The sequence below is a fragment of the Intrasporangium calvum DSM 43043 genome (assembly GCF_000184685.1).
Taxonomy (GTDB): Bacteria; Actinomycetota; Actinomycetes; order Actinomycetales; family Dermatophilaceae; genus Intrasporangium; species Intrasporangium calvum.
The window spans coordinates 3,480,182-3,593,382 of the sequence record NC_014830.1; the positions used below are offsets into that span (position 1 = coordinate 3,480,182).

At 71.1% G+C, this 113,201-nt stretch carries 107 protein-coding genes (2 of these 107 running past the window's edge); 29 read left to right on the plus strand and 78 right to left on the minus strand.

From position 1 onward, the window contains the following. Positions 1-386, minus strand: the start of a protein-coding gene (locus INTCA_RS15895; protein ID WP_148236643.1) for an ABC transporter substrate-binding protein. 835 nt of this gene lie to the left of the window's left edge; 386 of the gene's 1,221 nt are visible here — the first part of the coding sequence; the start codon lies at positions 384-386; the stop codon falls past the left edge of the window. 137 nt (positions 387-523) lie between these two features. Here INTCA_RS15895 and INTCA_RS15900 point away from each other — a divergent pair, with 137 nt between their 5' ends. The 6 genes from INTCA_RS15900 to INTCA_RS15925 all read left to right on the plus strand — a co-directional run bounded on the left by INTCA_RS15900 (position 524) and on the right by INTCA_RS15925 (position 6,783). Continuing rightward, on the plus strand, positions 524-1,585 hold the full coding sequence (locus INTCA_RS15900) for an MBL fold metallo-hydrolase (protein ID WP_013493946.1): 1,062 nt from the start codon (positions 524-526) through the stop codon (positions 1,583-1,585). Positions 1,586-1,630: 45 nt separating this feature from the next. After that, positions 1,631-2,377, plus strand: coding sequence for an SDR family NAD(P)-dependent oxidoreductase (locus INTCA_RS15905; RefSeq protein WP_013493947.1), 747 nt, complete (start codon positions 1,631-1,633; stop codon positions 2,375-2,377). 924 nt (positions 2,378-3,301) lie between these two features. Continuing rightward, entirely contained in the window at positions 3,302-3,910 is a 609-nt protein-coding gene (locus INTCA_RS15910) for a hypothetical protein (RefSeq protein ID WP_148236645.1), read from the plus strand. 372 nt (positions 3,911-4,282) lie between these two features. Beyond that, positions 4,283-4,846: a Wadjet anti-phage system protein JetD domain-containing protein gene (locus INTCA_RS19905; protein WP_280513541.1), complete on the plus strand. Its 564-nt coding sequence runs from the start codon at positions 4,283-4,285 to the stop codon at positions 4,844-4,846. A 106-nt stretch (positions 4,847-4,952) separates the two neighbouring features. Next, complete coding sequence (locus INTCA_RS15920; protein WP_218916274.1) at positions 4,953-6,020, plus strand: transcriptional regulator; 1,068 nt, start codon at positions 4,953-4,955, stop codon at positions 6,018-6,020. Continuing rightward, complete coding sequence (locus INTCA_RS15925) at positions 6,010-6,783, plus strand: hypothetical protein (RefSeq protein ID WP_013493950.1); 774 nt, start codon at positions 6,010-6,012, stop codon at positions 6,781-6,783. Before INTCA_RS15920 ends, INTCA_RS15925 begins: the two co-directional genes overlap by 11 nt. A gap of 316 nt (positions 6,784-7,099) precedes the next feature. Here INTCA_RS15925 and INTCA_RS15930 read toward each other — a convergent pair whose 3' ends face one another. Together INTCA_RS15930 and INTCA_RS15935 are read right to left on the minus strand one after the other, a co-directional pair. Beyond that, entirely contained in the window at positions 7,100-7,657 is a 558-nt protein-coding gene (locus INTCA_RS15930) for a TetR/AcrR family transcriptional regulator (RefSeq protein ID WP_052338044.1), read from the minus strand. Positions 7,658-7,734: 77 nt separating this feature from the next. Beyond that, the gene (locus INTCA_RS15935) at positions 7,735-8,370 is read right to left on the minus strand and encodes a TetR/AcrR family transcriptional regulator (protein WP_013493952.1); all 636 of its coding nucleotides are present in this window, start codon (positions 8,368-8,370) and stop codon (positions 7,735-7,737) included. A 220-nt stretch (positions 8,371-8,590) separates the two neighbouring features. On the opposite strand from INTCA_RS15935, the gene INTCA_RS15940 reads away from it, so the two are divergent. After that, a complete protein-coding gene (locus INTCA_RS15940) occupies positions 8,591-9,841 on the plus strand; it encodes a flavin reductase (RefSeq protein WP_013493953.1) in 1,251 nt (416 codons plus the stop codon). Here INTCA_RS15940 and INTCA_RS20690 read toward each other — a convergent pair. From INTCA_RS20690 to INTCA_RS16010, 14 genes are all read right to left on the minus strand, one after another. Then, entirely contained in the window at positions 9,831-11,210 is a 1,380-nt protein-coding gene (locus INTCA_RS20690; RefSeq protein ID WP_013493954.1) for an FAD-binding protein, read from the minus strand. The genes INTCA_RS15940 and INTCA_RS20690 overlap by 11 nt on opposite strands. Positions 11,211-11,235: 25 nt before the next feature. After that, on the minus strand, positions 11,236-12,042 hold the full coding sequence (locus tag INTCA_RS15950) for an aspartate/glutamate racemase family protein (protein WP_013493955.1): 807 nt from the start codon (positions 12,040-12,042) through the stop codon (positions 11,236-11,238). Further along, entirely contained in the window at positions 12,039-13,544 is a 1,506-nt protein-coding gene (gene tcuA, locus INTCA_RS15955) for an FAD-dependent tricarballylate dehydrogenase TcuA (RefSeq protein ID WP_013493956.1), read from the minus strand. The genes INTCA_RS15950 and tcuA overlap by 4 nt, the downstream gene beginning before the upstream one ends. Further along, positions 13,541-14,134, minus strand: a complete 594-nt coding sequence (locus tag INTCA_RS15960) for a cysteine hydrolase family protein (protein WP_013493957.1) — start codon at positions 14,132-14,134, stop codon at positions 13,541-13,543. The genes tcuA and INTCA_RS15960 overlap by 4 nt, the downstream gene beginning before the upstream one ends. 43 nt (positions 14,135-14,177) lie before the next feature. Continuing rightward, the gene (locus INTCA_RS15965; protein WP_013493958.1) at positions 14,178-14,951 is read right to left on the minus strand and encodes an SDR family NAD(P)-dependent oxidoreductase; all 774 of its coding nucleotides are present in this window, start codon (positions 14,949-14,951) and stop codon (positions 14,178-14,180) included. Next, positions 14,945-16,375, minus strand: a complete 1,431-nt coding sequence (locus INTCA_RS15970) for an FAD-dependent oxidoreductase (RefSeq protein ID WP_013493959.1) — start codon at positions 16,373-16,375, stop codon at positions 14,945-14,947. Before INTCA_RS15970 ends, INTCA_RS15965 begins: the two co-directional genes overlap by 7 nt. Then, on the minus strand, positions 16,372-17,319 hold the full coding sequence (locus INTCA_RS15975) for an isocitrate lyase/PEP mutase family protein (protein ID WP_013493960.1): 948 nt from the start codon (positions 17,317-17,319) through the stop codon (positions 16,372-16,374). Before INTCA_RS15975 ends, INTCA_RS15970 begins: the two co-directional genes overlap by 4 nt. Before the next feature lie 7 nt (positions 17,320-17,326). Beyond that, on the minus strand, positions 17,327-18,259 hold the full coding sequence (locus INTCA_RS15980) for a VOC family protein (protein ID WP_013493961.1): 933 nt from the start codon (positions 18,257-18,259) through the stop codon (positions 17,327-17,329). Between the two features lie 33 nt (positions 18,260-18,292). Beyond that, entirely contained in the window at positions 18,293-19,465 is a 1,173-nt protein-coding gene (locus INTCA_RS15985) for an acyl-CoA dehydrogenase family protein (RefSeq protein ID WP_013493962.1), read from the minus strand. Positions 19,466-19,520: 55 nt separating this feature from the next. After that, positions 19,521-20,372, minus strand: coding sequence for an alpha/beta fold hydrolase (locus INTCA_RS15990; RefSeq protein ID WP_013493963.1), 852 nt, complete (start codon positions 20,370-20,372; stop codon positions 19,521-19,523). 224 nt (positions 20,373-20,596) lie between these two features. Next, entirely contained in the window at positions 20,597-21,769 is a 1,173-nt protein-coding gene (locus INTCA_RS15995) for an acyl-CoA dehydrogenase family protein (RefSeq protein WP_013493964.1), read from the minus strand. A gap of 68 nt (positions 21,770-21,837) precedes the next feature. Beyond that, positions 21,838-22,929: an ABC transporter permease gene (locus INTCA_RS16000; protein ID WP_013493965.1), complete on the minus strand. Its 1,092-nt coding sequence runs from the start codon at positions 22,927-22,929 to the stop codon at positions 21,838-21,840. Further along, positions 22,922-24,454 carry a sugar ABC transporter ATP-binding protein gene (locus INTCA_RS16005; RefSeq protein WP_218916275.1) on the minus strand — a complete coding sequence of 511 codons (1,533 nt, stop codon included), beginning with the start codon at positions 24,452-24,454 and terminating at the stop codon, positions 22,922-22,924. Before INTCA_RS16005 ends, INTCA_RS16000 begins: the two co-directional genes overlap by 8 nt. A 14-nt stretch (positions 24,455-24,468) precedes the next feature. Beyond that, positions 24,469-25,653 carry a sugar ABC transporter substrate-binding protein gene (locus INTCA_RS16010; protein ID WP_013493967.1) on the minus strand — a complete coding sequence of 395 codons (1,185 nt, stop codon included), beginning with the start codon at positions 25,651-25,653 and terminating at the stop codon, positions 24,469-24,471. Positions 25,654-26,128: 475 nt separating this feature from the next. On the opposite strand from INTCA_RS16010, the gene INTCA_RS16015 reads away from it, so the two are divergent. Further along, positions 26,129-26,974, plus strand: a complete 846-nt coding sequence (locus INTCA_RS16015) for an alpha/beta fold hydrolase (RefSeq protein ID WP_013493968.1) — start codon at positions 26,129-26,131, stop codon at positions 26,972-26,974. Positions 26,975-27,292: 318 nt separating this feature from the next. Here INTCA_RS16015 and INTCA_RS16020 read toward each other — a convergent pair whose 3' ends face one another. From INTCA_RS16020 to INTCA_RS16075, 12 genes are all read right to left on the minus strand, one after another. Next, positions 27,293-28,018 carry a GntR family transcriptional regulator gene (locus INTCA_RS16020; protein WP_013493969.1) on the minus strand — a complete coding sequence of 242 codons (726 nt, stop codon included), beginning with the start codon at positions 28,016-28,018 and terminating at the stop codon, positions 27,293-27,295. Between the two features lie 2 nt (positions 28,019-28,020). After that, positions 28,021-29,088: a proline racemase family protein gene (locus tag INTCA_RS16025; RefSeq protein ID WP_013493970.1), complete on the minus strand. Its 1,068-nt coding sequence runs from the start codon at positions 29,086-29,088 to the stop codon at positions 28,021-28,023. After that, the gene (locus INTCA_RS16030; RefSeq protein WP_013493971.1) at positions 29,078-29,791 is read right to left on the minus strand and encodes an ABC transporter ATP-binding protein; all 714 of its coding nucleotides are present in this window, start codon (positions 29,789-29,791) and stop codon (positions 29,078-29,080) included. Before INTCA_RS16030 ends, INTCA_RS16025 begins: the two co-directional genes overlap by 11 nt. Beyond that, positions 29,788-30,687, minus strand: coding sequence for an ABC transporter ATP-binding protein (locus INTCA_RS16035; RefSeq protein WP_013493972.1), 900 nt, complete (start codon positions 30,685-30,687; stop codon positions 29,788-29,790). The genes INTCA_RS16030 and INTCA_RS16035 overlap by 4 nt, the downstream gene beginning before the upstream one ends. After that, positions 30,684-31,796: a branched-chain amino acid ABC transporter permease gene (locus INTCA_RS16040; protein ID WP_013493973.1), complete on the minus strand. Its 1,113-nt coding sequence runs from the start codon at positions 31,794-31,796 to the stop codon at positions 30,684-30,686. Before INTCA_RS16040 ends, INTCA_RS16035 begins: the two co-directional genes overlap by 4 nt. Beyond that, positions 31,796-32,698 carry a branched-chain amino acid ABC transporter permease gene (locus INTCA_RS16045; RefSeq protein WP_013493974.1) on the minus strand — a complete coding sequence of 301 codons (903 nt, stop codon included), beginning with the start codon at positions 32,696-32,698 and terminating at the stop codon, positions 31,796-31,798. Before INTCA_RS16045 ends, INTCA_RS16040 begins: the two co-directional genes overlap by 1 nt. 88 nt (positions 32,699-32,786) lie before the next feature. Next, the gene (locus INTCA_RS16050) at positions 32,787-33,950 is read right to left on the minus strand and encodes a branched-chain amino acid ABC transporter substrate-binding protein (RefSeq protein WP_218916276.1); all 1,164 of its coding nucleotides are present in this window, start codon (positions 33,948-33,950) and stop codon (positions 32,787-32,789) included. 158 nt (positions 33,951-34,108) lie between these two features. After that, entirely contained in the window at positions 34,109-35,110 is a 1,002-nt protein-coding gene (locus tag INTCA_RS16055; RefSeq protein ID WP_013493976.1) for a proline racemase family protein, read from the minus strand. A gap of 3 nt (positions 35,111-35,113) precedes the next feature. Continuing rightward, positions 35,114-36,013: a dihydrodipicolinate synthase family protein gene (locus INTCA_RS16060; RefSeq protein WP_013493977.1), complete on the minus strand. Its 900-nt coding sequence runs from the start codon at positions 36,011-36,013 to the stop codon at positions 35,114-35,116. 58 nt (positions 36,014-36,071) lie between these two features. Next, on the minus strand, positions 36,072-37,547 hold the full coding sequence (locus INTCA_RS16065; RefSeq protein ID WP_013493978.1) for an FAD-dependent oxidoreductase: 1,476 nt from the start codon (positions 37,545-37,547) through the stop codon (positions 36,072-36,074). Further along, on the minus strand, positions 37,534-37,797 hold the full coding sequence (locus tag INTCA_RS16070) for a (2Fe-2S)-binding protein (protein ID WP_013493979.1): 264 nt from the start codon (positions 37,795-37,797) through the stop codon (positions 37,534-37,536). The genes INTCA_RS16065 and INTCA_RS16070 overlap by 14 nt, the downstream gene beginning before the upstream one ends. Next, entirely contained in the window at positions 37,797-38,948 is a 1,152-nt protein-coding gene (locus tag INTCA_RS16075; RefSeq protein ID WP_013493980.1) for an NAD(P)/FAD-dependent oxidoreductase, read from the minus strand. The genes INTCA_RS16070 and INTCA_RS16075 overlap by 1 nt, the downstream gene beginning before the upstream one ends. 68 nt (positions 38,949-39,016) lie before the next feature. Between INTCA_RS16075 and INTCA_RS16080 the strand changes: the two genes are divergently transcribed. From INTCA_RS16080 to INTCA_RS16090, 3 genes are read left to right on the plus strand one after another with little or no spacing between them, the layout of a single operon-like run. Next, positions 39,017-40,600: an aldehyde dehydrogenase (NADP(+)) gene (locus INTCA_RS16080; protein WP_013493981.1), complete on the plus strand. Its 1,584-nt coding sequence runs from the start codon at positions 39,017-39,019 to the stop codon at positions 40,598-40,600. Next, a complete protein-coding gene (locus INTCA_RS16085; RefSeq protein ID WP_013493982.1) occupies positions 40,597-41,910 on the plus strand; it encodes an aconitase X in 1,314 nt (437 codons plus the stop codon). The genes INTCA_RS16080 and INTCA_RS16085 overlap by 4 nt, the downstream gene beginning before the upstream one ends. After that, on the plus strand, positions 41,910-42,299 hold the full coding sequence (locus INTCA_RS16090; protein ID WP_013493983.1) for an aconitase X swivel domain-containing protein: 390 nt from the start codon (positions 41,910-41,912) through the stop codon (positions 42,297-42,299). The genes INTCA_RS16085 and INTCA_RS16090 overlap by 1 nt, the downstream gene beginning before the upstream one ends. 25 nt (positions 42,300-42,324) lie before the next feature. On the opposite strand, the gene INTCA_RS16095 is transcribed toward INTCA_RS16090, so the two are convergent. Beyond that, positions 42,325-42,828 (minus strand): GNAT family N-acetyltransferase, encoded by a 504-nt coding sequence (locus INTCA_RS16095; RefSeq protein WP_013493984.1) that lies wholly within the window; start codon positions 42,826-42,828, stop codon positions 42,325-42,327. A gap of 70 nt (positions 42,829-42,898) precedes the next feature. After that, the gene (locus tag INTCA_RS16100) at positions 42,899-43,294 is read right to left on the minus strand and encodes a hypothetical protein (RefSeq protein ID WP_013493985.1); all 396 of its coding nucleotides are present in this window, start codon (positions 43,292-43,294) and stop codon (positions 42,899-42,901) included. Between the two features lie 94 nt (positions 43,295-43,388). On the opposite strand from INTCA_RS16100, the gene INTCA_RS16105 reads away from it, so the two are divergent. From INTCA_RS16105 to INTCA_RS16120, 4 genes are all read left to right on the plus strand, one after another. Beyond that, positions 43,389-45,401, plus strand: coding sequence for a hypothetical protein (locus INTCA_RS16105; RefSeq protein ID WP_013493986.1), 2,013 nt, complete (start codon positions 43,389-43,391; stop codon positions 45,399-45,401). A gap of 88 nt (positions 45,402-45,489) precedes the next feature. Further along, positions 45,490-45,846: a VOC family protein gene (locus INTCA_RS16110; protein ID WP_013493987.1), complete on the plus strand. Its 357-nt coding sequence runs from the start codon at positions 45,490-45,492 to the stop codon at positions 45,844-45,846. 283 nt (positions 45,847-46,129) lie between these two features. Next, positions 46,130-47,044, plus strand: coding sequence for a 4Fe-4S binding protein (locus INTCA_RS16115; RefSeq protein WP_169312928.1), 915 nt, complete (start codon positions 46,130-46,132; stop codon positions 47,042-47,044). Further along, positions 47,041-47,727 carry a hypothetical protein gene (locus INTCA_RS16120; protein WP_013493989.1) on the plus strand — a complete coding sequence of 229 codons (687 nt, stop codon included), beginning with the start codon at positions 47,041-47,043 and terminating at the stop codon, positions 47,725-47,727. Before INTCA_RS16115 ends, INTCA_RS16120 begins: the two co-directional genes overlap by 4 nt. A gap of 69 nt (positions 47,728-47,796) precedes the next feature. On the opposite strand, the gene arfB is transcribed toward INTCA_RS16120, so the two are convergent. Then, positions 47,797-48,252 (minus strand): alternative ribosome rescue aminoacyl-tRNA hydrolase ArfB, encoded by a 456-nt coding sequence (arfB, locus tag INTCA_RS16125; RefSeq protein WP_013493990.1) that lies wholly within the window; start codon positions 48,250-48,252, stop codon positions 47,797-47,799. Between the two features lie 34 nt (positions 48,253-48,286). Here arfB and INTCA_RS16130 point away from each other — a divergent pair, with 34 nt between their 5' ends. After that, a complete protein-coding gene (locus INTCA_RS16130) occupies positions 48,287-49,150 on the plus strand; it encodes an oxygenase MpaB family protein (RefSeq protein ID WP_013493991.1) in 864 nt (287 codons plus the stop codon). 148 nt (positions 49,151-49,298) lie between these two features. Here INTCA_RS16130 and ilvA read toward each other — a convergent pair whose 3' ends face one another. The 10 genes from ilvA to INTCA_RS16180 all read right to left on the minus strand — a co-directional run bounded on the left by ilvA (position 49,299) and on the right by INTCA_RS16180 (position 60,085). After that, positions 49,299-50,531: a threonine ammonia-lyase gene (gene ilvA, locus INTCA_RS16135; protein ID WP_013493992.1), complete on the minus strand. Its 1,233-nt coding sequence runs from the start codon at positions 50,529-50,531 to the stop codon at positions 49,299-49,301. 101 nt (positions 50,532-50,632) lie between these two features. Next, a complete protein-coding gene (locus INTCA_RS16140; RefSeq protein ID WP_041308933.1) occupies positions 50,633-51,859 on the minus strand; it encodes a 4-alpha-glucanotransferase in 1,227 nt (408 codons plus the stop codon). Positions 51,860-51,952: 93 nt separating this feature from the next. Further along, on the minus strand, positions 51,953-53,155 hold the full coding sequence (gene lhgO, locus INTCA_RS16145) for an L-2-hydroxyglutarate oxidase (RefSeq protein WP_013493994.1): 1,203 nt from the start codon (positions 53,153-53,155) through the stop codon (positions 51,953-51,955). Positions 53,156-53,231: 76 nt separating this feature from the next. Next, a complete protein-coding gene (locus tag INTCA_RS16150) occupies positions 53,232-53,831 on the minus strand; it encodes a DUF305 domain-containing protein (protein WP_013493995.1) in 600 nt (199 codons plus the stop codon). A gap of 111 nt (positions 53,832-53,942) precedes the next feature. Further along, a complete protein-coding gene (locus INTCA_RS16155; RefSeq protein WP_013493996.1) occupies positions 53,943-55,112 on the minus strand; it encodes an acyl-CoA dehydrogenase family protein in 1,170 nt (389 codons plus the stop codon). Positions 55,113-55,145: 33 nt separating this feature from the next. Next, a complete protein-coding gene (locus INTCA_RS16160; RefSeq protein WP_013493997.1) occupies positions 55,146-56,492 on the minus strand; it encodes an ABC transporter substrate-binding protein in 1,347 nt (448 codons plus the stop codon). Between the two features lie 66 nt (positions 56,493-56,558). After that, entirely contained in the window at positions 56,559-57,626 is a 1,068-nt protein-coding gene (locus tag INTCA_RS16165) for a branched-chain amino acid ABC transporter permease (protein WP_013493998.1), read from the minus strand. A 1-nt stretch (position 57,627) separates the two neighbouring features. Further along, the gene (locus INTCA_RS16170; RefSeq protein WP_013493999.1) at positions 57,628-58,506 is read right to left on the minus strand and encodes a branched-chain amino acid ABC transporter permease; all 879 of its coding nucleotides are present in this window, start codon (positions 58,504-58,506) and stop codon (positions 57,628-57,630) included. Positions 58,507-58,520: 14 nt separating this feature from the next. Beyond that, complete coding sequence (locus tag INTCA_RS16175) at positions 58,521-59,231, minus strand: ABC transporter ATP-binding protein (protein WP_041307878.1); 711 nt, start codon at positions 59,229-59,231, stop codon at positions 58,521-58,523. Further along, on the minus strand, positions 59,228-60,085 hold the full coding sequence (locus tag INTCA_RS16180; RefSeq protein WP_013494001.1) for an ABC transporter ATP-binding protein: 858 nt from the start codon (positions 60,083-60,085) through the stop codon (positions 59,228-59,230). The genes INTCA_RS16175 and INTCA_RS16180 overlap by 4 nt, the downstream gene beginning before the upstream one ends. A gap of 150 nt (positions 60,086-60,235) precedes the next feature. Here INTCA_RS16180 and INTCA_RS16185 point away from each other — a divergent pair, with 150 nt between their 5' ends. Continuing rightward, complete coding sequence (locus tag INTCA_RS16185; RefSeq protein WP_013494002.1) at positions 60,236-61,513, plus strand: PucR family transcriptional regulator; 1,278 nt, start codon at positions 60,236-60,238, stop codon at positions 61,511-61,513. A gap of 101 nt (positions 61,514-61,614) precedes the next feature. Here INTCA_RS16185 and INTCA_RS16190 read toward each other — a convergent pair whose 3' ends face one another. From INTCA_RS16190 to INTCA_RS16220, 7 genes are read right to left on the minus strand one after another with little or no spacing between them, the layout of a single operon-like run. Beyond that, positions 61,615-62,058, minus strand: a complete 444-nt coding sequence (locus INTCA_RS16190) for a MaoC/PaaZ C-terminal domain-containing protein (RefSeq protein WP_013494003.1) — start codon at positions 62,056-62,058, stop codon at positions 61,615-61,617. A 3-nt stretch (positions 62,059-62,061) separates the two neighbouring features. Continuing rightward, entirely contained in the window at positions 62,062-63,009 is a 948-nt protein-coding gene (locus tag INTCA_RS16195; protein WP_013494004.1) for a DMT family transporter, read from the minus strand. Between the two features lie 43 nt (positions 63,010-63,052). Beyond that, a complete protein-coding gene (locus INTCA_RS16200) occupies positions 63,053-64,258 on the minus strand; it encodes an acyl-CoA dehydrogenase family protein (RefSeq protein WP_013494005.1) in 1,206 nt (401 codons plus the stop codon). After that, positions 64,258-65,364 (minus strand): phosphotransferase family protein, encoded by a 1,107-nt coding sequence (locus INTCA_RS16205; RefSeq protein ID WP_013494006.1) that lies wholly within the window; start codon positions 65,362-65,364, stop codon positions 64,258-64,260. Before INTCA_RS16205 ends, INTCA_RS16200 begins: the two co-directional genes overlap by 1 nt. Further along, entirely contained in the window at positions 65,361-65,813 is a 453-nt protein-coding gene (locus INTCA_RS16210) for a MaoC family dehydratase (protein WP_013494007.1), read from the minus strand. Before INTCA_RS16210 ends, INTCA_RS16205 begins: the two co-directional genes overlap by 4 nt. Before the next feature lies 1 nt (position 65,814). Next, positions 65,815-66,624 (minus strand): 3-oxoacyl-ACP reductase FabG, encoded by an 810-nt coding sequence (gene fabG, locus INTCA_RS16215; protein WP_013494008.1) that lies wholly within the window; start codon positions 66,622-66,624, stop codon positions 65,815-65,817. Then, positions 66,621-67,418 (minus strand): SDR family oxidoreductase, encoded by a 798-nt coding sequence (locus INTCA_RS16220; protein WP_013494009.1) that lies wholly within the window; start codon positions 67,416-67,418, stop codon positions 66,621-66,623. The genes fabG and INTCA_RS16220 overlap by 4 nt, the downstream gene beginning before the upstream one ends. A gap of 185 nt (positions 67,419-67,603) precedes the next feature. Here INTCA_RS16220 and INTCA_RS16225 point away from each other — a divergent pair, with 185 nt between their 5' ends. Then, positions 67,604-69,166: an ATP-dependent DNA ligase gene (locus INTCA_RS16225; protein ID WP_013494010.1), complete on the plus strand. Its 1,563-nt coding sequence runs from the start codon at positions 67,604-67,606 to the stop codon at positions 69,164-69,166. A gap of 69 nt (positions 69,167-69,235) precedes the next feature. On the opposite strand, the gene INTCA_RS16230 is transcribed toward INTCA_RS16225, so the two are convergent. Next, complete coding sequence (locus INTCA_RS16230) at positions 69,236-70,234, minus strand: ATP-grasp domain-containing protein (RefSeq protein WP_013494011.1); 999 nt, start codon at positions 70,232-70,234, stop codon at positions 69,236-69,238. Then, positions 70,231-71,412, minus strand: a complete 1,182-nt coding sequence (locus tag INTCA_RS16235; protein WP_041307880.1) for a peptidase MATCAP family protein — start codon at positions 71,410-71,412, stop codon at positions 70,231-70,233. The genes INTCA_RS16230 and INTCA_RS16235 overlap by 4 nt, the downstream gene beginning before the upstream one ends. A gap of 222 nt (positions 71,413-71,634) precedes the next feature. On the opposite strand from INTCA_RS16235, the gene INTCA_RS16240 reads away from it, so the two are divergent. Continuing rightward, positions 71,635-73,371, plus strand: a complete 1,737-nt coding sequence (locus tag INTCA_RS16240; protein ID WP_013494013.1) for an alpha-amylase family glycosyl hydrolase — start codon at positions 71,635-71,637, stop codon at positions 73,369-73,371. Position 73,372: 1 nt separating this feature from the next. On the opposite strand, the gene INTCA_RS16245 is transcribed toward INTCA_RS16240, so the two are convergent. Next, positions 73,373-74,641, minus strand: a complete 1,269-nt coding sequence (locus INTCA_RS16245) for an NAD(P)/FAD-dependent oxidoreductase (protein WP_041307882.1) — start codon at positions 74,639-74,641, stop codon at positions 73,373-73,375. Positions 74,642-74,733: 92 nt separating this feature from the next. On the opposite strand from INTCA_RS16245, the gene INTCA_RS16250 reads away from it, so the two are divergent. Further along, the gene (locus INTCA_RS16250) at positions 74,734-76,299 is read left to right on the plus strand and encodes a PucR family transcriptional regulator (protein WP_041307884.1); all 1,566 of its coding nucleotides are present in this window, start codon (positions 74,734-74,736) and stop codon (positions 76,297-76,299) included. 20 nt (positions 76,300-76,319) lie between these two features. Beyond that, on the plus strand, positions 76,320-76,808 hold the full coding sequence (locus INTCA_RS16255; protein ID WP_013494016.1) for a GNAT family N-acetyltransferase: 489 nt from the start codon (positions 76,320-76,322) through the stop codon (positions 76,806-76,808). A 32-nt stretch (positions 76,809-76,840) separates the two neighbouring features. Here the strand turns inward: INTCA_RS16255 and INTCA_RS16260 are convergent, their stop codons facing one another. Together INTCA_RS16260 and INTCA_RS16265 are read right to left on the minus strand one after the other, a co-directional pair. Beyond that, positions 76,841-77,281, minus strand: a complete 441-nt coding sequence (locus tag INTCA_RS16260) for a VOC family protein (protein ID WP_013494017.1) — start codon at positions 77,279-77,281, stop codon at positions 76,841-76,843. Between the two features lie 78 nt (positions 77,282-77,359). Further along, positions 77,360-77,548 (minus strand): BldC family transcriptional regulator, encoded by a 189-nt coding sequence (locus tag INTCA_RS16265; RefSeq protein ID WP_013494018.1) that lies wholly within the window; start codon positions 77,546-77,548, stop codon positions 77,360-77,362. A gap of 317 nt (positions 77,549-77,865) precedes the next feature. Here INTCA_RS16265 and INTCA_RS16270 point away from each other — a divergent pair, with 317 nt between their 5' ends. After that, the gene (locus tag INTCA_RS16270) at positions 77,866-78,060 is read left to right on the plus strand and encodes a DUF3073 domain-containing protein (protein ID WP_013494019.1); all 195 of its coding nucleotides are present in this window, start codon (positions 77,866-77,868) and stop codon (positions 78,058-78,060) included. Between the two features lie 75 nt (positions 78,061-78,135). Here the strand turns inward: INTCA_RS16270 and purM are convergent, their stop codons facing one another. Continuing rightward, on the minus strand, positions 78,136-79,263 hold the full coding sequence (gene purM / locus INTCA_RS16275) for a phosphoribosylformylglycinamidine cyclo-ligase (protein ID WP_013494020.1): 1,128 nt from the start codon (positions 79,261-79,263) through the stop codon (positions 78,136-78,138). Positions 79,264-79,504: 241 nt separating this feature from the next. Here purM and INTCA_RS16280 point away from each other — a divergent pair, with 241 nt between their 5' ends. Next, entirely contained in the window at positions 79,505-80,476 is a 972-nt protein-coding gene (locus INTCA_RS16280; RefSeq protein ID WP_013494021.1) for a hypothetical protein, read from the plus strand. Positions 80,477-80,559: 83 nt separating this feature from the next. Here the strand turns inward: INTCA_RS16280 and purF are convergent, their stop codons facing one another. From purF to INTCA_RS16320, 8 genes are all read right to left on the minus strand, one after another. Next, a complete protein-coding gene (gene purF / locus INTCA_RS16285; protein ID WP_013494022.1) occupies positions 80,560-82,128 on the minus strand; it encodes an amidophosphoribosyltransferase in 1,569 nt (522 codons plus the stop codon). A gap of 45 nt (positions 82,129-82,173) precedes the next feature. Beyond that, positions 82,174-82,749, minus strand: a complete 576-nt coding sequence (gene thpR / locus INTCA_RS16290) for an RNA 2',3'-cyclic phosphodiesterase (RefSeq protein WP_013494023.1) — start codon at positions 82,747-82,749, stop codon at positions 82,174-82,176. 14 nt (positions 82,750-82,763) lie between these two features. Further along, the gene (locus tag INTCA_RS16295; protein WP_013494024.1) at positions 82,764-83,006 is read right to left on the minus strand and encodes a hypothetical protein; all 243 of its coding nucleotides are present in this window, start codon (positions 83,004-83,006) and stop codon (positions 82,764-82,766) included. Positions 83,007-83,112: 106 nt separating this feature from the next. Then, positions 83,113-83,922, minus strand: a complete 810-nt coding sequence (locus tag INTCA_RS16300; RefSeq protein ID WP_013494025.1) for an ABC transporter permease — start codon at positions 83,920-83,922, stop codon at positions 83,113-83,115. Position 83,923: 1 nt separating this feature from the next. Beyond that, positions 83,924-84,787: an ABC transporter permease gene (locus INTCA_RS16305; RefSeq protein WP_013494026.1), complete on the minus strand. Its 864-nt coding sequence runs from the start codon at positions 84,785-84,787 to the stop codon at positions 83,924-83,926. Further along, positions 84,780-85,706: an ABC transporter ATP-binding protein gene (locus tag INTCA_RS16310; protein WP_013494027.1), complete on the minus strand. Its 927-nt coding sequence runs from the start codon at positions 85,704-85,706 to the stop codon at positions 84,780-84,782. The genes INTCA_RS16305 and INTCA_RS16310 overlap by 8 nt, the downstream gene beginning before the upstream one ends. Continuing rightward, positions 85,699-86,106 (minus strand): sterol carrier family protein, encoded by a 408-nt coding sequence (locus INTCA_RS16315; protein WP_013494028.1) that lies wholly within the window; start codon positions 86,104-86,106, stop codon positions 85,699-85,701. Before INTCA_RS16315 ends, INTCA_RS16310 begins: the two co-directional genes overlap by 8 nt. After that, the gene (locus INTCA_RS16320; protein WP_041307888.1) at positions 86,106-86,972 is read right to left on the minus strand and encodes an LLM class flavin-dependent oxidoreductase; all 867 of its coding nucleotides are present in this window, start codon (positions 86,970-86,972) and stop codon (positions 86,106-86,108) included. Before INTCA_RS16320 ends, INTCA_RS16315 begins: the two co-directional genes overlap by 1 nt. Positions 86,973-86,994: 22 nt before the next feature. Here INTCA_RS16320 and INTCA_RS16325 point away from each other — a divergent pair, with 22 nt between their 5' ends. Continuing rightward, positions 86,995-87,816, plus strand: coding sequence for a spermidine synthase (locus INTCA_RS16325; protein WP_013494030.1), 822 nt, complete (start codon positions 86,995-86,997; stop codon positions 87,814-87,816). Positions 87,817-87,930: 114 nt separating this feature from the next. Here INTCA_RS16325 and INTCA_RS16330 read toward each other — a convergent pair whose 3' ends face one another. The 3 genes from INTCA_RS16330 to INTCA_RS16340 form a co-directional block, all read right to left on the minus strand. Further along, complete coding sequence (locus tag INTCA_RS16330; RefSeq protein WP_013494031.1) at positions 87,931-89,988, minus strand: vWA domain-containing protein; 2,058 nt, start codon at positions 89,986-89,988, stop codon at positions 87,931-87,933. A gap of 19 nt (positions 89,989-90,007) precedes the next feature. Next, complete coding sequence (locus tag INTCA_RS16335; RefSeq protein ID WP_013494032.1) at positions 90,008-91,396, minus strand: magnesium chelatase ATPase subunit I; 1,389 nt, start codon at positions 91,394-91,396, stop codon at positions 90,008-90,010. 118 nt (positions 91,397-91,514) lie between these two features. After that, a complete protein-coding gene (locus INTCA_RS16340) occupies positions 91,515-92,123 on the minus strand; it encodes a carboxymuconolactone decarboxylase family protein (protein ID WP_013494033.1) in 609 nt (202 codons plus the stop codon). A gap of 122 nt (positions 92,124-92,245) precedes the next feature. Here INTCA_RS16340 and INTCA_RS16345 point away from each other — a divergent pair, with 122 nt between their 5' ends. Next, entirely contained in the window at positions 92,246-92,620 is a 375-nt protein-coding gene (locus INTCA_RS16345) for a hypothetical protein (RefSeq protein ID WP_148236649.1), read from the plus strand. 147 nt (positions 92,621-92,767) lie between these two features. Here INTCA_RS16345 and purL read toward each other — a convergent pair whose 3' ends face one another. From purL to INTCA_RS16375, 6 genes are all read right to left on the minus strand, one after another. Further along, positions 92,768-96,679 carry a phosphoribosylformylglycinamidine synthase gene (gene purL / locus INTCA_RS16350; protein WP_013494035.1) on the minus strand — a complete coding sequence of 1,304 codons (3,912 nt, stop codon included), beginning with the start codon at positions 96,677-96,679 and terminating at the stop codon, positions 92,768-92,770. A 219-nt stretch (positions 96,680-96,898) separates the two neighbouring features. Next, entirely contained in the window at positions 96,899-98,635 is a 1,737-nt protein-coding gene (locus INTCA_RS16355) for a bifunctional metallophosphatase/5'-nucleotidase (protein WP_013494036.1), read from the minus strand. Between the two features lie 123 nt (positions 98,636-98,758). Further along, the gene (locus INTCA_RS16360; protein ID WP_013494037.1) at positions 98,759-99,391 is read right to left on the minus strand and encodes an LURP-one-related family protein; all 633 of its coding nucleotides are present in this window, start codon (positions 99,389-99,391) and stop codon (positions 98,759-98,761) included. A gap of 183 nt (positions 99,392-99,574) precedes the next feature. Further along, complete coding sequence (locus INTCA_RS16365) at positions 99,575-100,471, minus strand: phosphoribosylaminoimidazolesuccinocarboxamide synthase (RefSeq protein ID WP_013494038.1); 897 nt, start codon at positions 100,469-100,471, stop codon at positions 99,575-99,577. A gap of 1 nt (position 100,472) precedes the next feature. Then, positions 100,473-101,753 (minus strand): phosphoribosylamine--glycine ligase, encoded by a 1,281-nt coding sequence (gene purD, locus INTCA_RS16370; RefSeq protein ID WP_013494039.1) that lies wholly within the window; start codon positions 101,751-101,753, stop codon positions 100,473-100,475. 18 nt (positions 101,754-101,771) lie between these two features. Further along, entirely contained in the window at positions 101,772-102,407 is a 636-nt protein-coding gene (locus INTCA_RS16375; protein ID WP_013494040.1) for a GNAT family N-acetyltransferase, read from the minus strand. Positions 102,408-102,467: 60 nt separating this feature from the next. Here INTCA_RS16375 and INTCA_RS16380 point away from each other — a divergent pair, with 60 nt between their 5' ends. Then, positions 102,468-104,786 (plus strand): HelD family protein, encoded by a 2,319-nt coding sequence (locus INTCA_RS16380; RefSeq protein WP_013494041.1) that lies wholly within the window; start codon positions 102,468-102,470, stop codon positions 104,784-104,786. Between the two features lie 504 nt (positions 104,787-105,290). Here the strand turns inward: INTCA_RS16380 and lysS are convergent. The 5 genes from lysS to INTCA_RS16410 form a co-directional block, all read right to left on the minus strand. Further along, the gene (lysS, locus tag INTCA_RS16390) at positions 105,291-107,126 is read right to left on the minus strand and encodes a lysine--tRNA ligase (RefSeq protein ID WP_425311127.1); all 1,836 of its coding nucleotides are present in this window, start codon (positions 107,124-107,126) and stop codon (positions 105,291-105,293) included. 2 nt (positions 107,127-107,128) lie between these two features. Then, positions 107,129-108,433, minus strand: a complete 1,305-nt coding sequence (locus INTCA_RS16395; RefSeq protein ID WP_013494043.1) for an adenylosuccinate synthase — start codon at positions 108,431-108,433, stop codon at positions 107,129-107,131. Between the two features lie 113 nt (positions 108,434-108,546). After that, positions 108,547-109,008: a hypothetical protein gene (locus INTCA_RS16400; RefSeq protein ID WP_013494044.1), complete on the minus strand. Its 462-nt coding sequence runs from the start codon at positions 109,006-109,008 to the stop codon at positions 108,547-108,549. Beyond that, positions 109,005-110,381: a hypothetical protein gene (locus INTCA_RS16405; protein ID WP_013494045.1), complete on the minus strand. Its 1,377-nt coding sequence runs from the start codon at positions 110,379-110,381 to the stop codon at positions 109,005-109,007. The genes INTCA_RS16400 and INTCA_RS16405 overlap by 4 nt, the downstream gene beginning before the upstream one ends. Beyond that, positions 110,378-110,752, minus strand: coding sequence for a hypothetical protein (locus INTCA_RS16410; protein ID WP_041307895.1), 375 nt, complete (start codon positions 110,750-110,752; stop codon positions 110,378-110,380). Before INTCA_RS16410 ends, INTCA_RS16405 begins: the two co-directional genes overlap by 4 nt. A 128-nt stretch (positions 110,753-110,880) precedes the next feature. Between INTCA_RS16410 and INTCA_RS16415 the strand changes: the two genes are divergently transcribed. From INTCA_RS16415 to INTCA_RS16425, 3 genes are all read left to right on the plus strand, one after another. Beyond that, positions 110,881-111,786 carry a diacylglycerol/lipid kinase family protein gene (locus INTCA_RS16415; protein WP_013494047.1) on the plus strand — a complete coding sequence of 302 codons (906 nt, stop codon included), beginning with the start codon at positions 110,881-110,883 and terminating at the stop codon, positions 111,784-111,786. 66 nt (positions 111,787-111,852) lie between these two features. Then, a complete protein-coding gene (locus INTCA_RS16420; RefSeq protein WP_013494048.1) occupies positions 111,853-112,272 on the plus strand; it encodes a helix-turn-helix transcriptional regulator in 420 nt (139 codons plus the stop codon). Between the two features lies 1 nt (position 112,273). After that, positions 112,274-112,693 carry a VOC family protein gene (locus INTCA_RS16425; RefSeq protein ID WP_013494049.1) on the plus strand — a complete coding sequence of 140 codons (420 nt, stop codon included), beginning with the start codon at positions 112,274-112,276 and terminating at the stop codon, positions 112,691-112,693. On the opposite strand, the gene INTCA_RS16430 is transcribed toward INTCA_RS16425, so the two are convergent. Then, positions 112,674-113,201, minus strand: the 3' end of a protein-coding gene (locus INTCA_RS16430; RefSeq protein ID WP_083807932.1) for a lysylphosphatidylglycerol synthase transmembrane domain-containing protein. It continues 585 nt past the right edge of the window; the window shows 528 of its 1,113 coding nt (coding positions 586-1,113); its start codon lies beyond the right edge, outside the window; its stop codon occupies positions 112,674-112,676. The two genes, INTCA_RS16425 and INTCA_RS16430, sit on opposite strands and share 20 nt — an antisense overlap.

The following is a 113,201-nucleotide window of genomic DNA, read 5'->3' on the forward strand; positions in this document are numbered from 1 at the left end:
ATAATCACCTTCGCCTTGTCCTGCGAGGCGAGCCGTCGGCCACAGGCAACGGCCTTGTCGGACTTGAACTCGTCGTCACAGGTAACGACCTCGAGCTTCCGCGCGGTGCCCCCGACATCGACGCCGCCACCGTCGTTGATCTCTTGAGCCGCGAGCTTGACGCCGTTGGCGAAGGCGATGCCGTAGTCCGCCGCCCCACCGCTGAGCGGGGTCACAAGTCCCAACTTGATGGGGCCTTCCTCACCGCCGCTCTCAGAATCCGAGGTGCCCGCCGGGGTGCCGCATGCGGCAGCGAGGGCGAGGGCGGTGATGGCTACGGCTCCGAACTTGAGCTGGCTCCTAGAACCCATGAGTCCCACTCCGATCTTGGTCTGCGGAAGAGTCACGGTGACCCAACCGACCCGTCGGTCGGGACTCTAGGGTAATCTGTGTCACACGCGCAAGAGATCTCCCAGATTCGATCGTGGCGATTGTCCTGGTCTGCCTGACGGGACCCCCGCCGCACCGAGGCAAAGGAACGCAGATGCCCGCACCCCTCGAGCAGGCCGACCCGCGCACCAATCGCACGACCCTCGATTGGACTGAGCCCGGCGCCTTCGAGGTGGCGGACGGTGTCTATCGCATTCCGCTTCCTCTGCCGCTGGACGGTCTGCATGCCGTCAACATCTACGTGATAGATACTGGTGAGGGTCTTCTCTCGATTGACGGCGGCTGGGCAGTGGCACCGGCGAGGGAGGCCCTGCGAGCGGCTCTCACCTCGGTGGGCTACGGCATTGGAGACATTCGCCAGTTCCTCGTAACTCACCTACACCGGGACCATTACACTCAAGCGGTCGCCCTGCGTCGCGAGTTCGGCGCGCGGGTCTCACTTGGGGTCCACGAGCAGGTTTCACTGGCCCTCGTCAGGACTCCGGCGGGGCGTTCGCACCAGACGCAGCTGGACCAACTTGTTGTTGCGGGCGCCGGTGCCGTGGCTGCTCGACTAGTTGCAGGTGGTTTCGCCGCGGGCGACGAGGACATCGAGAACTTGGAAGCCCCGGATGAATGGCTGTCACCGGAGCAGGCGATCCGGGTCTCGGAAACACGCTCACTGCATGCACGCCACACCCCCGGGCACACGCAGGGACACGTCGTCTTCGTCGACGAGAGTGAGGGCTTGCTCTTCGCGGGAGATCACGTGCTGCCCCACATCACACCATCAATCGGATTCGAACCGGCCCCTTCCCACCTCCCGTTACGGGACTATCTAGACTCCCTCCGGCGCGTGCGGGCCATGGCGGACTTGGTGCTCTTGCCGGCGCACGGTATGCCGGGGCCTAGCACGCATGCACGAATCGATCAACTGCTGCAGCACCATGAGGACAGACTCCAGGCATGCCTCGACAGCGTGGGGCCGGCGGGCACGACCGCCTTTGAGGTGGCCGCCAAACTTCCGTGGACCTCACGCATGCGGTCGTTGGACGACCTCGATCCGTTCAACCAGATGTTGGCGGTCTGCGAGACAGCTGCACACCTCGACCTACTCGCCGAGCGGGGCTCCGTGGTCGTCTCCGAACACCGGGGGCGTCGCGTATACCAGGCATGAGAACACTTCGACACTGTCAGACACGAAACGACGTGGGAGGTCTCTGTGACTGACCGGCTTGAGGGCAAGACCGCTCTTGTCACCGGCGGAGCTGGTGCGCTCGGGAGCGCCATAATCCGGGCGTTTCTCGCAGAGGGGGCTCGAGGAGTCATGGTAACCGACTTACGGAAAGAGTCGCTGAGTCAGTTCTCCCAGGTAGGACCATCGGCCGTCGACGTGGTGCAGCGGGCGCTCGACGTGACCGACGGTGACGCTTTCGAGACCCTCGCACGGGAGGCCCACGAGCGCTGGGATGGTCTCGACATCATCGTGAATAATGCCGGCGCGGTCCCTCCCAACGCTCGCATTCACAACATCGCCACGGAGGACTGGACAAGAACCTTGGAGGTCAACCTAACCGGCACGTTCCACGGGGTACGCGCGGCCACGCGCGTCATGCGAGCGCGCGGCGGCTCCGTGGTAAACGTAGCTTCGGTAAGTGCCCTCACCGCGTGGCCCTACGCAGCGCCGTACTGCGTTGCCAAGGCAGGCGTTGTTCATCTCACCCGCGTCGCGGCACTCGAGTACGCGAAAGAGCGGTTGCGGATCAACTGCGTGTGTCCGGGCGCCTTTCCGTCCGGTATCCACAGCGGTCTGCCCGATGGGGCCTTAGATGCCATCGAGTCGCGCCACCCCCTCGGTCTCGGAGAGCCTGAGGACGTCGTTGGCGCCATCGTCTACTTGGCCAGCGAGGAGTCGCGATGGACCACGGGGCACGCTCTCGTCGTCGACGGCGGATACTCACTGCCGTGACGCACGCCGAGCATTGGCAAGTGCGCGACCTGCGCCACCCCCGCATCGCCGTCGCCACCCGCGCGAGTCGGTCGACCTAAAGAAGCGACCCAGCCACTCTTCCGCCGTCGCCGGGGGTCGCGACTCCAAGATCGCAGCCACCCTGCAGAGGGCTGCCGAGGGTGGCGGGCCACCGACCTGCCCACGTCGTACTGACTCGAGATTGTTGCACGATCCGTTGCACGAACGGGTCCAAACCGTCGCTGACCAGCGGCGATGCGCGAGGCTGAAAATCGGAAGGTCGGCGGTTCGACCCCGCCCCTGGCCACCATATCTACTGCCCGGTAACGGGGTTTGACCTGCGGTTATGTCGATTTGGTTGCACGCCGAGCGAGTCTTCGAAGCGCGTCCGTGGCGTCTGCTCGGAAATCGGAGTGTTGCCCGGCTTGCGGCCGTCGTGGCATGGCCGTCCAGGCGGCTGACCAGGGCAAACGCCGCCGCGGCCGACTGCTGCTGTGCGGCCGTGGCGAGTGAGCACAGCCCCCTTCGCGGCAGTTCGTTGCACGACTCGTTGCACGACACTTCGATATCGAAGACCTTCCTCGTGGCCGGGCGGAAGGTCAGCGGCTACGCAGCCGGCAGTGTGAACGGCCGGCAGCGCAAAGTGAAGCCATTCGACCACCGTGACAGCATGTCGTCGTGACGAACAAGCGACACCGTGCCGTGCGACGCAACGCAACACGGAGACGACCAGTCCGTTCTCTGCGCCCTGACACTGCGTCGGAGCAGGGTCCGACGTCCGTCTCGGGCGTCCTCGCCCCAGACCTCGACGGGCTCGGCGACGCGGCTGCCGCGGTGACCGCCTCGTTGGCCTCGGAAATCGCCCGGGTCCGTACTCCCTTGGCGGCCGAGCTCGTGCTGTGCCAAGCGTTTCGAGTGATGGAGATGGGGGCGCCGAAGGACGCCGACGAGCAGGAGCGTCTCGAGGCACGCTCGGCCCTGCTTGGTCAGGTGATCGCTCACGCCGAGACCTTGTCAACCCCCGACGCGCTGGCCGTGCTCCGAGTCTGCGCGACCCTCGGGCCGGATGTTACGCGCCAAGCCGCCGGACAGGCTGCGGCCCGCGTCGCCGCCGCGGGAGTCGCAGACCGCCCGTGGGCCGAGTCGCTCGGGCGCCCCCACCTGTTGCGAGCATGGCACTACGGCGACGTCTTCGGCTCCCAAACCTCGGCCGGCGCGCTCTTTGACTACCGCGGCCGCGACCACCTCCTCATGGTCCTCATCGACCACGACCTCGGTGGTGGCGTCAAGGACTGCTGGGTCGCCGAGGGCCGCCGGGCACGCGAGATGCGCGACGCAATCGCCGCCAGAATGGCCAGCGACGACGCCGCCTTCTTCGAGGACATCGACGCAGCCGGCTTCGCCGAGCTCCTGGGGTCGGCGCTGGCCAAGCCACCGTGCCCCAGGCAGGTCGACCAGGTCGAGGACGTCGCGACCTACTTCTACCTGACTCGGTCCCGCGCCGATCACGTCGCTCGGCTCGCGGGAGCATAGCGAGGACCGGCTTCTGAGCTCTGGTTCTACATGCGGGCGAAGTACCAGACGCGGATGGGTCTCCAGGCTGGCTTCCATGCCCGCCCCGGTCGCCCTAGTGAGCTCAGCCTGAAGCCACCGCGGCTGTTTCTGACGGGTGGGATGGGACCAGGTCGACGTCGACCTGGTCGTCACAACCGCACAGTGGTTCGCGGCCCACCCAGTCCCGGATGACACGTGGACCCCCCGCCAAGTGCCGGTGCCGGGTTGCACGCGAAATGGCTCGACGCGACGAGCCGGCGTTCGCTGATCGAACAACTCGCGGCGATCCCAACGCTGCGGCTGCGTGAGCGGACGGCGCAGACCCGGATTACCTACCTCGACCCTGAGCATGTGGCCGGGCGCCGCCGGTGGGACATCGCGACGGCTGGGGGACAGCCTCTCGCTGTCGTACTCGCCCAGCGTCGTCCTCATCATCGAGAATCGGGACAGGGCGTTCTACTTCCCACCCCATATCCCCGGCGGCGTGGCGTCCTCGGCAATGGCGATGCCGTGGTCAACCTCATCGCCGGCGTCCAGCCGCTGGTCGGTGCGGCAGCGGTCATCTACTGGGGCGAGATGGACGCCGGCGGACTGCAGATCGTCTCGCGCCTGCGTGGACGCGGCCACCCCGTGGACACGATCTTGATGGAGCTGCACTCGTTCGTGGAGGACGCGGCATACTGCACCCGGTTCGACCAACACGGGAAGGTCATCCCGGCTGGCAACCCAGTCCCGCCCCCTCACCTCACCGACGACGAGGCCGCGTTGTACCGACACCTCACCAGCCACGGGCGGGACGGGCCCCGGCGAGTGGAGCAGGAGCGCATCCCTCTGACAGCGGCTGTCAACGCCGTCAGGCGTCATCTGGTCTGGCGGGGCTCCGCGTCGCCGAGCGCCGTGCTCTCGAGCGCATGAAGGCGGGCCTCCGTTGATCAGATGTTTTGAGTGGTCACCTTGCTGATCAACTTCGGGTGCTCGGGTCGCTCTCCATGCGGCCGCCCTACCAGTAAATGATGGTTCGGTGTTCGGTATTGACCGAACACCGAACGGCTGGGAGGATGAATGCATGGACACTGGGGCTCTCGCCGTGGATGCCTTCGCCCAGTTGAACATCACGGCCCGAACCGTGGGTGCTGGCCACGACGGGGGCGTCGACCTCGTCCTAGACCTGCACGGGGTTGAGACGCCAGTGCAGCTCAAGCGGCGGCCCTTGGTCACCGAGGACTCCGCGCGACGACTGTGCTCCCAGGTCCTGCCGACGCTGCCGGCGGATGTCGCCCTGATCGTGGTGTCTGATCGCGTCACCGCGGAAGCTGGACGAGTCCTTACGCGCAACCAAGCGGGCTATCTCGACCTGCGGGGCAGGCTGGTCCTCCACACGCCACATGTCGTCATCGATGCCCAAGTGGAGCCGGTAACGAAACGCCCAGAACGGTCAGACGCCCTCTCCGGGAAGGTGGGACTGGAGGTCGCAACCGCGCTGCTCATGGAGCCCAACCGACCAACGGCGGTACGCGCGCTGGCCCGGCAGCTGCAGCGGTCCCCGAGCACTGTCTCGGAGGTGCTCAAGGCCCTCAGGGTGCAACGCCTCATCGACGGGGACAACAGCGTCCTGGACACAGGCTTGTTCTGGGGGGTCGCGGACCGCTGGCCCACGGTCCGCGTACCGCTCGCGAGCCCACCTCGGCCCGGCGACGCCAGCAACACTGCGGCCCTGAAGCTCGGGCTCGAGGACCCGCACGCACCCGGCTGGGCCCTGACAGATTCGGCGGCCGCGGCCGCCTACGGGGCACCGATCGCCTTCCGCACCGGACAGGTTCTCGACTTCTTCGTCCCCGACCAGTCCATCGTTCGCCGAGCGACGACCCTGCTGGGCGGCGTCGAACACGGTCGCCAAGCGAGGGCGACCATCCGGGTGGCCCCAGTGCCGGCCGCCGTCACCGGACGAGTTGACCTTCCAGCCAATCCCTTGGAGTGGCCATTGACGCATCCGCTTTTCGTCGCACTCGACCTCGCCCAAGACACCGGGCGCGGACGCGAGATCCTCGCCGGCTGGACGCCTGAGGGAGGGTGGACGCGTGTCTGGTAGCCGAGTCACCTTCGTCGGTGACGCCATGGCAGCAGTCGTTGCGGGCGTCATCGAAGTCAGGTTGCACATCGGGCAGCCCCCAGTCATCGTCGGTGGGCTCGCCGTGCTGTCACGGCTGTCCATCCCGTACCGGGCGACCACCGACCTTGACGTGGTCGACCGAATGCGTTCCGGGCTGCGGCAGCTCGAACTTCTGCGAGCAGCCTCGGACGCCAAAGCGATCGAGCCCGCCGCCGTCGAACTGGTCACCCCGTACGGCCCCGTCAAGGTCGACGTCCTCGAGGTACGGCAGGTGGAGATCGACCACCCGAGCGATGACCCCGGTGACCGCCTGCACGCTTCAGCCCACGCTTGGGCCAACGACACCGCGACCGACCTCACCATGGAGGTGATCCTTCCGGGAGGCGAGAACATCGAGGTGACCACGCCCGTCGCCGAACCGGGACCACTGGTCGCCATGAAGCTTCAGGCCATCATGAACCGTTCGCTCGACAAGCAAGGAACCGACCTACTCGACATCATTAGGCTCACCCTCGACCCCGCCACCCGGCCCGTCGCGTTGGACCAGATCCGCGGTGTCGACGAACAGGTGCGCCGAGACATCGCCCAACACGTCGCCCTCTGGTTCGATCGCAAGCAGGACCAAGCCTTCACGTGGGTACAACGTGCCGGCGGCCACGACATCGTTCTCGACGACCTCAGCCTCGTGGGCGAACTGCTCACCGATGCGGCCAAGGGCCCTTCGGGCCGCCCACACGCTTGACGAAACCGTCTGCGCGACAACTCCCCGCGAGCCAGCACCTTGCACGACCCGTTGCACGAACCCCGCAAAACGCGTGCTGACCTGCCGCGATGTGCGCGGCTGAAAATCGGCAGGTCGGTGGCGGCGGCTGGGTTCGGACTGCCGAGGAATCTCTGCGCGGTCGCTTCCACCGAGGTCCGTGCGGGACTGACGGGCTCGTCGTCGCCGCCCGCGCAGACGGCACACGGGAGGGCGGGGCGCCGGCGCCACCGGCGCCACCGGCACCACCGGCACCACCGGCACTACCCTCGCCCGGCTCTCGACCTATGTCGAACGGTCAGGCGCCCGGCTCGACGATGGCGGCGATGGCACCGGCGAGGAGCTCGATGTACTCCTCGGGATCCCAGTCGGGATAGATCTGGGAACCCACGATCATGCCGTCGGAGAACGCGACGACCAGGCTCGCAAGGTCTTCTGAGGTGTCATCCCCAAGAGACTCGGGCAGGAGGGCAGACATCCAGGCAGAGATCATCTGATGCACCTGCTCGCGCACGGCGATGTAGGCCTCGCGGGTCTTGGCGTGGTCCTCGCCGGTGTCGAGGAGCACCTGCATGCCGATGCGCAGGAAGGATGGCATGTCGGCGAAGGTCCTCGACGACTGCCCCATGACTCGTCGCAGGCCGCCGGCGATCGTCGTCTCCGGAGTGACTTCCCAGCGAGGAACGGATACGAGCCACGTGGCAAAGCTGGTCCGGATCACCTCGGCGAAGAGGTGGTCCTTGTCCTCGAAGTGCCAGTAGACCGAGCTGACGGGCAGGCCGGAGCGTTGACAGACGCGGGCGATGGTGGCGCCGGCGACGCCACGCTCCTTGGCCAGCTCGGCGGCCGCCGCCATGATCCGGTCACGTGATCGGCCGGGCGCTGAGGCTCCGTTCCTGCTGCCCTCACTCGCTGGCTGGCTTGCACGGGGACTCACGAGGCGACCCCCAGAGCGGTGAGGTGGCGGCCGAGGCCTCGGGACGTGATGGAGACGAGCCGCTTGACGTCCTTGTTCTTGGACGAGCGGACCTGGAGGAACAGCCCGTCCATGAGCATCATGTGAAAGCGGGCGAGGCGGGTGGTGAGCTCGGGCTCGGCTCGGCAGGCGTCGGGCGACAGGACGGTGGCCCACCAGTCGCGAATGGCCGCCTCCGTGTCCGTGCGCACGTCGGCATAGAGGCGTCTGGCTGCGGGTTCCTTGACCCGCTGCTGGAGTGTCAGGAGCAGGCCGAGGGACCAGAACTGCGGTGACGTCGTCAGCGCCTGGGCCGCCCGCTGGAAGCGCCTCTCGACCCGGTCGGAGAGATCCTCCGGCTCGACCGACGCCACCCAGGTCGGGGCGGTGTCGCGCCAGGACCGGTAGGAGTGCTCCAGGGTGGCCGCGAGCAGGGCGTCCTTGCTCCCGAAGTGCCAGTAGATCGAGCTGGCCGGCAGCCCGGTTGCCTCCTGAACGAGGGCGACCGTGGTCCCGTCGTAGCCCCGCTCCGCGGCGATCGCCAAGGTCGCGTCGAGGATCGCCAGACGCGACTGGTCTCCCTGGCGGTGCCGGCGGTCCGTCTTGCGGCCCATGTACTCGCTCCTCTGCTGCGGTCACTCGTCGTGCACGCCGGGCACGTGCCCCTGACGCCTTCCCTGTACTGCAACGTAGTTGTCTGCGGACGCCACGCCGGGCCCCCGCCCGCAGAGGAATCTCAGAAACATCGCAGCGACCTTGCCGGACCCCTCGCCGGTGACATACCGTCACTGTAGTGAATGCTACAGAGTCGTAGCAGAAAGGTGAAGGTGCACGATGACTGAGGCCACGACGACTGGGCCCCGCCTCCTCGACCCTGCTCTCTACCGCGAGGTCATGGGCCATTATCCAACGGGCGTGACCGTGGTCACCGGGACCTCGCCGGAGGGCGAGCCGGTCGGGATGGTGGTCGGCACGTTCACCGCCGTGTCCCTCGACCCGCCGCTCGTCGCGTTCATGCCGACCACGACGTCAGGGACGTATGGGCTGATGAGGGACTCAGCGGCATACTGCATCAACGTCCTGGCCCACGACCAGCTCGACCTCTGTCGCCTGATGGCGGTTCCGCGACCTGGCAAGTTCGACGACGTCGAGTGGACCCGCTCGCCCCACGGCGCTCCCGCGCTCCATGATGCCGTCGCGCACATCCACTGCCGCCCCCACGACGTCATCACGGCCGGCGACCACTACATCGTGCTCTGCGAGGTCGAGGCGATGGAGGTGAACCGGCCGGTGACCCCCTTGCTCTTCTTCCAGGGCGGGTACGGCGGCTTCTCCTCCCGGGGCATGAGCGCGAAGGGCGACGCGGAGCTCATCGAGTCGGTCCGCCTCGCCGAGGTGGCCCGGCCCGCTGCCGAGCGCGTGGCGCGGGACCTGGGCTGCGAGGCGGCCGTTCTGGTCGCCGCCAACGACCATGAGCTCACGGCGGCGGCAACCGCCTACGGCGGCAACGTCGAGCCGCTGGAGCCGTTGGGGGTGCGCGTGCCGCTCATGCCGCCGCTCGGGGAGGCCTATGTGGCCTGGGCCGACGAGTCGGTGGTCGAGGCGTGGCTGGGTCGCGCCTCGAGCCAGGAGCCGGGAATCGTGGACAAGTACCGTCGCCGCCTCGACGCCGTCCGGTCGCGGGGCTTCGCCGTCTCCCGCCAGCGCGAGGAGGACCGCCCTCGGTACACCGACCTCAAGGACGCCATGCGCGAGTACGCCGCCGGCGCCCTGACCCCCGCCCGAGAGCGCGCGGTGAAGAGTGTCATCGCGGCGTCCTCGCCCTTCTTCGAGACGATCGACATCGAGGACGGCGAGACCTATGACCTGGGCGCCATCGTCGTGCCGGTACTCGGGCCGGACGACCGAGTTGCCCTGTGCCTGAGGGCGAGCCAACTCCCCTCCGGCGCCTCCGCCGCGACCGTCCGGGGCTGGGTCAGCACCCTGAGGACCGCGGCCGACGAGGTCTCCGCGCAGCTGCGCTCCTCCGGCCGCGACGACTACTCCGCCTACCTGCGGTCGATGCCCGGCGACTTCATGATGTGAGCACGGCGAAAGGGGCGGCGAGGAGCGCCGTCCCTCCGCTCGCGGTCAGTTCGCGCCGGCGATCTCGTTGCCGATGATCCAGCCCATGCCGAAGGCGGACAGCAGGCCGTTGCCGGAGCTGTAGCCGCTGGAGCTCTCCCCGGCGAGGCCGACGGCCACTCCCCCTGCGGCGCGCAGTCCCGGGACGGTGGTTCCGTCGACCCGCAGGACGCGCCCGCGGGTGTCGATGGCTGCCCCGCCCTGGGTGGTCAAGGACGCCGTGGGTGAGCCAGGCGTAGTGGTACGGCCCGACGAGGGCGCGTCGCCCGGGCAGGGGCCTGAGGGCGTGCGCGAGCTGTCGCGGGTCGAGCCGGAGCGAGTCGGCCAGCGTGGCGACGTCCGGAGCGGTCTGCAGGGCGCCGGCAACCGCGGATTCGCGCATCATCTCGGAGTGTTGGGCGGTCTCGTGCGCCTCGGCGTCCCAGATCATCACGGCGCGTTCGTCGGGCTGGGCCTGGATGACGCCGGCGAGGCCGGAGTAGCCGTGGGCCTGCTCGTCGACGAACCGCTCCCCGCGCCGGTTGACCAAGACGGCCCCGAGCCAGGGCAGCGCGGGATTGATGCGGGTTCCCCGCAGGGTGACCTGTCCGTGCCGGAGGCAGGCGCCCATGTTCCGGAACTCCGCCCCGAGCGGGCGGAGCCAGCCGATGGAGTCGCCGGTTGCCGTGCTGACGCCGCCGTGGAAGGGGTCGCCGAGCTCCGCGCAGAACTCCCGCATCCGGTCGCGGTTGCCGGCGAAGCCGTCCGTGGCCAGGACCGTGGTCGCCGCCGTGATCACGAGGTCGTTGCGGCCTTGTCTGCCGGTGACGCCCACGACCGTTCCGTCCTCGACGCGCAGCCCGGTGACAGGGGCCTCGTCGAGGACCGCGACGTTCGCCCGGTCGGCGAGCTCCTTGCGCAGGTGGGTGATGAGTGGACCCCCGCCTGCCCGAGCCGGGTCGGCGTGCAGCCGGGGCACGGACATGCCCTTGCGTGGCATGTCGGTCCCGACCTCCAAGGGGTAGCCGAGGTCGTCCGCGATCCAGTGGACGTAGCCGGCGGCGACGCCGCACAGGGCCGCGACCAGGTCGCGGTGCCGCTCGTCCCCGGAGTTGGCCAGGATGTCGTCCGTATGCCGCTGGGCTGAGTCCTCGATCCCGGCTGCCCTCTGGAAGCGGGTCCCTCCCGCCGCGAGACTGCCACTGGAGATGGCGGCGTTGCACCCCTCGGTGGTGCTCTTCTCGAGCACGGCGACGACCAGGTCGGGGTTCTGCGAGGCCCGCAGGGCTGTCATCAGGCCGGCGGCGCCCGCGCCCGCGACGACGAGGTCGACCTCGATGTCCTCTCGCACGGTGTGCCTCCTCAGGTGAGTCTGGTCAGGCGTCCAGGGCGGTCGCGATGCCGTAGAACGCGCGGGCCTGGTCGAGCAGCTCGCGGGGCGGCTGCTCATGGTCGAAGCCGCGGCGGGAGGGCAGGAGCCGGGTCGTGCGGTACTGCCGGGCCCGCAGCTCGGCGACCTGCAGGAGCGTGCCGAGCGAGTCGAGGACGGGCACGTCATCGACGCGGCTGACGCCGTGGTCGGCGAGGAAGACGTTGAGCGGCCCCTCACCGGGAACGATCACCGACGCGCCCGCAGCGATCGCCTCCCGGGCCGCGACGCGGAACGCGTCGAGCAGGCCTTCGGGCTGCGCATAGGCGGCCATGACGTCGGTGAACTCCGCCGCGACCTGGCGGATCGGCCCCACGATCTGGTCGAGGCCGTAGCTGCGCAGGTTGCGCCGCAGCTGCGGCTCGAGCGCACCGATGAAGTTGACGATGCCCACCGGTGACCCGAGCGTCGCCGCCATCAGGACGGAGGTGTGCCCGTAGGCCAGGACGGGGATGTCGACGACGCTGCGGCACTCCTCGTACGCGGTGTCGGGGATCGTCGCGATGAGGAACGCGTCGTAGCCCTCGTCCTGGGCGCGCAGCGCGGCGTGGACGAACTGCTCCTTGTGCAGGCCGGAGAGGTAGGCGTACCTGATGTGGGTGCCCGGGTAGTCGCTCGGATAGGTGCCCGGCTTCATCCCGTGCAGGTGGACCTCGGTGCCCGGCGCGGCCACCGTGCGCAGGTGCCGCTCCAGGGCATCCCGGTAGTGCGGCACGTCGTCGAGCACGGTGAAGCTCTGGTGCCAGATCTTCACGACCCCACCTCAGCCGGTGCGGTGGAGGCCGACCTCTCGGAGGCGGCCCGGGCGGCGGCGTCCGCCCCGGCGATCTTGCCGAAGGTCGCTCCGCGCAGGACCGAGGTCGAGCCGGTGTAGTTCGAGTAGTAGAGGCCGGTCATCTCCCCGGCGGCGTAGAGGCCGGCGATGATCCGCCCGTCCCGGTCGACGACCCGCGAGGTGGCGTCCACCTTGAGGCCGCCGAAGGTGAAGACGTTGGCGCACATGATCGGGTAGGCGATGAACGGCCCGGACTCGATCGGCTTGGCCCAGTTCGACTTCGGCGGGGTCACTCCCTGCGTCGCGAGACCGTCGGGCCGGGTCGGGTCCCACTCGCCGGGCGGGCACGCCGCGTTGTAGGCGGCGACGGTGGCCTCCAGGGTGGCCGGGTCGACCTCGATCTGGGTGGCGAGGTCGGCGATGGTGTCGGCGCGGACCGGCTTCTCCTCGGAACGGATCGCCGTCTTGAGGTTCGGGATGGCCTGTGCCCGTGCGTCGAGGATCATCCAGGCCATGCCGCGTGGCTGGGCGTGGATGTCCCGGGTCGTCCGCTCGTACCAGGCGTCGATCGGCCCGCGGGCCTCGTCGACGAACCGCTGCCCGTCGACGTTGACGAGGATGCCGTAGGTGAACGCCATGATCGCCGCCTCCGGGTCCGGCGAGCGGGGGTCGACCGGCTCGGCGTGGAACAGGGCGAAGTTGCCGGCGGTGGCCGCACCGATGGCCATCGCCATCTCGATGCCCTCGCCCTTGTTGTAGTTGCCGCCACGCGCGACCGGCCGGGCGAGCATCCCGAGCGGGCCGTGGTAGCGCGCCATCAGCTCGGCGTTGCCCTGGTAGCCGCCGCTGGCGAGCACGACGTTGCCTGCGAACACGCGGCGGGCGCCGCTGGCGTCGACGGCCTCGACACCGGTCACCCTGCCGGCGTCGTCGACCCGGAGCGAGCGCGCGGTCGTCTGGAAGTGGACGTCGACGCCGAGCGCCCGCGCCTTCGCACCGAGGGTCTCGACGAGGGCCAGGCCCCCGCCGACGGGGGCCATGCGCGTCGTCGAGACGGTCAGGAAGAGGGTGGGCAGCTGGCCGAAGCTGATCCCGTGGGACTCGAGCCAGCGCAGGGTCGGTCCGGCGTTGTCCTCGAACCTGGCCACGTAGTCGAGATCGATGACCTGGTGGGCGCGCAACAGGGGGTTGCGGCGCTCCCAGTCGAGGCCCGAGTCGGCCGTGATGCCCGGGTCCGGGTGCCCCATGAAGTCGTCGACGAGGGTGTCGGCCAAGCCGTCGGAGACCTCGTCGAGGGACTTCATCCGCAGGTAGGCCTCGGTGTAGCGGGTGTTGCCGCCCGTCTCTGCCTCGACTGAGCGCTCCAGGAGTGCGACCCGGGCGCCGTTCTCGGTCGCCGAGAGGGCCGCCGACAGCCCGGCGATGCCGCCCCCGACCACGATGACGTCGTAGGGGTGCTCGTGCTGCTCGTCGGTGCTCATGCCCAGCTCCCGATGACCTCGTCGGCGGTCGTGACGGTGCCGAACAGGGGCAGCGTCTTGGTCATGGCGAACTCGTGGACGGTCGGGTCCGGGGCGGCGCACATGTCCTCCACGATGCTCACCTGCAGGCCGCAGTCCGACGCGTGTCGTGCGGTGGACTCGACGACCAGGTGGGTGGCGATGCCGCCGAGGATCACGTGGGTGATGCCCTCCGCGGCCAGGACGTCGCGCAGCGGTGTGCCGATGAACGCATTGACGCAGCCCTTGTCCACAACGGGCTCACCGTCGACGGGGGCGAGGTCCGCGACGAACTCCGCTTCACCCGACCCTGCGAGCATCTTTCCGTTGTCGGGGTAGGCGTCGAAGCGCTTGAGCCGGTTCGTGCGCAGCCGGTAGGTCGGGTCGAAGGCCAGCCGGACGTGGAAGACCGGTACGTCGGACGCGCGCGCGGCCTCGAGGACCCGCTTGGCCGTGGTCAGAACATTTCGCTCTCGCACCTGAGCGGCAAGCGGCGGCGCCAGGCAGAGGTCGCCCTCCTGGGCGAGTGCGACCTGGTAGTCGAGCATGAGCAGGACGGTCGTGGGGGGCATGCGGTTCTTCTCCTTCAGGCGGGTGGGGGTGGGGGTGGCGGAATCACCAGGCGGACCAGCCACCGTCGACGTAGAGGACCTGACCGGTCATGTAGGACGAGGCCGGTGACGCGAGCAGGACGAGGGGGCCGGCGAGGTCGGTGTCCGGGTCGCCGAGCCGGCCGAGCATGGTTCGCTCGGCGAACCACGCCAGGCGCTCGGGGTCGTTGCCCAGGGGCGCCGTCATGGCCGTCGGGTAGAAGACGGCCGGGGCCAGGGCGTTGACCGTCACCCCGGTGCGCCCCAGCTCGCTGGCCAGCGACCGGGTGACGTTGACGACCGCGGCCTTCGACGCGTAGTAGGCGCTCTCCGGGACGGGCCCGACCCGTTCCGCGTAGACGGTGGTGATGTTGACGATGCGGCCCCAGCCGGATGTCGCGAGGCGCGGACCGAACTCGCGTCCGACGAGCCAGCACCCCGTCACGTTGACCCGCATGACGCGCTCGAAGTCCTCGAGCGAGGTGTCGGCGATCTCCCGCCTGAGCATCACCCCGGCCGCGTTGACCACGATGTCCACGCCACCGTGGCGAGCCGTGACCGAGTCGGCCAGGGCCCGCACCGAGTCCTCGCTCGTCACGTCGACGACGTGCGTCGAAGCGGAGTCGCCACAGCGCACGGCCGTCTCGGTCAGCCTGGCTGCCTGCGAGTCGAGGTCGGCGACGGCGACACTCGCGCCGTGGTCGGCGAGGGCGGTCGCGGCCCGTTCACCGAGGCCACCGGCGGCCGCACCGATGACGACGGCGACCCGGCCGGTGAGGTCGAACAGGGGGCTCACCATTCGAGGTCACTCTCCTCCGTGGCCGCGGCGCGCCCGGCGACGCGACCGAAGATGGCCGACTTGCCGATCGACGTGCCGGTCATGTACCCGGCGCCGTGGAAACCGCCGACCAGCTCGCCGGCTGCGTAGAGCCGTGGGATCGGGTCGCCGAAGACGTCGAGGACCCGCATCGACGTGTCCACGGTGACGCCGCAGTAGGTGGCCAGCACGACGGTGCCGGACAGCTGCGCGTAGAACGGTGGCGTGTCGATCGGGATCCGCTCACCGACCCCGCCGACCAGGTGGACGCGGCCCCACGGGTCGGGTTCTCCGCCCACGACCCGGGCGTTGTAGTCCGCCACCGTGTCCTCGAGGACACCGGGATCGGTGCCCAGCGTGGCGGCCAGCTCCTCGATCGTCTGCGCGACCTCGAGCATCCCGGCCCGCTGCCGGCCGGCGAAGTCATAGATCGGCACCTCGTCGTTGGAGGCCGCCATCACCGTGGCGTCGAAGACCTGCCACGTGCGCGCCGTCGGCTGGGCGAGGCTGGCATCGCCGAGCGCCTTGTACGGGATCGACTCGTCGACGAACCGGCGACCGGAGCGGTTGACCGCGATGGCGCCCTTGTAGACCGCGAGGATCCCGGTGCCGTCCTCCCCGTGGTGCGCCTCGTGGTAGATGCCGTAGGTGCCCTTGATGTGGGGCAGGTCGCGCAGGCCGGCGCCGAGCTTCATCGCCATCCGCAGCCCGTCACCGTGGTTGCCCTCACCACCGGCCAGCAACGCCTGCGCCATCTGCGGCGCGAACCGCTCCAGCATCTGCCGGTCCCGCGAGAAGCCTCCCGTGGCGAGCACCACGGCGTCGGCGAGCACCTCCCGTGACTCGCCGTCTCGCTCGACGAGCACGCCGATGACGCGGTTGCCGTCGGTGCGGATCCGCTTGACGTCGGCTCCCAGGACCAGACGGGCGCCGAGCCGACCCGCAGCCGTGAACAGCGCACGGAGCATGGCCGTCGTGTCGGTCGGGTGGGAGCGTGGCGCGGACTGACCGGACGCGGCGTGGATGTGGCCGTAGCGCACCCCGTGACCCTTGAGCCAGCGATACGTGTCCAGCTGCTCGTCGCAGTAGAGGTCGACGAGCGCCTCGTCGTTGACGTGGCCGCCGGTCTCGAGCAGGTCCTTGCGCAGCAGCTCCACCGAGTCGGCGATCCCCTGCTCCGCCTGCTCGTCCGTGCCGACGAACGCCGACAGCCCGGCCGAACGCACCGTGGAGCCGCCGAAGGACGCTGTCTTCTCGAGCAGCACCGCGTATCGGCCCGCCTCGGCGGCGGCCAGCAACGCCGCCGCCCCGGCGAGGCCACCGCCGAGCACGAGCACCCCCACCCGCTCCGGCAGCTCCTCGTCGACGGGCAGCCCCGTCGGCGGGATCCCGGGCTCCTCCCTCACGACGAGCCCCCGACGGCGTCGAAGTGCGCCTCGGCTGCCGAGAACTCCGGCAGGTGGAACAGTGTCTGACGCTCCTGCCACGTCGCGATTCGCCCTGCGTACGAGGCGGTCTCGCCGGCTTCGCGCAGGTGTGCGAGCGCCTCCGCTCCCGCCCGAATGGTCGCCCGCATGAGGAAGTTGGCGAAGAGCACCACCGCGAAGCCGAGGTCGCGGTACTCCGCGAGCGTGAGCTGCGGAGTCTTGCCGCCCTCGACGACGTTGACCACCAGCGGCACGCCGCGGAGCTCGCGGCCGACCCGCTCGAGCTCCTCGACGGTTCGGGGTGCTTCGACGAAGATCACGTCAGCGCCGGCCTCGACGTAGGCGTGGCCGCGACGGATCGCCTCGTCGATGTCGTGGACGCTGCGCGCGTCGGTGCGAGCGATGAGCACGGTCGCCGGGTCCTCGAGCGCCTGCCGCACTGCGACGAGCTTGGCCTGCATGTGCTGGGCCGGGATGAGGGCGTGGTGGTCGAAGTGTCCACACCGCTTGGGCATCTCCTGGTCCTCGAGCTGGAGCGCCGCGGCGCCGGCGCGTTCGAGCCGGCGCGCCGTACGCATCGCCATGACGGGCTGGCCGAAGCCCGTGTCGGCGTCGACGACGAGGGGCAGGCGGGTCGCGGAGGCCAGCCGGTCGACGTGGTCCGCGACCTCGCCGAGCGAGACGAGGCCGATGTCCGGGACGCCGTACTGGGCGTTGGCCAGGCCGGCTCCGGTGGCGTAGGCCGCGTCGAAGCCGGCACTCTCGATCAGCCGGACCCCGAGGGCGTCGGTCGCCCCGGGCAGGACGAGGGTGCCTGCGGCGAGCAGCGCTCGGAGTCGCTCCCGACGCTCCGTGGGGGTCGGCATCGGGCCGACCCCCACGAGCGTCTCGACCGCCGCGAAGGGCGTCGGGACAGCGGACACGATGGGCTCAGGCCTCCTCTGCCGGCGGCAGGTTCGGGTCGGCCAGGGGGTGCATGATGCCGGGCGGGCGGCCCTTCCCGTCGGGGTGCGGCTGGTGGCCCCAGACTGCAGTCCGGTCGTAGACGCGCGGGACCCACGTCTCCTCGTCGACCTCGAGCCCGCCGTAGCCGTACTCGACGTGGAAGGAGCTCGGCGTCGAGTGGTAGAAGCTGAACTGCTGGTCGTTGGAGTGACGCCCGATCGTGAGGGTGATCGGCACGCCCATCTCCTGGGCGATCTCGTAGCCGGTTCCCACGTCGTCGATCGAGCTCGTCTGGATCATCAGGTGGTTCAGTCCGGCCACCCCGGGTGGGCACTGCCCGAGCGCGAGGGTGTGGTGGCGCGCGTTGCAGTGGTAGAAGCGGGCGTTGAGCCGGCCGGGCACGATGATCTTGTCGGACAGGCGGAAGCCGAGCTTGGTGAAGAACTCGTGGCCCGCCTCGATGTCCGGCATGAGCAGCAACACGTGCCCGAGCCCCTGCTGGCCCGTGACGAACCCGGAGATCGCCCGTCCGGGGACGAACGAGGACCGCACGTGGCTCTGGCCCCAGGTGACCTCGTGGCGGAAGCCCCACGGGTCGGTGAAGACGAGGATCCGGTTCACGCCGCGGGCCTCGGCGAGCGCCTCGTCCCCGCGCTCACTGGTGACGCCGGAGTCGGCGAGGGCCTTCTCGACGCGGTCGAGGTCCTCCTCGTAGTCGACGCCCCAACCGATGTAGGCGGTCTCGTCCTGCTCGCCCGGGTGGATCTGCAGGCGCCACAGGGCGTCGTCGAACTTGAGGCGCACGGAGCCGTCCGGACCGGGGTCCGTGACCATGGCGCCCCAGAACCTGGTGGCCATCTCGGGCCACTCGTCCTTCTTGGGGGAGTTGATGCCCAGGTAGGCAAGTGAAGTGATCATCGTCGATCTCCTTGTCGCTGGCTTGGGGTGGGGTCAGGCGAAGACGGGCGGGACGGACGGCTCGCCGCCGAGGTCGTTGGTGGCCCACTCGACGGAGACGGCCTCCGAGACGTTGCAGATGTGGACCAGGCCGGACTGCATGTCGCGCCAGTAGCGCTCGTTGGGGTGGCGCTCGTGGATCCCCTGCGCGCCGCTCAGCTTGTAGAGCCGGTCGACGGCGTCGACGGCGCGGTGCACCGCGCGGACCCCGTTGCGGCGGATCGTGAGCCGCTGGGTCCAGGTGACGTCACCGCCGTTGTCCACGTGGTCGAACAGCTCCTTCATGTCGTTGAGCAGGACGACGCGGGACGCTGCCACGTCTGCCGCCGCCTCGGCGTAGACGTTGAGCTGGATGGGGTCGTTCTTCGCGACGCGGCCGTCCGCGGAGACGCGCCGCTCCATGTAGGAGCGGTAGGTGTCGAGGGCGCCCTGGGCGATCCCGAGCGTGCCGGAGTTGATCGCGGCCGAGAAGACGACCGGGAACTTCAGCTTGTAGAGCGTCTTGCCGGGCTGCCTGTCCTCGTAGCCGCCGTTGCTCATCCGCATCGCGTCGACGACCCGGTACTCCGGCACGAAGACGTCGGTCATGCGCACGTCCTTGGAACCGGTTCCCTTGAGGCCGAGGACGTTCCACGAGTCCTCGACGATCTCGTAGTCCTTGCGGGGGATCACGAAGTGCCGGATGTCCGGAGGCATCGTCGGCTGTCCGTCGTCGCCGACGACCATGCCGCCGAGGATGACCCAGTCCGAGTGGTCGGTGCCCGTGGAGTAGGGCCACTCGCCGGTGAAGAGGTAGCCACCGTCGACCCTCCTCGCCCGGCCGAAGGGCGCGTACGGGGATGCGGTCCACGTGTCCGGGTCCTCGCCCCAGATCTCCTCCTGGAGGCGTGGGTCCATCATGGCGATCTCCCAGGGGTGCACGCCGACGACGCCGGTGACCCACCCGGCCGACGGCGAGGCCGCAGCGACCGTCATCGCGGCCTCCATGAACTCGACCGGATGGGCCTCGAAGCCGCTCCATTCCGTGGGCTGGTAGAGCCGGACGACCCCGCTGTCCTTCAGGACCCGCGCGGTGGCGTCCGTCAGCTTGCCGAGGTCGTCGCTCGGCTTGGCCTCGGCCTTGAGGACGGAGGCGTTCTCCTTGATGATGCCGAGCACGTCGGTCATGGTTGGTCCTTTCCGCGGAACGCGTGGAGCGTCTGCTGGCGGCGGTGGGTTGCGATCAGTTGTTGGTGACGAAGTCGATGACGAGGCGGTTGAACTCGTCGGCGTGCTCGACCTGGGCCCAGTGGCCGCACCGGTTGAGCAGCACGGCGCGCGAGTTCGGGATGTGGGCCAGGAGCAGCAGGGTGTTCTCGTAGTGGACGACACGGTCGTCCCGGCCGTGGATGAGCAGCGCCGGGACCTCGACCCTGGTCAGGTCATCGAGCTGGAACCACTTCGCGATCGGGCCACCCTGGGCGAACGCCTCGAGGTAGTTCGCCAGGTGCGTCGGGTTGGCCTGGGCGTTCGCGGCGCGCTCGCCGGCCAGCTCCGGCGTGGCGAACCGCGCGCTGTCGTAGGTCATGACCTCGGTCAGGCGGGTCATCGACTCCACGGACGGGTCCCGGTAGGCCGCGACCAGCGTCTTCATCCCTTCGGACAGGCCGCCGGCTGCGGAGAACAGCTTCGGCTGCGGCCCGGACCCGGGCCCCATCGTGATGAGGTGGCTCACCCGCTCCGGGTACTCCGTGACCAGGCGCAGGCTGGTGATGCCGCCCATGGAGTTGCCGACGAAGGCAGCCTGGTCGATCCCCAGGGCATCGAGCAGCTCGATCGCCGCCTTCGCGTGGTCCATCTCGCTGCGGCCCACCGCGTCGGACCGGCCCCAGCCGGGCATGTCGGGCGCGATGACCCGGAAGTGGTCGGCCAGGACGCCGATGTTGCTCTTGAAGTTGCTCCATCCTGTCGCGCCAGGGCCCGAGCCATGGAGCAGGACGAGAGCCGGGGACGACGGATCGCCCGCCTCGTTGTAGTGGATGGTCCACGATGCCGTCCGCACCGTACGGCTCGTCTCCTCGAACGTCAGCTCCATTGCTGCCTCTCTAGCGGTGCACACCCTCCGACTCCGTCTCTGGAATCGCAGTTCCTGTAGTGATCGCTACACAGAATGTAAGGCGCCATGCGCAGTAGCACAAGGGGCCCGTCTCAGAATCTGTCCACGTCGTTCCACGGAGTCGTCAGATCGGGTGCAGTCCCCGCGCACCCGACCGCCGGGACGGCACGTGCCTGAGGAGGTGTGCCACGACCCCTGGTGTCTCAGTACTGTGCGCCGGGCGGGATCTCTCCACCGAAGGCGTCGAGGCCCCACGCCAGGTAGCAGGGCTCGCGGCTGTTGCAGACGTGGGTCGAGGCCACCTGGAGGTCACGCCAGTAGCGCTCGAGCGGTGAGCCCTTCTGGATCGCCGACGAGCCCATCAGCCGGTAGAGCTCGTTCACCGCCTCGATGGCCCGGTCCGTCGCCCTGACCTGGTCCACCCTGAACCGGAGCCGGTCCTTGACCGTGATGTCACCGCCCTGGGAGACGGTGTCGTAGAACCCAGCGATGATGGACTGGACGTGGGCGATGCTGGCCTCGACATCGGACTCCGCCCGGGCGAGGGCGGCCAGGACGAACGGATCGACCTTCGACGCGCTCCCCTGGGACGACACCCTGGTCTCGATGTGGGCCCAGGCTGCCTGCAGCGCCCCTCTGGCGATGCCGAAGGTGCCGGCGGAGATCGCGAAGGGGAACATCACCCCGAACCGCATGGCGTACAGCGCCTGGCGGGGTCGCCAGCGGTCGCTGTAGGTGTTGTCCCGCACGAGGACGCCGTCCAGGACGCGGTGGTCCGGGACGAACACCTTTGCCGTCCTGACGTCCTTGGAGCCGGTGCCGGCAAGTCCCATGACGTTCCAGCTGTCCTCGACGATCTCGTAGTCGGCTCTGGGCAGCACGAAGTGTCGCACGTCGGGTGGCCTGACCGGCTGTCCCTCGGAGTCGGTCACCATCCCGCCGAGGATGACCCACTCCGAGTGGTCCGTTCCGGTCGAGTAGGGCCACCGGCCGGTGAAGAGGAACCCCCCGTCCACCGGTTGGGCGCGCCCGAAGGGAGCGTACGGGGACGCGATCCACGTGTCGGCGCTCTCCCCGTAGACCTCCTTCTGCAGCCTCGGGTCCGCGATCGCCAGCTCCCAGGGGTGGATCCCGACGACCCCGGCGATCCAGCCGGCGGACGGGTGGTTCATGCCCACCGCCATGACCCAGTCCATGAAGTCGTTCGGGTGCGCCTCGTGGCCGCCGGAGTCCTTGGCCTGCAGCAGCTTCATGCCGCCGGAGGCCCGCAGGATCTCCACGGTGCGATCGGTGATCCGACCGAGCTCGTCGCTCGGGGCGGCCTCCGCCCGCAGCTCGTCGGCGTGGTCGTGGATGTAGCGGGTTGCCTCGTGCATGAACAGGCTCCCTCTCGTCAGTGATGTGGACGTGGTCGGGATCGGCACCGGTGGCGCGGGTGCTCGCTTCAGTCGGTCTTCGAGCGGTCCCGGACGACCTTGGCGAGGGTCACGGCGACGACGAGGCCGGCTCCGTAGAAGACGTTCTGGATCCACCCGGAGAAGCCGAGCAGCTGGAGCCCGAAGATCCCGGTGGTCAGGAAGTAGATGGCGATGATCGTGCCGATCGGGTTGAACATGCCCGGTTGGACGACGGCAGTGCCGAGGAAGACCGCGGCCAGCGCCGGCAGGAGGTAGGTCGCCGAGGTGGAGGAGTCGAAGCCGCCGACCGTCGCGACGAGGATGACGCCCGCCAGGCCGGCCAGGAGGGAGCCGGCGAGGTAGGCGCCGGCCCGGATCCGCTGCACGCGGATGCCGGCGAGGCGGGCGACCTCCGGGTTGGCTCCGACGAAGATCATGCTCCGACCCAGCGGGGTCCAGCCGAGGATGTAGGCGATCACGATCGCGAGCAGGATGCCGTAGTAGAAGGAGATCGGCATGCCGAGGACCTCGTGGATCGCGACCTTGCTCAGCGCCGGGCTGTTGACCGACACGATGTTGGACCCGGACACCATCTGTGCCAGGCCGATGAGCAGGGTGCCGGTGCCAAGGGTCACGACGAAGCTGGACACGTCCATGACGACGACGAAGAACGCGTTCACCGCGCCGGCGAGCAGGCAGACGCCGATGGCGACCACACACGCGAGCCAGACGTTCCAGCCGTGCACACCGGCCAGGACCGGGACGAGCGTGGCTGCGATGCCCATCACCGAGGCGATCGACAGGTCGAACTCGCCGACGACGAGAGTGATCATGGCGGACATCGCCAGGAAGACGAGGACCTGCTGGCTGCCGAAGATGGACGAGAAGGCGCCCCAGGAGCCGAACCGGGTCGGCATGAGGATGTAGTAGACGAGCGCCATGGCGCCCCACACGAGCACCAGCGCGTACTTGCTGGTGAGCGTGTGCAGCCACGCCGGTTCGAACTGGCTGCGCAGGGTCACCCGGCGTGGCCGCGTGGTCTGCTGCTCCGGCTGCCCGCTGTCGCTGATGATGCGCTCGGTCAGGCCGGTCTGTTCGCTCAGCCGCTCGGCCGAGCTTCTGGTCTGGCTGTCACTCATGGGTCTTCCCTCCCGCGTCCAGCGCGGACTCCGAGTAGATGGCGTGCAGGACGTCGTCCGGGTCCTCGGTGCGGATCTCCCGCAGCGCCCCGCCGTGCCCGTGGACGAGGATCCGGTCGCAGACCTCGGCGAGGTCTGCCGGCTCGATGCTGACGAGGAGCACCCCGACTCCCTGACCCGCCGTCTCGATGACGGAGCGCAGGATGTCGACCCGGGCTCCCACGTCGACCGCCTGGGTCGGCTCGTGCAGGACGAGGAGATCGGGCTGGACCGAGAGCCACTTGGCGAACAGGACCTTCTGCTGGTTGCCACCCGAGAGCTCCTTGACCAGCATGTGCGGGGACCGGGTCCGGATGCCCAGCCGCCGGATCGACGAACGGGCCTCCTCGTCCTGCCAGCGCCGGGCCACGTGCCACGGACGGCCGCGGCGCCGGATGCTCGGGATCGCGATGTTGTCCCGGATGCTCAGCTCGACGGCCAGCCCCTCGAGGATGCGCTTCTCGGGGACGAGGGCGACGCCCATGGCCATGCACCGGGCGACATCGGCCTTCGCGAGGTCGACCTCTCCGTGGGCCGTGAAGAGGCGGCCGGCTTGCGGCCGGCGTCCTCCGGTGATGAGCTGGGCAACGGCCTCGAAACCCGAGCCGGGCAGACCGGTCAGGCCGACGACCTCACCCTTGCCGACCTCGAAGGAGAGGCCTTCGAGCCCGTCGGCGCGCAGGTCCGCAACGCGGGCGGCCGGGCCGCTGCCCGGCACCCACCCGGCCGATCGACCAACGGCCTCGACGGTCTTGCCGAGCATGTGTCGAGCCAGGTCGTGCTCGGTGAGCCCTGCGGTGACCAGGCCGCCGGCCGCCACGGCACCGTCGCGCAGGACGGTGACCCGGTCGGCGAGCTGCAGGACCTCCTGCAGGTTGTGGCTGACCATGAGGATCGAGGTGCCACCGGCGACGACCTTGCGCAGCAGCTCGTGGAAGCGGTGCAGCTCCTCCCGAGGCAGCGAGCGCGTTGCCTCGTCGAGGATGACCAGACCCTCCCCCGGCCGCTGGTCCCGCAGGGCCCTGGCGATGGCGACCTCCGCACGACGCATCGCGTTGAGCGGGCCGACCGGCGCCTGCGGATCCACCGGGACGTCGAGCCGGTCGAGGACCCTCCGGGCCACGGCGTGCTGGGCCTGCCAGTCGATCTTGCGCGTGACCCGGTGGTACTCGAACCCGCCGATCCCGATGTTCTCGGAGACCGAGAGGTGGTCGAGCAGGCCGAGGTCCTGGTGCACGACGGAGACGCCGGCCTCGGCTGCCTCGCTCCAGCGGACGGGCAGGTCCAGGTCCTGCCCGTCCACGGAGATCGTCGCCCCGGCGTCGGGGATGTGGTAGCCGGTCAGGATCTTGACCAGCGTCGACTTGCCCGATCCGTTCTGGCCGATGAGGGCGTGGATCTCGCCCGGGGCGACCTCGAGGAAGGCGTCGCTCAGGACCGTGGTGGAACCGAACGTCTTGGAGACGTGACGGGCCTCCAGCCTCATCGTGGCGGACATCGTTACTTGAGGCCCCAGGCGGCGAGGAACTTCTGCTTGTAGGCGTCCCCGCCGAACCAGTCGTCGGTCAGGTACGTCTTGTCGTCGAGGGTGAGCGACCCGACGTTGTCCTTGGTGAAGGCCCGGGTGACCAGCTCCTCACCCTTCTCGACCTCCTGGCCCGCGAGGAGCTGGACCATGGCGTTGGCGAACTTCCAGCCCTCGAAGAGGACGGGGGTGCCGAGGTCGCTGGCCTGCTGGCCGTCCTTGATCCGCTGGAGACCAGCGAGGTCGGAGCTGGACGAGTGGATCTTGACCTTGCCCGCGAACTTCGCCGCCTGGATGCTCTGCAGGACCGGTGGCACGAAGCTGTCCACCGGCACGATGACGGCGTTGGTGTCGGGGTTGGACACCAGGGCGGCGCTGACCGACGTCGCGAGCTTGTCGAGGTTGGCCGTCGTGAAGTCAGCCGTGGCCAGACCACAGCTGGGGCAGGCTTCCTTGAACGCGGCGACGCCGTGGTCGCTCGCCGCGGTGGTGGTGCTCGAGTCGAGCAGCCGGACCCAGAGGACGTTCGTCTCCGGGCCACCCTCGGCGAGCGCGGCCTGCGACATCGCGTCGTAGAGGGCGATCACCCGCGGCGTGTTGTCGTAGAACGCGAGGTTCGCGTCGGCTTGGCGTCCGCCGGACGGCGCGACGCCACCGAGGAGGACCTTGACCCCCTTCGCCGCGAGGGCATCGAAGGCGGGGCCTGCCATCTGGTAGTCGATGAACGAGCTGATCACCCCGTCGACCTGCTCGTCACCGGCGGTCTTGAGGCAGTCGGCGACGGCAGTGGGGTTGAACTTGCCGTCGCAGATCTTGACCTCCGCGCCGGCTGCGCCCAGGGCCTCCTGGACGCCGACGCCGACGCCGTGGATCACGGGGATCTGGTCGCCGAGGGCGACGTAGGTGAACTTCTTGCCCGTCAGGTCGACCGGCTTCTCGATCTTCGTGGCGTCCGGCCATTCCGGCGCCTTGGCCCAGCCGGCCATCGCCTCCTTGGCCGCCTCGATGCCGGCTGCGCTGGCACCGGTGGCGGCGGGGTTGGCGGCGGGCTTGGCGGCGGTGTCGCGCTCTCCGGCGCCACAGGCGCTGATCAGGGAGATGGCGAGCGTGGTCGCCGCGAGCGCCCGTACTCGACGGGAAGGGGTGATGGAAAGAGACATGGGTGCGGCTCCTTTGCCGTGCTGTGTCCTGGCCACTCCGGTGGCGTCCGATGCGGTGGGTGCATTCTGGCCACTTGTGTAGTGATTGCTACAGGGAAGCAGATGAATGACTGGCATACAAGAGTTCTTGCGGGAATTTCGTGTAGTGGTCGTTCCGTCGTCAGCTCAGCCGGGCGCGCCGTCGCCCAGTTCCGCAGCTGACCCCGTCCTCGTACCGCAGTGCGGAACCACACCGAGGTGGGCGAGTCCTTGACCCTCGCCGATGCGTGCGCGTGCGAGAGCAGTCGTGCACCACATCGCTGTAGTGGTCGCCACAGAAGATTGATGGATCAGAGCGATTACGGCAAGCCCCTTCACAGGGCCGCCGACTCACCGTCCAAGGCGCGATCAGGCGCTTGCCGCCTCGCACGGCGGCTCTTACCGTGTAGTGATTACTTCAGAGTCAAAGAAGACTGCAGCAGAGAGGGAGGGCCTGATGGCCACCGTCCAGAGTTCCGACGTCGCACTCGATGACGTCACCTACCGCGTCCATGCCACCGGCGAGTCGAGCCCCACCGCCCTGCTGTTCCTGCACGGGTCAGGACCCGGCGCCACCGGAACGTCGAACTGGAAGGCCGTCATCGAGGAGCTCGGCGAGCGGTACTACTGCCTCGCCCCGGACATGATCGGTTTCGGCGACTCCGAGCACCCGGAGAACCCCCCGTCGGGGATGAAGGCCTTCAACCTGCTCCAGGCGGACACGCTGTGGCAGCTGCTCGACACGCTCGGGGTCGACCGGGTCCACCTCGTCGGCAACTCGATGGGTGGCATGATCTCGATCCGCATGGCCCTCTCCCAGCCCGAGCGCGTCGAGACGATGCTCCTGATGGGCTCAGGCGGCGCTCCCGACCTGCCCATCACCCCCGGGCTGCAGCACCTGCGGACGTTCTACGCCGACCCCACTCCCGAGTCGCTGCGCGCGCTGCTCGAGTCCTTCGTCCACGACATGGGCACCCTCACCGGTGTCGTCGACCGGGTCGTCGCCGAGCGCATGCCCTACGTCGAGCGGGCCGACGTCAAGCGCTCTCACGCCGCGATGTTCGACCCGAAGGCCGGCCCGCCGGCCTTCACCGACGAGGAGCTCACGTCGCTGCCCCACAGGACGCTGTGCGTCCACGGCCGCGACGACATCATCGTGCCGGTCGAGTCGAGCACCTACCTGGCCAGGACGATGCCGAACGCGACCCTGCACATCATCCCCAAGTGCGGGCACTGGACCCAGATCGAGGCGCACGACACGTTCGTCTTCCTCCTCGAGAGCCTCCTCGCCGGCAGGCTCTGAGGCTCCGAACCAGCACCAGAGCGATGCCGTATGCCGCTGGGCTCGGTCCTCGACGCCGCTGACGTCAGGTGGTGGGCGGGGTCCGTCGGTGGGGCGGGGCCGCGGGTGCGCACCCGCCGAGCCCAGCGGCATACGGCAGCGTCCTGTTCGTCGGGCCCGCCAGTGGGTGCCCCACGGACCGTGGACCGTGGATCGTCCGACCGGCCGCTCACGATGACGGTGCCCGTGCCGGGAACCTCGACGACGTCCTCAGGGGCTCGCTGCGCCGGACAACCAGCCCGGCAGAGTCGCGGGGTGCCGTGGGCTCCTTGAACGGGCTTACGCCTGCGGCCGTCCAGCCCAGGTGGAGCGGATGTGGCCGAGGTGCTGCGCCACCAGTCGGCGCATCCCTTCCTCATCGCGCCGGAGGGCCGCATCGACCATCTGCTCGTGCTCGAGGGACAGCTGAGCGAGCACACCCGCCTCGGCAAGCGCCTCCAGCCCGTAGAGCCGCGAGCGATGGCGCAGCTCTCGGACGACCTGGACGACGTGCTCGTTGCCGTGCAGCGCGAGGAAGCGTCCGTGGAACTCGATGTCGGCCTCCGCGTACGTGACGAGGTCGCGGGCCGCCGCGGCGTCGGTGATCCGCCGTGCCAGCGGACGCAGCCCCTCCACCTCCGTGGCGACGGAACCCTCGCACTTGGCGGCGACGAGTCCCATGACGGGCACCTCGATGAACGAGCGCAGCTCCGACATGGCATCGAGGTCACTGTCGCGCAGCTCGGTGACCCTGAAGCCCTTGTTGCGGACCACCTCGACGAGGCCTTCGCTGACGAGATCGAGCATCGCCTCACGGACGGGGGTCGCGGAGACCCCGAATTGCGCCGCGAGCTTCGGGGCGGAGTAGAGGTTCCCCGGGCGCATCTGTCCGGTGATCAGCAGGGCCCGGAGCGCATCACCGACCTGCTGGCGAAGGTTCGCCTGGTTGTCGAAGCTCGGCAGTGCGAGCGTGACCCTGTCCTCCGCCTCGTCCACCTTCTCGCCCTCATCCCTTGTCTCGACCATGCTCACCGCAGCGTGAAACCCGGCACGAGGTCGTCGCCCGGGTCGACGGTGAACGTGCTGGAGCCGATGCGGTGGGCGGTGCCGGTCACCTCAGGGACGACCGCTTCGTGCCCGTCGGCGAGGACCCGCGCGACGACCCGCGCGCGGAACCGGCTCCCCACGATGGAGTCGTGCACGAGGATGTCACCATCGCGGAGGACGCCCTCGTCGGCGAGCAGGGCGACGCGCGCTGCGGTGCCACTGCCGCAGGGTGAGCGGTCGACCTCCCCGTCGGCGAAGATCACGACGTTTCGCTGGTGCACCGCCCCGTCCGAGCCCAGGCCCTCAAAGGGACGCCTCGCCCGCTCGCCGTCCGACGAGACGTCGTCGACGAAGATCGTCCCGTAGACGCCGGAGAGCCGGGGGTCGGACGGGTGCTCGGCCGCCCCCGCGGCGTTGAGGGCGTTGCGGATCTCCCGCCCGGACCGGATGAGGTCGGGAAGGTCGTCGGCACGTACCCGCAGCCCGACCGCGGCCGCCGGCAGCACGGCATACATCGCGCCGCCGAAGGCGATGTCGCACGTCACGTCGCCCCGGGACGTTGCGACGACCACTCCGCGCCGGTGCACCCAGCTCGGGACGTTGACGAAGGAGACGCTGCTGACCCGGTGCTCAGTGAAGTTGACCCGCGCCGTGACGCGCCCGGACGGAACGTCGATGACGACGTCGCGTGAACCGCTCTGCTGGAGTGGGATCCGCCCACTCTCGACCGCCCAGACACCGAGCGCGATGGTGCCGTGCCCGCACGCGGTCGAGAACCCGTCCTTGTGCCAGAAGAGCACGCCCAGGTCCGCGCCTGAGTCGTCGGGGTCGGTGATGAAGCCGCCGTACATGTCCGCATGCCCTCGGGGCTCGGAACAGAGGAGCGACCGGATGAGCTGCACCTCGGGGTCCACGATCGCGTTGACGCGCTTCTCCGCGACCGTGTCGCCGGCGAGACCCACGACACCGGGACCGACGATGCGAAACGGCTCGCCGCCGGTGTGGTAGTCAACCGTGACGAACTCGCGACCGCCGAGATCACTTGCCAAGGTAGGCCTCCACCACTCGCGGGTCCTGGCTCAGCTCTTCCGCGCTGCCCTGGATGGACACGACACCCGAGTCGAGGACGTAGCCCCGCTTCGCGACCTTGAGGGCGGAGCGGGCGTTCTGCTCGATGAGCAGCACGGCCGTTCCGCGCGCGTTGATCGCGCGCACCACGTCCATGACCTGGGCGACCATGAGCGGGGCGAGGCCCATCGACGGCTCGTCGAGCATGAGGATCTTGGGGTCGGCGATCATGGCCCGCCCGATGGCGAGCATCTGTTGCTCGCCGCCCGACAGGGTCCCCCCCTGCTGGTTGCGCCGCTCGGCGAGCCGCGGCAGCAGCTCGTAGACCTCGGCGATCCGCCTGTCGATCGCCTTGGTGTCCCGGACGGTGTAGCCCCCGACCTGGAGGTTCTCGTGGACGGTGAGCCGGGAGAAGATCCGGCGGCCCTCGGGGACCTGGACGATCCCTCGTTCAACGAGGTCCCACGCCTTGGCGTGGGTGATGTCCTCGCCAAAGGCGCTGATCCGGCCGGACACCGCCCGGACGACACCGCTGATCGTCGAGACCGTGGTCGACTTGCCGGCCCCGTTGTTGCCCAGCAGTGAGACGGTCTCCGCCTCGCCCACGGTCAGGCTCAGGCCCTTGAGGGCCTCGACCTTGCCGTAGTTGACGTAGAGGTCCTCGACCTCGAGCACGTTGGTCACGACTGAGCCTCCCGCTCGCCAAAGATCTCCTCGTCGCTCATCTGCGCCACCTGCTCGGCCTCGGCCCGGGCCTCGGCGTCCTCAGATCCGAGGTACGCCTCGATGACGGCCGGGTTCGTGCGGATCTCGTGGGGAGTGCCGTCCGCGATCTCCTTGCCGTAGTTGAGCACGACGATGCGCTCGGACACCTCCATGACCAGGCCCATGTCATGCTCGATGAGGACGACCGCAGTGCCGAGCCGGCTGATCCGACGCAGGAGGTCGAGCAGCTGGTCCTTCTCCCCGTGGTTGAGGCCGGCCGCCGGCTCGTCGAGCAGGAGCATCTTCGGCTCCCGCGCGAGAGCCCGGGCGATCTCGACCCGGCGCTGCTCGCCGTAGGGCAGGTTGCGCACGGCCGAACCCCGATCGCCCGTCGACCCGACGAAGTCGAGCCAGCGGTGCGCCTCGTCCGTCGCCTCCTGCTCGCTGCGGTGATAGCGCGGGGTGTGCAGAATCGCGTCGAAGGCGTTCTGCCGCAGCCGGACGTGCATGCCCGCACGGACGTTGTCGAGCACGGTGAGCTCGCCGAAGAGGCGGAGGTTCTGGAACGTCCGGGCGACACCGCGCCCGGCGATGCGCGCCGGCCGTTGGCCGGTGATGTCCGCTCCGTCGAAGAGGACCCGTCCGGCCGAGGGCTTGTAGAACCCCGTGATGCAGTTGAACGCGCTCGTCTTGCCGGCGCCGTTCGGGCCGATGACCGAGAGGACCTCGCCCTGGTGGCCATCGAAGCTGAGGCCGTTGACGGCCGTGACGCCGCCGAAGGCGACCGTCATGTCCCGGACCTCGAGCAGGACGGCTCCCGCGGGCGCGGCGCCAGTCGTGGACGCCACCGCGCCGGAGGTCGGACCCGCGCTCATGCCGGCACCGCCTTCGCCTGCTCCTCGGCTCGTCGCTTCTCGATCTTCGACTGCTTCTCCGACACCCGGTGGGGCCAGATGCCCTGGGGGCGGAAGATCATGACGACGATGAGCAACACCCCGAAGACGAGGTAGCGCCAGTTCTCGGCTCCGCGAAGCAGCTCGGGGAGCAGCGCGATGACGAGGGCTCCGACGACGACTCCGGGCGTCGACCCCATGCCGCCGAGGACGACGGCCATGAGGATGAGGGCGGACCAGAGGAAGTTGAAGCTCATCGGCGAGATGGCGGTCTGGTGGGCGGCGAAGAGCACTCCCGCGAGGCCGCCGAAGATCGCGCCGGTGATGTAGGCCGCGAACTTGATCTTGTAGGTGTGGATGCCCATCGCCTCGGCCGCGTCCTCGTCCTCGCGCACGAACCGCCAGGCGCGGCCGAGTCGACCCCGGCCGATGCGGGCGGAGGCGAGCACGGCCAGCGAGACCACCGCAGCGGTGACCCAGTAGGTCGCGATGTCGGTGCGCAGCCCGAAGCTGCCGAAGTCCGGGATGCCGAAGATGCCGTTCGGGCCCCCCGTGAAGTCGAGGTTGTTGGCCGTGATCCGGATGATCTCCCCGAAGCCGAGCGTGACGATGGCGAGGTAGTCGCTGCGCAGCCGGAGCGTCGGCCCGCCGATGAGCAGCCCGCCGATCACGGCGGCCACGATGACGAACGGCAAGGTCAGCGCGATGTGCCAGTCGAACGCCGTGGCCAGGATGCCGGAGGTGTACGCCCCGATCGCAAAGAAGGCGGCATAGCCCAGGTCGAGCAGGCCGCAGTAGCCGACGACGACATTGAGCCCGACCGCGAGCATGACGAAGATCAGTGCGTCGGTGGAGATCCGGATCGCGTACGCCGACGAGTTGATGAACGGCATCGCCAGGGCCATCGCCACGACGGCCCAGGCGAACAGCGGGTGGCTGATGGCCCGGCTGACGGCGGTCGGTCCCGGCGAGCGTCGGGGCGTCAGGCCCTTGCCTGCCGCGGCGACGACGGAGGACCCGCGCTCCTCGACGGCGCGGACGAAGCCGGAGTCGCCCTGTTCGGGTGGGCTCTGGTGGGTGTCTTTGGACATCAGACGCGCTCCGTCACTCTCTCGCCCAGCAGGCCGGTCGGTCGCACGGTCAGGAAGAGGATGAGGAAGGCGAAGGCGAAGACGTCGCGCCACTGGGCTCCGAGGAAGGCGGTGCCGAAGGACTCGAGCAGTCCGAGAACGATGGCGCCGAGGACCGCCCCGCGCAGGTTGCCGATGCCGCCGATGACAGCCGCGGTGAAGGCCTTGAGGCCGATGATGAAGCCCATCAGGAAGTCGACCTTGCCGTAGTACGCGCCCGCCATGACGCCGGCGGCACCCGCGAGCGCCGAGCCGATGAAGAACGTGCGCGAGATGACGTTGTCGACGTTGATGCCCATGAGCAGGCAGGCCTTGGGATCCTGCGAGATCGCTCGCATGGCCCGACCTGTCCGGGTGCGGCGCACGAGCTGGTCGAGGGCGATCATGAGGCCGACCGCCACGGCCATCATGAGCAGCTGCGCGACGGTCAGGCGAGCACCGAGGATCGTCACCGAGGCGTTGCCGAAGCCGACGGGGTAGACCCGGGGGTTCGGGCCGTAGGCGACGGCGATGCCGTACTCGAGTGCGAAGCTGGCGCCGACCGCCGTGATGAGCACGGACAGTCGCGGGGCTCCCCGAAGGGGTCGGTAGGCGATCCGCTCGAGGACGAGGCCGAGCGTGCCCGTCATGACCATGGCCACGACGAGGATCACGACGAGGGCGACGAGCGATCCGCCGCCGAGAGCGCCCGCCCCGAAGGTGAGCAGCGTGTAGCCGCCGAAGGCGCCGACCATGTAGACGTCACCGTGGGCGAAGTTGAGCAGCTTGATGATCCCGTAGACCATCGAGTACCCGAGGGCGACGAGTCCGTAGAACGAGCCGACGAACAGGCCGTTCAGGACGAGCTGGAGGAAGTAGTCCATGGGACTCCTGGGAGCGGCGGCCGGAGTCTCGGCCTGACGGGCGGGGGGGCGGTCTCCGGGGCGCAGTCGCGCCCCGGAGACCGAGCTGTCACTTGTTCAGGACGAAGTCGCTGCCCTCGACGACGAGGATGTCGAAGCCGCCCTCGGTGAGGGTGTGCTCCTCGGTGAACTTGAGCTTGCCGCTGAAGATCTCGAACCCGTCGATGGCTTTGAGGGCCGTGATGATGTCCTCGCCCTTGGTCGAGTTGGCCTGCTTGAGTGCCTCGGCTGCGACGCGCACGGCATCGTAGGCCTGCGGGGAGTACGGGCCGGGGTCGGCGCCCGTCTTGTCCTTGAACGTCGCGACCCACTGATCGCCGCCCGGGATCGTCTGCGGCGTCTGTGTCATCGTGGCGAAGACGCCCTGCGCGTTGCTCTCACCGGCGATCGAGACGAGCTGCTTGTCGACCGAGCCGTCAGCGACCATGATCTTGCCGGTGTACCCGGCGCCACGCAGCTGCTTGATCAGCAGACCGCCCTCCTGGTAGTAGCCGGTCCAGTAGACGAAGTCGGGCTTCGCGCGGAGGATCGCCGTGACGGCGGCGGAGTAGTCGGACTCGCCCGCGGTCACCGACTGCTGGCTCGCGACCGCGACCGACCCGTCATCCTTGAGGTTCTGGGCGGTGCGGGTCGTGATGTCCTTCGAGTACGACGTGTTGTCGTCGACGAGCGCGACGGCCTTGGACCCCTCGGACTTCATGAACTCGACGGCGGCGGCGGCCTGCTGCGCGCCGGTGCCGTTGATGAGGAAGACGTTGGGCAGCTTGTCCTTGACGAGGTCGTTGGAGTTGGCCGCCGGGATGATCATCGGGATGTTGGCCTTGCCGAAGATCGTCAGGGTGGGCAGCGTCGCAGACGAGCAGTAGCCGCCGACCGAGACGATGGTGCCGGCGGTCACGAGCTTCGCGGCACCGGCCGCGGCCGTCTTGGGGTCACAGGCCTCGTCCTCGACGACGAGCTTGAGCTGGCGTCCCATGACGCCACCGGCCGCGTTGATCTCGTCGACCGCGAGCTGCCCGCCGTTCCTCATGTACGGACCGATCGCGGCGCTGCCGCCGCTGAGCGGGGTGAGCATGCCGAGGATGATGTCGCCCGACGTCGCCCCTTCCCCAGGGCCACCGTCGGTGATCCCGCCGCCACCGCAGGCCGCGAGGAGAAGGGCAAGGCCGGCGCCGGCAGCCACCGCTCCGATCCGTCGTGGGTTCCTCATCATGCGTCTCCGCTCTTGACGGCCACGTGCCGTCACGTTGGGTGAGCTGTCCACACAACTGCTGTGTGACATTGCACCAACTGTAGGGAGTGACCCCCGTGTTCACCAGAGCTTCGGGAGCCGTTGTCAAACCGTGATCGGGTCCCCCGCCGACCCACGCGTCAGAGCTCGAAACCGGTCGGGAACGGGTCGGTGGGGTCGAGCATGTACTGCGCCGTCCCCGTGATCCACGCCCGGCCGGTGAAGCTGGGCAGGATGCCCGGACGCCCGCCGACCGTCGTCTCGCCGAGGATCCGCGCCTGGAACTGACTACCGATGAACGACTCGTTGACGATCTCCTCACCCACACCCAGCAGCCCGCGCGCGTGCTGCTGGGCGAGGCGGGCGCTCGTGCCCGTGCCGCACGGCGACCGGTCGAACCACCCCGGGTGGATCGCCATCGCGTGCCGGGAGTGGCGGGGCGTCGAGCCCGGCGCCTCGAGGTAGACGTGGTGGCAGATGTCGATCTCCGGTGCCTCGGGGTGGACGACGGGGTTCTGCTCGTTGATCGCGCCCATGATGGCGAGCCCGGCGTCGAGCAGGCGCTGCTTCTCCGCGCGGTCGAAGGGCAGGCCGAGCTCCTCGAGCTTGACGAAGGCATAGAAGTTGCCGCCGTAGGCGATGTCGTAGCGAACCCGGCCGAGGCCCGGCACCTCGACGTCCTGGTCGAGGGCGTGGGAGTAGGCCGGGACGTTCTCGAGGGTGACGGCGACGGCCCGGCCGTCCCGGACCTCGGCCCGGGCGACGACGAGCCCGGCCGGAGTGTCGAGGCGCACGACGGTCTCCGGCTCGGTCACGGGCACCATGCCGGTCTCGATGAGGACGGTGACCGCGCCGATCGTGCCGTGCCCGCACATCGGCAGGCAGCCGGAGACCTCGATGTAGAGGACGCCCCAGTCCGCGTCGGGCCGGGTGGGCGGCTGGAGGATCGCCCCGGACATCGACGAGTGGCCGCGCGGCTCGAACATGAGCAGCTTGCGCAGGTCGTCCCGCTCGGCCATGAAGCGCAGGCGGCGTTCGGCCATGGTCGCCCCCGGCAGCACCCCGACGCCGCCGGTGATGACCCGGGTCGGCATCCCCTCCGTGTGGGAGTCCACCGCGTGGTAGACGACGGAGGTGCGCATGGCTCAGCTCACCCCGGCGTCGATCAGGGCCTGCGTGGCCTCGCGGACGACCTTCTCCTGCTCGGCAGTGAGCGGCTGGCGCGGCGGACGGCAGCCGCCGCCGTTGCGCCCGATCATGTCCTGCCCGAGCTTGATGGCCTGGATGAACTCGGTCTTCGAGTCCCACCGGAGGACGGGGTGCAGCTGCCGGTAGAGGGGCAGGGCGGCCTCGACGTCTCGGGCGACCGACAGTCGGAAGAGCTCCCGGCACGCCTGCGGGAAGACCTGCGGATAGCCGGCGACCCAGCCCACCGCACCGGCGATGCCGACCTCGAGAACGGTGTCGTCCGTGCCGATCATGAGGTCGAGGCCGGGCGCGAGCTCGGCGATCTCGTAGCAGCGCCGCACGTCGCCCGAGAACTCCTTGACGCCGACGATGAGGCCCTCGGCGTGGAGCTTGGCCAGGATGTCCGGGGTGAGGTCGACCTTGGTGTCGATGGGGTTGTTGTAGGCGGTGACCGGCAGCCCGACGCCGGCGATGAGCTCGTAGTGCTCGAGGATCGCGCGCTCGTCGGCGCGGTAGGCGTTCGGCGGAAGGGCCATCACGGCGTCGCAGCCGAGGTCCTTGGCGACCTGCGCGTGGCGCCGCGACTCGCGGCCGCTGTAGGCGCCGACGCCGGGCATGACCGTGAAACCCTCGGGCGCGGCCTCGCGCGCGGTCCGGACGACGGTGTCGCGCTCCTCCCAGGAGAGCGTCTGGTACTCACCGAGGGAGCCGTTGGGCGCCACCCCGTCCAGGCCCTGCGAGGCGAGCCACGCGACGTTCTCGCGGTAGGCCGCGAAGTCGGGCTCCCCGTCGGCGTCGAACTGGAGGCTCGTCGCGACGATGACGCCGTGCCACGGCTTGCGCTGGTTGTCGGACATGGTGCTCCTCGGGTCTCGGGACGCGAGGTCCGTGCCAGACCTCGCGGCGCGCACCAGACTAGGGCGCGGCAGCGTTCAGTGCAATATTACATTGCACTTTTGCTCGGGGGTGTGCCAGCACGCCGAGCGGTACCGGGGTCGAGACGAGCCGCTCGGTCGCGGCGCCGCCGCCGCCGGCGAGAAGCTCGACCGCATGGCCACAGACGCGTCCCTGGCACCAGCCCATCCCCGCGCGGGTGAGCTGCTTCACCTGACGGGCACCCGTCGCCCCGCGCTCCGAGATCGCTCGTTGCACCACGCCCGCCGAGACCTCCTCGCACCGGCACACGACGGTGCTCGGACGCAGGGTCTCGGCCCACCCGGCCGGGACGGGATGGGCACGCTGCATCGCGGACGCGAACCGGCGCAGCCGGGCGATCACCGCCCGCAGCCCAGCCACCTCCGCAGGCGGCCCGCTCCCGGCGTCGCCGGCGACGACCCCGTATGCCGCGAGGTGGCCCTCCGCGACCGCGAGCGCCGCTCCCCCGACGCCGCACGCCTCGCCGGCCGCGGACACCCCGGGTCGGCTCGTGCGCTGCCAGTCATCGACCTGCACGACCGCGGTGCCCGACGTGTCCGGGGCGAGAGCGCAGCCCAGGGTGACGGGGAGGTCGAGCTGCGGCGAGAACCCCCAGCCGACGCCGACGGCGTCCACCTCGAGCCTGCGCAGGCCGTGCCGTTGCGGCCGACCCGCGCCGTCCACCCTCGCCACCGTGACCGCCTCGACCCGGTCGACTCCGTGTGCCTCGACGATCATCGTGCGCACGTGGACGGGGACCCGGTGTCGCACCAGGGTGGCCGCATACCCGGCGCCCTCCGCGAGCTTTCCCCGGTTGGCGACGACGGGTCCGAGCTCGCGCAGCCACCGCACCGGCGAGTTCGCCTCGAAGACCCCGACGACGGACGCGCCGCGCGCTGCGAGTCCGGCCGCGACGGGGAGCAGGAAGGGTCCGGTGCCGCCGACCGCGACGCGCCGACCGGCCGCGACGTCACCGGCCTTGAGCAGGGCTTGGAGGCCACCGGCCGTCATGACGCCCGGCAGGTCCCAGCCGGGGAAGGGCAGCGCCCGGTCATGGGCCCCGGTGGCGATGACGAGGCGGTCCGCGCCGATCTCCACGGTGCGCTCGCGGCCCGGGCCCGCGCCGCGGTCGACCGCGTGGACCACGTAGCCACCGGCAGTCGGGACGACCGTCCACACGTGGTGCTCGGTGAGCAGGGTCGCCCGGCCGGCTGCGCGGCCTTCGTCCAGGCGGGCCCGGAGCGACTCGAACGTGCCGAGGTCGTGGTGGAGCCCACGAAGCGCCTCGGGGTTGACGCCCTGCGGGTCGTCGGTGGGCGGCGGCTGCCGCCAGTACTGCCCGCCGGGACCTGCGCCCGCGTCGACGAGGATGACGTGCATCTCGCTGACCTCGAGCAGCGTTGCGGCACAGGCGAGCCCGGCGGGGCCGGCCCCGACGATGACGACGCGCTCGGGCGCGAGCTCACTCGGCGGCATACCCTGTCCCCTCCTGTGTCGTGACCGCGCTGCTGTCGCGGGCCCGCACGAGGCAGGCGCGCTGGTTGGGCACACCGTCGACCGTGACGAGGCAGTCGAAGCAGATGCCGATGCCGCAGAAGAGACCCCGCGGTCGTCCCTCCAGGCGGGTGGTGCGCCACGAGACCGTCCCGTGGGCGACGAGGGCCGCCCCCACGGTCTGTCCGTCCCGGAAGGGGACCGGCGACCCGTCGAACGCGAAGCTCGGCATCACGCCTCCTGCTCGATGAAGCGGTCGGGCAGCAGCTCGGTGTAGCGGGCGACGTCGACGCCGTCCCCACCGAGGATGTGCTGCGTGATGAGCCGGGCCGTACCCGGCGCCAGGCCGATGCCGGCCCCCTCGTGTCCGCAGGCATGGAAGAGACCAGGGACCCTCGGGTCGGGGCCGATGACCGGAAGGTGGTCGGGGCAGTACGGGCGGAAGCCCCGGTAGACGCGCAGGAGGTTGACCCCTGCGAGGAAGGGGAAGAGCGCGGTTGCCTGTCGGGCCAGGATCGAGATGACGTTGACGTCCAGGGTGGTGTCGAACCCCACCCGCTCGCGGCTCGCCCCGATGAGGATGGTGCCGCCCCGCGTCCCCTCGACGACGCACGACGTCTCCAGCCCGGCGTCGGAGGAGGCGACGTTGGACACGTAGTCGGCGGAGTACACCTTGTGCCGGACCATCGGCGGGAGCGGCTCGGTCACGAGGATGAAGCCGCGTCGGGGCAGGACCGGCACGGCACCACCGAGCCGCTCGCCGACCTCGCCACCCCACGTGCCCGCCGCGTTGACGACAGCGTCCGCGCCGATGACCTCTCCCGTGCCGGTGCGGACCCCGGTGAGGCGCCCGGTCCGGTCCAGGACGGCGCCCCGCGCGTCGGCACCCGGCACGAACCGCGCGCCATGCCGTTGGGCCGCCTCCAGCATCGCTGCCGCCGCGAGGACGGGCTGGACCTGCATGTCCTCGGGATAGAGCACGCCGCCCGCGAGCCCCGGCGCGAGGTGCGGCTCGAGGCTGCGGAGGTCGTCGACATCCAGGGCCGTGGTCCCGGCAGCGCGCTGGGACCGGGCAAAGCCCTCCAGTGCGTCCAGGCCCTCGGGGGACGACGCCACGACGACGCCGCCCTTCTCCTCGAGCTCCATCGGGTCCCGCCCGAGCTCGTCCCCGAGCTCGAGCCAGGCGTCACGGCTCAGCCGCGCGAGGTCGAGCTCGGCACCCGGCCCCTTGTCGGAGACGAGGATGTTGCCCTCGCCCCGGCTCGTCGTGCCCGAGGCGACGGGACCGCGGTCGAGGACGACGACGTCCGCACCCCCACGGGCCAGGTCGTGGGCGCACGCCGCTCCGACGATGCCCGCGCCGATGACGACGACCGTACTCACCTGTGAATCCTCGGCACGTGTGTAATGTTACACAGCACAGTCCGGACCGTTGGCGCGAAAGGCCCCCCATGCTCCTGACAGGACAGTCCATCATCGCCGGCACTCCGACCGCGGGCTCGGGCGGCACGTTCACGGCCGTCGACCCGAGCACGGGCGCAGCCCTGGGCCCGGAGGTCTCCTGCCTCACCCCGGACGAGGTGGCGCTCGCCACCCGCGCCGCGGCCGAGTCCTGCACCGCCTACCGCTCCACGACGCCGACTGAGCGGGCGGCCTTCCTCGAGGCCATCGCCGAGGAGATCGAGGCCCTCGGCGACGAGCTGCTCGAGCGGGCCCATGCCGAGACGGCCCTGCCGCTCGCCCGCCTCCAGGGCGAACGCGCCCGCACGTGCGGCCAGCTGCGGATGTTCGCCGGCGTCGTCCGCCAGGGGGACCACCTCGGCGTGCGCATCGACTCGGCGCTGCCCGACCGCGCGCCCCTGCCCCGGCCCGACCTCAGGTTGCGCCAGATTGCCCTGGGGCCCGTCGCGGTCTTCGGCGCAAGCAACTTTCCGCTCGCCTTCTCCACAGCCGGCGGCGACACGGCCTCCGCGCTGGCCGCCGGCTGCCCCGTCGTCGTCAAGGCGCACAATGCCCACCCCGGCACCAGCGAGCTCGTGGGACAGGCCGTCGCCCGGGCCGCGGGCCGCACGCAGATGCCGGCCGGCGTCTTCTCCCTCGTCTTCGGCCTCGGCAACGAGGTCGGAATGGCGCTCGTCACCGACCCGCGGATCCACGCGGTCGGCTTCACCGGCTCCCGCGCGGGCGGGCTCGCCCTCGTCGCTGCGGCGGCAGGACGAGCCCAGCCGATCCCGGTCTACGCCGAGATGTCGTCGACCAACCCCGTGATCCTCCTCGAGGGCGCCCTCACCGGTGACCCGACACGCCTGGCCACCGCCTACCTCACCTCCCTGACGAGCGGGTCGGGCCAGTTCTGCACCAACCCCGGCCTGCTCTTCCTGCCCGATGGTGAGGCCGGCGACGCATTCCTCGCCGCCGTGGCCGAGCAGGCCGCGCAGGCCGCGGGACAGACCATGCTCACGCCGCAGATCCGCACGGCCTTCGGGGCGGGCATCGAGCGGCTCGGCGCCCACCCCTCCGTGCGGACCATCGCTCAGGGTGTGGCCGGCGCCGGCGACAACGCTCCCGCCCCCATGGTGTTCGCGACCGAGCTCACCGCGCTGGCCGAGGACCACGGCCTCACTGAGGAGGTCTTCGGAGCCGCGGGCCTCGTGGTCCGGTTCGGTGACGTCACTCGCCTCGCGGAGCACCTGGCCGACCTCGCTGGACAGCTCACCGCGACCATCCACGCCACCGACGCCGACCACGAGGCGGCGGCCGTCCTCGTGCCCGTCCTCGAGACGCGCGTCGGCCGAATCCTCTTCAACGGCTGGCCAACCGGAGTCGAGGTCACCCACGCGATGGTCCACGGCGGCCCCTTCCCCGCCACCTCCGACGCACGGTCCACCTCGGTCGGGTCACTCGCCATCGAGCGGTTCCAACGGCCGGTCTGCTACCAGGACGTCCCGGCGTCCCTGCTGCCCCAACCGGTCCGCGACGACAATCCCTGGCAGCTGAGTCGCCGCATCGACGGGACGGTCGAGCCGCCCCAGTGACCCGGATCCTCGCCGAGCCCGAGCCGTCCCGGCTCCGCCTCACCGTCGAGGAGGAGTCGATGCGCCGGGGCGACGAGGGTGCCGGTGTCGCGATGGCGATGCGGGTCGTCACGGGGCTCGCTGAGGTCCGGCGGGCTCCCCGTCTCGTCGGGGTCACCTCGGCGCACGTTGACGGGTGCCTCTACCACGGGCAGGTCGGACTCGACTTCGCCCGGCGCCTGCACGACCTGGGAGCCCGGGTGCGGATCCCGACGACCCTCAACGTCGGGTCCCTCGACCTCCTCCACCCCGACCTCGTCCGCGACGCCACGCCCGCGCAGCGCGAGGTCCGGAGCCAGGGGAAGGCCCTGATGGACGCCTACCTCGCGCTCGGTGCACGGCCCACCTGGACGTGCGCCCCGTACATCGTCGACTCCCGGCCCCGACTCGGCGAGCACGTCGCGTGGGCCGAGTCGAACGCGATCGCCTTCGCCAACTCGGTCCTCGGCGCCCGCACGGATCGCTACGGGGACTTCCTCGACATCTGCGCCGCGATCACCGGTCGCGCGCCGTATGCCGGCCTGCACACGGACGCTGCCCGCCGCGGCCAGGTGGTCGTCGACTGCACCGCGATTCCCGAGCGCGTCCTCGGCGGCGACCTCGCCGGGCCGCTGCTCGGCTACCTCGTCGGGAGCCGGGTGGGCAGTCGCGTGCCGGTGTTCGTCGGGCTGCCGTCCACGACGTCCGAGGACCAGCTCAAGGCACTCGGCGCGGCAGCCGCGTCGTCGGGCGGCGTGGCGATGTTCCACGTCGTCGGCGTCACCCCAGAGGCGCCGACCGTGGAGGCTGCCCTCGGTCCGGACCGCTCCGGAGACCCGGAGACCATCACGCTGACGACGACGGACCTGCGGGCCGCTCGGGACGAGCTCACGACCGACGGGGGTGAGCGGCTCGACGCGGTGAGCATCGGCACCCCGCACGCCTCGGTCGACGAGGTCGCCGCGCTCGCTGCGCATCTCGCGGACGGACCTGCGCTCGCTTCGGGCGTCCACGTCTACATCTCCATGGGGCGGTCCGTGCTTGCGGAGGCGGCGAGCCGAGGCCACATCGCCGCGCTCGAGGTAGCGGGCGTGCAGATCGTCGTCGACACGTGCACCTACGTCACGCCGATCCTCGGCGCCGACGTCCGCGTCGTCATGACCAACAGCGGCAAGTGGGCTCACTACGCGCCGGCCAACCTCGGCGTCGCCGTCGTCCTGGGCAGCCTGGCCGAGTGCGTCGCCTCGGCGCGTGCCGGTCGCGTCGTCCTCGACCCGGAGACCCTGCGCTGATGGCCTCCATGACCGGCCGAGCCCTGCGCCCCGGATCCGCCTCGGGCGCGCTGCTCGTCCTCGACGAGCCGCTCTCCTTCTGGGGCGGCAGCGACCTGGCCGGGACGATCATCGACACCCACCACCCGCAGCATGGCCAGTCGTTCGCGGGACGGGTCCTCGCGATGCGCAGCGGTCGCGGGTCGAGCTCCAGCTCCTACGTCCTCGCCGAGCAGCTGCGCCGCGGCACCGGACCGCTCGCCATCGTGCTGGCCGAGCCCGACGCCATCATCGTGCTGGGCGCCCTCGTGGCCCACGAGCTCTACGGGCACTCGGTGCCCGTCGTGCTCGTCCCGCCGGACGAGCTCGCGCGACTCCGGACCGGCGACGTCGTCGAGGTCTGCGCCTGAGCCCGCCCGGTCGCGGTGCGCGTCCCTACTCCACCGGATCCCGGAGCGGCAGGTACATCACGTGCAGGCCGACGAGCCCACGTTCCGCGTCGTCGAAGGCCTGCGGGACCGTGCCGATGATCCGGAATCCGAGCCGCTGCCACAGCCGGACAGCGCCCGCATTGGTCTCGACGACGGCGTTGTACTGCATCGCGTGGAAGCCGGACGAACGCGCCCACTCGACGACGTGGCGAGCGAGGGCGAGGCCGATGCCCTCGCCCTGGCGGTCCGGGTCGACCATGAAGGAGGCGGTCGCGACGTGGGAGCCGCGGCCGGGACGGTTCGGGCCCATCTTCGCCGAGCCGACGACGACTCCGTCGATCGTGGCGACGACGGTGCGCCAGGGCGCGGGCTCGAGCCAGTAGGCCTGCGCCTGCTCCGAGCTCTGGTCAGGCGGGAGGGCATAGGTGCGGCCCTCGTCGGAGATCCGGGAGTAGAACGGGTAGATGTGCGGCCAGTCGGCCTCGTTCGCCTCGCGGATCTCCAGCATGAGCCCAAGCGTAGGCGGGCCCGCGGCCCACGGGACCGGGCGGAGTCGTCGTGAGACCCCGACCGCCTGGTCAGTCGAGGAGCAGGGTGAGCCCGGCCCCGACGAGCCAGACGTCCTTGGCGAGGGCGGTGCCCGCCTGCGTCGGACGGATGCTGCCCTCCTGCCGCATCCCCGGAGTCTGCAGGTAGACGCTGAGCAGGCCGCCGCCGAAGGCGGTGAGGGCTGCGCCCGCCATGCGTGACGGCACGAACGGCGCCAGGAGGGCGATCCCGAGCGCCATCTCGGCGCGGGAGAGCAGCTGCGCGAACTCGGTCGCGTCCATCTCCTTGAGGGACCCGGGCAACGTCACCGACGCCATGCCGTGCAGCCCCTCGGCGGCTTCACCCTGAAGGCCGCGCTTGCCGAGACCGGAGTTGAGGATGAAGGCGCCCGTCGCCAGGCGCAGGGGCAGGTGACTCAGTTTCATATCTGCCTAGTTACCCGAGTCTCGGCCAGATACACCCCTGAGGCTCGCGGGCCGGTGCGGTACCTTCTGTTCGACTTCGTGACAAAGGATCCCAGTGCGCCTTGCTTCTCGCCTGCTCGCGGCCCTGCTCGTGATCGGTTCCCTCGTGGCAGGTCCCCTGGCCGCGGAGCCCGCCGGTGCAGGGGAGCCCACCGACCCCCTCGTCGTCGTCCTGCCACCTGAGTCCGTGGTGCCTGCGACTGCGACCCCGGTCGTGCACGGGCCCTTCGACATGGTGGTGGAGGTGAGCGGTGCCGGGTCCGAGGACGTGGTGCTGATACCGCAACTGCCTTCGTGGTGGATCAGCTCTCCCCAGGCAACGCCGAAGACGATCCCGGGCGGGTCTTGCCTGGTCACCTGCCGCGTCTCCTGGCGCATCGACCCCGCGGCACAGACAGCGCCGTGGTATGCAGGCGTCGCGGGTCTGGGCGTCATTGCCACCATGGGGGACCGCTCGATCCAGACCTACGGCGCCGCCGCGGACTACCGGCCCCTCGTTCAGCCGACCTGGGTGACGCAGCTCAGCGGCGACGCGACCGACAACACGGTGGCCAACTCGTCGGGCGTGTTCGACACCGGCGGCGAGGTCGGGTTCGCCGGCATCAGCGGCCGGGGCGGCGGCGAGCGGATCCAGGTGTCGGCCATCCCGTACGGCAGCGACCTGTCGGCCCCGCGACTCGCCCCGGTTGACGCCAGCTGGGGCCCCGATACCGATGAGTGGGGCTACTCCACCGGTCGAGCCCGGATCGACACGTCCGGGCTTCCGGAGGGGGTCTACCGCGTCGTCGCCCAGGCCCACGACGGGGCCGGTCACTGGAGCTTCGCCACACCCTCGGACCTGATCGTGGTCCACAGCCCCTTGGTCACGCTCGACATGAGCGGTCCGACGGTCGTGGCTACCGGCCGCGAGACGACGGCCACGGTGACGGTCCGGGGCCTCCGCTCGCCGCAGACCCGTCCCGGCACGGTTCGCCTCACGGTGGGCGGCGTCGAGCACGTCGTTCCAGCCGACACGTCCGACTGGTACGTCCCCGCCGGCCCGAACCAGCCCGCGAGCCGACCCCTGCCCGTGCCCACGAAGGGGCTGCCCGTGGGTCGGACCGTGGTTGACGTCGAGGTCCGCGACGTCAACGGCGCAGTCCTGGGGACCGCGTCGACGTCGTTCGAGATCGTCGACTTCAAGGAGACGGTCAGCATCCCCAGGTTCGTCGTCGGCACAAGCAGCTCCGTGCGCCTCCGCGCGACCGCGCCCACCGGGACGACCCTGCTCCAGTGCCACGTGCGGCTGTTGCCACCGCTCCTGTCCAGTCCGTTCTGGAACCTGTGCCCCGGACCGAACGCCACCAGTGTTGACGCCCTCCGGCTGATCGTTCCGTCCAACGCCGGGACCGGCCTGCTCGAACTCGACATCCTGGGCCACGACGGCGTCCTCGGCCCGCAGCGGAACTTCCCCGTCACGGTCTACGCGAAGCGAACGGCCTCCCTCGCCGCCCCGGGACGCGCCACCTGGGGCACGACGCAGACGGCCAAGGTGACCGTGCTCGACGAGAAGACGATCGGCGTGCGCAGTGCCGCCGGCTCAGGCCTCACCGTCACGCTGCAGCTGAAGAAGGCCGGCACCTCGACGTGGGCGACAATCGCCACCGGGACCACCGGCTCAGCCGGCACCGCGGCGATCCGCTACAGCCACAAGGCGACCGGTCGACTCCGCGCGCTGGTCAAGGGAGCCGTGCCCGGCACCACGGTGCGGACGCCAGAACGATCGACCACCTCGGTCGCCAGGGTCTCGTGGTCCTCTTTGCCGACGTCAGCCCGCGCCGGCTCCCTCGTCACGGCAGCCGTCTACGCACGGCCCTACGTGCAGGGCGCCGTCGTCCGGTTCCAGGCCCGCAAGGTCGGCACCTCGACCTGGAGGACGTATGCCACCGGCAACGTCGCCAGCACCAGTTACGCGAAGACCTCCGCGCGGCTCTGGTCGAAGGGCACCTGGGAGGTGCGCATCCAGCGCGTGGGAACCACCCTGCAGGCGACCGGCTACAGCGCCGTGCGCCGTATCTCCATCACCTGACGGGTCCACCGGGGATCGCTGCCCGGACGTGTCTGCGAGGCGGTCGGGGCGGCTCGATAGGCTTCCGAGGACGGAGAGGAGCGGCGCCATGGCCGACTACGACGTCCGCATGATCGTCCTTTCGACGGACGACCTGGACGACTCGATCGCGTTCTACCGCGACACCTTGGGGTTCGAGCTCAAGTTCCGCGACGGGACGCACTTCGCCGCACTCGACGGGGGGACCGTGACGCTCGCCCTGGCGACGGCGCTGGACCACCCGATCCCCGGCAAGGTCGCGGTCGGGATCAGGACCGACGACGTCGACGCAGCCGCGAAGGCGGTCGAGGACAACGGCGGCGCGATCCTTCGCGCGCCCTACGACGACGCCTACGAGCGCCGCGCCGTCGTCTACGACCACATGGGCAACGGCCTCGTCTTCTACAGTCCCCTGCCCAAGCCCTGACACCCAGCCACGGCAGGTCGCCGCGCCTCGCGCGCAAGTGAGCTGAGCGGCATACGGCCGGATGCCGCTGGGCTCGCTCCCGCTTGCGCCTTCCCTTCACATCACCTTCACGGACGCTTCACAGGCCGGGTCAACACTGGTGCCATCGGTCCGCCCGGGCGACGCCCACCAGCGGGTCGCACCGCGAAGCGAGGACGAGATGGCGACGAACCCGACTGCCGTGAAGGGCCCCACCGACACGAGCCCGCATCCCGTACGCAGGCCCACGGCATACCAGCGCCGGATGAGATCGATCACCGGGCTGCATCGGCGACGCCGCCTGGTCCAGCTGGCCGTCGTCGCCCTCATCACCGCGATGGCGGTCCGGCACCAGCTCGAGTCGGCGACCGACGCCCCTTCGGTCGACGCCCTGTGCCCGTTCGGCGCCCTCGAGACCATGTGGACGTGGGTGACGACCGGCGCCTTCATCTCCAAGATCCACCCCTCCAACCTCGTCATCGGAATCGGTCTCCTCGCCGCCGTCCTCGTCGCGGGCAGCGCCTTCTGCGGCTGGATCTGTCCGTTCGGCGCGATCCAGGACGCGCTGCACTGGGTCAAGCGCAGGCTGCGCATCCCCACGGTCACCGTCCCGCCCCGACTCGACCGGGTCCTGCGTCACGGCCGCTTCGTCGTCTTCGGCGTCGTCCTCGTCGCGAGCGCCACCACCCTGAAGCTGTGGTTCGCCGACTACGACCCCTACCTCACCCTGTTCGGCCTCTCGTGGGCCTTCGAGCCCGACCTCGCGGCGATGTGGCCAGCACTCGCGATCCTGCTCGGCGTTCTCGCCGTGTCGATGCTCGTCGAGCGCGCCTTCTGCCGCTATCTCTGCCCCTTGGGCGGCGCCCTCAGCATCCTCGGCCGCCTCAGCATCCTGCGCATCCACCGCAGCGCCTCCGCCTGCACCGACTGCGACCTCTGCACCAAGCCGTGCCCCGTCGGCATCGACGTGGCCAAGGCGGCTCCCGTCGTCAGCGCCGACTGCATCGGCTGCCTCGAGTGCGTCGCGACGTGCCCCAAGGCCGGCGCCCTCGAGGTGACCGCGGCGCCACCGTGGGCGCACCTGCGCAAGCGGCTCGACGCGACGGTCCCACCCGGGCCGCTGCCGGTGACCATCAACCGTCGGCGACCGGCGAGCCAACGGGCGGGGGCGAACCGATGAGGAGGACGAGCCGCTGGCTGCTGCCGGCCCTGTCGCTGATCCTGTTCTTCGGCGCCATCGGCGTCGCGCAGGCGGCCGGGTGGTGGGTGACGAGCGGGCGCGAGCCCATCGCCGCTGGTGCGATGACCGCCGACGACCTCAAGGGCTGGATGACCCTGCAGCAGGCAGCGGACGGCCTCGCCGTGCCGGTCGACGAGCTCGTCGTCCTCCTGGGGGCGCCGGCCGGAGCGGGGGTCGGACCCGGCACAGCGTTCAGCGAGGTCGAGGCGCTGGTGCCCGGCTTCGAGCTGACCACCTACCGCGAGACCGTCCGCGCGCACCTTGGCACCGGAGCCGCCGATGTCCCGGCGGTGGCCCAGCCGACGACCGCGGCAGGGGCGTCGACACCGCCGCCCAGTCCGTCGCCGATCTCCACGACCCACGTCCCGAGCAGCACGCCGACGGGAACGTCGACCGGCTCACCCACCGGGACGCCCGCCGGCACACCGACGGATGGGATCCGGGGCTCGATGACGATTCGCGAGGCGGCCGCGGCCACCGGTGTCGCCGTCGACCGGCTACTGGCCGAGGCCCGGCTGCCCGCCGACCTCGACCCGGACCTGCCCCTGCGCCAGATCCAGGACGTCGTCGAGGGTTTCGAGATCCAGACGCTACGTGACGCGGCCGCGTCGTTGACTCGGTGACGTTGACTCGGTGACGTTGGCTCGGTGACGTTGGCTCGGTGACGTTGACGACGTCCTACCCGGCGGCGGTCAGTCGGACGAGGGCGGCAGCCGACCCCGCGTCGACTTCAGGTCGCCCCGGCGCTTCTTCGCATCGAGCCGTCGGGACTGCGAGCCGCGGGTGGGCCGCGTCTTGCGCCGCGCCGGAGCCGGTGGGGCGAGCGCCTCGACGAGCAGGTCGCGCAGCCGCTCCCGGACGGCGGCGCGGTTCCGGTTCTGCGACCGGTACTCCGAGCCGACGAGCCGGATCCGGCCGGCGACGAGCCGGTCGGAGAGGCGCTCGAGCAGCCGCTCCCGCTGCGCCGCGGTGAAGGCGACGCTCGCGCCGGGGTCGAAGAGCAGCTCCACCCGGCTGTCCGTGGTGTTGACGCCCTGGCCTCCCGGCCCGCTGGACCGGCTGAACCGTTCGACGAGCTCCGCGGCCGGGATGACGACCTCGCCGAGGCCGGGCGCCCGGAGCACGAGGTCCTTGCCGGGTTCGGTCACCCGCTCATCCTCCTCCTCCACGTACGGTGGGCACGTGAACGCCGAAAGTGCCACCCGACTGGTGCAGCGCCGCCTCGGCCTCGCCCTGCGGGACCGCGTCGCCGGCGAGGACGCTCCCGAGCGCGCCCAGCGGATCTGGGGCAAGCCGGGCGAGCGGTGGTTCACCCCGGACGACCCGATCTGGCGCGTCCACGAGGACGCCTCCATGTTCGCCGGCGGCATCGCCTCCCTGCTCCTGCAGTCGCTCCATCCCCTGGCCATGGCCGGAGTGGCCGGGCACAGCGGCTACAAGAGCGACGCATGGGGCCGTCTGCAGCGGACCAGCCACTACATCGCGACGACGACCTACGGGACGATCGAGGACGCCGAGGCCGCGATCGCCCGGGTTCGCGAGATCCATGAGCGGGTCCGCGGTCGCGACGATCTCGGGCGGCCCTACCGCGCCAGCGACCCGCACCTGCTCCTCTGGGTCCACGTCGCCGAGATCCACTCCTTCCTGCGCGCGCACCAGACCTTCGGGGCCAGACCGCTGAGCCCGCGCGAGACCGACCGCTACGTCGAGCAGACCGGCGTGGCCGCCCGCCGGCTCGGCGTGACCCACCCGCCCACCGATGCCCTCGGCCTGCAGCGGGTGCTCGACTCCTACCGGCCGGAGCTCGAGGCGACCCCGGCGGCCCTCGAGGCGGCCCGGTTCCTCCTGCTGCATCCGCCCCTGCCCCTCCTCGCGCGGGCCGGCTACGGGACCCTCGCCTCCGGGGGCGTGTCCCTGCTGCCGGACTGGGCGCGGACCATGCTGCGGATCCCCGTGCCGGGTCCGGTCGCGCGCCATGTCGCGCACCCGCTGGGGCAGCTCGGCACGGCCGCGGTCCGCTGGGGCATGGCCGGTGTCACGGCGTAGCGGCCCGGTAAGGGGACGGTTGACGCACCTTCCCCGAGGCTGAGACTCGTCCCCAGCACGAAACCCTGACCGCCGCGCCCGGCAGCTGCGTCATCAGTCCCAGCCGAGCGGGCAGCAGCCCATCCAGCCGCCCCCGCCTCGCCGGTGCTCAATCCACGTTGAGGCGGTAGCCCTTCTCGCGGAGCGCCGCGGTCACCGCGTCCGCATGCTCCCGCCCCTTCGTCTCGAGCGTCACGCCGATCTCGACCTCCTGGACGGTGAGCGCCCGGACCGTCCGGGAGTGGGCGACGTCGACGACGTTGGCATCGAGCCGCGCGCAGTCGGCCAGCAGCGCGGCCAACGACCCCGGCCGGTCCGGCACCCGGAACTTCAGCTCGAGGTAGCGGCCGCCGGCGGCCATGCCGTGCCGGATGATCCGGAGCAGCAGGAGCGGGTCGATGTTGCCGCCGGAGAGCACCGCGACGACCGGCCCCTCCACCTCGCCCGCGGCCGAGCGGTCGAGCAACCAGGCAGCCGCGGCGGCCCCGGCCGGTTCGACGACGAGCTTGGCCCGCTCGAGCAGGAAGAGCAGCGCCCGGGCGAGCGAGTCCTCGGAGACGGTCTCGACGGAGTCGACGTACTGCTGGATCACCGCGAACGGCACGTCCCCGGGGCGACCGACGGCGATCCCGTCCGCCATCGTCACCATCGTCGACAACGCCACCGGGTGCCCGGCCGCCAAGGACGCCGGGTAGGCCGCCGCCCCCGCTGCCTGGACCCCGACGATCCGGACGTCCGGCCGGAGGGCCCGCACCACGGTGCTGATGCCGGCCAGCAGGCCCCCGCCGCCCACGCTGACCACGACGGTCTTCACATCAGGACACTGCTCGAGGATCTCGAGACCGCAGCTGCCCTGTCCCGCAACGATGTCCGGGTGGTCGAACGGGTGGATGAGCACCGCGCCGGTCTCGTCGGCGAACTCCTGGGCCGCGACGAGACACTCGTCGATCGTCGTCCCGAGCTGCTCGACGTCGGCGCCGTAGCCCTGCGTCGCGAGCAGCTTGGGCATCGCCGCCCCGAGCGGCATGTAGACCTTGGCGCGGATCCCCAGCATCGACGCCGCGAGCGCCACACCCTGGGCGTGGTTGCCGGCGGACGCGGCCACGACCCCGGCCCGCTTCTCCTCCTCGGACAGCCGCGCCATCCGCGTGTAGGCGCCCCGGATCTTGAACGAGCCGGCCCGCTGGAGGTTCTCGCACTTGAGCTGGACCGTGGCCCCGACCCGTTCGCTGAGCCCGCGGCTGTACTCGAGCGGGGTCGGCCGGACGATGCCGTCGAGGAGCGCCCGGGCGGCGCGCACGTCGTCGATCGTCACCGGGGGTAGCTGGTCCACGAACGCCACGCTACGCCTCGGGTGCCGTGGGCACCCGGCTCAGCTCAGCGGCATACGACATCTGCCGTATGCCGCTGGGCTCGCTCCCCGACGAAAGGCGGGGCCCGCTCCTACCGCGCTCGGCCGGCGGCGTCGGTCAGGGAGCGCAACCGCTCGGCGTGGGCGTCGGTGAGCGCGCCCGGCTCCATCCGCCAGCCCCAGCCGCCCTCGATCCCGGGGGTGTTCATCCGCGCCTCGGAGCCGAGACCCAGCACGTCCTGCGCCTGCATCATCGTCAGCTCACCGGGCATCGTGAGGGCGAGCTCGATGAAGGCCCAGGACGGCTCGTCGTCGACGTGGGCGCGAACTCCCCTGTCCCAGCAGGCGCCTCGAACCATGTCCCGCACCTCCTCGGGCTGCTGCGCCCACCAGCCGCGCACGGTGTCGTTGTCGTGGGTGCCGGTGTAGACGACCTGGTCGGGGCGAAGGCGGCTCGGGTGGTGGATGTTGTGCGGGTCCCACGGCGTGAAGCCGAACTGGAGGACCGCCATGCCCGGGAGCCCGAGCGCCTGGCGCAGCTCGACGACCGGCGCGTCGATGTCCCCGAGGTCCTCGGCGAGCATCGGCAGGTCGCCCAGCTCGGAGCGCGCGGCGTCGAAGAGCGCGCGTCCCGGGCCGGGCTCCCAGTGCCCGCTCATCGCCGTCTCGGCGTCGGCGGGGATGGCCCAGTAGCCGGCGAACCCGCGGAAGTGGTCGAGGCGCACGAAGTCGAACAGCTCGAAGGTGCGCCGCAGCCGCTCGACCCACCACCGGAACCCCTCGTCCGCCATGACGTCCCACCGGTAGAGCGGGTTGCCCCACAGCTGGCCCGTCGCGGCGTAGGCGTCCGGGGGGCAGCCGGCGACGGCGTCGCTGCGGAACAGGTGCGGCCACGCGCGGACGTCGGCGCCGTCCGGTGCGACGTAGATCGGCACGTCGCCCATCATCCGCACCCCGCGCTCGACCGCGTAGGCGCGCAGCGCGGCCCACTCGCGGGCGAACCGCACCTGGTCGGCCAGGTCGCCCCCGAACGCGGTCCACGAGCCGACCCAGTAGGACTCCCGGTCCGCGAAGTGCGCGAGCTCGTCCGCGCTGACGGGAGCGTCGGGATGCTCGAGGAGCGCCGGCGACACGGCGAAGGCGGACGGCGACTTGTACGGGGAACCGTGCACATCAGGAACGGAGACCGGCAGCACCTGCCACACCGACTGCCCGGCCGCCGCCAGCCAGTCGACGAAGGCGCGCGCGGATGCGCCCAGTCCTCCGTCCGGCAATGAGGTGATGTGCAGCTGGACGCCGCTGGCGCGCTCGGTGATCACGCGCACAGACTCTCACGCTGGCCGGTCCCCGCGCGTGCGCTGACCTGCCGTGCGTGTCCGCGTCGAGTGTGCAGTTCGTGCCGGGCCTCGGCGTCAGCGCAGCGGGCCCATCTCGCGCACCACGTGCTCCGCGATCGCCAGACTCGACGTCGCGGCCGGTGACGGTGCGTTGCGGATGCTCGTCACTCCCCCGGTGTGAGTGATCCGGAAGTCGTCGACGAGCGTCCCGTCACGTTCGACCGCCTGGGCTCGCACCCCCATGCCGTTGCGGACGACGTCGGCGGGCCCGATCTCCGGCACGTAGCGCGACGCCAGCCGCATGTACGCCCGCTTCGACAGCGACCCGACCACCTCCTTGACACCCGTGCGCCAGTGGGTCCCGGCCAGGTGCCAGAACCCGGGCCAGGTGACGATGTCGCGGACGTCGGCGAGGCTCACGTCCGATCGGCGATACCCCTCGCGCTTGAGGCTGAGGACGGCGTTCGGCCCGACGTCGAGCGCTCCGGTGACCCGCCGGGTGAAGTGCACGCCGAGGAACGGGTAGCGCGGGTCGGGCACGGGATAGACCATGCCCCGGACGAGGTCTCGCTTCGCCGCGGTCACGCTGAGGTACTCGCCGCGGAACGGGACGATGCGCGGGCCCCTCGATCCGTCGACGAGCCCGGCGAGACGGTCGGCATGCAGGCCTGCGCAGATGACGAGGCGGTCGACCCGCTGACGGTCCGACCCTGCGACGACGTCGATCCCGCCGGCCCTGCGCTCCACGCCGGTCACGGTGGTCGCGAGGCGGATCTCGCCGCCGCTGTCGCGGATCTCCCGAGCCATCGCCTCGGCGACGGCGACGAAGTCGGTGATGGCGGTCCGCGGCGAGTGCAGGGCCGCGAGACCGACCGCATGCGGCTCGATCTCGCGGATCGCCTCTGCCGAGACCCGCTCCAGCCCCGGCACCTGGTTGCGCCGGGCGGTCTGCTCGAGGGCGTCGAGCCGACCGAGCTCCGACGGGTCGACCGCGACGACGAGCTTGCCGCACTCGTCGTAGGCGATCCCCCGTTCGGTGCAGTAGTCGCGGAGCAGGTCGCGGCCGCGGGCGCACAGCTGCGCCTTGAGGCTGCCGGGCTGGTAGTAGATCCCGGCATGCACGACCCCGGAGTTGTGGCCCGTCTGGTGGCTCGCGAGACGGGCCTCCTTCTCGAACACCACGACCCGGGCTCCGGGTCGTTCCCGCGCCAGCTCGCGGCCGATGGCCAGCCCGACGATGCCGCCACCGACGATCCCGATCGTGTGCTCGCGCGTCATGGACCGATCTTGGCCCTCATGAGGGGGAGACGACGACACCCGGGCGCCGCGCCCCGCGGCCGACGCCGCGTGGGCGTTACGACAGCAGGCCCTTCATCGTCGTGATCTCGGCCTCCTGCCCGCTGATGATCGCTTCGGCGAGTGCTTTCACCTGGGCGTCGCTCGTCGTGGCCAGCACGTTGTCGGCCATCTCGATGGCACCCTCGTGGTGCTCGATCATCATCGTCAGCCACTGACGGTCGAACTCCGCACCCTCAGCCGCGCTCAGCGAGCCCATGTCCTGCTCGCTCATCATGCCGGTGCCGTGGCCGCCGCCGTGGTCCGTGTTGCCGGAGGCGAGCGGAGAAGCGTTCCACTGCTTCAGCCAGGCGGTCATGGTCTGGATCTCCGGGCCCTGCGCACCCTTGATGTTCGTCGCGAGCGCTTTGACCTGCTCGGAGACCCCATCCTTGGCGAGGGCGACCTCGGCCATCTCGACGGCCTGCTCGTGGTGCGGGATCATCATCTGCGCGAACATGATGTCGCCCGAGCGCGCGGCCGAGACACTCGAGCTCGAGGAGGACGAGTCGCCTTGGTGCGTCCCGGCCCCGGAGCCGTCGGACGACCCGCACGCGGCGAGGACGAGGGCGAGGCTGAGAGCAGCAACGGGACGGGCTGCACGACGCAGGGGGGACATGGGGCTCCTCGGACGCAGACGGACGGAAGGACCAGCCTCCCTTACCCACCCCGCAAAGAGATCAGCATTCGATGAAGATCTGCTGAAGTCCGCCCAGAGCCCAGACCTCGCTCAGCCCAGGTGTCCCCTCACCGAGGCGTGCCCGCGGAGCAGGTTGCGGGCGATGGTCCGCCGCTGGATCTCGTCGGTGCCCTCGTAGATGCGCAGCAGGCGGAGCTCGCGGTACCACCGCTCGATCGGGAGCTCCCGGGTGTAGCCCATGCCGCCGTGCATCTGGAGGACCCGGTCGACGATCTCGTTCGCCTTGATCCCGCCATAGAGCTTGGCCATCGACTGGGCCTGACGCGAGTCGAGGCCACGGTCGACCTGCCAGGCCGCCGACAGGACGAGCCACCGCAGCGCCTCGATCTCGACGGCGGAGTCCGCGATCATCCACTGGATGGCCTGTCGTTCAGCGATCGGCTTGCTGAACGTGACCCGCGTGCGCGCGTGGTCCATCCCCATCTCGACGAGGCGTTCGCAGGCACCGAGGGCGCGGGCGGGAAGGAGGTAACGGCCCTTGCCGATCCACCGCATTGCGAGCTCGAACCCGTTGCCCTCCTCCCCCAGGATGCTCGAGTGCGGGACCCGGACGTCATCGAAGACAAGGGAAGCCGGCCCCCACTCTCCCATCGTGTCAATGGGCCTGCTCTGCCACCCCCGCTCGCGGTCGACGAGGAAACAGGTGACCCCTCCGTCGGCGCCCTTCTCCCGGTCGGTCACGGCGAAGACCATGACGAAGTCGGCCTCGTCGCCCCCCGTGATGAAGGTCTTCTCGCCCCGGATCACCCACTCGTCACCGTCCCGGCGGGCTGTCGTCCGGATGGCGCGGGCGTCTGACCCGGCCCCGGGCTCGGTGATCGCGAAGCACGACTTCCGCTCACCGTTGATCGTCGGGACGAGGTAGGTGGCCCGCTGCTCGTCGTTGGCGACGTAGAGGATGTTGTCCGCGTCGCCGCCGAAGCGGAACTGCACGAAGGACCGACCGAGCTCCATCTCGATCAGTGCCGTCATGACCGCACCGAGCGCCATCCCGCCGTACGCCTCGGGTGTCTGGATCCCGAAGAAGCCGGCGTCCTTGGCCTTGCGCTGCAGGCTGGTCAGCTCGTCGGGCCGCAGGCCACGCTCACCCCGGCGTTCCCGGGCCAGGACCTCCGGCTCCATCGGCATGATCTCGCGGCGCACGAACGTCCGGACCCAGTCTCGGATCTCACGTTCCTCGCCGGTCAGCTCTAGGTCCATCCCCGGGCCCCTCTCCTCGTCGCTCGTCCTCTGTCAGTTCCCGGGGATCCCGCTCGCCGGCGGGGCGTCCTGGGCCGCACCTGACGTGTCCTCGGTGATCGGCGTGTCGCCGAGGTCCGTCACGAGCACCTTGGTGAGCTCGGTGCCGGCGCCGCCCTTCAGCTGGGTCACCTGGAGCCCACCGATCCCGAGGTGGTTGTCCTTCGAGTAGCGGAACGGGGCGAGCTGCGGGCCGTCGAACGTCGCTCCCTTCTCCTCGAGCACCGTGACGATGTTCTCGCGGGTCACGTCCTGACCGGCGGCCTGGAGCGCCTGGACGAACGCGTAGGCGTGGGACATACCGTAGATCCGGTAGTTCGTCAGGTCCTTGCCGTTGCCGTTCGCGGCCCAGACCTTCTGCCAGAGCTTGGTCCACTCGTTGTCCGGGGAGTCGACGCCGGGGATGTACTCCGTGGTGTAGACCCCGTCGAGGGCCTTGCCGCCGGCCTTGACGGCGCCCTCGGAGAACCGCTCGAGGAGGGCTCCGACGAGGTTCGCGTCCGAGCCGATCGAGCTGTAGAACCACGCGGGCTGGTAGCTCAGCTTCATCGACACGAGCTGCGTCAGCGCGGTGTAGGACGGGGTGTTGAAGCCGATGATGAGATCCGCCTTGGCGGCCTGCAGCTTGGCCAGCTGCGGAGCGACGTCGGTGTTGCCCGACGTGTAGCGGACCGTCTCCACGATCTGGTCACCGAGGAAGCGCCGGACGCCCTTCTCGCCGTCGACGCCCAGATCATCGTCCTGGAGGAAGAGGCCGACGCGGGCGTCCGGCTTGTTCTCCTTGATCCACTGGCCGATGATCTTCCCCTCGATCTCGTAGTCCGGCTGCCAGCCGAACGTCATGGGCCGCTCCGCCGGCCTGTCGCCCCAGCCGAGCGAGCCCGAGGACACGAAGAGGTCGGGCACCCCCTCGTCGTTGAGGAAGTCGACCACGGCGCTGTGCGTGGGGGTGCCGAGGCCACCGACGATGGCGAAGACCTCGTCCTTGAGGACCAGCTCGTTGACGACCGAGCTTGTGTTCGTCGGGTTGTAGCCGTCGTCCCGGACGATGTACTCGATCTGGCGGCCGTGGATTCCGCCCGCCGCGTTGACGAAGTCGAAGTAGGCCTTCACCCCGTCGGGGATCTCGCTGTAGCCGGGGGCGGCCACGCCGGTGAGCGGGTAGTGCGCTCCCACCTTGATGGTCGTGTCCGTGACGCCGACGACGTCCTCGGCCGCGGCAGGGGCGCCGGAGCTGCTCTCGCCTGCGGGCCGCCCGCCGGCTCCGCAGGCCGAGAGCAGCAGACCTGCGGTGACGAGTGCGGCGAGGCCAGGCACGGTCCTCGTTGACCAGGTGTTCATGGGTGTCTCCTGTGGTAGGTGGTGGTGATCACGAGTGGAATCTGTTGGTGCGCAAGCGACCACCGGTCAGGTGGGGCGCCTGCGATGTGCCAGCCCCGATCGGATGGTCCCGACGAGTCCGGCTGGTGCGAGGAGGATGACGAGGATCACGGTGAGCCCGTAGACCAGCGGGGCGAGCTCGGCCGCCTGGAGGTCGCTGAGGCCCGCGTCCTGCCCGATGGACGTGACGACCTGCGGGAGGAACGTGAGGATGGCGGCGCCGATGAGCGCGCCGAGCAGGCTGCCGAGGCCTCCCAGCACGATGGCGCTGAGCAGACCGAGGGACAGCGTGAGGGTGAACCCGCTCGGTGCACTGACACGGACGACCAGGGCCATTACGGCGCCAGCCAGCCCGGCCGCCGCCGCACTGACCACGAAGGCCAGGACTCGAGCGCGGCCGAGGTTGATGCCGGCGATGGCCGCCGCAACCTCGTCGTCCCGGACGGCCCTCCAGCGCCGACCGACCCGGCTCGCGCCGAGGTTCGCGAGCAGCAGGTAGGTGAGGACCAGGCAGAACCACGCGACGTAGGCGACGTACTTGCGGCCGGTCAGCTCCTGCCCGGTGATGAAGAACATCGTGTCGAGAAGCCAGACGGGCGCCTCGGGCACCCGCAGGGTGAGGCCCTGCTCGCCGCCGAGCTGCTCGGAGAAGTAGAGCGCGACGCCGGGCACGGCCACGGCCAGCGACAACGTCGCGCCGGCGATGTAGGGACCGTGGAGGCGGGCCGCCGGGATCCCGACGGCGACGCCGACCACGAGCGTCACGACGGTTGCGATCGCGAGCACGACGACCAGCGGCGGTGCCCCTGCACGGCTCTGCAGCAGCAGCGCCGTGGTGTAGGCGCCGACGGCCATGAGGGCCCCGTGTCCCAAGGACAGCTGCCCGCTCTGGCCGGTGAGGACGGTGAGCCCCCCTGCCGCGATCGCGAGGTAGGCCATCGACGAGAGCTGTCCCTGTCGGAACGAGCCCGCGGTCTCGATCACGACGACGATGAGGGCCAGCCCGACCAGCGCGACGAGCAGGTGCCGGGCGAGCGGTGGGAGCCGGCGCCAGGACAGGCGGTCGCGCATGGAGGCCGGCACTGTTGTGGCCACGTCACACCTTCCTCTCGGTGACGGTGGAGAAGAGCCCTCCCGGCCGCACGAGCAGGACGACCATGAGCACGACCAGGGCTGCGAGCGGCACCAGAGCGGCACTGACCAGACCGCTGACCAGGCTCAGGACGAGGCCGAGCACCAGGCCGCCCACGACCGCTCCGGCCGGGCTGTCGAGGCCGCCGAGCACTGCCGCGACGAAGCCATACACGACGACCGAGTCCATGTAGCCCGGATGGACGAGGCTGCCGCCGGCGATGAGCAGTCCGGCGAGCGAGCCGACGAGCGCGGCGAGGGCCCAGCCCAACGTCAGCAGCCGGCCGACCCGGACGCCGAGGAGCCGGGCGACCTCCTGGTTGAACGCTGCCGCTCGCATCGTGAGGCCGAGGTCCGTCCGTCGGAAGAGGAGCACGAGCAGCCCCATCACCACGAGGACCGAGACGATCGTGAAGATCCCGAAACCCGTCAGGGCGATGGACACCTCCCCCGCGCGGAAGCCGCTCAGCCCGAAGGGCGCCGGGAAGGAACGGAACCGCGCTCCGAAGATGACGGCAGCGAGGGCGTGGATGACGATGAACAGGCCCAAGGTGAGGATCACGGCGTTGACCTCGGAGCCGCCCTCGACGGGCCGGATGACCACCCGCTCCACCACGGCCCCGAGCACGAGCCCGGAAGCGAGGGCAGCCGCGAAGGCGAGCCAGAACGGCTGACCGGCATCGATCAGGGTGAGCGCGACGTAGGTCGTGATCATGGCCATCGGTGCCTGGGCGAAGTTCACGATCCGCGTCGAGCGCCAGATCATCACCAGGGCGAGGGCGAACGCGGCGTAGACCATGCCGAGCGTCAGTCCGGTCAGTGTTGTCGTGAGGAGCTGCTGCACAGGGTCCTCCTCCCTCAGAAGCCCAGGTAGGCGTGGCGGAGCTGTTCGTCCTGCGCGAGTGCCGCAGCCGAGTCCTCGGCGACGACGCTGCCCAGGTTGAGCACCACGCCGTGGTCGGCGATGGACAGCGCGCTGCGGGCGTTCTGCTCGACGAGGACGACGGTGAGGCCGTCGCGCTCGACGAGCTCGCGGATGGTCGTGAAGATGTGGGTCACGATGCGGCCGGCCAGACCCAGGGAGGGCTCGTCGAGAAGCAGCACCTTGGGTGCGGCGATGAGGGCTCGCCCGATGACGAGCATCTGGCGCTCGCCACCCGAGAGGACGTGGGCGAGGGCGTTGCTTCGGTCACCCAGCACGGGAAAGAGCTCGTAGATCGCGTCCAGTGCCACCTCTGGGGCGCCGCGACTGCGGCCCAGACTGCCGAGCCTGAGGTTCTCTGCGACGGTCAGCTCGGTGATCACGCCTCGTCCCTCCGGGACGTGCGCGAGACCCAGCCGGCTCAGCTCCTCGGTGTTGACGCCGCGCAGGTCGGTGCCGTCGAGCACCACTGATCCCCGCTGGATGGGCAGCAGGCCGGAGATGGCCCGGAGCATCGTGGTCTTTCCCGCGCCGTTGGCGCCGAGCACGGCAGTGATCCGCCCACGGCCGGCGCGGAAGGACACCCCGTCCAGGGCCCGGACCGGCCCGTAGTGGGCGGTCAGGTCGCACAGCTCGAGCACGCTCACCCCCTCCTCGCGGCTGGCGCGCCGGGCGCGCTCGCCTCGCCCAGATAGGCCGCGAGGACCCCAGGGTCGTCCCGGACCTCGTCCGGCCGTCCGCTCGCGATGACGCGACCGAAGTCGAGGACGACCAGGCGGTCGCAGACGGCCATGACCAGGTCCATGTGGTGCTCCACGAGCATCACCGACCGCGATCGGCGCAGGTGGGCGATGAGCTCGGCGAGCTCGTCCATCTCGGTGTTGGACAGGCCGCTCGCCGGCTCATCGAGCAGCAGCAGCTCTGGCTCACCGACCATAGCTCGCGCCAGGGCCACCCGCTTGCGCACGGGGTAGGGCAGCCCTTCGGGATGCCGGCTCGCCTCAGCTGCGATGCCGAGCTCCTCGAGGACCGCCATGGCCCGGTCGCGCAGGGACCGCTCGTCCTTCGCTCCACGGGACAGGGCCAGCAGCCCGGAGAGGAAGCCTGCACGGGCATGCCGGTCGGCGCCGACCATGACGTTCTCGAGGACGGTCATCCGGTGGAAGAGCCCGAGCCCCTGGAGGGTGCGGCCGATCCCCAGACCAGCGAGCTGGTGCGTCTGGAGCCGATCCAGCCGGCGCCCCTTCCATGAGATCGCGCCGGCGTCCGGGCGCACGAAGCCGCACGCGACGTTGAACAGGGTGGTCTTGCCGGCACCGTTGGGGCCGATCACGCCGAGCACCTCACCCGCGCGCACCTCGAGGGACACCTCGCGGAGGGCGATGACGCCGCCGAACGCGACGCTCACGTCCTGCGCCTCGAGCAGGACTGCGCCACCGCCCGTTCCGGGGTCGAGAGAGCCGGACACGTCAGGCGGTCCGGGCAGGTCGCTCGCGGTCACATCAGCTCCCTTGCTCAATGTGGGTGGGACCACTGTCGCTGCGTCTCGCAACCACGTGAATGGGCGCAGCGCACAAAATGTCTCGGCCTGAACGCCACAAAGCGTCCCCGCAACGGTGGCGAATCTGTGCGCGGAGTGCGACTCTGGGGCATGGCTACCGGCGCAGGGCCGCGCACCTCGTCGGCCGGCAAGGTCGAGATCTCAGCGGAGGACGAGCTCGCCATCCAGGAGGCGTGGGCTGCCGTGGTCCCGGAGGCGGACCGGATCGCCGACGAGATCACCCGGATGCTCTTGGCGAAGGATCGCGGCTTCTACGAGTCGATCCCCGCCGAGATCGCCGCAGACATCCGTGCCGGCACCCGCGAGAACATCCGGCGTGGCCTGCGCAACATGTCCGGCCAGCCGCAACCCGAGGGCCGGGCCGTGGACCTCTGGCGGGACACCGGGCGACGTCGCGCCAGGCAGGGCATCCCTCTCGAGCTCGTCCTCAGTGCCTACTCACTCGGTGTCCGGGTCCTGTGGGAGGCCCTGCTGGAGCGCCAGCGCAGCCAACGGCTCGAGGTCGACGAGCGCGTGCTGATCCTCGCCGGGCACGCGGTGTGGAGCGCGCTGGACGTCCAGAACGCCATCATCGTCGAGGCATATCGCAGCGAGAGCCTGCGGATGCAGCGGCTCGACCTGCGACGCCGTCTCAGCGTGCTCGACCGCCTCGCCGAGGGCCGCGGCAGCGACCCCGCCTTCGCGGAGGAGGCCCGGCAGGTGCTCGACCTCGGGTCGCACGACAGGGTCGCCTGTGTCGTCGCGATCCTCGGTGCGAGGGCGGAGAGTCCGCTCCGGATGCCCGAGGACGGGCTCGAGCGCATCGACGTCACCTCGCACTGGCACATTCGGGGTGGTCACCACTTCGGCCTGCTCGTCCTGGGCGAGCACGACGTCGCGGACGTCGTGAGGGTGCTCCGGCCGATGACCTCGGGACGGGTCGGCATCATGGCGTCCAGAACGGGCCTCGCCGGCTTCGCGACAGCGTTCCAGCTGGCCGCCCGGGCCGCTGCCACGCTCCCGGAGGAGGGTTCCGGCGTCGTCCCCGCGGCGGACCGCCTCCCGGAGCTGCTGCTCGCCCGCAGCCGTGAGGTGACGGAGTTCCTCGTCGCCGAGGCGCTGGGCCAGATCCTCGCCCAGCCCGACCAGCACCAGCGGATGCTCCTCGACACGCTGGCTGCCTACCTGCGGCACGACCTGTCACCGACCCACGCGGCCGCGGAGCTGACCTGTCACCGAAACACGGTGATCTACCGCGTCCGTCAGCTCCGCGCGCTCACCCGGCTCGACCCGCACCGACCGCGCGACCGCATGCTGCTCACCCTCGCGCTCATCGCCATCGGCCGCCCTCCCGAGGGTGGTCCCGTGGCCCCCGCAGTGACCTCGTGACGCTGAGCAGAGCAGAGGCGCCGTATGCCGCTGGGCTCGCTCCCCTTCGTCGAGTGTGCACTTCCTGCCACCGCAGCAACGGCACGAACTGCACACTCGAGCTAACGGGGTGGGCGCGTGCGGACCATCAGGCCGATGTCGCCGGACTGGACCACGTCGCCGTGCTGGTTCGTGAGAGTGAACCGGCGCGACAGGATGCCCGCGTCCCCGGCGCTGGTCCGCCGCGCCCCGGTGATCTCGACCGTGACGTGAACCGTGTCGCCGATCCGGATGGGCGCGTGGAACCGCCAGCCCTCGATGCCGAGCAGGGCGATCGAGCTGTCTTCGAAGATCCCGAGCCGCGACGCGAGGCCCATCGCGACCGACAGTCCGAGCATGCCGTGCGCGATCCGTTCGCCGAACCGGCTCTCCCGCATCGACTCGGCGTCGGTGTGCGGCGGGTTGGTGTCCCAGCTCCACCCGGCGAACAGCACGACGTCGGTCTCGGTGATGGTGCGGCCCTGGCTGGTGAAGGTCTGGCCGACGCTGAAGTCCTCGAAGAACACCGGTCAGCCCCCCACGCCGATGGCCTCGTCGGCCCGGTCCGGGACGGCGACGGAGGGCCGCTCGCTGCGGCGCTCGTGGAGAGCCAGGGCGACCACCGCGGCGAGCACGATCGCGAAGCCGACCCACTGCGACCCGTCCAGCGTCCGGCCGAGGACCGTCACCCCGACGACGGCCGCGGTGATCGGGAAGGCCAGCTCGGCGAGGGTGGCCCGTGAGGCCGGAGTGGTGCGCAGCCCCCGGTAGTACAGGAGCAGGGCGACCAGTCCCGGGACCAGGGCGAGGACGACGATGTTGCCGGCCGAGCCGGCGTCGATGCGGACCGACGTGCCCGTGACGAGCGAGATCACGGCCAGCGCCACGAGACCCACGCCGAAGCGGAGGGTGGTGAGCTGGCGGAAGGTCAGCTCCGCGCTGGCGGCGCGTCCGAGAACGGTGCCCGCCGCCCACAGGGCCGCTGCCCCGAGGGCGAGCCCAGCGGCATACAGGCTGGTGACACTGACCGCGAAGGGCTCGGGGAAGCTGAGCAGCCACGCGCCCGCGATCGCCGGCACCGCGAAGAACGCGAACGACGCGCGCAGCCGCTCCCCGAGCAGGACGGCCGCGAGCAGGAGGGCGATGAGGGGCTGGAGCTTCTGGAGCACCTGCGGCGTGATCGGGTCGCCGAGCCGGAACGCCGACGTGAAGAGCGTCGTCGCGAGCGCGGAGGAGCCGGCCCCGATGACGAGCACACTCACCTGCGTCCGTCGGCGCGCGACGGCCACCGCACGGAGCGCCCCGACGAGCCAGGGAGACACGAGCAGCGCGAGGACGACGTGCTCCCAGAAGACGATCGCCACGGAGGGGTACTGCTTGGCGAGGGGATCACGCCAGATCGCGGACAGCCCCCAGAGGCTGGCGGCGAGCGCGATGAGCCACGTGCGGTCGGCGTTGCGGGTTCGCAGGTCCGGCATGAGTGACAGCCTACGAGGGGTGGCGGACGCCGGACGCCGCGTCTCAGCCGATGAAGGGCGCGGTCCGCTTGAGCTCCTCACGGGCGATGGTGCGCCGGTGGACGGCGTCGGGGCCGTCGACGATCCGCAGCACCCGCGCCCACGCGTAGAAGTACGCGAGCGGGGTGTCACCCGACACGCCGGCCGCGCCGAAGACCTCGATGGCCCGGTCGATGACCTTCGTCGCCATCGCGGGCGTCGCGACCTTGATCGCGGCGATCTCGGTGCGGGCACCCTTGGCGCCGTACTGGTCGATCAGCCACGCGGTCTTGTAGACGTAGAGCCGCGCCTGGTCGATCTCCATCCGGGACTCGGCGATCAGCTCCTGCACGACTCCCATCTGGGACAGGTGCTCGCCGAACGCGACCCGCGACTTGGCCCGGTCGACCATCAGCGCGAGCGCCCGTTCGGCCATCCCGATGGCCCGCATCGCGTGGTGGATCCGGCCGGGGCCGAGGCGGGCCTGGGCGATCATGAACCCGTCACCCTCGCCGGCGATGAGGTTGGCGACGGGGACCCGCACGTCGCGGAAGACGACCTCGGCGTGGCCGTGCTGGTCGTGGTAGCCGAAGATCGACAGGTCCCGCTCGACCGTCAGGCCCGGGGTGTCGCGCGGCACGAGGATCATCGACTGCTGCCGGTGCGTGTCTGCCGACGGGTCGGTCTTGCCCATGACGATGAAGACCTGGCACCGCTCGTCCATCGCGCCGCTGCTCCACCACTTGCGCCCGTTGATGACGTACTCGTCGCCCTCGCGGCGGATCACCGTCTGGATGTTCGTCGCGTCGGAGGAGGCGACGTCGGGCTCGGTCATCGAGAACGCCGAGCGGATCTCCCCGGCGAGCAGCGGCTCGAGCCAGCGCTCCTTCTGCGCCTCGGTGCCGAACAGGTGCAGCACCTCCATGTTCCCCGTGTCGGGGGCCTGGCAGTTGATCGCCTCGGGCGCGATGACCGGCGACCACCCGGAGATCTCCGCGATGGCGGCGTAGTCGACGTTGGTCAGGCCCGACTCGGCCGGCAGGAAGAGGTTCCACAGCCCCCGCCGCCACGCCGACTCCTTGAGCCGCTCGACGACGGGCGGGTGATCGTACTGCCCGTGCTCGGCCAGGTGGGCGTAGTAGCCCGCCTCGGCCGGGAAGACCTCCTCGCGCATGAAGGCCCACATGGCCTGGGACAGCTCCTCGGCGCGGGGGGACGGTGCGAAGTCCATTACTCCTCCTTGACTGCGTGCAGGCCGGCGGCGACGAGCGGCTCGACGGCCGCTCCGATCGAGGCGAACCCCGCGCCGACGGTCTGCCCCTGGGTGTAGCGGTAGTGGATGCCCTCGAGGATCACCGCGAGCTTGAAGTAGGCCAGCCCCAGGTGGAACGAGAGGTTGCCGAGATCGCGACCCGACCCAGCGGCATACCGCTGGAGGATCTCGTCGGGGCCGAGCCAGCCGGGGGCGAGGGCGACGTCGGACACGCCGGCGCCGCCACCGAGGCCGGCGAGCGCCTGGTAGACCTGCAGCAGCCCGACGTCGGTCAGGGGGTCCCCCAGCGTGGCCATCTCCCAGTCGAGGACGGCGGTGACCTGGTCGCGGCCGTCGGTCGTGTCGACGAGGAGGTTGTCGAGGCGGAAGTCACCGTGCACGATCGCCGGCGGCGACTCCGGGGGGACGTTCGCGGCGAGCCAGGCGTGCAGCTCGTCGATCCCTGCGACGTCGCGGCTGCGGGAGCCGTCGAGCTGCTTCTTCCACCGGCGCACCTGCCGCTCGAGGAAGCCCTCGGGCCGCCCGAAGTCGCTGAGCCCCACGGTGTCCGGGTCCACCGCGTGGAGCGCGACGAGCGTGTCGACCATCCGCTCGCAGATGGCCCGGGTCCGCCCCGGGCCGAGCGGCTCGAGCTCGGCGGCCAGGCGGAAGGGCGTGCCCGGAGCGAGCTCCATGACGTAGAACGGCGCGCCGATGACGCTGTCGTCCGGACACACCGCGTAGGTCGCGGGGACCGGGACGGGCGTGTCGCGCAGCGCCGTGATCACGCGGTGCTCGCGGACCATGTCGTGGGCCGTCGCGAGCACGTGCCCGAGCGGTGGTCGGCGCACGATGACGCCGTGCTCGCCGCCGGTCACGACGTAGGTGAGGTTGGACTTGCCCCCCGCGACCAGCCGTGCGGTGAGGGGCGGGCTGAGCAGGCCCGGCGCCTCCCGCGCGAGGAAGTCGGCGAGGGCGTCGAGCGGCAGGCCGGGCGGGTCGGCCGACTCACTCGAGTCACCGATGCCGTATGCCGCTGGGCTCGCTCCCCCGGTCGGCTCTCCGGGCGCGGGTGGCTGGGTCACGGCACGTAGACCCAGACGACGTCGGCGACACAGGCGGGTTTGGCGCCGCCCTCGATCTCGACGGTCATGCGGACGACCGCCTGGGTGCCGACCGCGATCGGGGTCAGCTCGAGCAGCTGCGCCGAGCCGCGGACCCTGCTGCCGACCGGGACCGGCGCGGGGAACCGCACCTTGTTCGCCCCGTAGTTGAGGCCCAGCTGCACGCCGTCGACCCGGTAGATCTCGGCGGCGAGGACCGGCAGGAGCGACAGCGTGAGGTAGCCGTGGGCGATGGTCCGCCCGAACGGACCGCCCTTGGCCCGCTCGGGGTCGACGTGGATCCACTGGTGGTCGCCCGTCGCGTCGGCGAAGAGGTCCACCTGCTGCTGGGTGATCTCGTGCCAGTCGCTCTGCCCCAGCTGCTCGCCGACCGCGGCGGCCAGCTCCTCGAGTCCGGTGAAGGTGCGCATGTCAGGCCTTGGGCCCGCCGGCGACGTAGATGACCTGCCCCGACACGAAGCCCGCGTCCTCACGCACGAGGAAGGCGACGGTCGCGGCGATGTCCTCCGGCTGGCCGACCCGCCCGACCGGGATCTCCTTGGCCGCACCCTCGAGGAACTGCTCGAAGGTGATCCCCATCCGCTCGGCCGTCGCCCGGGTCATGTCGGTCGCGATGAAGCCGGGGGCGATCGCGTTGGCCGTCACCCCGAACCGGCCCAGCTCGATCGCCAGCGTCTTGGTGAAGCCCTGCAGCCCCGCCTTGGCCGCCGAGTAGTTCGCCTGACCCCGGTTGCCGAGCGCCGAGGTCGAGGAGAGGTTGACGATCCGGCCCCACGTGGCCTCGGTCATGTACTTCTGGGCCGCGCGGGTCATGAGGAACGAACCGCGCAGGTGGACGCCCATCACCGCGTCCCAGTCCGCGACGGTCATCTTGAAGAGCATGTTGTCCCGGATGATGCCCGCGTTGTTGACGAGCACCGTGGGGGCGCCCAGCTCGGACGCGACCCGCTCGACGGCGGCCTGCACCGCGGCCTCGTCGGAGACGTCCACTCCCAGCGCGAGGGCCCGTCCCCCGGCCGCCTCGATCTCGGAGACCACTGTCCCGCAGGCGGCCTCGTCGAGGTCGAGCACGGCCACCGCGAAGCCGTCGGCGGCGAGGCGCCGGGCCACGGCGGCGCCGATGCCGCGGGCGGCACCCGTGACGATCGCGGTGCGCTGCTGGCCAGTCTGGGTCTGGGTCTGGGTCTGGGTCTGGTCGGGCTGGTCGGGCTGGTCGGTCATGGCTGGTGCCTCTCGAGTCGTTGCTGGATCTTGTTCATGCCGCTGAGCCACCCGTCCGGGTCGGCAGCGCGGCCGGCGTAGTAGTCGCGCACCGAGGGGTGCGGCAGGAGGTGGACCGAGTCGCCCTGCAGGCCCTGCCACACCGACTCGGCGACGTCCTCGGGAGAGAGCGTCCCGTCCCGGGTGAGGAGGTCCTTGAGCGGTCCCGCCCCATCGAGGATGCGGGTGTCGACCCCGAGCGGGACGATGGCCTGGACGATGATCCCGCGGTGCCGGTAGGTCGCGGCGAGCCATTCGGCCAGCGCCACGGAGCCGTGCTTCGTCACGGAGTAGGGCAGGTCGCCGAGCATCGTCAGCAGGCCTGCGGCGGACGCCGTGAGGACGAGGCGGCCACCGCCTGCCTCGAGCCACAGCGGGACGAGCCGCCGGGCGGCCCGGACCTGCGAGAGCACGTTCACCTCGAGCAGGCGGGCCCAGTCGTCGTCGCTGGCGTCGAGCCCGGCACCGGAGGTGATGCCGGCGTTGGCGACGAAGAGGTCGACCGAGCCGAGCTGCTGCAGGGCGTCGGTGATGAGGGCGTCCACCCCGACGGTCGAGGCCGCGTCCCCCGGCACGGGGTCCGCGCCGATCTCGGCGGCGGTGACGGACAGCTCGGCCGCGTCGACATCGTTGACCACGACACGCAGTCCCTCGTCGACGAGACGCCGCGCGATCGCCCGGCCGATGCCGCGTGCCGCGCCGGTGACCACGGCCGTACGCAGGGCGCTCCTCGGCGCGGTGTCGCGGTCTGGCATGGCACTCCTGGGCAGGTCGAGGCGTAACTAAGCGCTTGCTTACCTTGGCCCTGTTGGGGCGCCCCCGTCAAGTGCCCTGCCGCTGCATCCCCTCTTCCCGCGGTCGAGGTATCGGTCGACCACCAGGAGTCGATCCATACCTCGAACGCGGGTGCGATGTCGTGGTCGTGGGGGAGGATCGACCCATGCCGCTCGCCCTGTCCGAGGTCGTCGCCACCTCGCGCGCCGTCGCGACCACCTCGTCCCGCACGGCCAAGGTCGCCGCTCTGGCTGACTGTCTTGCCCGCGCCGCGGCCGAGGGTGCGCAGACCGTGGAGATCGTCGCGGCGCACCTCGCCGGTGTCCTGCCCCAGCGCCGCGTCGGCGTCAGCTGGCGCGGCCTCCGGTCCCTGCCCCAGCCGGCGGCCACCTCGACGCTGACCGTTCTCGAGATCGATGCCGCAGCCACCGAGCTGGCCGCGGTCACCGGACCGGGCTCGGCGGGGCGCCGGTCCGCGCTGGTCGGGTCCCTCTTCGAGCGGGCCACGGCGGACGAGCAGCAGTGGCTCCGGGCCCTCATCACGGGCGAGACCCGGCAGGGCGCCGGGGACGGCGTGATGCTCCAGGCCATCGCGAAGGCCGCCGGTGTCCCCGACGCCACCGTTCGCCGGGCCGTCATGCTGGCCGGGCACGCCGGGCCGGTGGCGCGGGCGGCGTTGGACGGAGGGGCAGCCGCCCTGGCCGCGCTCACGCTCGAGATCGGCCGACCGCTGCGACCGATGCTCGCCGGGTCGGCCCCGGACGTGGCGGCCGCCCTGTCCGGACTCGGTTCCGAGGTCCTCGTGGAGACCAAGCTCGACGGCATCCGCCTGCAGGCGCATGTGGACCGGCGCGTCGAGCCGGCGGACATCCGCCTCTTCACCCGCACCCTCGAAGAGGTCACCGACCGGATGCCTGAGATCGTCGAGGGCCTCACGACCCTCGACGTGCAGACCGCAGTGCTCGACGGCGAGGTCATCGCGCTGCGCGACGACGGGAGTCCGCAGCCCTTCCAGGTCACCGGCGCCCGGACCGCGAGCAGCGCGGACCCAGACCGCCTCAGGACCCAGGTGCCGCTCACCCCCTTCTTCTTCGACCTGCTGCACGTCGACGGCGAGGACCTGCTCGACCTGCCCGCCGCCGAACGCTGGAGCCACCTCGCCCGGACCGTTCCGGGCGGGTGGCTGCCGCGCCGGCTCCTCACCGGGGACGTCACGGAGGCCCAGGAGTTCTTCGACGAGATCACCAGGTCCGGCCATGAGGGCGTCGTGGTCAAGGACCCGTCCCTGCCCTACGCCGCCGGTCGGCGCGGGCCGGGATGGGTCAAGGTCAAGCCCCGCCACACGCTCGACCTCGTCGTCCTCGCCGTCGAATGGGGCAGCGGGCGGCGGCGCGGCTGGCTCTCGAACATCCACCTGGGCGCCCGAGACGCCGAGACGGGCCACCTCGTCATGCTCGGCAAGACGTTCAAGGGCATGACCGACGAGATGCTGCGCTGGCAGACCGAGCGATTCCGCGCGCTCGCGATCGACGACCCGGACTCCGACGAGTGGGTCATCCGCGTCAGCCCGGAGCAGGTCGTCGAGGTGGCCTTCGACGGCGTCCAGCGCTCCAGCCGGTACCCGGGCGGCATGGCCCTGCGGTTCGCCCGGGTCCTCCGGTACCGGGACGACAAGCCCGTCTCCGAGATCGACACCGTGCAGACGGTTCGCCGCCTCGCCGGCTGGTGACGCCCCACCTGCCTCCACCCCTGCACTCGACTGGCGCCCACGACCTGGCGTGGACCTGCGTCGCGCGGGTCAGCGCTGCGCGGCGATGCGCCGGTCCAGGGCCTCGATGACCGTCGTGCAGACGTCCATGTCGTAGAGCCGCTCGATGCTCTGCATCCCACCGGGGCTCTCGGCGTTGATCTCCACGACCTTGTCGCCGATCACGTCGATGCCGACGAAGAACATGCCGTCGGCCAGGAGCTTGTCCCGCATCGTCTCGACGACGGTGAGCTCGACGTCACCGGGGTCGATGGGCACCGACCGGCCGCCGACGCTGATGTTCGCCCGCGGGTCGTTGCCGGTCGGGACGCGCCGGAAAGCGGCCAGCTTTCCGTCGAGCTCGAGGATCTCCCCGTCGAGCACGAAGATCCGCACATCGCCGTTCTCGCCGCCGTCGACGAACTCCTGGACGATCGCGTAGCCGTCCTGCAGGACCGCCTCCGTCATCTGCGCGAGGTTCGTCTCGTTCTCGTCCTCGATCATGAACACGTTGCGGCCCTTGGCCCCGTACAGCGGCTTGACGACGGAGTGCCCGACCTTGGCCACGAACGCCTCGATGGCCGCGGGGTCGCGCGTCACGACGGACCGGGGCCGGATCTTCTCGGGGAACTCCTCGAGGTAGAGCTTGCTCGTCGCCCGGATCAAGGACATCGGGTCGTTGACCACCGTCACGCCGCGCGCCTTGAGCATCTGGCCGAACACGGCAGCGAGAGGGCTGGCCCACGGCCGCTCCTGGAGGTCGTCGATCGACTCGTTGCGAAGGAAGAGCGCGTCGAGGTCGTCGAGGACGATCCGCTCCGGGTCGCGTTCCTTGACCTGCTCCATGAACCCGGCGAGCGTGTCTCCCTCGGCGAACTCCGCCCGCCGGGCCCGCGCCAGCAGCCGCCCGTCGGTGTCTCCCAGCTCGACGTCCCCGACACCGACGTACCAGGCCTCATGGCCGCCCAGGCAGGCCGCTCTCGCGAGGCGGGTGGTCGTGTACTCGTCCACCTCGGTGGCGACGTCGTTGACAAAGAACGCGATCCTCATGCGGCTTTCTCTCCTTCGTAGAGGTCGATGACCGATGCGCCGGCGCGGAGCCTCTCGAGGCGCTCCTGGGCTCCGGGCACGTCGAGCCACCGGGGACGTACCCAGGCGGGACTGAGCACCTCTCGCTCGAGCAGCTCCTGGACGAGCGGGATGTGGTCCAACGCAAGCTTGCCCACGAAGAGCGGCTCGAGGGAGCCGCCCTCCGCGAGCATCTCGAGGATCCGCGAGATCCCCCGGAGGTAGATCGCGTCCTTGACGTTGCCGCCGCCGACGACGACCCGGGTGGTGATGTTCCACGCGGTCCTCGTCGGGATGCTGTGGTCGGTGCGCAGCGACTCGAAGATGTCGAGGAACCCGGCGCCCTCGAGGAGCCTGCCGACAGCGACGACGCGCCCGGCGAGCACCCGGAGCCGGCGTGGGTCCAGCCCGCCGGTGAGGTACTCGGCGAGCACGGCCAGCCCCTCCTGGGTCTCGTCATAACCCGGCAGCCCGATGGTCAGCAGCTGCAGCGGCTGCTTGGCACCGTTCTGGTAGGTGACGACGTGCGTCCCGATCTCGTGGTGGAGCAGGGGCTCGACCCGATCCGACCGGAAGGTCGCGGACTCGGGGATGAGCAGGCGACCGAACGACACCATCAGCTCCCCGACGTCGGCGCGCACGTCCATGGCCGTGGGGAAGTCCGCGTGGACCTCGCGGTACCGCGCGAACTCCGTCTTCGCAGCGTCCGCGAACGCGCCGGCCGTGACGCTCTGGGAGCTCGGAGCCTGGGGCGGGATCATCTCGAGGAGGTCCTCCGCAGCCCGAGCCAGGGACGGTGCGACGCCGCCGTAGAGCTGGAGCGACCCGTAGAGGAAGCGCGAGGTGTCCCGGTCCTCGAGAGCCGTGACCTGCCGGGCGATCTCGTCGCGTTTCGCCCGGAACAAGGTGTGCAGAGCAGGGTCCTCCACGGTCTCGATCTCGAGGTTGTAGAGGTCGCGTCGCACGAGGTCCGGGTCGAACTCCAACGGCCTCAGGCGCAGCGTCGGCGCGGTCCCGAAGTCGCTGCGCTCGAAGTCGGTCCACGCCTCGGCCGCGTTGACCGGCGTGAGGTTGAGCAAGAGGTCCAGCTCGCGCTCGATCTCGGTCAGCCGGGCGTCGACCTCGAGGACGGGGGCAAGCTGCTCCGTGGTGGACGTCATTCGAGAGACGTACCCAGCCACCTTCCCGAACCACGCCTCGACGCTCCCCAGCCGGTGCGGGAGGCGCCCACGTGGGTTGAGCGCCGTCGAGTGTGCACTTCGTGCCGTCCCCATCGACGAGAGGGAGGGCGAGCGCGCGGGCACGTGCCAACGGGAGCGAGCCCAGCGGCATACGGGGATAGGCTCGACGCGACTCAACCACAGCGCAGCCGAGGAGAACTCGTGAGCGAGCCCCGCACCATGGGAGTCGGCTCCATCCCGCTCGAGGGCCGCACCGCGTTCAGAGTCTGGGCGCCCCACGCCGAGTCCGTCGCGGTCGCGGGCAGCTTCAACGCCTGGTCGCCCGACCGGCACCGGCTCGAGCGCGAGGACGCCGGCCACTGGTACGGCGAGGTCGAGGGCGCGGGGCCGGGGGACGAGTACAAGTACGTCATCACGACCAACGGCGAGCAGCTCCATCGCGTCGACCCCCGCGCCCGCGAGGTCACCAACTCCGTCGGCAACGGGGTCATCTACGACCGCGACGCCTTCGACTGGCACGGCGACTCGTTCGCCACGCCGGACCACCACGAGCTCGTCATCTACGAGACCCACATCGGGTCGTTCGTCGCACAGGAGGGGGACCCCGGCGACATCGCGACGATGGCGAGCCGCCTCGGCTACCTCAAGAGCCTGGGGATCAACGCGATCGAGCTCATGCCCGTCGCCGAGTTCGCCGGCGACTACTCGTGGGGCTACAACCCCGCGCATCCGTTCGCCGTCGAGTCGACCTATGGCGGCCCCGACCGGCTCAAGGCCTTCGTGCGGGAGGCGCACCAGCACGGCATCGCGGTGATCCTCGACGTCGTCCTCAACCACTTCGGCCCGAGCGACCTGTCGCTGTGGCAGTTCGACGGCGCGTCCGACAACGGCAAGGGCGGCATCTACTTCTACCAGGACGACCGCTCGCACACCCCGTGGGGCGACACGCGCCCCGACTACGGTCGTGAGGAGGTCCGGCAGTACTGCCGCGACAACGCGCTCATGTGGATCGAGGAGTTCCACATGGACGGGCTCCGCTTCGATGCCACCCTCTACATCCGGACGGTGAGCGGCGTCGGCACCGACATCCCCGAGGGCTGGGCGCTGATGCGCGACATCAACCTGAGCATCCGGCAGGAGCTGCCGAGCAAGCTCCTCATCGCCGAGGACCTGCAGAACGACCCCGCCCTCACCTCGCTCGACGGCGCGGCGTTCAACGCGCAGTGGGACGCCGGCTTCGTGCACACCCTGCGCGCCCTGGTCACCACACCGGACGACGCGGCCCGGTCGATGCACGACCTCGCCGGCGTCGTCGCGCCGCGCGGCAACCCGTGGGAGCGCGTCATCTACTCGGAGAGCCACGACGAGGTGGCCAACGGCAAGTTCCGGGTGCCGCACGAGATCGACCCCGCCGACCCGTCCGGGTGGCCCGCGCAGAAGCGCGCCACCCTCGCCACGGCCATCGCCCTGACCAGCGCCGGGATCCCGATGCTCTTCCAGGGGCAGGAGTTCCTCGAGGACGAGTGGTTCCGGGACACCGTGCCGCTGGACTGGGAGCGCGCCGAGTCGTTCCGGGACATCGTGCGGCTCGTCCGGGACCTCGTCTCGCTCCGGCGCAACCTGACCGGCACCACGGCGGGGCTCACCGGACCACACACCGACGTGACCCTGGTGGACGACGTGGCCAAGACGATGGCCTGGGTGCGCTCGACCGACACCGAGTCGGCGTGTGTGGTGGTCAACGCGAGTGCCGAGCCGCGCGAGGTCACCGTCGGCCTCCCCCAACCCGGCCGGTGGGCGGTCCGCTTCAACTCCGACGCCGCGACGTACAGCGCCCTCTTCGGCGGCCACTCGACGCTCGACGTCGATGCCGGCGAGCCGGCCGTCGCGACGCTCTCCGTCGGCCCCTACACGCTCGTCGTGCTCAGTCCGGCGTAGCTCAGCGGAGCGGGTTGAACGGGCGCAGCTCGGCCGGCACCGTTCCGGTCACCATCTGCTCGGCGAGCAGCCGACCGGTCACCGGCCCGAGAGTGATCCCCCACATGCCGTGACCGCCCGCGACGAAGACCCGCGGCGACCGGGTCGCGCCGATGAGCGGCAGTCCGTCGACGGTGCACGGCCGCGAGCCGACCCACTCGTCCTGCCGGTGGTCGAGGTCCGCACCGCGGAGCAGGGGCCGGGCGGCCTCGACGATCGCCCGGATGCGCCGCCCGTCGAGGGCGGCCTCCGGCCGGCGGAACTCCATCATGCCGGCGACGCGCAGCCGGTCGCCGACCGGGGTGCAGGCGACCCGAGCGGCGGGGAAGTAGACCGGCCCGTTGGGCAGGTCCTCGACCTCGACGGAGAAGGAGTACCCGCGCCCGGCCTGGACGACGCGCCTGACCCCGAGGTCACGGGCGAGCGCCCCGAGCCAGGCGCCGGTCGCGACGACGACGTGGTCGAAGGTCTCCGCGGCCCCCGTGGACGTCTCCACGACGACGGCCGTCCCGACGTCGCGGAGCGAGGTCACCGCCCCACCGGTGACGATCTTGCCGCCCCGCGCGATGACGGAGTCCGCGAGCGCGGCCACGTAGGCGCCGGGGTCGACGAACCGCTGCCCGTGCAGCACGATCGCGGCGCCGATGGCGTCCGAGAGCGCCGGCTCGATCGCGCGTGCCTCGTCACCGGTGAGGACGTCGAAGGTGATGTCGCCGCCCTGGGCGCGGATGTGCTCGATCTCCTCGAGGAGCGTCGTGCGCTCGCCCGCCGTCCGGTACGCCGCAGTGAAGGGCCTCGCCTCGTGGGTCTCGGCGTCGACCCCGCCCTCCCGCAGCAGGTCGAAACTCGCGAGCGACAGGTCGTTGACCGGGACGAGCGAGCCCATCGCCCGCTTCCACGCCGGCATCGTCGAGTGGCGGGTGAAGCCGGCGACGAACTTGAGGAGGTTCGGGTTGGCGCTCGGCGGGACGTAGACGGGCGAGCTCGGGCTGAGGACCGCGCGCAGCCCGTACTTGAGGACGGCCGGCTCGGGCAGGGGCGTCGCGATGCCGGGCGTCAGCCAGCCGGCGTTGCCCCACGACGCGCCCGCAGCGACACCGTCGCGGTCGATGACGGTGACCTCGACGCCGCGGTCCTGGAGGAACCAGGCCGTCGCGAGGCCGACCATGCCGGCGCCGACCACGGCGACGTGCTCGGGAACGGGGAGTCCGGAAGGAGTGATCGAAGCCATGTCTCCCATGGTTGGGCACGCCGGCTTGCGCCTCATGGTGCTGTGGTCCCAAAGGTGACGCTGGTCGTTGTTTCTCCAGCACAATGGGCCGTATGCCGCTGAGCTCGCTTCCCGGCCCCCGTGGCCTTCCGCTGGCCGACGTCGTCGGCGCCCTCGGTGGGGGCCTCCTCCGCGTCGCGGTGACCGCTCCCGGTCCGGAGGTCGACGACGTCACCCTCGCCGAGCCGGCCACGGGGGTCTTCGGCCAGCAGGGCGACCTGCTCCTCGGGGTGGCGATAGAGACACCGGACGCGGCCGTCGGGCTTCTCGAGGCGGGCGCGGCGGCAGGCAGCGGCGCCGTCGTGCTCCGGCGCAGCGTGGCCCGGGCGCGGGAGGTCCGCGGTGCGGCCCGTCGCCTCGGCGTCCCGCTCGTCGAGCTGGCCGACCACGCCTCGTGGGCGCATGTCGTCTGGCTGCTCCGCGGGGTCCTCGACCGGGCTGCGACCGGGGCCGCCGTCCGCACCGACGGTCCGGTCCACGACGACCTCTTCGCGCTCGCCGACGCCTGCGCGGCCCTCGTCGAGGCGCCGGTCACCATCGAGGACACCCAGTCGCGGGTGCTGGCCTACTCGTCCCGGCAGGGCGTCGTCGACCCGATCCGGGTGTCGACGATCGTCGGTCGCAAGGTGCCCGATGCGGTGCTCGCGAGCCTGCGGGGGCGCGGGGTGTTCCGGCGCCTCGCGACCTCGAGCGACCCTTTCTTCGTCCCCGCCGACGGCGACCTCAGGCCGCGGCTCGTCATCCCGGTGCGGGCCGCGAACGAGTGGCTCGGCTCGATCTGGGCCGTCGTCGAGGAGCAGCCGCCGACCGAGACGATCCGGTCGCTGCAGCAGACCGCCTCGGTCGTCGCCCTGCACCTCCTGCGCCTGCGGTCCCAGACCGACCTCGCGCGCCGCGTGGCCGCCGACCGGCTCCGGACCCTCCTGTCGGGGAACCTCCACGACGTCGAGGCGTGGCTGCCGGCACCGCCGTGGCGGGTCGTCGTCCTCGCCGGCGACCCGGCGCTGGACCCGGAGACCCGGCTCGACACGTGGGAGTCCGCCTGTCGCCGGCACGGGTGGCGCCAGCCGTTGCTCGCGCTGCTCGACGACGAGGTGCTCGGGCTGGTCCGGGACGAGCCGGACGACGACTCCGCCGGATCCTGGCCGTGGCTGGCCGGCGTGTCCCGGGACCTCCTGGCGACCCGCCCCCACGTCCGGCTGTCCGCCGGGAGCGCGGTGCGCCGCCTGCCGCAGCTGACCCGGTCACGTCAGGAGGCCCTCGAGGTGCACCGCCTCGCCGTGGCCGACCGACTGCCCTCGAGGGCCACGGCCATCGAGGACGCCTGGGCCGAGGTGACGTGCGAACGAGCCGTGGGTGACCTCCGGACCGCCCTCTCGCACAGTCCGGTCGCGGCGCTGCACGTCCATGACATGGAGCACGGCACCGCCTACTGCGCAACGGTAACGGCCTGGCTCGACCACCCCGGCGACCCGCGCGCGGCCGCAGCTCGGGTCCACGTGCACCCCAACACGCTGCGCTACCGGATCAAGCACGTCGCGGACGTCGTCGACCTGGACCTCGCCGACCCGGTGACGCGACTGGCAGCGCGGCTCGAGCTCCGCGCGCTGGGCCACTGACCGGTCGCTACCGTGGGTCCGTGCAGATCGCACCCATGACGGCGGCGCACGGGCCGGCCGTCCTCGACATCTACGCCGCGGGCATCGCGGAGGGCGACGCGACCTTCGAGTCGACCGTGCCGACGTGGGAGGACTTCGACGCCGCTCGGCTGTCGCTGCACCGGTTCGTCGCCGTGGACGACCTCACAGCCGTGCTCGGGTGGATCGCCGCGTCTCCCGTGTCCTCCCGGCCTGCCTACGCGGGGGTCGCCGAGCACTCGGTCTACGTCGACCCGCGGGCGCGGGGCCGCCACGTCGGACGGGCCCTCCTGGACGCCCTGATCACCTCGACGGAGGCGGCCGGCATCTGGACCGTCCAGTCCGGGATCTTCCCCGAGAACGTGGCCAGTCTGGCCCTGCACCGCCGAGCCGGCTTCCGGGAGGTCGGGGTGCGGGAGCGGATCGGTCGACAGGACGGCCGGTGGCGAGACGTCGTGCTCCTCGAGCGCCGATCGCCCCACGTGCTCTGACGGCACCGTGCGGCGGTCGAGCCCTGGTCGCCTCAGGCCTTGCCCAGGTGGACGGTGCCGTCGGCGTCCACCCGGAAGCCCGGGTTGTACACGAAGTCCCACCGGAAGCCGTCGGGGTCGGCCACGCAGGCGCTGACCCCGCCCCACTCACGCTCAGCCGGCTCGGAGACCGCGGTGGCCCCGGCAGCCAGCCCAGCGGCATACAGCCTCGCGACGTGCGCCGGGTCGGTCACGTTGTGCCCGAGCGACACGGGAGGACCGGCCGACCCGTGCGCGACGTCGCCGTACTCGGACGGCATCTGCTCGACGTCCCACAGGGCGAGCAGCTGCCCTGGTGCCACTTGGACGAACGCGATCTCACCCGGGATCTCGAGGACCTGCCGGAAGCCGAGGCCGTCGACGTAGAAGCGGCGCGCACGCTCGACGTCACGTACGCCCAGCGTGATGGCCGTCAGGACTGGTGTGGAGGACATGCGAAAAGGCTAGGACGACCCACCGACAGCCCACCCTGACCGCGGAACGTCCCTGCCCCTGTCACCCGTACCGCCCGGTCAGTGACCGGCGAGGAGCCCCCGAACCTCGGTCTCGCGATACCGGCGGTGCCCGCCGAGGGTCCGGATCGAGGTGAGCTTGCCTGCCTTGGCCCAGCGCGTGACCGTCTTCGGGTCGACTCTGAACAGTGCGGCCACCTCTGCCGGCGTCAACAGCTTCTCCGTCTCGTGCCGATCCTGTGTCGTCATGGTCATTTCCCCACCACCCTGTCGCTCGAGCGGCGACACCGCATGGCCCGGAAAGGGCTCATTGGAGTCAGGTTAGGCCGATCGGCTCGTTGGCGGGAGCTGATTCGCAAAACCACATTCCCACCCATTCCACCCGTCCTTCGGGCCGCCGCGGCCGGTGGCCCGCGCGCGCCAGTGACGCAGGATTGGCTCCGCTCATGTAGCGTTAGCACCACGAGTACACACACATTCCCGGGGCCGCTACGCGGACGACGGAGAGCTTGAGGGCCCTTCGCCGAGCGATGCCGTCCCGGCACGACGCACGAGGGGGTCACGCCATGGGGCGCGGCCGAGCCAAAGCCAAGCAGACCAAGGTCGCACGGCAGCTCAAGTACTACACGCCAGACACGGACTTGAGCGCGCTCGAGCGAGAGCTGCACCGCGAGTCATCAAGTCCGAGCCGTGACGAAACGCCACGGCTCGACGACGATGACTACGACGAATACGGAAAGTGGGCCTCGGGCGAGCGCTGAGCTCGACCCCTCCACTTCCGGCCACACCTCGTGTGTCGGGTGCTCAACCGCCCGGCCGCGATGACGGCTGTCCGTTCAGGCCTTGGGGTGCTGCCCCACGACCTGGACGGCGCCGCCGTCGACCCCCTTCGCACCGCGCGTCACCTCGGCGTCAGCCGCGATGGTGGCGCGCTCCTCTGCGGTCACCTCGCCCAGCCGCCAGGCCCGGATGCCGCTGAGCTCGCTCAGCTCGATGGCCCGCTCCGCGTGGGCCTCGGGGAGGACCCCGACGAAGCCGACGCCCTGGTTCAGCGTGCGCTCGAGGTCGGTCTGCGGGACGCGGCCCAGGGCCTGGATGGTCTGGAAGACCGCGGGCGGGGCCCAGCTGGCCCGATCGATCCGGGCGAACATCCCGGTCGGCAGCACGCGGGCCAGGTTGGCGGCCAGCCCGCCGCCCGTGACGTGGCTCAGCGCATGCATCTCGACGCCCGCGTCGGCGATGAGTGAGAGCAGCGGCTTGGTGTAGAGCCGGGTCGGCTCGAGCAGCTCCTCCCCGAGCGTCCGCCCGAACTCGTCGACGTGCCGGTCCAGGGTCCAACCGGCCGACTCGATGACGCGCCGCACGAGGCTGAAGCCGTTGCTGTGCAGGCCGCTGCTCGCGAACGCCACGACGACGTCGCCGTCGCGCACCCGCTGCGGCCCGAGGACGTGCGCGTACTCGACGACCCCGGTCGCGGCGCCGGCCACGTCGTACTCGTCGGGCTCGAGCAGCCCCGGGTGCTCGGCGGTCTCGCCGCCGACGAGCGCGACGCCCGCCTCCTCGCAGGCCCGGGCGATGCCACCGACGATGGCGGCGATCCGCTCCGGCACCACCTTGCCGGTGGCGATGTAGTCGGTCATGAAGAGCGGCTCGGCCCCGCACACGACGATGTCGTCGACGACCATGCCGACGAGGTCGAAGCCGATCGTGTCGTGCTTGTCGAGGGCCTGGGCGATGGCGACCTTCGTGCCGACGCCATCGGTGCTCGTCGCGAGGATCGGGCGAGTCATCCGGGCGATCGCGCTCGCGTCGAACATCCCCGCGAAGCCGCCGAGGCCACCGACGACCTCGGGCCGGGTGGCGCGCCGGACCGACTCCTTCATCAGCTCGACCGCCTTGTCACCCGCCTCGACGTCGACGCCTGCGGAGGCGTAGGTGATCGGGGTCTGCGGCTCGCTCGTCACGGGCCAACCCTACCGGCGTCCCAGCGCCCGACCTCCACGCCCGACCTCCACGCCCGACCTCCACGCCCGACCTCCCCACCGGTCCGGTTCGAGGTATGGATCGACTCCTGGGGGTCGATGCATACCTCGAACGAAATGCCTCGATGCAACCGCTTCCACATCCCATCGGCGGGTGCGCGTTCGTCCACAGGAGCTCGAGGAACCCGAGCGGACCGAAGACCTTTCCCAGAGGGTGCAGCCCATGAACCAGGAGCGCAGCACCGCGGCGACGAAGACGGACGACGACCCTGAGGTCGCGAGACGGGCCCGAACCCGAGCCCGTCAGGACCTGGCTCGGGGGGCCGCCGAAAGCAGCGGAAGCGTCGTGTCACGAACCTTGCTCCGAGACGCGGGACTGAGCTATCTCGACATCCGCAGTGAGGTGGCGGCCGGCCGGTGGCGCACGCACGGTCTGCAGACGGTGGCGCTGCACTCCGGGGATCTCACCGTCGAGGAGCATCGGTGGCGCATCGTGTGGGAGACCGGCGGGGACATCGCCGCGATCGACGGGGCCACCGCACTCCAGGCCGCCGGTCTGCGGGCGTACACCGAGGACCAGATCCACGTCTCCGTGGTGCACCGGTGCACGGTGAAGAAGGTCGCAGGTTCGAGGCTCCACAAGGTGGTCCGACGGCTTCCGGACGAGCTCGTCGGCGCCGGGTTACCGCGCACGAAGTCACCCGTCGCCGCCTTGCGCGGCGCCTACTGGGCCGCCTCCGACCGACAGGCGGCGTTGATCCTGCTGATGACCGTCCAGCAACGGCTGGCCACCCCGGACCAGCTCCTGTCCTGGTCCAAGCGTCTGAGGGGCCGCAAGCGGCGTGGGTTCATCAGGGATGTCGTCGGCTACCTCGGTGATGGTGTGCAGTCACTCGGCGAGCTCGACTTCGCGAGACTGTGCCGCGCCCGCGGGTTGCCCGAACCCACTCGGCAGGCCCTGGTCGAAGGGACTCGTGGCCGGATGTACCTGGACGTCCGGTGGGATGCGCATCGGCTCGTCGTCGAGATCGACGGCGTGCAGCACCGTGAGGGTCTCCAGGTCAGCGCCGACAACCTCGGCCGGAACGAGGTCACCTTGAGAGACGACAGGGTCCTGCGGATCGACCTCATCGGACTGCGTCTGCACGAGGACGAGTTCATGGACCAGGTGGCCCGGGGGTTGAGCGTCGCCTGACCCACTGGTTCGAGGTGGGCCGCGACTCCTGGTGCTCGATCCATACCTCGAACCGCAAGGTCGGGGTCAGGGCGGTGGGTGGGTCAGGGGTGCTGGAGGGCCCCCGCGCCGCCGGTTCCGACCCCGAGGGCGACGCCGTCCACATCCGTGTCGACGGACCGGTCGTGCCCCGTGCGGACGGTGAGCGGCAGGGTCTCGAGGACGTGCTTGCCGACGCGGCCGTCCTCGGGCAGCTCGATGGGGTAGCGACCGGTGAAGCAGGCCGTGCAGAGCTCGTCGGCGGGCTGGCGGGTCGCCTCGACCATGCCCGCCTCGCTGATGTAGCCGAGCGAGTCCGCCCCGATGGACGCCCTGATCTCCTCGACCCCGAGGCCGGTCGCGATGAGCTCCGCCCGGGTCGCGAAGTCGATCCCGTAGAAGCAGGGCCACTGGACCGGTGGCGACGAGATCCGCACGTGCACCTCGGCCGCGCCGGCCTCGCGCAGCATCCGGACCTGGGCGCGCTGGGTGTTGCCCCGGACGATGGAGTCGTCCACGACCACGAGGCGCTTGCCCCGGATGGTGTGCTCGAGAGGGTTGAGCTTGAGCCGGATGCCGAGCTGGCGCAGCGTCTGCGAGGGCTGGATGAAGGTCCGGCCGACATAGGCGTTCTTGACGAAGCCCTGGCCGAACGGGATGCCGGACTCCTGGGAGTAGCCGACGGCGGCCGGCACCCCCGACTCGGGGACGCCGATGACGAGGTCGGCCTCGACCGGGTGCTCGCGGGCCAGCGCCCGACCCATGTCGACGCGGGCCTCGTGGACGACGCGGTCCCGGATCACGGCGTCAGGGCGAGCGAGGTAGACGTACTCGAAGACGCAGCCCTTGGGTTGCGGCTCGGCGAACCGGTGCGTGCGCAGGCCGTCCTCGTCGATGGCGATGAGCTCACCCGGCTCGACCTCGCGGATGACCGAGGCGCCGATCGTCTGCAGGGCCGCTGTCTCCGAGGCGACGACCCAGCCGCGCTCGAGCCGGCCGAGCGCGAGTGGGCGGACCCCCCAGGGGTCGCGCGCGGCGTAGAGCGTGTGCTCGTCCATGAAGACGAAGCAGAAGGCGCCGCGCAGCTTGGGGAACAGCTCGAGAGCCGCCTGCTCGGGCGTCTTGTCGGGGTCGGCAGCGAGCAGGGTCGTGACGAGGGCCGTGTCCGACGTGTTGCCCCGGGCCAGCTCGCCGGTCACGCGGGAGCCACCGAAGTGCTCGTCGACCATCGCCCTGAGCTCGACCGTGTTGATGAGGTTGCCGTTGTGCCCCAGAGCGAGAGTGCGGCCGCCGGAGCCGCCGAGCGTCGGCTGGGCGTTCTCCCACGTCGAGCCACCGGTCGTGGAGTAGCGCGTGTGGCCGATCGCGATGTGACCGCGCAGCGAGCTCAGGGCCGTCTCGTCGAAGACCTGGGAGACGAGGCCCATGTCCTTGTAGACGAGGATCTTCTCGCCGTCCCCGGTCGCGATCCCGGCCGACTCCTGCCCACGGTGCTGGAGTGCGTACAGCCCGAAGTAGGTCAGCTTGGCGACGTCCTCCCCCGGGGCCCAGACGCCGAAGACCCCGCAGGCATCCTGAGGGCCCTTCTCGCCGTGAATGAGGTCATGGGTCAACCGCCCGTCGCCGCGTGCCACTGCCCGATTCTCCCACAGATCGGACCAGGCCCGGTCCGCCTCGGACTAGGCCGACGTCAGCGGAGCGGTGGCCACGACCTCGTAGCGCGGACGCCGCCCGCGCCCCTCCCCGAGATGCGACTGAACGACCGCGACCTCGTCCGCCCGCCACACCGGCCCCTCATACGCCTCGAACGTCCTGATCCAGCGAGTCGCCTCGGTCGGCCGGCGGAACCGGCCCAGGGTGACGTGAGCGTGGAACCGGGTGCCGTCCGGCGTCGCCCCCGAACCGTTGGAGGCGGTGCGGATGCCGCTCGCCAGCCTCCGGAGGTCGCCGCGGACCTGCTCGACGTCGGTGAACAGCACCCGGGCGGCATAGGGGTTGGGGAAGGCTCCGGCCCCGGCCAGGCGCACCAGCGGAGCGGGGTGCCGGGCGGCCGTCGCGGCCACGGCCGCGCTGAGGTCGTCGAGCCGCCACTCCGCGACCTCTCCGAGGAAGGCGAGCGTGACGTGCCACTGGTGCCGGTCGGTCCAGCGCAGCTCGGAGGCACCCTGCTCGTCGGCCAGCCGGCGCGGCTCGACGTGCTCGGCGAGGTCGTCGAGGACCTCCTCCGGCGGGACGATGGCGATGAAGAGACGCATGCTGCCGGCGGGACCTAGTGCTGGCGCCCCGAGCGGTCGAGGAGGATGGCCAGGACCCCGGCGAGGCCGGCACCGACGAAGGCACCGAGGGCGCCCAGGAAGAGGACGGCCGTGCTCAGGGAGTACTGCACCGTCTGGCTGTAGCTCGGGCCGCCCGGCTCGCGCAGGCCGAACCAGATGCCCACGGCAAGGCCGAGGAACGCCCCGGTGAGGAGGAAGCGTTTGTGGTTGGGGATTCGCGCCGGCTCAGGACTCACCCCTCCAGCGTAGGCGACCTCAGGCGCAGCCCACCCAACGCCGGCCCACCCCGCCCGACACCCGGCGGCCCACCCTGCCGACCAACGCAGGGCCGCCGGCCCTCGGTCAGCGGAGGAAGAGCGCCCGCAGCCGGGACGCCGTGAACCAGACGCCCACCACCGACATGACGACGAAGTAGAGGGCGTGGCCGGCGGTGGCCGCCTCGAGGTGGCCGACGGCGAGGTGGCGCATCAGCTCGACGCCGTGCCACAGCGGCATCGCCTGGACGAACCACTGGATCGCCGTCGGGAAGACGTCGATCGGGAAGAGGGTCGCCGAGAAGAGGAACATCGGCAGCAGGGCGACCTGCAGGACGTCCATCTGCTGGAAGCTCTTGAGATAGCTCGTCACCGCCATCCCGATGCTGGCGAAGCCGACCGCGATGAGGAGGGCGACCGGGACCATGAGGACGGCCCAGAGGGACCCGACGAGGCCCATGCCGACCATGACGACCATGAACCCGATCGCGTAGAGGAACCCCCGGAAGAGGGCCATGAAGATCTCGCCGAGGGCGACGTCCATCGGGCCGAGCGAGGTCTGGAGCATGGCCTGGTAGAGGCGGGCGAAGCGCAGCTTGAAGAAGACGTTCCAGGTGGAGTCGTAGATCGCGCCGTTCATCGCCGAGGTCGCGAGCAGCGCCGGGGCGATGAAGGCGGCATAGCTCGTGGGCTCCCCGCCGGGGCCGGTGACGCTCCCGACGAGCCCGCCGAGCCCGACGCCCATGGCGAGCAGGTAGAAGACCGGCTCGAAGAAGCCGGACACCATGACGGCCCAGTTCTGGTTCCTGATGACCTTGAAGCCTCGCTCGATGACGGCGCGAGCATTGCCGCCGTAGAGGCCCGCCCACGGTCCGGGCACTCGGGTGGTCTCGGCCATGTCAGCTGCCCAGCCGTCGTGCGTAGATCCGGCGGCCGACGAGGATGCCTCCGAGCGCCAGGCCGGCGAGCACGGCAACGTGCACCAGGGTGAGCCACAGTGGCTCGCTGGCTCCGTAGGTCGCCTGCCGGGCGAGCTGGGTGCCGTGCCAGACCGGCGAGACCCAGCCGATCCACTGGAGGGCCACGGGCATGACGGACAGCGGGAAGAAGGTCCCCGCGAAGAGGAACATCGGCATGATGACGAACCGCTGGACGAAGGCGAACTGGTAGCCCTCGTCCTCGAGGCTCGCCGCGAACGCCTGGAGCGGCGCACCGAACGCCGCGGCCGTGAGCACCGCCGCCGGGACGGAGAGCCACGACCAGCCGCTCGGCGCGGCGTCGAAGAGGACGAGCAGGAGCCAGAACACCCCGGCCTGGACGACGAAGCGGACGAGCACCGCGACGAGCTGGCCGACCGCGATCTGCTCGGGGGTCGCCGGGGTGGCGTGTGGCCCGTAGTAGAGCCGCTGCCACTTGAAGCCGGCCATCACCGGATAGGTCAGCTCGCCGCCGACGGACATGACCACGGTGCTGACGAGCAGGGCCGGCCCGACGAAGACGAGGTAGGGGACGCCGTCGACGGACCCCGCGCCCCGGTCGACGAGGGCTCCGAGCCCGAGGCCGAGCGCGGTGAGGTAGAGCAGCGGTGTGACGACCATGTAGAGCAGGATCGACACGGCCCAGGCCTTCGCCCCTCGGAGCCAGGCCTCGACGAAGAACCACCAGCCCCAGCGTCGGGCGCGGCGAGCGAGCACCTCCGCCTCGGGCACCCGCCCCGACGCAGCGAAGCGGCCGAGGTCCGCGACCGTGCTTCCGTCAGTCAACGAGACTCCGCCCCGTCAGCCGCAGGAAGACGTCCTCGAGCGAGGACCTGCGCACGAGCGAGGTGATCGGGCTCAGTCCCCGCGCGGCGACCGCCTCCAGGGCCGCCTCGCCGTCGTCGGTGTAGACGAGGATCCGGTCGGGCAGGACCTCGATGCGCGAGCCGATGTCCTCGAGCTGCGCGACGACGGCCGCGTTGCGGTCCGCCCCGAACCGGACCTCGAGGACCTCACGCGTGGAGTGCTCGCGGATCAGCTGTCGGGGGGTGCCCTCGGCCATGATCCGTCCCCGGTCGATGACGACGAGCCGGTCGCAGAGCTGCTCGGCCTCGTCCATGAAGTGGGTCGTCACGACGAGGGTGACCCCGACCTCCTTGAGGCGGAAGAGCCGGTCCCAGAGCACGTGCCGGGCCTGGGGGTCGAGGCCGGTCGTCGGCTCGTCGAGGAGGAGCACCTTGGGCTCGTTGACGAGGGAGCGGGCGATCGTCAGGCGGCGCTTCATCCCGCCGGAGAGCGAGCCGACCTTGGCCGTGCCGCGGTCCGTGAGCTGGGCGAACTCGAGCAGCTCGTCCGCCTTGGCCCGCAGGTAGGAGTAGGGCAGACCGAAGTAGCGGCCGTAGATGATGAGGTTGTCGCGGACGGACAGCTCCTCGTCGAGGTTGTCCTGCTGCGGCACGACGCCCAGGTGGGCCCGCACCTCGGGCCCCCGCTCCGCCGGGTCGAGCCCGGCGACGAGCATCGAGCCGCCGGTCCGCTGCAGGGTGCCACCGATCATCCGCATCGTCGTCGACTTGCCGGCCCCGTTGGGCCCGAGCAGGCCGAACGACTCGCCGCGCGCGATCTCGAAGTCGATGCCGTCGACCGCGGCGGTCTGCCCGTAGACCTTGGTCAGACCGCGCGCGACGATGACCGGCTCACTCATCTCGGCCCCCTGCCTCGGCCGCGGTGACCGGCGGCCAGGGCAGCAGGGGCAGCAGCCCGTCGAGGTGAGCCCGTTGCCCGCTCGCCCGGACCTGCCCGGACGCCACCGCGTCGTGCCACGACAGGTCGCCGGTCACGAGGGCGAGCCAGGTCGCCGCGTCCGTCTCGATGACGTTGGGCGGCGTGCCCCGGCGGTGGACGGGCCCCTCGATGCACTGGGCGGCGCCGTGGGGTGGCACGCGCACCTCGACCGTGCGCCCCGGCGCGGCGGTGGCGAGCTCCTCCAGGCTGTAGCGGACTGCCGTGGCGGTGACGGCACGGTCGGCAGCGAAGCCGGCTGAGCGGCATACGGCCAGGGCGCGGCGGCCCTCGTCGACGGCGACCCGACGGCGCGGCGGCATCAACGCCACCTCGGCAGGACGTCGCTGACCACGGCGTCGAGCGTGTCCCGGCTGCTGCGGAACGGCTCGTCCAGGCGCGGCCAGTGCGTGATGACGTCGGTGAACCCGAGCTCGGCGGCCCGGCCGACCGCGTCCTCGAAGGCGGCCACGCTCGACAGCGCGAAGGTGGGCGACGCGTCGATGTTGAGATACCGAGCGACCGTATGCCGCTGACGTCCTCGCGCGTCGAGCGCCTCGTCGAGCACGTGGCTGTGTCGCGCGACGAGCGCCCACCACTCCTCGTCGGTGTCCGTCTGGCCACCGTAGGTCATCCACCCGTCGCCCCGCTCGGCGGCGAGGGCGATGGACCGCGGCCCGTTCGCGGCGATGACCAGCGGCAGCCGGGGACGGACCGGCCCCGGGCGGGTGACGGCGTCGCGGGCGGTGAAGAAGCGCCCCTCCGCGGTGACCCGCTCCTCGCGGAGCAGCCGGTCGAGCAGACCGGTGAACTCGTGGAACCGGTCGACCCGGTCCCGGAGAGAGAGGTCCTCGCCGGTGATCCGTGCGTCGAGGTCACCGCCCGCGCCGACCCCGAGGATGAAGCGACCCCCGGAGATGTCGTCGAGCGCCAGGACCTCGCGGAAGAACTGCACGGGATGGTGGTTGTTCGGTGACGACACGAAGGTCCCCAGCCCGACCCGGCTCGTCACGGCGGCCGCGGCCGCGAGGGTCGGGACCGCCGCGAACCAGGGCGACTCGGGCAGCCCGCCCCACGTGATGTGGTCGAAGGTCCAGGCGTGGTCGAACCCCATGGCGTCGACCTCGCGCCACAGGGGCTCGGCGACGGGCCAGGAGTGCTCGGGGAGAATCGTCATGCCGAATCGCATCCCCCGAACGTAGCCTGTCCGGGTGACTGGACTCGCCGAGCGGATCAGCCTGGAGCGCGACGAGCGTGGCGGCGTCACGGTGCACCTCGACGGCGCCCCGCAGTCCCACGTCCAGCTGGACGACCCGACGGTGCTCGTCTTCGAGTACGTCCAGCACCTCGCCCTGGCCATCGACACCTGCGCTCCCGCTCCCGCCCCGGAGCGGCTCGCCGTCACCCACGTCGGCGGCGGGGGCCTCACCCTACCCCGGTGGGTGGAGGCGACCAGGCCGGGCTCGCCGCAGATCGTGCTCGAGCCGAACGTCGCACTCACCGAGCTGGTCCGCCGCGAGCTCCCGCTCCCCCGCCGGCACCGCATCCGGGTCCGGGCGCAGGACGGCCTCACCGGGATCCGCGGACTGGGCACCGACTCCGCCCAGGTGCTCGTGACCGACGCCTACGCGGAAGGACGGATTCCCGCGGAGCTCAGCTCAGCGGCATACGTCCGGGAGGTGGCCAGGGTCCTCCAACCCGGCGGAACAGCTCTCTGGAACCTCGCCGACGAGCCCGGGATGCGTTACACCGCAAGGGTGCTCGCGACGATCGGGGCTGCGCTCCCCCACCTCGCCCTCATCGCGACGCACGAGGTGCTCAAGCGGCGCCGGTTCGGCAACAGCGTCGTCGTGGCGAGTGCTCGGCCGCTCCCCGAGGACGAGCTGCGCCGGGAGGTCGCCCGCGCCAACCTCCCCACCGGCCTTCGCACCGGGACTGACCTCGTGCGTGTCATCGCGGGGGCCCGGCCGCTCGACGACGCCGGCCTGCCGAGCCCGCCGGCGCCGGACGCGAGCGGGTGGCGCGTCGTCTGAGACTTCGCGCGCTGCCCATCCGGCGTCACCCCCGCGTCGCCCGGAATCCACCTGAGGCCGCTGCCCTGGACGGGTCCCCCCTCTGACCCGGCCCCGCGCGGTGGGCACCGGATGTCAGACCCAGCTGCCGCGCTCGCCCCAGCCCCACATGGACTGGTAACCGCCCGGGCTGCCGTAGGCCGACGGGCCCCGGTCACCGAGATAGCTGCCGATGACGGCGGCGCCGAGGTCGTCGAGCTCGGGCGCGACGACGCGACCGTCGACGCGGCGCGCCATCTGGTCGACGAAACGCGCCAGCCCCGGGTCCTCCCCGAGCCGGAAGAACGTCGTCCGTGCGCCGAGCCGGCCCGCTGCCTCGAGCTCGCGGATCGTGCACGCGACGGTGAGCGACGACGGCGGGTAGCTGAACCAGGTCTCGCCGGACGACGTGAGGTGGGAGGTCGGCTCACCGTCCGTGACGACGAGGAGCACCGGCTGCGCGTTGGGGTGCCGGCGGAAGTGCCGGTTGGCGAGGAGCAGGGCGTGGTGGAGGTTGGTCCCCTTGTCCCACAAGGCGTCCAAGGCTGTGAGCTCCTCGATGTCCATCGTGCGGGCCGTGCGTCCGAAGCCGATGAGCTCGAGGTGGTCCCCGCGGAACCGGGTCCGGATCAGGTGGTGCAGGGCGAGGGCGGTGCGCTTCATCGGGACCCAGCGACCGTCCATCGCCATCGAGAAGGACGTGTCGGCGAGGAGGGCGACCGCGGCCCGGGTGCGCGACTCCGTCTCCGCGACCTCCACGTCCCGAAGGTCGAGCCGTATGCCGCTGAGCCGGCTCCCGCTGCCCGGCCCCCTCGTCGGGGTGGCTGGGTCGGCCCCGTCGGCGGACGCGGTCCGGAGCACCGCGTTGGTCACGGTCCGTGTCACGTCCCATGGCTGCGTGTCACCGAACGCCCACTCACGGCTCGCGCCGGAGGGCTCGCCCGCGGCACCGGCCTGGCGCTGGTCGCGTTGGCCCGGGCGGGCGGACATCCGGTCTGCGACGTCGCGGAGCAGCGCCTTGCCGAGCTGGCGCATGGCCTTCGGTGAGAGGGTCAGCTGGCCGTCGGAGGTGCGCCTGAGGTAGCCGCTGTTGCGCAGGGCCCGCTCGAGCTCGGCCAGGGTGCGGGCGTCGACGGCCGCCTCGGGGCCAAGCTGACGGGCGAGCTGGTCGAGGTCGACGTCGTCGAGGCGGGCACCGGCGTAGGACTGGGCGAGCGCCTCCGCGAGGTCGTCGAGCTCCGCGAGGTCCTGCACGGCGCCGGTGCCGTCACCGAGCCCCAGCCCCTGGTCTCCCTCGAAGCGCTCGCTGCCGTCCCAGTCCTCGCCGGGTCGCAGGGCGCGGAGGTTGTCGTCGAGGCGGCCGAGCTGGTTCACCAGGTCGGGAGAGCCGAAGGCCTGCTGGGAGAGGGCCATCAGCTCCGCGCGCTGCTCGGGTGTCATCGAGTTGAGCATCCGCTGGGCCGCGGCGGAGCGTTGGGCGAGGGCGTCCATCAGTTCGTCGATGCTCTGCGGGTTCTCCGGGAAGAAGTCCCCGTGCTTGTCCATGAAGTCCCTGAAGAGGTCGTCGGTCGGCTCCCCGCTGCGATGCGCCTCGAGCAGGTTGTTGAGGTCGTCGAGCATCTCGTTGATGCGCTTCCGGTCCTCGTCGGTGGCCCCCTCCAGGGCCTGCTTCAGGCCGGCGAACCGCTGGTCGAGCAGCTCGCGGCCGAGCAGGTCCTTGATCTGCTCGTAGGCCTCCCGCGCGTCGGACGAGCGCCACGGGTAGTCGGACAGCTCGGACACCGCCGCGGCGGTCGACTGCGGCAGGTTGCCGATCCGCATCTCGGCGAAGCGCGCGTCGTCGTCGAGGTCGCGGGCCAGCTGCTTGCGCTCGGCCAGCACCGCCTGGTCGAGCAGCTCGCGCACCTCCTGCATCGTGCCGTCGAGGTGGTGCCGCTGCAGGATCTCGCGGCGCCGCTCGGCGACCCGACGGGCGAGGTCGTCCAGGCCCTGCTGGGCGCGACCGCCCCGACGGAGGAACTCGCGCATGGCCCGCTCGGGGGACCGGCCGGACATGACCTCCTCGCCGATCGCCTCGAGGGCCTCGGCGAGGTCGACCGGTGGCGCGAGGGGGTCCGGACCGTCGACGTAGCGCCCGTAGCGCGTCCGGCTCATGGGGCACCCCTCGATCGCGTCATCCGTAGACCGTCTCCCCGCCGCTCGTCTCCTTGCTGATCCGGCGGGCGAGGTAGAGACCCTCGAGGGCGAGCTCGATGGCGCTGGCCCGCTCGCCGTCGTTGGTGGCCGCGAGCCGGTCCCACACCTCGTCGTAGAGCTCGGACTCGCCGAGCACCGGCAGACCCGCAAGGACGTCTCGGGCCGGCACCTGCTCCCCGGTCGACACGAGGGCGCCGCTCTCGATCGCGTCGACGAGGAGGGCGAAGTCGATCCCCCGGAAGTGCCGGGCGACCGTCTCGGCGACGGCCGTGCGGAGCAGGTGGGTGAGGATGTCGCGCTCGCGGCCCTCCTCGCCGGTCTCGAACTCGACCTTGCCGCCGAGGACGTCGACCGCTCCGTCGAGGTCGACGGGGCGCGCGACGGCGTCGTCCTCGCCCTGGGTGGCAGCCCGGTGGCGGGCGGCGGCGGCGATGGTCTCGGCGGCCGCGATCGCGAAGCGGGCACTCACCCCCGACCGCTGGTCCACGGCGCTCGACTCGCGCAGGTGCCGGGCGAACCGGGCCAGCACCTCGACGAGCGCGTCGGGCACGTCGGCCTGGAGTCGCGACTCCTGACGGATCACGGCGATCTCGTCCTCGATCGCGACCGGGTAGTGCGTGCGGATCTCCGCGCCGAAGCGGTCCTTGAGCGGGGTGATGATGCGGCCGCGGTTCGTGTAGTCCTCCGGGTTGGCGCTGGCCACGACGAGGACGTCGAGGGGCAGCCGGAGGACGTAGCCGCGGATCTGGATGTCCCGCTCCTCCATGACGTTGAGCATCGCGACCTGGATGCGCTCGGCGAGGTCGGGCAGCTCGTTGATGGCGACGATGCCGCGGTGGCTGCGCGGGATGAGTCCGAAGTGGATCGTCTCGGGGTCACCGAGCAGCCGTCCCTCGGCCACCTTCATCGGGTCGACGTCCCCGACGAGGTCGGCCACGGAGGTGTCCGGGGTGGCGAGCTTCTCGGCGTAGCGCTCGTCGCGGTGCCGCCACGCGACGGGCAGGTCGTCGCCGAGCTCGGCGGCCCGGCGTGTGGAGGCCGGGGTGATCGGCTCATAGGGGTGCTCGCCCAGCTCGGCCCCCTCGATCACGGGAGTCCACTCGTCGAGCAGGCCGACCAGGGTCCGCAGGAGCCGGGTCTTGCCCTGGCCCCGCTCGCCGAGCAGCACGACGTCGTGCCCGGCGATGAGGGCGCGCTCGATCTGCGGGATGACCGTGTCGGCGAAGCCGTGCAGCCCCGGCCACGGGTCCCGGCCTTCACGCAGCGCCTCGAGAAGGTTGTCGCGCAGCTCGGCCCTGAGGTGCTTCTGCACGTGGCCGGAGGCGCGCAGCGCCCCGAGGGTGGTGATCGCAGGGGGTTGAGTCACGTCCTCACGCTAACCCGGGGAGTCAAGACCCTCCCCCGTCGAGAGTGCACTTCGTGCCGCCCCGGGGGGCCGACGGACTCGACAGGGACTGCGCACTCGACTGGGTCAACGCCCGCTCCTAGCTCGACGAGTGTGCACTTCCTGGCGCCACGGGGCGGCCGACGACCATCCCCCCGAGCAGGTCCGGCGAGAAGGCGGCAGCGGTCTGCGGGTCGAGTTCTGCGCCCAGTCCGTCGAGGACGGTCGCGAAGAAGCACCTCGCCGAGACCGCGAAGACGACGTCGGCGACGTCCGCGTCGGACAGCCCCACGTCCCGAAGCCGCTGGACGTCCGCCTCGGTCACCCGAGAGGCCTCGGCAGCCACCATCGTCGCGAACTCGTAGATCGCCCGGTCCTGTTCGTCGAGCTCGCTGCCGTCCGGATGCGTGGCGATCGAGCGGACGGCCTCCTCGTCCCCGCAGACGTCCCGCAGGAACATCGAGTGAGCGACGGTGCAGTAGGTCGAGCGCCGAGCCCGGGCGGCCGCGATGGTCGCCATCTCGTAGCGCCGGCGGTCCATGCCGCCCCGAACTGCGAGGTTCAGCGCAGCCCAGGCCTGCGCGACGTCCGGACGGTGCGAGAACGCGGTCGCATAGTTGGGCAGGAACCCCCACATCTTCCGCTGCGACTCGTAGTACGCGGCGACCTCGCCCTGCGCCTCGCCCTCGGGCACCCCATCGATGAACATCCACCGATTGTCGGGGCAGTCGACAGGTGCGACAAGCAGTTCAGGAGTACCTTGCGCACGAGGGACCAGAGGCCTCAGCACGGCTGACGCAGATCAGGACAGGGGGCCCGATGGGGCAGCAGATGAACGAGACCCTCGATCGCCCCGGGCGCACCCGGGCACCCGGGCTCAGCGACGCCTTCGGCGATCTCCTGCGCCGGCCACTCACCATCCGTGCCGCCATCGTGCTGCTGATCGCCCACCTGGTGGCGGTCGGTGTCCTCCTCGACCGTCAGAGCGCGACGCTCGAGCGGATCGAGCGGCAGGCCTCGTTCACCTCTGAGGTCGCCGCCCCGTTCCCGGACGCGGATCCGGAGGCGTGCTGGCTCGTCGGAGCGGCCGCGTACGCCGATGGGCGGGGCCCGGCCCTCGTCGCCCAACTTGCCTCGGCGCCACTCCTGTCGGCGTGCGTCCACGCGGCCCATGAGGGCGCCATGGGCCGCAGCATGGCCCGCTGAACCATCCCCTGGGGGCCTGCGGCGGTCGGGCGCTGAGTCGTCACGAACTGCACACTCGACCAAGGGGAAAGGGGATCCCGGGTAGCCGGCCCAGGGTAGCCGGTCCAGGGTAGCCAGCCCAACGGCATACGACCCGAGGCCGGGGAATCAGTCGACCCAGACGCGAGCGTTGCGGAACATGCGCAGCCACGGGCTCTCATCCGCGGCCGGGCCGGCCGTCCATGACATCTGGACGTTGCGGGCCACCCGCTCCGGGTGCGGCATCATCGCGGTGAACCGGCCGTCCGGCGTCGTCACGGCGGTGAGTCCGTCGGGCGAGCCGTTCGGGTTGTGCGGATAGGTCAGGGCCGGTGCGCCGCGGTGGTCGACGAAACGGGCCACCCGCGCGACCCCACCCGCGTCGCCCTGCGCAGCGAAGTTCGCAAAGCCCTCACCGTGCGCCACCGCGATCGGGATGCGGCTTCCCGCCATTCCCGACATGAAGATCGACGGTGACTCGAGGACCTCGACGAGGGTGAGCCGGGCTTCGTACTGCTCCGACCGGTTGCGGGTGAACCGCGGCCAGGCCTCCGCACCGGGGATCAGCTCGGACAGCGCGGCGAACATCTGGCAGCCGTTGCAGATGCCGAGGCCGAAGGTGTCCGCACGGTGGAAGAACGCGTGGAAGTCCTCGGTCAGCCGCTCGTTGAAGAGCACCGACCGGGCCCAGCCCTCACCGGCACCGAGGGTGTCGCCGTAGGAGAAGCCCCCGCACGCGACGAGCCCGACCACGTCGGCGAGGTCGAAGCGGCCGGTCTGCAGGTCGGTCATGTGGACGTCGTAGGTCTCGAAGCCGGCCCGGTCGAAGGCGAACGCCGTCTCGACGTGGCTGTTGACGCCCTGTTCGCGCAGGATGGCGACCTTGGGCCGGGCGCCGAGCCCCACATACGGCGCCGCGACGTCCTCGGTCGGGTCGAACGTCGGAGCGACCACGAGCCCCGGGTCGTCATCGGCGCCGAAGGCCGCATGCTCCTCCTCGGCGCAGACGGGGTTGTCCCGCAGCGCCGCGATCCGCCAGGACACCTCGTCCCAGGCCTGGGCGAGGTCGCGCACCGACTCGTCGAGCGCCGACTGCCCCGCCACGGCCACCCGGACCCGCCGTTCCCCGTTGGTCCGGCCGACGGCGCTGACGAGCTCACCGAGGCCGTGGTCGCCGAGCACCTCACGGACGACCGGCACCTGGGACGCGGCCACGCCGAGCACGACGCCGAGCTCCTCGGCGAACAACCCCGCCAGGGACGGCACCTCGAGGTCGAGCCCGGTCGCGCTCGCGAACGCCATCTCGCACGCGGCGGCCCACAGCCCACCGTCGGAGCGGTCGTGGTAGGCCACCGTGATCCCTCGGCCGCGCAGGTCGGCCAGCGCACCGGCGAGCCCGCTCAGGCGGGCCGGGTCGTCGAGGTCGGGCACCTCGGTCCCGAACGCACCGGACACCTGGGCGAGGATCGAGCCGCCGAGGCGGTTGCGGCCGGCGCCGAGGTCGACGAGCAGCAGCTCGGCCGGCTCAGCGCCCGTGGGCAGCAGCGGCGTCCACGTCCCCCGCACATCCGGCAGCGAGGCAAAGGCGGACACGACGAGGGACACCGGGGAGGTGACCTGCCGGTCCTCGCCGGTCGACGGGTCGGTCCAGCGGGTGCGCATCGACAGCGAGTCCTTGCCGACCGGCACCGAGATGCCGAGGGCGGGGCACAGCTCCATCGCGACGGCCTCGACGGTGTCGTAGAGCGCCGCGTCCTCGCCGGGCTCACCGCACGCCGCCATCCAGTTGCACGAGAGCTTGACGCCGGCCAAGCCGTCCACGGGGGCGGCGAGCAGGTTGGTCAGCGCCTCCCCGACGGCCATCCGCCCGGAGGCCGGCGCGTCGACCGAGGCGAGCGGCATCCGCTCCCCGCTGGCCATCGCCTGCCCGGCGAAGCCGACGTGGTCCGACAGGGTCACGGCGACGTCGGCGACGGGAACCTGCCAGGGGCCGACCATCTGGTCGCGGTGGCTGAGGCCACCGACGGTCCGGTCGGCGATGGTGACGAGGAAGCGCTTCGACGCGACCGTGGGGTGACGAAGCACGGCGTATGCCGCTGAGCTCAGCTCCAGCGCAGCGACGTCGAGCTCGTCCCCCACTCGCGTCACCCGGGTGACGTCGCGGGTCATCCGCGGCGGCTTGCCGAGCAGGACCTCCATCGGCATGTCGATGGGCCGGTCGTCGTCGGGGCGGTCCTCCGAGGCTGGCGCGAGCACGAGCTGCGCATCCTCACTGGCGACGCCGACGACGGCGTAGGGACAGCGTTCCCGGTCGGCCAGGCCCGCGAGCCGAGGCAGCGACTCGGGCGCGATGGCCAGGACGTAGCGCTCCTGGCTCTCGTTGCACCAGATCTCCTTCGGCGCAAGCCCGGACTCCTCGAGCGGGACCGCGGACAGGTCGAAACGCGCCCCGAGGCCGGCGCCGTCGACGAGCTCGGGGAAGGCGTTGGACAGGCCGCCCGCACCGACGTCGTGGATGGCGAGGATCGGGTTGTCGGCGCCGAGCTTCCAGCAGTGGTTGATGACCTCCTGCGCCCGTCGCTCGATCTCGGGGTTGCCGCGCTGCACGGAGTCGAAGTCGAGCTCGGCGGCGTTGGTCCCGGACGCCATCGAGGACGCCGCCCCGCCGCCCATGCCGATCCGCATCCCCGGACCCCCGAGCTGCACCAGCAGCGTCCCGGCCGGGAAGATGATCTTCTCGGTCTGGTCGGCGCTGATCGAGCCGAGCCCGCCCGCACTCATGATCGGCTTGTGGAAGCCCCGTCGCACGCCGTCGACGGTCTGCTCGTAGACCCGGAAGAACCCGCCGAGCCCCGGCCGGCCGAACTCGTTGTTGAAGGCCGCGGCACCGATCGGCCCCTCGACCATGATGTCGAGCGGAGTGGCGATGTGCTCCGGGGCGCCGTAGACCTCACGCTCCCACGGCTCGTCCGTGCCGGGCAGGTGGAGGTTGGACACGGCGAACCCGGTCAGGCCGGCCTTCGGCTGGCTCCCCCGACCAGTCGCGCCCTCGTCGCGGATCTCGCCGCCGGCGCCGGTCGCGGCACCCGGGAAGGGGCTGATCGCCGTCGGGTGGTTGTGCGTCTCGACCTTCATGAGGACGTGGACCTCGTCCTCGCGGGCGACGTAGCGGCTCGGGCCGTCCCCCTCGCCCTCGGGGATCCACCGGGTGACCGGGCCGCCGGCCATGACCGAGGCGTTGTCCTTGTAGGCGACGATCGTCCCGGCCCCGGCGACGGCCTCGGTGTGCCGGATCATCCCGAACAGCGACCGCGTCTTGACGTCGCCGTCGACGATGAAGTCGGCGTTGAAGATCTTGTGGCGGCAGTGCTCGGAGTTGGCCTGTGCGAACATCATCAGCTCGACGTCCGTCGGGTTGCGGCGCAGCCCGGTGAACGCCTCGACGAGGTAGTCGATCTCGTCCTCCGCGAGCGCGAGGCCGTAGGCAGCGTCCGCCTCCTCGATCGCGGCCCGGCCGCGGCCGAGGACGTCGACGTGCTCCATCGGCTCCGGCAGCCGCTCCTCGATGAGGGCCCGGGCCGCGTCGACGGACGGCAGCGCCGACTCGGTCATCCGGTCGTGCAGCACCTCGGCCGCCGCGACCCAGTCGTCCTCGCCCAGCGCGGCAGAGGAGATGACGTGGTACTCCGTGACGCGCTCGACGCGCCGGACGTCCACACCGCAGTTGTGCGCGATGTCGGTCGCCTTCGACGCCCACGGCGACAGCGTCCCGAGCCGCGGTGCGACGACGACGGTCGCCCGGTGCTCCCCCGTGGGCTCCGGGTCGGGCGGCGGGCCATAGGTCAGCAGACGCGTCACCGTCGCCAGGGTCGCGTCGTCGAGCGGGCCGGAGCTCGCCACCTGGTGCACGTGCCGGGACGACAGGCCCGTCACCGACGGCGCGACGGCCTGCAGTCGGACGAGCAGGGCCGCGGCCCGGAACGGTGAGAGGGCGCTGCCGCCCGGGACGGTGGTCAGCACGAGCTCGTGCGACGAGGCCATGGCGTGCGGTCTCCCGATGGTCCGAGGGGGTGGCAAGGGCTGGCTGCCGGGTCAAGGTTACCGGTCACGCGCTGATGCCCCGGGCTCGTCCACCCGGGGAGAGCGGGTGGCGCGGCGGGACGGGGAGCGAGCCCAGCGGCATACGGCATCCTCCGGGGACGGCGTGAGGGCCACCCCCGAGCGGGAGTGGCCCTCACGTGACCGTCGTTCAGGCGGTTCTCACAGGCCGGCGACGCGGCTGTCCGGAGCCGTCAGGCCGGGGTTGGCCTTGAGGAACGAGACCAGGTTGGCCAGGTCCTCGGGGCCGCCGACGATGTTCGTCCCGTCCGTGAAGCCGGTGAACAGGTCACCGCCGTCGGCGAGGAAGTTCAGCGTCGACACCCGGTAGGTCGCGTTGAGGTCGAGCGGCACGCCGTTGAGCGCCATCGTGCCGTTGACGACCCGGCTGCCCTGCGGCTGCGAGGCATCCCACTCGTACGTGAAGCCCTCGGACACGCCGAGCGCGAGCATGGGGCGCGAGCCACGAGCCGAGACCGGCTGGTACTGCTGCTCGAGGACCGTCTTGATCTGCGCGCCCGTGAGGTCCATCGAGACGAGCAGGTTGCCGAACGGCGCGACGAGGTAGGCCTCCTCGTAGGTGATCTCGCCCGGCGCCTCGCCGTTGGTGATCGCGTCGTAGACGAAGGACCCACGCACCCCGCCGACGTTCATGAAGGAGATCTGCGCGCCTCCCTCGTTGGCGTCGTCGGTGCCCCAGAGGATCGAGTCGGCGACGAGGTCGGCCATCGGCGTCTCGATGCCGCGGTTGCCCCCGGCGTCACCGGTGATGTCCTCGGCCACCGAGCCGACGACCTCACCCTTGATCGGGCCGGCGAGCTCGTTCCACTTGGCGAGGATCGCGGTCTGGGTGGCGTCCGCCTGGACGGCCGCACGCGCCACGAGGTGGTTCGTCGCCGACGAGGCGGACCGCACGACGTCCTTGTTGCGACGGTCGATGACGAGGTTGGTCTCGGTGACGACGCGCCCGTAGGACGCCGCACTCGTGACGAGCCGGTCCACGCCGTCCGGGTCCGGGATCTGGCAGATGTAGGCCTGGTGCGTGTGGCCGGTGATGACGGAGTCGATCTCGGGGTCGAGCTGCGCGGCGATCTGCACGATCGGGTCGGTGATGCCCTTGCACTCGTTGTAGGTGCCCTCCTGGTAGCCACCTTCGTGCAGGAGCACGACGATCGCCTCGACGCCCTGCTGCTTGAGGATGGCGGCCTGCTTGTTCGCGGTCTCCACCTCGTCCTTGAAGTCGACCGAGGCGACGCCCTTCGGGCTGACCAGGGTCGGGGTCGCCTTGAGCGTCATGCCGATGAAGCCGACCTTGACGCCGTCGAACTTCTTGACCCACGTCGCCGGCAGGAGCGGCTGGCCGTTGTCCTTGCGGATGACGTTGGCGGCGAGCCACTGGAAGTCCGCGCCCGCGTAGGGCTGGTCCGGGAAGTAGCAGCCGTCCTCGGGGTGACAGCCGCCCTGCTGCATGCGGAGCAGCTCGGCGGTGCCCTCGTCGAACTCGTGGTTGCCGACGCTCGACACGTCGAGGCCCATCGCGTTGAGCGTCTCGACGGCGGGCTCGTCGTGGAACATGCCGGACAGGAAGGTGGAGCCACCGATGAGGTCACCCGCTGCGACGGTCGCGGTGTTGGAGTGGCCGGCGCGGAGCTCGGCCAGCGTCGAGGCGAGGTACTCGGCCCCACCCACGTCAACGCCGCCGATCGGTCCGGTCTCGTTGTTCTTGGCCTCGAGGTGGCCGTGGTAGTCGTTGAACGACAGGAGCTGGACCGACATGGTCGCGCTCGGGTTGGGCTTCGGCTTGTCGTTCTTCGCCTGGGCGGGGCTGACGGCGAGTGCCGTGGCCCCCAGCAGCGCCGCTGCCCCCACAGCGACGACGCGGCTGATGCGGTGCGTCATGTGAGCTTCTTTCCTGAGAGGTGGTGCCGACTGGCTACGGGTGTCCCGACGTCCATGCTCTTCGCAGGACATTACGAGAGAATGACCCCCCGTGGAACGAAAGCCCTCGACTGCTTTCTCACATCAGCGCGACTGCAACGCATCGAGCGCGACCGCCATCGCGGAGGCGACGCGCCAGTCCAGCCGCCACCCGTTCGGCTGGGCCGGCAGGTCGATGAAGTAGACGTCCTTGAGGGCGACCTTCTTCGTCGAGCTCATCACCAGCGAGCCGTCGGCCGCGCGGAAGTCGAAGTGGAAGAGCCACGGCACGGGCAGGTCGTTGAGCAGGGGGATGAAGTCCCAGATCCGCCGCAGGACCGCGACCTTGGCGTTGCGCTCCTGGCCGACGCACTCGAAGCCCTCAGGGGTCCCCAGACGCCAGGTCGACCGGGCGAGGGACGCGGCGAACTCCTTCTTGAACCAGCCGATCGGCTGGCCCGTGCCGTCGACGATGTCGTAGCCGGAGCCGAGGTCGATGACCTTGCGGGCCTTGAAGCCGAACAGGGCGTGCGTCTTGGCGGCGTCCGTGTAGAAGGTCACCTGCTCCTTGAAGGCCATCCGCTTCTGCTCGGCGAAGCAGATGAGGCCGAGGTCGTTGCCGGCCTCGTCGGTCTGGAGCACCTCGTAGCGGTTGACCATGAGGGTCAGCTTCTGGCGGACCTTGAGGCGGGCGAACCCTGCTGGCTGGGGTTCGGAGGAGGGGGAGGGCTGGGTCATGCGCCAAGGCTCGCACACGCCGTCGCCGGGTAGACAGCCTGTGCCGTATGCCGCTGGGCTGGCTCTCCGGTCACCGTGGCCCCCGAATGGGGTGGGGGTGGGTCCGGCCCAGGTCCACGGGGCCTGGATGACCGTCCGGGGGCCGACGAGCCCGCGTCCGATCAGCGGTGGCCGCCGCTCGGGTCAGAAGGTCTCGCCGGTCAGCCGCTCGTAGGCCTCGACGTACTTCGCCCGCGTCTGCTCGACCACCTGCGCCGGCAGCTCGGGCGGCGGCTCGCCACTCGACTTAGACCAGCCCGACTCCGCCGAGGTCAACCACTCGCGGACGTACTGCTTGTCGAAGGACGGCTGCGGGTGGCCGGGCTCCCAGAGCTCAGCCGGCCAGAACCGCGACGAGTCCGGCGTCAGCACCTCGTCGGCGAGGACGAGGCCACCCGACCCGTCCGGGGCGACCCCGAACTCGACCTTGGTGTCGGCGATGAGGATGCCGCGCGCGCCGGCGATCTCGTTGCCGCGGGCCAGGATCGCCCGGGTCAGCCGGGACACCTCGACAGCCACCTCGACCCCGAGCGCGGCCTCGACCTCGGCGAAGGTCATCGGCAGGTCGTGCTCCCCCACCGGCGCCTTCGTCGTGGGTGTGAAGACCGGCTCCGGCAGGCGTGACCCGTCGACGAGCCCGTCCGGCAGCGCGACCCCGGACACCGAGCCCTTCGCCTGGTACTCCTCGAGCCCGCCCCCGGTGAGGTAGGCCCGGGCGATCGCCTCGACCTTGAGCATGTCGAGCGTGCGCACGAGCACGGCCCGCCCCGCCACGGCCGCCGGCACATCGGTCGACAGCACGTGGTTGGGCACGAGGTCGGACAGCTGGTCGAACCACCACAGTGACAGCCGGGTGAGGACCGCGCCCTTGTCCGGGATCTCGGGAGACATCATCCAGTCGTACGCCGACAGCCGGTCGGACGCGACGAGCAGGAGCTGGTCGGGGACCGGCGCACCGTCGGGCCCCACCGGGGCGTAGAGGTCGCGGACCTTGCCCGAGTAGACGTGCGCGTAGCCGGGCAGCTCCAGGTGGGTGGTCATGTCAGCCTCCGAGGGTGATCTCGCCGCGCTCCGCCTTGAGCGCGATGTCGGTGCGCACGCGGGCTCCCTCGAGCTCGATGAGGGACACCGCGTCGTATGCCGCTGACCTGGCCTTCGCGAGGTCGCTGCCCGTTGCGAGGACGTTGAGCACGCGCCCCCCGGCCGAGACGAGCGCGCCGGTCTCGTCGCGCTTCGTGCCGGCATGGAGGACGACGACACCCGGGACCTCGGCGGCGGCGTCGAGCCCGGTGACGGGGTCTCCGGTCCGGGGCGCCTCCGGGTAGCCGTCGGCGGCGACGACGACGACGACCGCGTGGTCGGCGGACCAGCGCAACCGGCCGAAGCCGTCGAGCTCTCCGGTCGCGGCGGCGAAGAGCAGCTGGGCGAAGGGCGACTCGAGCCGCGCGAAGCTCGCGTGCCCGTCGGGATCGCCGAAGCGGGCGTTGAACTCGATGACCTTGGGCCCGCGTCGCGTCAGCGCCAGCCCGACGTAGAGGACGCCGACGAACGGCGTGCCACGGCGGTGCATCTCGTCGATGGTCGGCTGCGCGACCCGGGCGACGATCTCGTCGGCGAGCCCGGGGGGCGCCCAGGCCAGCGGCGAGTAGGCGCCCATGCCGCCGGTGTTGAGCCCGACGTCGCCGTCGCCGATGCGTTTGAAGTCCTGCGCCGGCTGCAGCGCCACGACGTGGGTGCCGTCCGAGATGCAGAAGACCGACACCTCGGGACCGGAGAGGTACTCCTCGACGACGACCCGGCCGTCCTCCTTGTCGAGGCACCACTTGGCGTGCAGGAGCGCCTCCTCGCGGGAGTCGGTGACGACGACCCCCTTGCCGGCCGCGAGCCCGTCGTCCTTGACGACGTGCGGCGTGCCGAGGACATCGAGGGCCGCCTCGACCTCGTCGAGCGTGGTGCAGACGTGGGCGAGCCCGGTCGGGACCTCGGCCGCCGCCATGACCTCCTTGGCGAACGCCTTGCTGCCCTCGAGCATCGCGGCCGCAGCGGACGGTCCGAACACCGCGAAGCCGGCTGAGCGGCATACGTCGGCCACTCCCGCCACGAGCGGCGCCTCCGGCCCGACGACGACGAGGTCGACGTCGTGCTCGCGGGCGAGCGCGACCACGGCGTCGGGGTCGAGGATGTCGACGGGCACGCAGAGCGCAGTCGCGTCGATCCCGGGGTTGCCCGGAGCCGCGATGACCGCGTCCACCTCGGGGTCGGCCGCGACGGCCTTGACGAGTGCGTGCTCACGGGCGCCGGAACCGAGGACGAGGACCTTCACGGCGGTCAGCCTATTGGCTCAGTCCCCGAGCCGCCGACGCAGCCCGGCCCGCACCGCGGGCCACTCGTCGACGAGGATCGAGTGGACCGCCGAGTCGCGCCACGTCCCGTCGGCCCGGCGGACGTCGCGGCGCGTGACCCCCTCGAACGTCGCGCCGAGCTTGACGATCGCCGCGCGGGACCGGGCGTTGACGACGTCGGTCTGGATCTTGACCCGCCCGAAGCCGCACGTCTCGAAGGCGTGCGCGAGGAGGAGGAGCTTCGCCTCCGGGTTGACCGCGGTCCCCCACCAGCGGGAGCCGTACAGCGTCCAGCCGAGGTGGACGTGCTCGCGCACCGTGTCGACGTCGCCGAGCGAGCTGGTCCCCACGACGGTGCCGGCCGCGCCGAGGTCGGAGTCGGCGACGAGTCGGATCGTGTAGGCCGTGCGGCCGGACCCGTCGGGCTGCCGGGCCGCGACCGCAGCAGCGACCACGGCCTCCAGCTCGGCCATCGACGCCGGCGGGGGCGCCATCCGGTAGCCCTGGGTGTAGACGACGGGGTCCGTGTAGACCGGGTGCAGCCCACCCGCGTCCGCGGGCCGCATGACGTCGAGCCGGACGACGCGTCCGACCAGTGGCTCGCCGGTTGGGGGGATGCAGCCGTCGGACGCCATCCACTGACAGTAGACTTGATGGTTCCCGCGCCCCACCCCGGCGCCCCGTTGAACCATGGGATGTCAGTGAGCCCTTCGTCCGCCCAGACTCGCCCGGCCAGCGCGCCCGCCCACGAGGCCGCCGTGCCCGACGTGGTGGCCCACCAGATCGCCATCGAGCAGGCGCACGTGGACCTGGTCTTCGCCGAGCTCGAGAAGGCCGGTCTCCGCGCCGACGTCGTCAAGGCCGAGGGCCTGGCCCGCACGCAGTTCGGCCGGTCCGTCGAGACCGGCGACGCCGAGGGCACGGGGCTCTTCGAGCGAGACGCCCTGATGTTCCACGCGGCCCGGCGGCGCAGCATGCTCGACACCCAGTACGAGGGGCTCGTCTTCGGGCGCCTCGACATCGACCACGGCACGCTGCGCGGCGGCGCGCCCGACACCCAGCCGACCGCGGCCGGCACGAGCAACGGCGAGCGAGCCCAGCGGCATACGGCCTCGCGCACGGAGGACCGGGAGGTCCGCTACATCGGGCGCCTCGGGGTCCGCGACGACGACTACGAGCCGCTCGTGATCGACTGGCGTGCGCCCGCCGCGTCGCCGTTCTACCGGGCGACGCCGGTGCAGCCGATGGGGGTGCTCCGCCGCCGGGTCCTGCGCAGCAAGGGCGCCCGCGTCATCGGCGTCGAGGACGACCTCATGGTGCCCGAGGCGCCGGACGACCTCGTCGTCGTCGGGGACGGCGCCCTCATGGCGGCGCTGACCCGGTCGCGGGGGGAGCGGATGCGCGACATCGTCGCGACGATCCAGGCCCACCAGGACGAGGCGATCCGCGCCAGCGCCCGCGGCGTCACGGAGATCACCGGCGGGCCCGGCACCGGCAAGACCGTGGTCGCCCTGCACCGGGCGGCCTACCTGCTCTACTCCGAGCGGCGCCGCTTCGAGTCGGGCGGGATCCTCGTCGTCGGTCCGTCGGGCGCCTACACGGCCTACATCGAGCGGGTCCTCCCGTCGCTCGGCGAGGAGTCGGTCACGCTCCGGGCCCTGGGCGACGCCGTCGACGCCGTGCACACCGAGCGGCTCGACCCGCCCGAGGTGGCCCGGGCCAAGGGGTCGACCCGGATCCGCACCCTGCTCGGCAACGCCGCCCGGGGCCGGGTGCCGGACGCCCCGACGGAGTTCCGGGCGTTCGTCGCCGGGCGGGCCGTGCGTCTCGAGGCCCGGATCCTCGACCGCATCCGCTCCCAGGTGCTGCGCCAGCACCAGCGCAACCTCGCCACCGCCGCGGCGCAGGCCGCGCTGGGTGAGGCCGCCTGGGCCTCGCTCGGCATCACCGGTGACCGCGAGGCCAAGGCCGAGTTCCTCGACAAGTGGGAGGACCACCTCGACGTCGAGGCCTTCATGGCGGCCTGGTGGCCGCAGGTCGACCCGCGCGAGGTGCTGCTCTGGCTCGCCGACGCTGAGTTGGTCCGGCGCCACAGCCGCGGCACCTTCGACGACCGGGTGGCAGGCCTGCTTGCGGCGTCGTTCGCGACGGCCCTCGAGACGGGGACGTGGTCCGTGTCCGACGTCGCCCTCATCGACGACCTCGCCGCACGGCTCGGCCCGGTGCAGGACGCGCCGACGGAGGAGCGCGGCTTCTACGAGATCGAGGAGCTCGACGACCTCAGCCAGTACGGCGTCACCGAGGTGCAGCCGATCTCCGGGGCGCGTGAGACGCGCGCCGAGGTGATCGCCGAGGACCCGCGCGGGCGGCTCCTCGCCGGCCGCATCGGCAAGCCGGACGAGTACGCCCACGTCCTCGTCGACGAGGCACAGGACCTGTCCCCGATGCAGTGGCGGATGATCGGCCGGCGCGCACGGCACGCGTCCTGGACCGTCGTCGGCGACGCCGCACAGGCCTCGTGGACCGACCTCGAAGAAGCGGCGGCCGCCCGCGAGGAGGCCTTCGGGACGCAGCAGCGGCAGCGCTTCCACATGGACACCAACTACCGGAACGCGCGCGAGATCTTCGACTACGCGGCCGATGTCGTCCGGCGACAGGTGCCGGACGCCGACATTCCGAACGCCGTGCGCGAGACCGGTCACGACGTGGTCGAGGCCCCCCTGGGCTCGGACGTGGTCGCAGCCGTGCGGGGGTCGCTCCACGAGCTCCTCGAGCAGGTGGCGGGGTCCGTCGCCGTCATCACCCCCCAGCGGTATGCCGCTGAGCTGGCTCCGCTCGCCGGCTCGGACGGGGGGCGGGTCCAGGTCGTCGACCCCATGTCGACCAAGGGTCTCGAGTACGACGCCGTCGTCGTCGTCGACCCGGCGGAGATCACCCGCGAGTCCCCCGGCGGGGTGCGGGTGCTCTACGTGGCGCTGACCCGCGCGGCGCACCGGATGACCGTGCTGGCCTGACCCGTCGGACGGTTGGGTGGGCCGGTTCGCACCGGCTGGGCTGATTGCGGTGATTGTCCAAGGTAAAGACTTGTTCAAGGAATTCCAGATCCGTGGATTTCACGGTTCTGGCCGGGGGATGATGAGTGGGACGTCGACGGCAGTGCGAACCACCCACCCTCCCCGCCGGTCTCTCCCCCCCGAGGCCCTGTCGACGTCCGGCGCAGTCCCGGTCTCCGCGGACGTGCACCGGGCGGGGGACGTGATGCACCCCCCAACGCATCTCGCCCCCCGCCTCGAACACCCACCGGTCGAAGCCCCGGATCACAACGACGTGACCGGGGACTTCGCATGCCCGGACGACCCCACGACGATCGAGAGAGCAGTTCGTGACACGTCACGCGTGGGTTCCCCAGCCCCCCGACGATCGAGAGAGCAGTTCGTGACACGTCACGCGTGGGTTCCCCAGCCCCGCGGTCACGAACTGCTCTCTCGATTGGGTGTTGCGAACGCCTGCCTCGAGGCTCAGCCAGCGCGCAGAAGCCTGCGGACCCGGTCGGCGCCGACGGCCAGCAGCAGCGTCGGCAGGCGGGGGCCGGTGTCCTTCGAGACGAGCAGTCGGTAGAGGAGCGCGAAGAAGGCCCGCTGCGCCCTGGACAGCTCCGGGTCCTTGACCTTGGCCTCCGGGTCGAGGCCCCGCTGGAGCTTCGGCACGGCGTAGACGAGGTGGGTCAGACCCTCGAGGGACCAGTGCTCCTCGAGTCCGTCGACGAGCAACCGCAGCGACTCACGCTGCTCCTCGTCGAGGCTGGCGAGGAGGTCCTGGTCCGGCTCGTCGCGCACGATGGTCCGGTCCTCGGCGGGAACGTAGCCGAGCATCCACCGCTCGGCGCAGTCGAGCCGGGGCCGCAGGTCGTCCGTCGACACGATGGGGTCGTCGGGGTCCAGGTCCGAGAGGATCCGCACCGCCTGGGCCTCGTCGCCCTGGGTGATGTCGATGACCGAGGCGATGGTCCGGAACGGCATCGGCCGGCGCGTCGTCGGCAGGGCGCGGACGCCGCCGGTTGAGGCCACCGTCGTCGCCCGGAGGTGGGCCGCGAGATCACCTGGCTGAGCGCCGCCGTCGGGACCGGCCTCGACCTTGCGGGCCAGCGCATCCCACTCGTCGTAGAGCCGCTGGAGCTCCGGGCCGAAGGCGACGTCGAAGCTCTGGTTGGGCCGGCGCCGCGCATAGAGCCAGCGCAGGACCTGCGGCTCCATCACCTCGAGGGCGTCGTTGGGGATCGGCACCCCACCCTTGGACGAGCTCATCTTGGCCATCCCCGCGATGCCGACGAAGGCATACATGGGGCCGATCGGGCGTTGCCACCCGAAGAGCGGGGCGAGGTCCTTGCCGACCACGAAGCTCGAGCCGGGGCTCTGGTGGTCGACGCCTGAGGGCTCGAAGAGCACGCGCTCGTGCGCCCAGCGCATCGGCCAGTCGACCTTCCAGACGAGCTTGCCGTTGGTGAACGTGTCGAGGTTGACCGCTTCGGCATGACCGCACCTGGTGCAGACATAGGTCAGCTCGTGGGAGTCGTCGTCGTAGGCGGTGACCGTGGTGAAGTCCGTGCCGCACACCGAGCAGAACGGCTTGAACGGGAAGTAGCCGGCCGTCCCCTCGCCGTCGTCCTCGGTGGCCGCCCCCGAACCGCGCTCGGCCTCGGTCGCCGCGGCGACCTGCTCCTCGGTGAGCTTCTGGGGTTTGCCCCCGGCCTCGACCGGGCGTCGGCCCTTGCCGGTGGCGCGCTGCTGCGCCTCCGCTGCGACCTCGAGCGTTCGGTAGCGCCCGAGGACGGTGTCGATGACGCCGCGCTCGCGCATGGCGTGGAGCACCTGCTCGCGGTAGACCCCGGCGCGGTACTGCTCCGTCTGGCTGATCTCACGCACCTCGATGCCGGTCGCGGCCATCGCCTCGAGGAGCGGCGCCTTGAAGTGCTCAGCCCAGTTCGCGTGCGGTGAGCCCTCCGGAGCCGGCACCGAGGTCAGGGGCTTGCCGATGTGCTCCTCCCAGGACTCGTCGACCCCGGGGAGCCCCTTGGGCACGCGCCGGAACCGGTCGAAGTCGTCCCAGGACAGGATGTGCTCGCAGCTCACCCCGCGGCGCTTGATCTCGTCCGCGACGAGGTGCGGGGTGATCAGCTCGCGGAAGTTCCCGAGGTGGATCGGACCCGAGGGACTGATCCCCGACGCACACACGATCGTGTCGATCCCCCGAGCCGTCGCCTCGGCGATCACCTCGTCGGCGAGCCGCGTGACCCAGTCCTCCGGTGCAACCGTGCCCACTGGCTGGTCAGAACTCTTCGTGCTCAAGGAACTCACTCTCAGGACCGGGGGTTGAGGGGGTGCCGCTCGATGATCTCGTCGCGGCCCGGGCCGACGCCGATGGCGGACACGCGTGCGCCGATGAGCTCCTCGACGCGCAGCACGTAACGCTGGGCCGCCGCGGGCAGGTCCTCGAAACGCCGGCACTGTGAGATGTCCTCCCACCAGCCGTCGAGCTCCTCGTAGATCGGCTTCGCATGGTGGAAGTCGCTCTGGTTGACCGGCATCTCGTCGTGCCGCACGCCGTCGACGTCGTAGGCGACGCAGACGGGCACGCGCTCGAGCCCGGTCAGGACGTCGAGCTTGGTGATGACGAAGTCGGTGACCCCGTTGACCCGGGTCGCGTAGCGGCCGACGACGGTGTCGAGCCAGCCGCACCGTCGCGGGCGCCCGGTGGTCGTGCCGTACTCCGCCCCGGTCTTGCGCAGGAACTCGCCGTTGTCGTCGTTCAGCTCGGTCGGGAACGGCCCCTCGCCGACCCGCGTCGTGTAGGCCTTGAGGATCGCGATGACCGAGTCGATCCGCGTCGGCGGCACCCCGGAGCCGGTGCACGCGCCGGCCGAGACCGCGTTGCTCGACGTGACGTACGGGTAGGTCCCGTGGTCGACGTCGAGCAGCGTGGCCTGCCCCGCCTCGAAGAGGACCGTCTCGCCACGGTCCAGCGCCTGACTCAGCACGAGCGACGCGTCGCTGACCATGGGAGCGAGCCGAGCGGCATACGACAGCAGCTCGGTCACCACCTCGTCGACGTCAGCCGCCCGCGTGTTGTAGATCTTGGCGAGGACCTGGTTCTTGAACGCGAGCGCAGCCTCGACCTTCTGGCGCAGGATGTGCTCGTCGTAGAGGTCCTGGACGCGGATCCCGATGCGGCTCATCTTGTCGGCGTAGGTCGGGCCGATGCCCCGCCCGGTCGTGCCGATCTTCCGTTTGCCGAGGAACCGCTCGGTCACCTTGTCGAGGGTGCGGTTGTACGGAGGGATGAGGTGCGCGTTGGCACTGACCTGCAGCTTGCTCGTGTCCACCCCGCGAGCCTCGAGCCCGTCGAGTTCCTCGAAGAGGACCGCGAGGTCGATGACGACACCGTTGCCGATGATCGGGGTGACGTTCGGGGAGAGGATGCCGGAGGGGAGCAGGTGCAGGGCGTACTTCTCCCGCTTGCCGTCCTGCTCGATGACGACGGTGTGGCCGGCGTTGTTGCCGCCGTTGAACTTGACGACGTAGTCGACGCTGCTGCCGAGCAGGTCGGTCGCCTTGCCCTTGCCTTCGTCGCCCCACTGGGCTCCGACGAGCACGATTGCCGGCATTCCTCCGCCTTCCGGTTGTGGGTGAAGCCACCGGCAAGGTTATCGGTTCGTGACAGCCCGCCCGTCCGGGTGTTCACCGCGCGGTCCACCTCCGATGCCGTATGCCGCTGGGCTCAGTCCGCGCGCAACCACCCGCTGAGGCCCGGCCAGTCGATGAACTCGTCCGGTCCCCACATCTCCCAGGGGGTCATGCAGTACCGACCGTCGATGAGGATCCGGCCCTTGGGTGTCTCGAGGGCGAGGTGCCCCTGCTGCCTCGAGAGATGCATCGCGATGACGGGTTGGTCCACCATCATCCGTAGCTCCGGGGTGAGGTACCTGTCGTCGGGATCGACCTCGAAGATGAACTCGAGCCGCTTCGGCTCCTCGCCGGCGGGGGCGACACAGGCAGCTTCGCAGAAGGTGACGAGCCAGCCCGTGCTGAGGCTGACGCGCAACGAGCAGTCCAGGGCGATGTGCCTGATCGTCGCGCCGGCCAGGTCCGGGACGATCGGCGGGATCGGGTCCCCGGTGAAGGACGGGTCGAAGGGCGCGTCGAAGTCGACGGGCAGGGGGCGCTCGGCTGAAGGGCTCATGAGGGAGGGTTCCATCCTTGGGGTAGGTCGTAGGTGCCGTCTGGTCTGATGGGGAGATGGGTCTCGGGCTCTGACCCGGGCTTGCCGTTGAGCTTGAGCGGTTGGCCGCCGGAGTTGTAGAAGCGGGTGTAGCCGAAGGGGTACTCCACCTCGACCCTGTCGCCGTTGGGGCCCTTGAACCGCTTGGTCCCGGGGTCGACGATGCGCAGCGAGTTCGGAGTGCAGATCGTCGGGGGCGGGCACATGTCCGGGGGTCGCTGCCACACGACCCCGTTGCCGTCGTTGGCGATCCGTCCGAGCCACGTCGATGGCGCCGCTGGAGGTCGCTGGGACGCCGGCAAGGGGTCGCCCCCCATGCCGCGGCTGCCCTCCTTGAGCTTGACCTCCTTGAGCAGCATCGAGTCGTTCGCGGCGGCGTGCCTGCCGAGCTGGACCCCCGAAGCCGTCGCAGTGAAGGCACCGCTGGCGATGAGACCGGCGGACGCGACGTGGACCGGCACGCCGACGACCGCCCCGACACCCGTCGCGTCGAGGGCGAGTCCACCGACCTGCCCGCCGGCCCCGATGACGATCTGTCCGACGCCCAGGCCGATCCCGACGACGTCCTCCGGGTGCTCGGCAGCGGCCTCGACCACGTCCGCAGCGGTGTTCACCATGGGAACCACCAGGTGGTTCCACGCCCAGGCTGCGGAGTCCGTCGCGGCGTCGCCCACGGCGGCCCACCAGTCCGGCTCCGACGGCTGGGCCGGCTCCTGGGGAGGACGTAGGGCGTCCCCGATCAACCCGACGGTGAAAGGGAGTCCTTCGAGGAGTCGTGTCCCAGCCGCGTCGCCACCCACGGGGGTGAGTCGCTCCAGCACCGCGGCACACCGAGCCGCTGCTGCTGCCAGATCCTCCTGCACCCTCGCGCGGTCGCGACCCACGGCCGCGAGCCGGTCCGCCCGGCGTTGCTCGGCGCGCCTGACCGCGGCGGCCCGCAGAGCCGGATCAGGGAGGAGCGCCTCGGCAGCAGCCACCTCGTGGGCGTGCTCGGCGAGCGCCGCGTCGGCCCGTGCGCCGAGCCGGCGAGCGGCCGCCTGGGCTCGCTCCAGCTCGTCCGCGTAGGTCCGCAGCACCGTCCCCCCGGTCTCCAGCTGGGGCAGGACCGCGCCACATCGGGCTGAGAGGGTCGCGACCTCGGACTTCGCGGCGGCCGCGGCCGGACCGCTCCATGCGATGTCGACGTCACGGACCGCGGTCCCGCGCACGAGGGCGGTGGACCGAGAAGACGCAGTGACGCCACGGAGCCGTTCTGCTGCCGCGCGCAGCTCGCCGGGATGACCCCTCGGAACGGACACCACCTGGCTGCCACTCCGCTCCGCGGCCAGCGTCATGACCCGGTCCCGTGGGCATTGGCGCGGCCGGCCCCGGCCGGCCGCCCGGGCGCAACGGCTGGGGCCAGGAGTCCAGCGGCCCCGAGCTGGTCGGCGGCGGCCAGCTCCGCCTCGTGCGCCGAGTGGGCGGCCGAGGTCAGCTTGCGGGCCAGGGCGGCGGAGGCGGCGGCCGACACGTCCAGCGCGTGGACGTGCGCGCGCACGAACCGTTCCACGGCCGCGCGGAGCCGGGCGTCCTCGTCAGCGACGGCGTGCACCGCCACCCTGCCCGCGTTGGCAGCGGCGACAGCGCCCGCGCGGAGCACATCATCGCTCGAGAAGAGCGAGAGGCCTGAGCTGGTGACTGCCGAGTCATCGATCGAGAATCTCACGGGAACAAACGTAGGCAAACCGCATCAAACACGAGTTGACTTGTCCACAGGCGAGATCAGTCCTCGACCACTCGCGCCACCCGCGTGGTCACAGCCGATGCCAGAACCGATGGGGCAGACTCAGTCGCGTGCGAGTGGCCGTCGTGGCGAACCCGGTGGGCGCCCCTGCACGCGCCGTCGCCCTGATCGAGGAGTCCTGCCGAGACCACCGGTGGCCCGCCCCCACGGTGCGGACGACCACGGTCTCCGACCCCGGCGGCGGCCAGGCGCGAGCCGCGCTCGCCGACCGGGCCGAACTCGTCGTCGTCTGCGGAGGGGACGGGACCGTCCGCGAGGTGGCGGACGCGCTCGCGCGCACCGACGTCCCGCTCGGCATCGTCCCGCTCGGCACGGCGAACCTCTACGCCCGGAACCTGCGGCTGCCCCACCACTCCGTCGCGCGTGCGGTGGACGTGGCCCTCCACGGCAGGCCCCACCTGGTGGACCTGGGCCGCGCCAGGTGGGGCCGGCCCGACGGCACCGTCGGGGAGTCGGCCTTCGTCGTGCTGGCCGGCATCGGCCATGACGCCCGGACCCTCGAGCTCGTGCGACCCGCGCTGAAGCGGCACACGCAGTGGGTCGCCTACTTCGTCCCCGCTCTGGTCACGCTCGGGTCGCCCCTGCTGCCGATCACTCTCAGCCGCGATGGAGGGCCGTCCGAGGAGCGCCAGGTGTGGTGCGTCCTGGCCGGCAACGTGGGTCGGATCCCCTTGGGCATCGACGTGCTTCCGGGTGCCCGGATCGACGACGGGCTGCTCCACCTGGCCGTGGTCGCCCCCAGACGGGTCGTCGGCTGGGGCCCCATCGCGCTCAAGGGCCTGCTGCACTGGCCCGGTCACGTCCCCGGTCTCGACTACACGGAGGCCAAGGCGGTGCGCATCGAGACTCGGTCACCCCTGACGATCCACGTCGACGGCGACGAGCACGCCGGAGTGGTATGGCTCGAGGCGACGATCGAGACCGGCGTCCTCCGGGTGCACCTGCCTCCGGGCTGACGGGCGCGGACGGTTCTGCACACTCGACGTGGGCGCGATGTCTCCGGGCTGTGCGATGGTGGTGCGGTGCTGATCGAGGACCTCGTCCGCCTGCGCCGCGCCCGCGACACGATCGACCGCGACTACGCCGAGCCGCTCGACGTGCCGGCACTGGCCCGCATCGCGCTGATGTCCCCGGGGCACTTCTCCCGGAGCTTTCGGGCCACCTTCGGCGAGACTCCCTACAGCTACCTCATGACCCGACGGATCGAGCGGGCCAAGGCGCTCCTCCGCCGTGGTGACGTGTCGGTCACGGACGTCTGCTTCGCCGTGGGGTGTACGTCCCTCGGCTCGTTCAGTTCTCGCTTCACCGAGCTGGTCGGTGAGAGCCCGAGCGCCTACCGCGCTCGCGACCACGGCGACGGGGCAGCGATCCCACCGTGCATCGCCAAGATCCACACGAGACCGGTCAGGATCAGAGAAGCCAAACCGGCGGCCCGCCCCTAGCGTGGGCGCATGGCCATCACTCTCCCAGTGCTTCATCGCCGTCGACGACCACGACACGGCGCTTCCCTTCTATCGCGACGTCCTCGGCCTCGAGGTGCGCAACGACGTCTCCTTCGAGGGGCTGCGCTGGGTGACGGTCGGCTCCCCCGAGCAGCCGGACGTCTCCATCGTCCTCGAGCCGCCGCTGGCGGATCCGAACGCCTCGGCCGCGGACCGCCAGGTCATGGCCGAGCTGCTCGCCAAGGGGCTGCTCCGCGCCGCGATCTTCGCGACCGACGACGTCGACGCGACCTTCGAGCGGATCCGGTCCGCCGGCGGCGAGGTGCTCCAGGAGCCGATCGACCAGCCCTACGGCGTCCGTGACTGCGCCTTCCGCGACCCGGCCGGGAACATGCTCCGGTTCAACCAGCCGCGCCGCTGACGGAACCGACGGGGGTGCCTCGCTGCGGGTCGCGGCGCCAGCCGCTGGCCCGCAGGTGCCACAGGTAGGCGGCCGCACCGCCGGGGATCTCGCAGGCGAAGGTGAAGAAGCTGAAGAGCAGGACGCCCGCCACGGAGGCGACCGGGTCGCCTCCGAGGGCGATGAGCACGGCAGCGGTCCCCGTCTCGGCGAAGCCGGTGCCGCCGGGGGTGAGGACCACCGTGGTCAGCATCCGGCCGCAGGCATAGGCCGCGGTCACCTCCGCCCACCCGAGCTCGCTCCCGACCGCCGCCAGGCAGGCCCACATGAGGACCCCCTGGAGCACGAGGTAGGTGACCATCCCGACGACGAGGCCCCCGCGGCCGCGGCGGAGCAGCGCCACCGCGCTGGCCCGCTGGCTCGCCAGGGAACCCTCGAGACCGTTGAGGCCTGCGCCCGGCCGTCCGGCCCACCGGGTGAGCGTGCGTGCGGACCGGGCGACGACGGCGATCATGGTCGTGGCGAACCG

What these genes read in the sequence shown, in the direction of transcription:
- INTCA_RS15900 (WP_013493946.1), top strand. Translation starts at nt 524, where the DNA reads ATGCCCGCACCCCTCGAGCAGGCCGACCCGCGCACCAATCGCACGACC.
- INTCA_RS15910 (WP_148236645.1), top strand. Translation starts at nt 3,302, where the DNA reads ATGGGGGCGCCGAAGGACGCCGACGAGCAGGAGCGTCTCGAGGCACGC.
- INTCA_RS15930 (WP_052338044.1), bottom strand. Translation starts at nt 7,657, where the DNA reads ATGGCGGCGGCCGCCGAGCTGGCCAAGGAGCGTGGCGTCGCCGGCGCC.
- INTCA_RS15935 (WP_013493952.1), bottom strand. Translation starts at nt 8,370, where the DNA reads ATGGGCCGCAAGACGGACCGCCGGCACCGCCAGGGAGACCAGTCGCGT.
- INTCA_RS15940 (WP_013493953.1), top strand. Translation starts at nt 8,591, where the DNA reads ATGACTGAGGCCACGACGACTGGGCCCCGCCTCCTCGACCCTGCTCTC.
- tcuA (WP_013493956.1), bottom strand. Translation starts at nt 13,544, where the DNA reads ATGAGCACCGACGAGCAGCACGAGCACCCCTACGACGTCATCGTGGTC.
- INTCA_RS15960 (WP_013493957.1), bottom strand. Translation starts at nt 14,134, where the DNA reads ATGCCCCCCACGACCGTCCTGCTCATGCTCGACTACCAGGTCGCACTC.
- INTCA_RS15965 (WP_013493958.1), bottom strand. Translation starts at nt 14,951, where the DNA reads ATGGTGAGCCCCCTGTTCGACCTCACCGGCCGGGTCGCCGTCGTCATC.
- INTCA_RS15980 (WP_013493961.1), bottom strand. Translation starts at nt 18,259, where the DNA reads ATGATCACTTCACTTGCCTACCTGGGCATCAACTCCCCCAAGAAGGAC.
- INTCA_RS15985 (WP_013493962.1), bottom strand. Translation starts at nt 19,465, where the DNA reads ATGACCGACGTGCTCGGCATCATCAAGGAGAACGCCTCCGTCCTCAAG.
- INTCA_RS15990 (WP_013493963.1), bottom strand. Translation starts at nt 20,372, where the DNA reads ATGGAGCTGACGTTCGAGGAGACGAGCCGTACGGTGCGGACGGCATCG.
- INTCA_RS15995 (WP_013493964.1), bottom strand. Translation starts at nt 21,769, where the DNA reads ATGCACGAGGCAACCCGCTACATCCACGACCACGCCGACGAGCTGCGG.
- INTCA_RS16000 (WP_013493965.1), bottom strand. Translation starts at nt 22,929, where the DNA reads ATGAGTGACAGCCAGACCAGAAGCTCGGCCGAGCGGCTGAGCGAACAG.
- INTCA_RS16005 (WP_218916275.1), bottom strand. Translation starts at nt 24,454, where the DNA reads ATGAGGCTGGAGGCCCGTCACGTCTCCAAGACGTTCGGTTCCACCACG.
- INTCA_RS16010 (WP_013493967.1), bottom strand. Translation starts at nt 25,653, where the DNA reads ATGTCTCTTTCCATCACCCCTTCCCGTCGAGTACGGGCGCTCGCGGCG.
- INTCA_RS16015 (WP_013493968.1), top strand. Translation starts at nt 26,129, where the DNA reads ATGGCCACCGTCCAGAGTTCCGACGTCGCACTCGATGACGTCACCTAC.
- INTCA_RS16020 (WP_013493969.1), bottom strand. Translation starts at nt 28,018, where the DNA reads ATGGTCGAGACAAGGGATGAGGGCGAGAAGGTGGACGAGGCGGAGGAC.
- INTCA_RS16035 (WP_013493972.1), bottom strand. Translation starts at nt 30,687, where the DNA reads ATGAGCGCGGGTCCGACCTCCGGCGCGGTGGCGTCCACGACTGGCGCC.
- INTCA_RS16040 (WP_013493973.1), bottom strand. Translation starts at nt 31,796, where the DNA reads ATGTCCAAAGACACCCACCAGAGCCCACCCGAACAGGGCGACTCCGGC.
- INTCA_RS16045 (WP_013493974.1), bottom strand. Translation starts at nt 32,698, where the DNA reads ATGGACTACTTCCTCCAGCTCGTCCTGAACGGCCTGTTCGTCGGCTCG.
- INTCA_RS16050 (WP_218916276.1), bottom strand. Translation starts at nt 33,950, where the DNA reads ATGATGAGGAACCCACGACGGATCGGAGCGGTGGCTGCCGGCGCCGGC.
- INTCA_RS16055 (WP_013493976.1), bottom strand. Translation starts at nt 35,110, where the DNA reads ATGCGCACCTCCGTCGTCTACCACGCGGTGGACTCCCACACGGAGGGG.
- INTCA_RS16060 (WP_013493977.1), bottom strand. Translation starts at nt 36,013, where the DNA reads ATGTCCGACAACCAGCGCAAGCCGTGGCACGGCGTCATCGTCGCGACG.
- INTCA_RS16065 (WP_013493978.1), bottom strand. Translation starts at nt 37,547, where the DNA reads ATGCCGCCGAGTGAGCTCGCGCCCGAGCGCGTCGTCATCGTCGGGGCC.
- INTCA_RS16070 (WP_013493979.1), bottom strand. Translation starts at nt 37,797, where the DNA reads ATGCCGAGCTTCGCGTTCGACGGGTCGCCGGTCCCCTTCCGGGACGGA.
- INTCA_RS16080 (WP_013493981.1), top strand. Translation starts at nt 39,017, where the DNA reads ATGCTCCTGACAGGACAGTCCATCATCGCCGGCACTCCGACCGCGGGC.
- INTCA_RS16090 (WP_013493983.1), top strand. Translation starts at nt 41,910, where the DNA reads ATGGCCTCCATGACCGGCCGAGCCCTGCGCCCCGGATCCGCCTCGGGC.
- INTCA_RS16095 (WP_013493984.1), bottom strand. Translation starts at nt 42,828, where the DNA reads ATGCTGGAGATCCGCGAGGCGAACGAGGCCGACTGGCCGCACATCTAC.
- INTCA_RS16100 (WP_013493985.1), bottom strand. Translation starts at nt 43,294, where the DNA reads ATGAAACTGAGTCACCTGCCCCTGCGCCTGGCGACGGGCGCCTTCATC.
- INTCA_RS16110 (WP_013493987.1), top strand. Translation starts at nt 45,490, where the DNA reads ATGGCCGACTACGACGTCCGCATGATCGTCCTTTCGACGGACGACCTG.
- INTCA_RS16115 (WP_169312928.1), top strand. Translation starts at nt 46,130, where the DNA reads ATGAGATCGATCACCGGGCTGCATCGGCGACGCCGCCTGGTCCAGCTG.
- INTCA_RS16120 (WP_013493989.1), top strand. Translation starts at nt 47,041, where the DNA reads ATGAGGAGGACGAGCCGCTGGCTGCTGCCGGCCCTGTCGCTGATCCTG.
- lhgO (WP_013493994.1), bottom strand. Translation starts at nt 53,155, where the DNA reads ATGACGCGCGAGCACACGATCGGGATCGTCGGTGGCGGCATCGTCGGG.
- INTCA_RS16150 (WP_013493995.1), bottom strand. Translation starts at nt 53,831, where the DNA reads ATGTCCCCCCTGCGTCGTGCAGCCCGTCCCGTTGCTGCTCTCAGCCTC.
- INTCA_RS16155 (WP_013493996.1), bottom strand. Translation starts at nt 55,112, where the DNA reads ATGGACCTAGAGCTGACCGGCGAGGAACGTGAGATCCGAGACTGGGTC.
- INTCA_RS16160 (WP_013493997.1), bottom strand. Translation starts at nt 56,492, where the DNA reads ATGAACACCTGGTCAACGAGGACCGTGCCTGGCCTCGCCGCACTCGTC.
- INTCA_RS16185 (WP_013494002.1), top strand. Translation starts at nt 60,236, where the DNA reads ATGGCTACCGGCGCAGGGCCGCGCACCTCGTCGGCCGGCAAGGTCGAG.
- INTCA_RS16195 (WP_013494004.1), bottom strand. Translation starts at nt 63,009, where the DNA reads ATGCCGGACCTGCGAACCCGCAACGCCGACCGCACGTGGCTCATCGCG.
- INTCA_RS16200 (WP_013494005.1), bottom strand. Translation starts at nt 64,258, where the DNA reads ATGGACTTCGCACCGTCCCCCCGCGCCGAGGAGCTGTCCCAGGCCATG.
- INTCA_RS16210 (WP_013494007.1), bottom strand. Translation starts at nt 65,813, where the DNA reads ATGCGCACCTTCACCGGACTCGAGGAGCTGGCCGCCGCGGTCGGCGAG.
- fabG (WP_013494008.1), bottom strand. Translation starts at nt 66,624, where the DNA reads ATGACCGACCAGCCCGACCAGCCCGACCAGACCCAGACCCAGACCCAG.
- INTCA_RS16220 (WP_013494009.1), bottom strand. Translation starts at nt 67,418, where the DNA reads ATGCCAGACCGCGACACCGCGCCGAGGAGCGCCCTGCGTACGGCCGTG.
- INTCA_RS16225 (WP_013494010.1), top strand. Translation starts at nt 67,604, where the DNA reads ATGCCGCTCGCCCTGTCCGAGGTCGTCGCCACCTCGCGCGCCGTCGCG.
- INTCA_RS16230 (WP_013494011.1), bottom strand. Translation starts at nt 70,234, where the DNA reads ATGAGGATCGCGTTCTTTGTCAACGACGTCGCCACCGAGGTGGACGAG.
- INTCA_RS16235 (WP_041307880.1), bottom strand. Translation starts at nt 71,412, where the DNA reads ATGACGTCCACCACGGAGCAGCTTGCCCCCGTCCTCGAGGTCGACGCC.
- INTCA_RS16245 (WP_041307882.1), bottom strand. Translation starts at nt 74,641, where the DNA reads ATGGCTTCGATCACTCCTTCCGGACTCCCCGTTCCCGAGCACGTCGCC.
- INTCA_RS16250 (WP_041307884.1), top strand. Translation starts at nt 74,734, where the DNA reads ATGCCGCTGAGCTCGCTTCCCGGCCCCCGTGGCCTTCCGCTGGCCGAC.
- INTCA_RS16260 (WP_013494017.1), bottom strand. Translation starts at nt 77,281, where the DNA reads ATGTCCTCCACACCAGTCCTGACGGCCATCACGCTGGGCGTACGTGAC.
- INTCA_RS16265 (WP_013494018.1), bottom strand. Translation starts at nt 77,548, where the DNA reads ATGACGACACAGGATCGGCACGAGACGGAGAAGCTGTTGACGCCGGCA.
- INTCA_RS16270 (WP_013494019.1), top strand. Translation starts at nt 77,866, where the DNA reads ATGGGGCGCGGCCGAGCCAAAGCCAAGCAGACCAAGGTCGCACGGCAG.
- INTCA_RS16280 (WP_013494021.1), top strand. Translation starts at nt 79,505, where the DNA reads ATGAACCAGGAGCGCAGCACCGCGGCGACGAAGACGGACGACGACCCT.
- thpR (WP_013494023.1), bottom strand. Translation starts at nt 82,749, where the DNA reads ATGCGTCTCTTCATCGCCATCGTCCCGCCGGAGGAGGTCCTCGACGAC.
- INTCA_RS16300 (WP_013494025.1), bottom strand. Translation starts at nt 83,922, where the DNA reads ATGGCCGAGACCACCCGAGTGCCCGGACCGTGGGCGGGCCTCTACGGC.
- INTCA_RS16310 (WP_013494027.1), bottom strand. Translation starts at nt 85,706, where the DNA reads ATGAGTGAGCCGGTCATCGTCGCGCGCGGTCTGACCAAGGTCTACGGG.
- INTCA_RS16315 (WP_013494028.1), bottom strand. Translation starts at nt 86,106, where the DNA reads ATGCCGCCGCGCCGTCGGGTCGCCGTCGACGAGGGCCGCCGCGCCCTG.
- INTCA_RS16320 (WP_041307888.1), bottom strand. Translation starts at nt 86,972, where the DNA reads ATGCGATTCGGCATGACGATTCTCCCCGAGCACTCCTGGCCCGTCGCC.
- INTCA_RS16330 (WP_013494031.1), bottom strand. Translation starts at nt 89,988, where the DNA reads ATGAGCCGGACGCGCTACGGGCGCTACGTCGACGGTCCGGACCCCCTC.
- INTCA_RS16340 (WP_013494033.1), bottom strand. Translation starts at nt 92,123, where the DNA reads ATGTTCATCGATGGGGTGCCCGAGGGCGAGGCGCAGGGCGAGGTCGCC.
- INTCA_RS16345 (WP_148236649.1), top strand. Translation starts at nt 92,246, where the DNA reads ATGAACGAGACCCTCGATCGCCCCGGGCGCACCCGGGCACCCGGGCTC.
- purL (WP_013494035.1), bottom strand. Translation starts at nt 96,679, where the DNA reads ATGGCCTCGTCGCACGAGCTCGTGCTGACCACCGTCCCGGGCGGCAGC.
- INTCA_RS16355 (WP_013494036.1), bottom strand. Translation starts at nt 98,635, where the DNA reads ATGACGCACCGCATCAGCCGCGTCGTCGCTGTGGGGGCAGCGGCGCTG.
- INTCA_RS16360 (WP_013494037.1), bottom strand. Translation starts at nt 99,391, where the DNA reads ATGACCCAGCCCTCCCCCTCCTCCGAACCCCAGCCAGCAGGGTTCGCC.
- INTCA_RS16365 (WP_013494038.1), bottom strand. Translation starts at nt 100,471, where the DNA reads ATGACCACCCACCTGGAGCTGCCCGGCTACGCGCACGTCTACTCGGGC.
- INTCA_RS16375 (WP_013494040.1), bottom strand. Translation starts at nt 102,407, where the DNA reads ATGGCGTCCGACGGCTGCATCCCCCCAACCGGCGAGCCACTGGTCGGA.
- INTCA_RS16380 (WP_013494041.1), top strand. Translation starts at nt 102,468, where the DNA reads ATGTCAGTGAGCCCTTCGTCCGCCCAGACTCGCCCGGCCAGCGCGCCC.
- INTCA_RS16395 (WP_013494043.1), bottom strand. Translation starts at nt 108,433, where the DNA reads ATGCCGGCAATCGTGCTCGTCGGAGCCCAGTGGGGCGACGAAGGCAAG.
- INTCA_RS16400 (WP_013494044.1), bottom strand. Translation starts at nt 109,008, where the DNA reads ATGAGCCCTTCAGCCGAGCGCCCCCTGCCCGTCGACTTCGACGCGCCC.
- INTCA_RS16405 (WP_013494045.1), bottom strand. Translation starts at nt 110,381, where the DNA reads ATGACGCTGGCCGCGGAGCGGAGTGGCAGCCAGGTGGTGTCCGTTCCG.